115 protein-coding genes, 1 tRNA gene, 1 other RNA gene and 13 pseudogenes (2 of these 130 cut by a window edge) are annotated in these 110927 nt (G+C 61.7%); 54 read left to right on the top strand and 76 right to left on the bottom strand.

Annotation, left to right across the window (positions count from 1 at the left end; translation table 11 throughout):
- The 6 genes from ruvA to X744_RS159640 form a co-directional block, all read right to left on the bottom strand.
- Window positions 1-484, bottom strand: the 5' portion of a protein-coding gene (ruvA, locus tag X744_RS159615) for a Holliday junction branch migration protein RuvA (protein WP_023758646.1). Its footprint begins 137 nt before the window's first position; the window shows 484 of its 621 coding nt (coding positions 1-484); the start codon lies at window positions 482-484; its stop codon lies off the left edge, out of view.
- A 10-nt stretch (window positions 485-494) separates the two neighbouring features.
- Window positions 495-932 (bottom strand): type II toxin-antitoxin system VapC family toxin, encoded by a 438-nt coding sequence (locus X744_RS159620; RefSeq protein ID WP_023758645.1) that lies wholly within the window; start codon window positions 930-932, stop codon window positions 495-497.
- Window positions 910-1179, bottom strand: a complete 270-nt coding sequence (locus X744_RS159625) for an AbrB/MazE/SpoVT family DNA-binding domain-containing protein (protein WP_023758644.1) — start codon at window positions 1177-1179, stop codon at window positions 910-912. The genes X744_RS159620 and X744_RS159625 overlap by 23 nt, the downstream gene beginning before the upstream one ends.
- Window positions 1180-1223: 44 nt before the next feature.
- Entirely contained in the window at window positions 1224-1745 is a 522-nt protein-coding gene (gene ruvC / locus X744_RS159630; RefSeq protein WP_023758643.1) for a crossover junction endodeoxyribonuclease RuvC, read from the bottom strand.
- A gap of 179 nt (window positions 1746-1924) precedes the next feature.
- Window positions 1925-2458 (bottom strand): DUF1465 family protein, encoded by a 534-nt coding sequence (locus X744_RS159635; protein WP_023758642.1) that lies wholly within the window; start codon window positions 2456-2458, stop codon window positions 1925-1927.
- Between the two features lie 377 nt (window positions 2459-2835).
- The gene (locus X744_RS159640; protein ID WP_023758641.1) at window positions 2836-3216 is read right to left on the bottom strand and encodes a hypothetical protein; all 381 of its coding nucleotides are present in this window, start codon (window positions 3214-3216) and stop codon (window positions 2836-2838) included.
- Window positions 3217-3545: 329 nt separating this feature from the next.
- Between X744_RS159640 and X744_RS159645 the strand changes: the two genes are divergently transcribed.
- Window positions 3546-4097, top strand: a complete 552-nt coding sequence (locus tag X744_RS159645; protein WP_023758640.1) for a DUF2269 family protein — start codon at window positions 3546-3548, stop codon at window positions 4095-4097.
- 36 nt (window positions 4098-4133) lie between these two features.
- On the opposite strand, the gene X744_RS159650 is transcribed toward X744_RS159645, so the two are convergent.
- Together X744_RS159650 and X744_RS159655 are read right to left on the bottom strand one after the other, a co-directional pair.
- Window positions 4134-4904 carry a sulfite exporter TauE/SafE family protein gene (locus X744_RS159650; protein ID WP_023758639.1) on the bottom strand — a complete coding sequence of 257 codons (771 nt, stop codon included), beginning with the start codon at window positions 4902-4904 and terminating at the stop codon, window positions 4134-4136.
- 199 nt (window positions 4905-5103) lie between these two features.
- Window positions 5104-5583 carry an Lrp/AsnC family transcriptional regulator gene (locus tag X744_RS159655; protein ID WP_023758638.1) on the bottom strand — a complete coding sequence of 160 codons (480 nt, stop codon included), beginning with the start codon at window positions 5581-5583 and terminating at the stop codon, window positions 5104-5106.
- Window positions 5584-5715: 132 nt separating this feature from the next.
- On the opposite strand from X744_RS159655, the gene X744_RS159660 reads away from it, so the two are divergent.
- The 9 genes from X744_RS159660 to X744_RS159700 all read left to right on the top strand — a co-directional run bounded on the left by X744_RS159660 (window position 5716) and on the right by X744_RS159700 (window position 13704).
- A complete protein-coding gene (locus tag X744_RS159660; RefSeq protein WP_023758637.1) occupies window positions 5716-6633 on the top strand; it encodes a DMT family transporter in 918 nt (305 codons plus the stop codon).
- Window positions 6634-6765: 132 nt separating this feature from the next.
- The gene (locus tag X744_RS159665; protein WP_023758635.1) at window positions 6766-7413 is read left to right on the top strand and encodes a thiamine phosphate synthase; all 648 of its coding nucleotides are present in this window, start codon (window positions 6766-6768) and stop codon (window positions 7411-7413) included.
- 1 nt (window position 7414) lies between these two features.
- The gene (locus X744_RS159670; protein WP_023758634.1) at window positions 7415-8455 is read left to right on the top strand and encodes a tetratricopeptide repeat protein; all 1041 of its coding nucleotides are present in this window, start codon (window positions 7415-7417) and stop codon (window positions 8453-8455) included.
- Window positions 8456-8594: 139 nt separating this feature from the next.
- On the top strand, window positions 8595-9161 hold the full coding sequence (gene efp, locus X744_RS159675) for an elongation factor P (RefSeq protein WP_023758633.1): 567 nt from the start codon (window positions 8595-8597) through the stop codon (window positions 9159-9161).
- Between the two features lie 84 nt (window positions 9162-9245).
- A complete protein-coding gene (locus X744_RS159680; RefSeq protein WP_023758632.1) occupies window positions 9246-10046 on the top strand; it encodes an inositol monophosphatase family protein in 801 nt (266 codons plus the stop codon).
- Between the two features lie 121 nt (window positions 10047-10167).
- The gene (locus X744_RS159685; RefSeq protein ID WP_023758631.1) at window positions 10168-10854 is read left to right on the top strand and encodes a hemolysin III family protein; all 687 of its coding nucleotides are present in this window, start codon (window positions 10168-10170) and stop codon (window positions 10852-10854) included.
- Window positions 10855-10960: 106 nt separating this feature from the next.
- The gene (locus X744_RS159690; RefSeq protein WP_023758630.1) at window positions 10961-11986 is read left to right on the top strand and encodes a MotA/TolQ/ExbB proton channel family protein; all 1026 of its coding nucleotides are present in this window, start codon (window positions 10961-10963) and stop codon (window positions 11984-11986) included.
- Window position 11987: 1 nt separating this feature from the next.
- Complete coding sequence (locus X744_RS159695) at window positions 11988-13019, top strand: peptidoglycan -binding protein (protein ID WP_023758629.1); 1032 nt, start codon at window positions 11988-11990, stop codon at window positions 13017-13019.
- A 250-nt stretch (window positions 13020-13269) separates the two neighbouring features.
- Window positions 13270-13704 (top strand): hypothetical protein, encoded by a 435-nt coding sequence (locus X744_RS159700; RefSeq protein ID WP_023758628.1) that lies wholly within the window; start codon window positions 13270-13272, stop codon window positions 13702-13704.
- Between the two features lie 72 nt (window positions 13705-13776).
- Here the strand turns inward: X744_RS159700 and X744_RS159705 are convergent, their stop codons facing one another.
- Entirely contained in the window at window positions 13777-14130 is a 354-nt protein-coding gene (locus tag X744_RS159705) for a DUF1304 domain-containing protein (protein ID WP_023758627.1), read from the bottom strand.
- Between the two features lie 139 nt (window positions 14131-14269).
- On the opposite strand from X744_RS159705, the gene X744_RS159710 reads away from it, so the two are divergent.
- Window positions 14270-15757, top strand: coding sequence for a carboxypeptidase M32 (locus X744_RS159710; protein WP_023758626.1), 1488 nt, complete (start codon window positions 14270-14272; stop codon window positions 15755-15757).
- Window positions 15758-15792: 35 nt separating this feature from the next.
- Here the strand turns inward: X744_RS159710 and X744_RS159715 are convergent, their stop codons facing one another.
- Entirely contained in the window at window positions 15793-17592 is a 1800-nt protein-coding gene (locus X744_RS159715; RefSeq protein WP_023758625.1) for an ABC transporter transmembrane domain-containing protein, read from the bottom strand.
- Between the two features lie 207 nt (window positions 17593-17799).
- Here X744_RS159715 and rpmE point away from each other — a divergent pair, with 207 nt between their 5' ends.
- Window positions 17800-18021 (top strand): 50S ribosomal protein L31, encoded by a 222-nt coding sequence (rpmE, locus tag X744_RS159720; RefSeq protein WP_006327661.1) that lies wholly within the window; start codon window positions 17800-17802, stop codon window positions 18019-18021.
- Between the two features lie 83 nt (window positions 18022-18104).
- On the opposite strand, the gene X744_RS159725 is transcribed toward rpmE, so the two are convergent.
- Window positions 18105-18746, bottom strand: coding sequence for a TetR/AcrR family transcriptional regulator (locus X744_RS159725; RefSeq protein ID WP_023758624.1), 642 nt, complete (start codon window positions 18744-18746; stop codon window positions 18105-18107).
- 126 nt (window positions 18747-18872) lie between these two features.
- Here X744_RS159725 and X744_RS159730 point away from each other — a divergent pair, with 126 nt between their 5' ends.
- Window positions 18873-19352, top strand: coding sequence for an anthrone oxygenase family protein (locus tag X744_RS159730; RefSeq protein WP_023758623.1), 480 nt, complete (start codon window positions 18873-18875; stop codon window positions 19350-19352).
- Window positions 19353-19431: 79 nt separating this feature from the next.
- Window positions 19432-19581: a hypothetical protein gene (locus X744_RS1000000171860; RefSeq protein ID WP_023758622.1), complete on the top strand. Its 150-nt coding sequence runs from the start codon at window positions 19432-19434 to the stop codon at window positions 19579-19581.
- Window positions 19582-19599: 18 nt separating this feature from the next.
- On the opposite strand, the gene X744_RS159735 is transcribed toward X744_RS1000000171860, so the two are convergent.
- From X744_RS159735 to X744_RS159745, 3 genes are all read right to left on the bottom strand, one after another.
- A complete protein-coding gene (locus X744_RS159735; RefSeq protein WP_023758621.1) occupies window positions 19600-19896 on the bottom strand; it encodes a SelT/SelW/SelH family protein in 297 nt (98 codons plus the stop codon).
- The gene (locus X744_RS159740) at window positions 19893-20642 is read right to left on the bottom strand and encodes a YebC/PmpR family DNA-binding transcriptional regulator (protein ID WP_023758620.1); all 750 of its coding nucleotides are present in this window, start codon (window positions 20640-20642) and stop codon (window positions 19893-19895) included. Before X744_RS159740 ends, X744_RS159735 begins: the two co-directional genes overlap by 4 nt.
- Window positions 20643-20853: 211 nt before the next feature.
- Entirely contained in the window at window positions 20854-21177 is a 324-nt protein-coding gene (locus X744_RS159745; RefSeq protein WP_023758619.1) for a helix-turn-helix domain-containing protein, read from the bottom strand.
- Between the two features lie 52 nt (window positions 21178-21229).
- On the opposite strand from X744_RS159745, the gene X744_RS159750 reads away from it, so the two are divergent.
- Genes X744_RS159750 through X744_RS159760 form a run of 3 tightly spaced genes read left to right on the top strand, consistent with a single transcriptional unit; the run spans window position 21230 to window position 22589 of the window.
- The gene (locus X744_RS159750) at window positions 21230-21712 is read left to right on the top strand and encodes an SRPBCC domain-containing protein (RefSeq protein WP_023758618.1); all 483 of its coding nucleotides are present in this window, start codon (window positions 21230-21232) and stop codon (window positions 21710-21712) included.
- A gap of 20 nt (window positions 21713-21732) precedes the next feature.
- Entirely contained in the window at window positions 21733-22095 is a 363-nt protein-coding gene (locus X744_RS159755) for a glyoxalase/bleomycin resistance/dioxygenase family protein (RefSeq protein ID WP_023758617.1), read from the top strand.
- Between the two features lie 26 nt (window positions 22096-22121).
- On the top strand, window positions 22122-22589 hold the full coding sequence (locus X744_RS159760) for an SRPBCC family protein (RefSeq protein ID WP_023758616.1): 468 nt from the start codon (window positions 22122-22124) through the stop codon (window positions 22587-22589).
- An 83-nt stretch (window positions 22590-22672) separates the two neighbouring features.
- Here X744_RS159760 and X744_RS159765 read toward each other — a convergent pair whose 3' ends face one another.
- The 4 genes from X744_RS159765 to ssrS all read right to left on the bottom strand — a co-directional run bounded on the left by X744_RS159765 (window position 22673) and on the right by ssrS (window position 25244).
- Entirely contained in the window at window positions 22673-23440 is a 768-nt protein-coding gene (locus X744_RS159765) for a TerC family protein (RefSeq protein WP_031259977.1), read from the bottom strand.
- Between the two features lie 74 nt (window positions 23441-23514).
- Window positions 23515-24339, bottom strand: a complete 825-nt coding sequence (locus X744_RS159770) for a YmdB family metallophosphoesterase (RefSeq protein WP_023758614.1) — start codon at window positions 24337-24339, stop codon at window positions 23515-23517.
- A gap of 70 nt (window positions 24340-24409) precedes the next feature.
- Window positions 24410-24997, bottom strand: coding sequence for a 5-formyltetrahydrofolate cyclo-ligase (locus X744_RS159775; RefSeq protein ID WP_023758613.1), 588 nt, complete (start codon window positions 24995-24997; stop codon window positions 24410-24412).
- A gap of 91 nt (window positions 24998-25088) precedes the next feature.
- Window positions 25089-25244: non-coding RNA, 6S RNA (ssrS, locus tag X744_RS1000000171855), on the bottom strand.
- Window positions 25245-25406: 162 nt separating this feature from the next.
- Between ssrS and X744_RS159780 the strand changes: the two genes are divergently transcribed.
- The 6 genes from X744_RS159780 (at window position 25407) to msrB (ending at window position 29149) form a co-directional block, all read left to right on the top strand.
- Window positions 25407-26246, top strand: coding sequence for a MoxR family ATPase (locus X744_RS159780; RefSeq protein ID WP_023758612.1), 840 nt, complete (start codon window positions 25407-25409; stop codon window positions 26244-26246).
- Window positions 26247-26322: 76 nt separating this feature from the next.
- Entirely contained in the window at window positions 26323-26769 is a 447-nt protein-coding gene (locus tag X744_RS159785; protein WP_023758611.1) for a GNAT family N-acetyltransferase, read from the top strand.
- 62 nt (window positions 26770-26831) lie between these two features.
- Entirely contained in the window at window positions 26832-27026 is a 195-nt protein-coding gene (locus tag X744_RS159790; protein ID WP_023758610.1) for a type II toxin-antitoxin system HicA family toxin, read from the top strand.
- A gap of 11 nt (window positions 27027-27037) precedes the next feature.
- A complete protein-coding gene (locus tag X744_RS159795; protein ID WP_023758609.1) occupies window positions 27038-27442 on the top strand; it encodes a type II toxin-antitoxin system HicB family antitoxin in 405 nt (134 codons plus the stop codon).
- 6 nt (window positions 27443-27448) lie between these two features.
- Window positions 27449-28639, top strand: coding sequence for a VWA domain-containing protein (locus X744_RS159800; protein WP_023758608.1), 1191 nt, complete (start codon window positions 27449-27451; stop codon window positions 28637-28639).
- Between the two features lie 105 nt (window positions 28640-28744).
- The gene (msrB, locus tag X744_RS159805) at window positions 28745-29149 is read left to right on the top strand and encodes a peptide-methionine (R)-S-oxide reductase MsrB (protein ID WP_013529102.1); all 405 of its coding nucleotides are present in this window, start codon (window positions 28745-28747) and stop codon (window positions 29147-29149) included.
- A gap of 91 nt (window positions 29150-29240) precedes the next feature.
- Here msrB and X744_RS159810 read toward each other — a convergent pair whose 3' ends face one another.
- From X744_RS159810 to X744_RS159870, 13 genes are all read right to left on the bottom strand, one after another.
- Window positions 29241-29552, bottom strand: a complete 312-nt coding sequence (locus tag X744_RS159810; protein WP_031259975.1) for a hypothetical protein — start codon at window positions 29550-29552, stop codon at window positions 29241-29243.
- A gap of 7 nt (window positions 29553-29559) precedes the next feature.
- Window positions 29560-30000: a hypothetical protein gene (locus tag X744_RS159815; protein WP_023758606.1), complete on the bottom strand. Its 441-nt coding sequence runs from the start codon at window positions 29998-30000 to the stop codon at window positions 29560-29562.
- A 46-nt stretch (window positions 30001-30046) separates the two neighbouring features.
- Entirely contained in the window at window positions 30047-30307 is a 261-nt protein-coding gene (locus X744_RS159820; RefSeq protein WP_013529099.1) for a DUF2312 domain-containing protein, read from the bottom strand.
- 161 nt (window positions 30308-30468) lie between these two features.
- The gene (gene pyc, locus X744_RS159825; protein WP_023758605.1) at window positions 30469-33927 is read right to left on the bottom strand and encodes a pyruvate carboxylase; all 3459 of its coding nucleotides are present in this window, start codon (window positions 33925-33927) and stop codon (window positions 30469-30471) included.
- A 304-nt stretch (window positions 33928-34231) separates the two neighbouring features.
- A complete protein-coding gene (locus tag X744_RS159830; protein ID WP_023758604.1) occupies window positions 34232-35350 on the bottom strand; it encodes a branched-chain amino acid ABC transporter substrate-binding protein in 1119 nt (372 codons plus the stop codon).
- 137 nt (window positions 35351-35487) lie between these two features.
- Window positions 35488-35835 (bottom strand): DUF6867 family protein, encoded by a 348-nt coding sequence (locus X744_RS159835; protein ID WP_023758603.1) that lies wholly within the window; start codon window positions 35833-35835, stop codon window positions 35488-35490.
- Window positions 35836-35947: 112 nt separating this feature from the next.
- The gene (locus X744_RS159840) at window positions 35948-36676 is read right to left on the bottom strand and encodes an ABC transporter ATP-binding protein (protein ID WP_023758602.1); all 729 of its coding nucleotides are present in this window, start codon (window positions 36674-36676) and stop codon (window positions 35948-35950) included.
- On the bottom strand, window positions 36676-38226 hold the full coding sequence (locus X744_RS159845) for an ATP-binding cassette domain-containing protein (protein WP_023758601.1): 1551 nt from the start codon (window positions 38224-38226) through the stop codon (window positions 36676-36678). Before X744_RS159845 ends, X744_RS159840 begins: the two co-directional genes overlap by 1 nt.
- Entirely contained in the window at window positions 38226-39821 is a 1596-nt protein-coding gene (gene livM, locus X744_RS159850) for a high-affinity branched-chain amino acid ABC transporter permease LivM (RefSeq protein WP_023758600.1), read from the bottom strand. Before livM ends, X744_RS159845 begins: the two co-directional genes overlap by 1 nt.
- 4 nt (window positions 39822-39825) lie before the next feature.
- Complete coding sequence (locus X744_RS159855) at window positions 39826-40728, bottom strand: branched-chain amino acid ABC transporter permease (protein ID WP_023758599.1); 903 nt, start codon at window positions 40726-40728, stop codon at window positions 39826-39828.
- 334 nt (window positions 40729-41062) lie between these two features.
- Window positions 41063-42064 (bottom strand): 4-hydroxyproline epimerase, encoded by a 1002-nt coding sequence (locus tag X744_RS159860; RefSeq protein WP_023758598.1) that lies wholly within the window; start codon window positions 42062-42064, stop codon window positions 41063-41065.
- 32 nt (window positions 42065-42096) lie between these two features.
- Window positions 42097-43434, bottom strand: a complete 1338-nt coding sequence (locus X744_RS159865) for an FAD-binding oxidoreductase (protein WP_031259973.1) — start codon at window positions 43432-43434, stop codon at window positions 42097-42099.
- A gap of 56 nt (window positions 43435-43490) precedes the next feature.
- Window positions 43491-44384, bottom strand: coding sequence for a dihydrodipicolinate synthase family protein (locus X744_RS159870; protein WP_023758596.1), 894 nt, complete (start codon window positions 44382-44384; stop codon window positions 43491-43493).
- 106 nt (window positions 44385-44490) lie between these two features.
- Between X744_RS159870 and X744_RS159875 the strand changes: the two genes are divergently transcribed.
- Window positions 44491-45141 carry a GntR family transcriptional regulator gene (locus tag X744_RS159875; protein WP_031259971.1) on the top strand — a complete coding sequence of 217 codons (651 nt, stop codon included), beginning with the start codon at window positions 44491-44493 and terminating at the stop codon, window positions 45139-45141.
- 23 nt (window positions 45142-45164) lie between these two features.
- On the opposite strand, the gene X744_RS159880 is transcribed toward X744_RS159875, so the two are convergent.
- Together X744_RS159880 and X744_RS159885 are read right to left on the bottom strand one after the other, a co-directional pair.
- Window positions 45165-45470, bottom strand: a complete 306-nt coding sequence (locus X744_RS159880) for a hypothetical protein (protein ID WP_023758594.1) — start codon at window positions 45468-45470, stop codon at window positions 45165-45167.
- 244 nt (window positions 45471-45714) lie between these two features.
- Window positions 45715-47211, bottom strand: a complete 1497-nt coding sequence (locus X744_RS159885; RefSeq protein WP_023758593.1) for a CoA-acylating methylmalonate-semialdehyde dehydrogenase — start codon at window positions 47209-47211, stop codon at window positions 45715-45717.
- Between the two features lie 164 nt (window positions 47212-47375).
- Here X744_RS159885 and X744_RS159890 point away from each other — a divergent pair, with 164 nt between their 5' ends.
- Window positions 47376-48257 carry a LysR family transcriptional regulator gene (locus tag X744_RS159890; RefSeq protein ID WP_023758592.1) on the top strand — a complete coding sequence of 294 codons (882 nt, stop codon included), beginning with the start codon at window positions 47376-47378 and terminating at the stop codon, window positions 48255-48257.
- Window positions 48258-48386: 129 nt separating this feature from the next.
- On the opposite strand, the gene X744_RS159895 is transcribed toward X744_RS159890, so the two are convergent.
- From X744_RS159895 to rsfS, 8 genes are all read right to left on the bottom strand, one after another.
- The gene (locus X744_RS159895; protein ID WP_023758591.1) at window positions 48387-49643 is read right to left on the bottom strand and encodes a D-amino acid dehydrogenase; all 1257 of its coding nucleotides are present in this window, start codon (window positions 49641-49643) and stop codon (window positions 48387-48389) included.
- A gap of 89 nt (window positions 49644-49732) precedes the next feature.
- Window positions 49733-50872 carry an alanine racemase gene (gene alr / locus X744_RS159900; protein WP_023758590.1) on the bottom strand — a complete coding sequence of 380 codons (1140 nt, stop codon included), beginning with the start codon at window positions 50870-50872 and terminating at the stop codon, window positions 49733-49735.
- Window positions 50873-50897: 25 nt separating this feature from the next.
- The gene (locus tag X744_RS159905; protein WP_023758589.1) at window positions 50898-51422 is read right to left on the bottom strand and encodes an RNA pyrophosphohydrolase; all 525 of its coding nucleotides are present in this window, start codon (window positions 51420-51422) and stop codon (window positions 50898-50900) included.
- A gap of 37 nt (window positions 51423-51459) precedes the next feature.
- The gene (locus X744_RS159910) at window positions 51460-52641 is read right to left on the bottom strand and encodes a divergent polysaccharide deacetylase family protein (protein WP_023758588.1); all 1182 of its coding nucleotides are present in this window, start codon (window positions 52639-52641) and stop codon (window positions 51460-51462) included.
- 194 nt (window positions 52642-52835) lie between these two features.
- Window positions 52836-54167, bottom strand: a complete 1332-nt coding sequence (locus X744_RS159915; RefSeq protein WP_023758587.1) for a S41 family peptidase — start codon at window positions 54165-54167, stop codon at window positions 52836-52838.
- Complete coding sequence (locus X744_RS159920; RefSeq protein WP_023758586.1) at window positions 54168-55508, bottom strand: murein hydrolase activator EnvC; 1341 nt, start codon at window positions 55506-55508, stop codon at window positions 54168-54170.
- Between the two features lie 179 nt (window positions 55509-55687).
- Window positions 55688-56170 (bottom strand): 23S rRNA (pseudouridine(1915)-N(3))-methyltransferase RlmH, encoded by a 483-nt coding sequence (gene rlmH / locus X744_RS159925; protein ID WP_023758585.1) that lies wholly within the window; start codon window positions 56168-56170, stop codon window positions 55688-55690.
- 56 nt (window positions 56171-56226) lie between these two features.
- The gene (gene rsfS / locus X744_RS159930; RefSeq protein ID WP_023758584.1) at window positions 56227-56604 is read right to left on the bottom strand and encodes a ribosome silencing factor; all 378 of its coding nucleotides are present in this window, start codon (window positions 56602-56604) and stop codon (window positions 56227-56229) included.
- A gap of 241 nt (window positions 56605-56845) precedes the next feature.
- Here rsfS and X744_RS159935 point away from each other — a divergent pair, with 241 nt between their 5' ends.
- A complete protein-coding gene (locus X744_RS159935; RefSeq protein WP_023758583.1) occupies window positions 56846-57697 on the top strand; it encodes a mechanosensitive ion channel domain-containing protein in 852 nt (283 codons plus the stop codon).
- A 100-nt stretch (window positions 57698-57797) separates the two neighbouring features.
- Here X744_RS159935 and X744_RS159940 read toward each other — a convergent pair whose 3' ends face one another.
- From X744_RS159940 to X744_RS1000000175975, 5 genes and pseudogenes are all read right to left on the bottom strand, one after another.
- On the bottom strand, window positions 57798-58385 hold the full coding sequence (locus X744_RS159940) for a nicotinate-nucleotide adenylyltransferase (RefSeq protein ID WP_031259969.1): 588 nt from the start codon (window positions 58383-58385) through the stop codon (window positions 57798-57800).
- Between the two features lie 251 nt (window positions 58386-58636).
- Window positions 58637-59923 (bottom strand): glutamate-5-semialdehyde dehydrogenase, encoded by a 1287-nt coding sequence (locus X744_RS159945; RefSeq protein WP_023758581.1) that lies wholly within the window; start codon window positions 59921-59923, stop codon window positions 58637-58639.
- 2 nt (window positions 59924-59925) lie between these two features.
- Window positions 59926-61098, bottom strand: a complete 1173-nt coding sequence (gene proB, locus X744_RS159950; RefSeq protein ID WP_023758580.1) for a glutamate 5-kinase — start codon at window positions 61096-61098, stop codon at window positions 59926-59928.
- A gap of 3 nt (window positions 61099-61101) precedes the next feature.
- Window positions 61102-61962 (bottom strand): annotated as a pseudogene (gene obgE / locus X744_RS0136530) (GTPase ObgE); the annotation flags it as partial.
- The gene (locus X744_RS1000000175975) at window positions 61899-62267 is read right to left on the bottom strand and encodes a hypothetical protein (protein ID WP_031259965.1); all 369 of its coding nucleotides are present in this window, start codon (window positions 62265-62267) and stop codon (window positions 61899-61901) included. The pseudogene obgE and the gene X744_RS1000000175975, both read right to left, overlap by 64 nt.
- Window positions 62268-62401: 134 nt before the next feature.
- Between X744_RS1000000175975 and X744_RS1000000176220 the strand changes: the two are divergent.
- A pseudogene (locus tag X744_RS1000000176220) lies at window positions 62402-62740 on the top strand (EEP domain-containing protein); the annotation flags it as partial.
- A 4-nt stretch (window positions 62741-62744) separates the two neighbouring features.
- Window positions 62745-63581: an endonuclease/exonuclease/phosphatase family protein gene (locus X744_RS159955; RefSeq protein WP_023758579.1), complete on the top strand. Its 837-nt coding sequence runs from the start codon at window positions 62745-62747 to the stop codon at window positions 63579-63581.
- A 7-nt stretch (window positions 63582-63588) separates the two neighbouring features.
- On the opposite strand, the gene X744_RS159960 is transcribed toward X744_RS159955, so the two are convergent.
- From X744_RS159960 to X744_RS159975, 4 genes are all read right to left on the bottom strand, one after another.
- On the bottom strand, window positions 63589-64119 hold the full coding sequence (locus X744_RS159960) for a GNAT family protein (RefSeq protein WP_023758578.1): 531 nt from the start codon (window positions 64117-64119) through the stop codon (window positions 63589-63591).
- A gap of 21 nt (window positions 64120-64140) precedes the next feature.
- Window positions 64141-64728 carry a GNAT family protein gene (locus X744_RS159965; protein ID WP_023758577.1) on the bottom strand — a complete coding sequence of 196 codons (588 nt, stop codon included), beginning with the start codon at window positions 64726-64728 and terminating at the stop codon, window positions 64141-64143.
- Window positions 64729-64847: 119 nt separating this feature from the next.
- The gene (gene rpmA, locus X744_RS159970) at window positions 64848-65117 is read right to left on the bottom strand and encodes a 50S ribosomal protein L27 (protein ID WP_015315190.1); all 270 of its coding nucleotides are present in this window, start codon (window positions 65115-65117) and stop codon (window positions 64848-64850) included.
- Window positions 65118-65215: 98 nt separating this feature from the next.
- Window positions 65216-65899 (bottom strand): 50S ribosomal protein L21, encoded by a 684-nt coding sequence (locus tag X744_RS159975; RefSeq protein ID WP_023758576.1) that lies wholly within the window; start codon window positions 65897-65899, stop codon window positions 65216-65218.
- Window positions 65900-66299: 400 nt separating this feature from the next.
- Between X744_RS159975 and X744_RS159980 the strand changes: the two genes are divergently transcribed.
- Window positions 66300-66389: transfer RNA gene (locus X744_RS159980), tRNA-Ser, on the top strand.
- A gap of 146 nt (window positions 66390-66535) precedes the next feature.
- Here the strand turns inward: X744_RS159980 and X744_RS159985 are convergent.
- Window positions 66536-67027 carry a YgjP-like metallopeptidase domain-containing protein gene (locus X744_RS159985; RefSeq protein ID WP_023758575.1) on the bottom strand — a complete coding sequence of 164 codons (492 nt, stop codon included), beginning with the start codon at window positions 67025-67027 and terminating at the stop codon, window positions 66536-66538.
- Between X744_RS159985 and X744_RS1000000170935 the strand changes: the two genes are divergently transcribed.
- On the top strand, window positions 67007-67450 hold the full coding sequence (locus X744_RS1000000170935) for a DUF4145 domain-containing protein (RefSeq protein WP_198032209.1): 444 nt from the start codon (window positions 67007-67009) through the stop codon (window positions 67448-67450). The two genes, X744_RS159985 and X744_RS1000000170935, sit on opposite strands and share 21 nt — an antisense overlap.
- 98 nt (window positions 67451-67548) lie before the next feature.
- Here X744_RS1000000170935 and X744_RS159990 read toward each other — a convergent pair whose 3' ends face one another.
- Complete coding sequence (locus X744_RS159990) at window positions 67549-67893, bottom strand: hypothetical protein (protein ID WP_023758573.1); 345 nt, start codon at window positions 67891-67893, stop codon at window positions 67549-67551.
- A 507-nt stretch (window positions 67894-68400) separates the two neighbouring features.
- Between X744_RS159990 and X744_RS159995 the strand changes: the two genes are divergently transcribed.
- Window positions 68401-69075 (top strand): peroxiredoxin-like family protein, encoded by a 675-nt coding sequence (locus tag X744_RS159995; protein WP_023758572.1) that lies wholly within the window; start codon window positions 68401-68403, stop codon window positions 69073-69075.
- Between the two features lie 139 nt (window positions 69076-69214).
- On the opposite strand, the gene X744_RS160000 is transcribed toward X744_RS159995, so the two are convergent.
- Complete coding sequence (locus X744_RS160000; RefSeq protein WP_023758571.1) at window positions 69215-69985, bottom strand: recombinase family protein; 771 nt, start codon at window positions 69983-69985, stop codon at window positions 69215-69217.
- Window positions 69986-70011: 26 nt separating this feature from the next.
- Here X744_RS160000 and X744_RS01000000169530 point away from each other — a divergent pair.
- From X744_RS01000000169530 to X744_RS160005, 3 genes and pseudogenes are all read left to right on the top strand, one after another.
- Window positions 70012-71033: pseudogene (locus X744_RS01000000169530) on the top strand (zinc-dependent alcohol dehydrogenase family protein).
- 178 nt (window positions 71034-71211) lie between these two features.
- Complete coding sequence (locus X744_RS01000000169525; protein WP_245266533.1) at window positions 71212-71520, top strand: lipocalin-like domain-containing protein; 309 nt, start codon at window positions 71212-71214, stop codon at window positions 71518-71520.
- Between the two features lie 40 nt (window positions 71521-71560).
- Window positions 71561-72742, top strand: coding sequence for an arabinose transporter (locus X744_RS160005; protein ID WP_031259958.1), 1182 nt, complete (start codon window positions 71561-71563; stop codon window positions 72740-72742).
- Between the two features lie 92 nt (window positions 72743-72834).
- Here the strand turns inward: X744_RS160005 and X744_RS160010 are convergent, their stop codons facing one another.
- The 3 genes from X744_RS160010 to X744_RS1000000170930 all read right to left on the bottom strand — a co-directional run bounded on the left by X744_RS160010 (window position 72835) and on the right by X744_RS1000000170930 (window position 75072).
- Window positions 72835-73173, bottom strand: coding sequence for a cytochrome c (locus X744_RS160010; RefSeq protein ID WP_023758567.1), 339 nt, complete (start codon window positions 73171-73173; stop codon window positions 72835-72837).
- A gap of 179 nt (window positions 73174-73352) precedes the next feature.
- Window positions 73353-74066 (bottom strand): sulfite exporter TauE/SafE family protein, encoded by a 714-nt coding sequence (locus X744_RS160015; RefSeq protein WP_023758566.1) that lies wholly within the window; start codon window positions 74064-74066, stop codon window positions 73353-73355.
- A 169-nt stretch (window positions 74067-74235) separates the two neighbouring features.
- The gene (locus tag X744_RS1000000170930) at window positions 74236-75072 is read right to left on the bottom strand and encodes a methyltransferase domain-containing protein (protein ID WP_023758565.1); all 837 of its coding nucleotides are present in this window, start codon (window positions 75070-75072) and stop codon (window positions 74236-74238) included.
- Between the two features lie 206 nt (window positions 75073-75278).
- Here X744_RS1000000170930 and X744_RS1000000170925 point away from each other — a divergent pair, with 206 nt between their 5' ends.
- On the top strand, window positions 75279-75866 hold the full coding sequence (locus X744_RS1000000170925; protein ID WP_198032208.1) for a TetR/AcrR family transcriptional regulator: 588 nt from the start codon (window positions 75279-75281) through the stop codon (window positions 75864-75866).
- 92 nt (window positions 75867-75958) lie between these two features.
- Here the strand turns inward: X744_RS1000000170925 and X744_RS01000000169515 are convergent.
- From X744_RS01000000169515 to X744_RS160025, 3 genes and pseudogenes are all read right to left on the bottom strand, one after another.
- Window positions 75959-77178, bottom strand: a pseudogene (locus X744_RS01000000169515) (MFS transporter).
- A gap of 101 nt (window positions 77179-77279) precedes the next feature.
- On the bottom strand, window positions 77280-78695 hold the full coding sequence (gene chrA, locus X744_RS160020; RefSeq protein ID WP_023758563.1) for a chromate efflux transporter: 1416 nt from the start codon (window positions 78693-78695) through the stop codon (window positions 77280-77282).
- Window positions 78696-78710: 15 nt separating this feature from the next.
- Complete coding sequence (locus tag X744_RS160025) at window positions 78711-79688, bottom strand: chromate resistance protein ChrB domain-containing protein (RefSeq protein WP_023758562.1); 978 nt, start codon at window positions 79686-79688, stop codon at window positions 78711-78713.
- Window positions 79689-79792: 104 nt separating this feature from the next.
- Between X744_RS160025 and X744_RS1000000176215 the strand changes: the two genes are divergently transcribed.
- The 4 genes from X744_RS1000000176215 to X744_RS160045 all read left to right on the top strand — a co-directional run bounded on the left by X744_RS1000000176215 (window position 79793) and on the right by X744_RS160045 (window position 83034).
- A complete protein-coding gene (locus X744_RS1000000176215) occupies window positions 79793-80665 on the top strand; it encodes a Fe-Mn family superoxide dismutase (protein ID WP_023758561.1) in 873 nt (290 codons plus the stop codon).
- A complete protein-coding gene (locus tag X744_RS160035; RefSeq protein WP_023758560.1) occupies window positions 80662-81132 on the top strand; it encodes a chromate resistance protein ChrB domain-containing protein in 471 nt (156 codons plus the stop codon). Before X744_RS1000000176215 ends, X744_RS160035 begins: the two co-directional genes overlap by 4 nt.
- A 78-nt stretch (window positions 81133-81210) precedes the next feature.
- Window positions 81211-82059: a DUF1259 domain-containing protein gene (locus X744_RS160040; protein ID WP_245266528.1), complete on the top strand. Its 849-nt coding sequence runs from the start codon at window positions 81211-81213 to the stop codon at window positions 82057-82059.
- Between the two features lie 207 nt (window positions 82060-82266).
- Window positions 82267-83034, top strand: coding sequence for a sulfite exporter TauE/SafE family protein (locus X744_RS160045; RefSeq protein WP_023758558.1), 768 nt, complete (start codon window positions 82267-82269; stop codon window positions 83032-83034).
- Between the two features lie 43 nt (window positions 83035-83077).
- Here the strand turns inward: X744_RS160045 and X744_RS160050 are convergent, their stop codons facing one another.
- From X744_RS160050 to X744_RS1000000175970, 3 genes are all read right to left on the bottom strand, one after another.
- Window positions 83078-84415, bottom strand: coding sequence for a cation diffusion facilitator family transporter (locus tag X744_RS160050; RefSeq protein WP_023758557.1), 1338 nt, complete (start codon window positions 84413-84415; stop codon window positions 83078-83080).
- An 8-nt stretch (window positions 84416-84423) separates the two neighbouring features.
- Window positions 84424-84705 carry a metal-sensing transcriptional repressor gene (locus tag X744_RS160055; RefSeq protein WP_023758556.1) on the bottom strand — a complete coding sequence of 94 codons (282 nt, stop codon included), beginning with the start codon at window positions 84703-84705 and terminating at the stop codon, window positions 84424-84426.
- A 71-nt stretch (window positions 84706-84776) separates the two neighbouring features.
- A complete protein-coding gene (locus X744_RS1000000175970) occupies window positions 84777-84911 on the bottom strand; it encodes a hypothetical protein (RefSeq protein WP_280948946.1) in 135 nt (44 codons plus the stop codon).
- A 412-nt stretch (window positions 84912-85323) separates the two neighbouring features.
- Here X744_RS1000000175970 and X744_RS0136495 point away from each other — a divergent pair, with 412 nt between their 5' ends.
- Window positions 85324-86820, top strand: a complete 1497-nt coding sequence (locus tag X744_RS0136495) for an IS5 family transposase (RefSeq protein ID WP_023758553.1) — start codon at window positions 85324-85326, stop codon at window positions 86818-86820.
- A gap of 81 nt (window positions 86821-86901) precedes the next feature.
- Here X744_RS0136495 and X744_RS160060 read toward each other — a convergent pair whose 3' ends face one another.
- The 4 genes and pseudogenes from X744_RS160060 to X744_RS160065 form a co-directional block, all read right to left on the bottom strand.
- Window positions 86902-87180, bottom strand: a complete 279-nt coding sequence (locus X744_RS160060; RefSeq protein ID WP_023758552.1) for a hypothetical protein — start codon at window positions 87178-87180, stop codon at window positions 86902-86904.
- Window positions 87181-87406: 226 nt separating this feature from the next.
- A pseudogene (locus X744_RS1000000175030) lies at window positions 87407-88062 on the bottom strand (transposase); the annotation flags it as partial.
- Between the two features lie 16 nt (window positions 88063-88078).
- Window positions 88079-88685: pseudogene (locus X744_RS01000000169505) on the bottom strand (transposase); the annotation flags it as partial.
- A 133-nt stretch (window positions 88686-88818) separates the two neighbouring features.
- Entirely contained in the window at window positions 88819-89892 is a 1074-nt protein-coding gene (locus tag X744_RS160065; protein WP_023758547.1) for a LacI family DNA-binding transcriptional regulator, read from the bottom strand.
- A 237-nt stretch (window positions 89893-90129) separates the two neighbouring features.
- On the opposite strand from X744_RS160065, the gene X744_RS160070 reads away from it, so the two are divergent.
- From X744_RS160070 to X744_RS160075, 3 genes and pseudogenes are all read left to right on the top strand, one after another.
- A complete protein-coding gene (locus X744_RS160070) occupies window positions 90130-90972 on the top strand; it encodes an ABC transporter substrate-binding protein (protein ID WP_023758546.1) in 843 nt (280 codons plus the stop codon).
- A gap of 91 nt (window positions 90973-91063) precedes the next feature.
- Window positions 91064-92681, top strand: a pseudogene (locus tag X744_RS01000000169500) (amino acid ABC transporter permease/ATP-binding protein).
- Window positions 92682-92774: 93 nt separating this feature from the next.
- Window positions 92775-93899: an FAD-binding oxidoreductase gene (locus tag X744_RS160075; RefSeq protein WP_023758545.1), complete on the top strand. Its 1125-nt coding sequence runs from the start codon at window positions 92775-92777 to the stop codon at window positions 93897-93899.
- Between the two features lie 548 nt (window positions 93900-94447).
- Here X744_RS160075 and X744_RS160080 read toward each other — a convergent pair.
- Both X744_RS160080 and X744_RS1000000171835 read right to left on the bottom strand, forming a co-directional pair.
- Window positions 94448-95344, bottom strand: coding sequence for an alpha/beta hydrolase (locus X744_RS160080; RefSeq protein WP_031259950.1), 897 nt, complete (start codon window positions 95342-95344; stop codon window positions 94448-94450).
- 144 nt (window positions 95345-95488) lie between these two features.
- Window positions 95489-95713, bottom strand: coding sequence for a GMC family oxidoreductase (locus X744_RS1000000171835; protein ID WP_084025313.1), 225 nt, complete (start codon window positions 95711-95713; stop codon window positions 95489-95491).
- 120 nt (window positions 95714-95833) lie between these two features.
- On the opposite strand from X744_RS1000000171835, the gene X744_RS1000000173555 reads away from it, so the two are divergent.
- Complete coding sequence (locus X744_RS1000000173555) at window positions 95834-96157, top strand: hypothetical protein (RefSeq protein WP_156938511.1); 324 nt, start codon at window positions 95834-95836, stop codon at window positions 96155-96157.
- On the opposite strand, the gene X744_RS160085 is transcribed toward X744_RS1000000173555, so the two are convergent.
- Window positions 96111-96494 carry a VOC family protein gene (locus X744_RS160085; RefSeq protein ID WP_023758542.1) on the bottom strand — a complete coding sequence of 128 codons (384 nt, stop codon included), beginning with the start codon at window positions 96492-96494 and terminating at the stop codon, window positions 96111-96113. The genes X744_RS1000000173555 and X744_RS160085 overlap by 47 nt on opposite strands.
- Before the next feature lie 183 nt (window positions 96495-96677).
- On the opposite strand from X744_RS160085, the pseudogene X744_RS1000000173550 reads away from it, so the two are divergent.
- A pseudogene (locus X744_RS1000000173550) lies at window positions 96678-96856 on the top strand (nitrilotriacetate monooxygenase); the annotation flags it as partial.
- Between the two features lie 137 nt (window positions 96857-96993).
- Window positions 96994-97260: pseudogene (locus tag X744_RS01000000169490) on the top strand (ABC transporter permease); the annotation flags it as partial.
- Between the two features lie 28 nt (window positions 97261-97288).
- Here X744_RS01000000169490 and X744_RS1000000171830 read toward each other — a convergent pair.
- Window positions 97289-97489 (bottom strand): annotated as a pseudogene (locus tag X744_RS1000000171830) (alpha/beta hydrolase); the annotation flags it as partial.
- Window positions 97490-97516: 27 nt separating this feature from the next.
- Window positions 97517-97783 (bottom strand): annotated as a pseudogene (gene csgH, locus X744_RS1000000175965) (curli-like amyloid fiber formation chaperone CsgH); the annotation flags it as partial.
- A 68-nt stretch (window positions 97784-97851) separates the two neighbouring features.
- Between csgH and X744_RS1000000175020 the strand changes: the two are divergent.
- From X744_RS1000000175020 to X744_RS1000000175015, 5 genes and pseudogenes are all read left to right on the top strand, one after another.
- Window positions 97852-98066 (top strand): annotated as a pseudogene (locus X744_RS1000000175020) (tyrosine-type recombinase/integrase); the annotation flags it as partial.
- Window positions 98067-98267: 201 nt separating this feature from the next.
- Complete coding sequence (locus tag X744_RS160090; protein WP_023758537.1) at window positions 98268-99146, top strand: alpha/beta hydrolase; 879 nt, start codon at window positions 98268-98270, stop codon at window positions 99144-99146.
- 37 nt (window positions 99147-99183) lie between these two features.
- A complete protein-coding gene (locus tag X744_RS160095) occupies window positions 99184-99510 on the top strand; it encodes a hypothetical protein (RefSeq protein ID WP_023758536.1) in 327 nt (108 codons plus the stop codon).
- A 10-nt stretch (window positions 99511-99520) separates the two neighbouring features.
- Complete coding sequence (locus X744_RS1000000174415) at window positions 99521-99886, top strand: hypothetical protein (RefSeq protein ID WP_023758535.1); 366 nt, start codon at window positions 99521-99523, stop codon at window positions 99884-99886.
- Window positions 99887-99942: 56 nt separating this feature from the next.
- Window positions 99943-100149 (top strand): hypothetical protein, encoded by a 207-nt coding sequence (locus tag X744_RS1000000175015; RefSeq protein ID WP_245266526.1) that lies wholly within the window; start codon window positions 99943-99945, stop codon window positions 100147-100149.
- Here X744_RS1000000175015 and X744_RS1000000174405 read toward each other — a convergent pair.
- The 3 genes from X744_RS1000000174405 to X744_RS160105 form a co-directional block, all read right to left on the bottom strand.
- Window positions 100118-100600: an SMP-30/gluconolactonase/LRE family protein gene (locus X744_RS1000000174405; RefSeq protein WP_198032203.1), complete on the bottom strand. Its 483-nt coding sequence runs from the start codon at window positions 100598-100600 to the stop codon at window positions 100118-100120. The two genes, X744_RS1000000175015 and X744_RS1000000174405, sit on opposite strands and share 32 nt — an antisense overlap.
- Window positions 100560-100922: a hypothetical protein gene (locus X744_RS1000000174400; RefSeq protein ID WP_198032202.1), complete on the bottom strand. Its 363-nt coding sequence runs from the start codon at window positions 100920-100922 to the stop codon at window positions 100560-100562. Before X744_RS1000000174400 ends, X744_RS1000000174405 begins: the two co-directional genes overlap by 41 nt.
- Before the next feature lie 314 nt (window positions 100923-101236).
- Entirely contained in the window at window positions 101237-105700 is a 4464-nt protein-coding gene (locus tag X744_RS160105; protein WP_156938509.1) for a hypothetical protein, read from the bottom strand.
- Window positions 105701-106760: 1060 nt separating this feature from the next.
- Here X744_RS160105 and X744_RS160115 point away from each other — a divergent pair.
- The gene (locus X744_RS160115; RefSeq protein WP_156938508.1) at window positions 106761-107009 is read left to right on the top strand and encodes a hypothetical protein; all 249 of its coding nucleotides are present in this window, start codon (window positions 106761-106763) and stop codon (window positions 107007-107009) included.
- A 563-nt stretch (window positions 107010-107572) separates the two neighbouring features.
- Entirely contained in the window at window positions 107573-108031 is a 459-nt protein-coding gene (locus X744_RS160120; protein ID WP_023758530.1) for a MucR family transcriptional regulator, read from the top strand.
- A gap of 1101 nt (window positions 108032-109132) precedes the next feature.
- Here X744_RS160120 and X744_RS1000000175010 read toward each other — a convergent pair.
- Window positions 109133-109237: pseudogene (locus X744_RS1000000175010) on the bottom strand (RES domain-containing protein); the annotation flags it as partial.
- Window positions 109234-109719, bottom strand: a complete 486-nt coding sequence (locus X744_RS160125) for an antitoxin Xre/MbcA/ParS toxin-binding domain-containing protein (protein WP_023758528.1) — start codon at window positions 109717-109719, stop codon at window positions 109234-109236. The gene X744_RS160125 and the pseudogene X744_RS1000000175010, both read right to left, overlap by 4 nt.
- Before the next feature lie 387 nt (window positions 109720-110106).
- Between X744_RS160125 and X744_RS160130 the strand changes: the two genes are divergently transcribed.
- Window positions 110107-110927: the 5' portion of a gamma-glutamylcyclotransferase gene (locus X744_RS160130; RefSeq protein ID WP_245266524.1), read on the top strand. The gene runs 196 nt beyond the window's last position; only the first 821 of its 1017 coding nucleotides appear in the window; its start codon is at window positions 110107-110109; its stop codon lies off the right edge, out of view.

Below are 110927 nucleotides of genomic sequence, written 5' to 3'. Positions count from 1 at the left end.
CGTCGGCAATCGGCGCGGATGCCACGCCGTCGCCGAGCTCCTGCTTCAGGCCGATGGTCCCCGAAGCGGACCCGGCATAGGCCGGCGCCTTGTTCTTCAACTCGGTGACGATGCGCTCGGCCACCTTCTTGCCGACGCCCGGCGCGCGAGAAACCATGGCGATGTCGCGCAGCGCAATCGCATTGGCGAGATCCGCCGGCGCCAGCGTTGACAGGATAGCCAGTGCCACCTTGGCGCCGACGCCCGGTACATTGTTCATCAAGAGCCGGAACCATTCGCGCTCCAGCACCGACTGAAAGCCGTAGAGCCGCAGCATGTCCTCGCGCACATAGGTTTCGATGAACAGCACCACAGCTTCGCCGGGCGAAGGCAGCGCGGCCAGCGTGCGCGCCGAGCAATAGGCGACATAGCCGACGCCATGGATGTCGACGAGGCAATGATCCTCATCGATCTCGTCCAGCGTGCCCTTGAGCTTGCCGATCATGCCAGATCTTTCATGGAAGATAGGCCCCTCTTGGGTGCGTTTCCGGACAGATGATGTCGAGGTCGGGAAAGTACCTGCGATAACGGGCCGCGTCGCGTGTCAAAAGACGATGTCCTGCAACGGTCGCATGGGCGCCAATGAAGAAATCAGGCGAGGTTCTTTCCCGAACGCCGCTGGCCCGGCGATAGCGGGAATGCGTGACGCCTGCAAGGAAAGCCGCCTCCCAAGGCAGGAACTCGCGATCCATCTCGAGCATGTCGACTGCTTTTCGAAGTGCCGTCTCCGTCGCGATCAGCGGCGCGAGCTCGGACCAGACGATCGTGTTGACCACCAAGGCTCCGTCGCGGCGGCAGGAAGCAATCGCCCAGGCCGACCATCTTTTCAGCGGTCCGGGCGGTCCCCAGACGTCGATCAGGACATTGGTGTCAATCAACGTCGAGATCTTCACGCGGCCCCCTCAACCACTCCATATATTGATCGGTGGTCATGCCTCCCAGGTCCAACGTCCCATCCATCCGGTCAAGGACATCGCTGAACCTGCGCAACTTCTCCTCTTCGGAGATATTCTCGTTGACGGCAACCAGCCGAACGTCCCCGTCGGTGGCCACGAATTCCACCTCGGAGCCCGGGCCGATGCCCAGACGGTCCCTTATCGGCTTGGGGATCGTAACTTGCCCCTTGGTGGTCACGCGCATGGTAATACCTTTGCGGTATTACTTATCCGCACAGCGTGAACAAGTCAAGAACATAGCTGGCCGGCAAGCGCCATCCGGTACGCGATACTCTGCCGATGATGCGCATGGCAGATGGCAATGGCCAGCGCATCCGCGGCATGTTCGGTATCGAAGCTGGCTTTCGGCAACAGCACCTTCACCATCATGTGGATCTGCTTCTTGTCGCCATGACCAACGCCGATCACCGCCTTCTTGACGGCGTTGGGCGCATATTCGGCAACGACGAGCCCGGCACGCGCCGGCACCAGCATGGCGATGCCGCGCGCCTGGCCGAGCTTCAGCGTCGCCACGGCGTCCTTGTTGACGAAGGTCTGTTCGACGGCCGCCTCGTGCGGCATCGCGCGGTGCAGGATTTCGGCGAGCCCGTCATGCAATTGGCAGAGCCGCGTCGCCAGAGCCGCCTTGTCGTCGGACTTCACGGTGCCGGAAGCAATGAAGCGCAGCGAATTGCCGAGGCTTTCGACAATCCCCCAGCCGGTGCGCCGAAGCCCCGGATCGATACCGATAATGCGAATCGCTTCCCCCATGCGTCCAGTCTACCTCCGATGGACAGCGATGCCAGCGAAATGTGAACAAACCGGAAACAGAGGAGTGCCCGAGGTCTAAAGCGCGTCGCGTTTGAACGGATTCAGGCGACGCGCTTTAGGTTTTTGATGCGATGCATGTCGTTCTCCCAAAACCGGGGCCCACTTTTGGGCAACATGCATTAGCCTCTGGCGAAAGCTGTGTTGAGCAGGCTGATCTGGTCGGAAACCGGATTGGGGCGGCGAGCCGCTGGCTGCATGTCGGCCACTGCGCCGGAGCCATAGATTTCCTCGTCCATGCGGCGGACCAGTGCCTGCAGGCGCAGCGAGCGGGTGACGAGGTCGAGGAAATCCTCGGGCAGTTCGGCCCAGCCGGCGGCTTCGTCACGGGCGGAAGCGGTGTCGAGGCGCACCTTGGATTTTTCAGACGCGACCTGGTCGCGGGTCATCTCGCCGGAGTTGGCGGCGCGCTGCAAAAGCAGCCACGACGCAACCTGCATAAGCCTGGTGGTCAGCCGCATCGATTCGGCCGCGTAGAGGGTGGCCGCCAGCCTGGATAGTTTCTTCGCCTCGGCCCGGCCCTTGCCGTCGAGGTATTCGGCGGCCTGTTCGACGAGGCCCATACCTTCCTGGTAAAGCGGCTTGAAGGATTGCGAGAAAACCCGGCGTTCCGCCAGCTTGACGGTTTTCGCACTGCCCTTCGAAAGCTCGTTCATTGATACGCCCCTGCACTTGCAACCGGCTGATTCGGCTCCCTGCCGATACACCCGGAAACCCGTCTGACTGAAGCTTGAAAATGCGCTTCGTCACCGGTGAAGGCAAGCACATGTTTAACAGAAGGTTAACGTCGGTCCACTGGCCCCTGCCCCGAAAATGCGGACAAAAAAAAGAGCCGCGGATAAGGCGGCTCTCAGGAGTTTAACAGGGAGGCGTCAAACAAAGTGGCTCCAACCACTCGGTAAGAATCCAGATCACTGGATGCACATAGTAAACGCCTGTAAAGCTTAATGAAGCCTTAACGGCGCGGATGTTTTTTGACCGAACGCCGCAATCCTGTGCCGTAACAGTACAGCCTCACTGCCTCTGGTTCAGCTCAGGCCGTCTTCCAGACCGCCGGCAAAGCGATGAGGGCAAACAGCAATATGCCCGCATAGAACGCGATCGAGGAAATCCCGAGCAGCGGTTCTATCCCCGGATTGCCGGCGAGCAGGATGTAAAGGCCGATCATGAGCCCGATACCGCTGATGGCAGTCAGCCAGAAATGAACCTTGGCCAGGACCTTTTGCCCGACGGCCGGAAACAGATGGTAGAAAAAGGCGAAGACCGACGACATCAGCCATCCGGCGACCATCGTGTGGGCATGGGTTGGCATCTGGCCATGGTCTTCGCTGATCGCCATGTGGATACCGAGCGCCATGCCGCACAACGCATAGATAATGGCCAGCGTGAAGAAATTCCGTGCTACCCCTTGCATAATGTTCCCCTCGAAATGTCTTTCCCGTTTGCGGGAGTGGATTGATCGTCAAGCGACTGTTGTCGCCGCGGACTCCCGACGCTAGCGCACTATCAAGCATCGGCAATATTCCGGACGATATCGCGCCGACTCCCTCCCGACAATGCGTATATTAGCAGGAAATCAGATAGCGCGTTCACTATCTCAGCCGCTTCTTCATTGCGCTGAAACGAAGCCGGGCTTTAGGCGACATCGTTCCGAAACAGGCACCGCGCTAAACGCCCGCTCCTCTGACGGCCGGCGCAAATCACGCCGCCGCAAATCCGACCAGAACACTGAAGGAGCACATCATGGACTGGTATTCGATCGTCAAATTCCTTCACGTCATCTCGGCCGTTCTGTGGGTTGGTGGTGGCTTCGTGCTGTTCCTTCTCGGCGTGCTTGCCGAGCGGGCGGGCAACATCGAGGACAAGCTGCAGGCGATGCGCGCCAGCGGCCAACTGGGCGGCAGGTTTTTTGCGCCGATGTCGATGCTGACGCTGATCTTCGGCCTCATCATGTGCAGCTTCTGGGTCGGCTTCTCCGACCTGTGGATACTGATCGGCCTTGCCGGCTACGCCACGACCTTTTCGATCGGCATGCTCATCTTCAAGCCGACCGGCGAGCGCATCGGCGAGATGATCGCCAAGGAGGGCGTAACATCGGCTGTTCTTGCCATCGGTGACCGCATGATGCGCGCGGCACGCTTCGACTATGCGGTGATGCTGGTGATCATTGCCGACATGGTCCTCAAGCCGACTGCGCGTGACATCGGCGTCCTCGCCGGCATGGTGCTGGTCATCCTGGTTGGCGCGGCACTGGCCTTTGGCGGCAACCGTCGCCTCGTACCCAGCGCCGCCTGATCCCAGATAGAGAGGGCGGCAGCCGCCTCACCTATTTTACATCAGGCCAACAATGCCGTCCCACAGCAACTTCAGCGCCACGACCGCGACGGTTGCATAGGTGAAGGGATAGAAGATTTCGGGGCGCATCCGCCGCACCAGCCACGCCCCGGCTATGGTCGAGAGCGGCGCCAGCGGCATCAGCACCGCCGACGCCGTCAAATTGGCGGTGTCGAACTGGCCGAGCGCGAAATAGGGCACCAGCTTCAGCGCATTGGTGGCGGCAAAGAAGATCGCCGCCGTGCCCGACAGGACCTTGGGATCGAGGCGGATCGGCAAGGCATAGACCTGGAAGGGCGGGCCGCCGACATGGGCAACGAAGCTGGTGAAGCCCGCGACCGTACCCCAGGCGGCCGCAGCCACGCGGTTGGGCGCGGCCGCGTGACCGGCGCCATGGCGAAACTGCAGATAGAGCCAGCGCAGGACGAAGATTATGGCGACGGCACCGACGATCAGCCGCACTGCCCCTTCGGTGACCAATGCCGCCGTCAGCCAGCCAAGCCCTATGCCGATGACCGCTCCCGGCATCATGTCGGACAGCATCTTCCGGTCAAAGACACCCCACCATGTCCACACCGACACGATGTCCATCAGGCACAGGATTGGCAGCAGGATAGCGGCCGCCTGCACCGGGGGCATGGTCAGCGCCATCAGCGGCACGCCAACGAAACCGACGGCGCCGCCAAACCCGCCCTTGGACAGGCCGACCAGAATGACCGCCGGAATGGCAGCCGCATAGAACCACGGATCGAAAAGCAGGCCTGACATGGGAGGGAACTGGTCTGGAGGGAAAGCGTGTCGGTGCTTGAATAACCCAGAATCCGAGCTGAGCGACAGCAAATATCGGCATGGCTTGTGCACACTGCCATGGCAGGCACTGCCTATCGACTGGCCGAGACCAGCAGGAACATTGGCCGCTTGAGATCCTTCGATTCAGTCCTCTGAAAACCGGCCGTGACTAGTCCGTTCAGGATGCGTGCACGAGCTTTGCCCTGCCACGAGGCGCCGTTGCATCGAGCGGTGGAGGCCGGCGCCGGATCGGCTGCGCCTTGATGATGGCGGTGCTGGTCTCGGCCTTGTCGGCGATGCGGTCGAGAATCCCGTCGAGGTCGCCGATCGAGCGCACGAACAGCCGGGCGACGAAACAGTCATCGCCGGTCACCTTGTCGCATTCGCCGAATTCGGGGATTTCCTCGATCAGCTTCTGGACGATGTGCAGCTTGCCCGGCAGAGGCCGGATGCGCACGATCGCCTGCAACGCATAGCCAAGCGCCAGCGGATCGATCTCGACGGTGAACGCGCGGATGACACCGCGCTCCTCGAGCCGTCGAAGCCGCTCCGAAACGCTTGGCGATGACAGCCCGACCTGAGCGGCCAACTCCTTCAGCGAGGTCCGCGCATCCTTGACTAGGATTTCGAGGAGATTTCGGTCGAGATCATCAAGCATTTTACATTTCCCGCTGATTTGGAACCATGGCCTAATATAGTTAGGTCATTTATCAATATCTCCTTTCCTATCGGATAGAAAGCCGCGTCACCACATGAGATCATAACGGCTCAACTGATACGGAGGTTTGTTGTGAACGACACGGTGCGTGGCACGGTCGAAATGTCCGCCGCAATGGCGATCCTGGGAACGATCGGATGGTTCGTCGTGCTGTCCGGCCAGCCGATCATGGATGTGGTGTTCTGGCGCTGCGCGTTCGGCGCGCTGACGCTGCTCATCATCTGCGCCGGGCTGGGCTTGCTGCGCAACAGGCTGTCATTGCGTATCATCGGCATCGCCGCACTCGGCGGCGTCGCCATCGTCGTCAACTGGCTTTTGCTGTTCAGCGCTTTCTCCCGCGCGTCGATCTCGATCGCCACCGCTGTCTACAACACGCAGCCCTTCATGCTGGTCGGCTTCGGCGCGCTCTTCTTCGCCGAGCGGCTGACCCTGACCAAGCTGACCTGGCTGGCCATCGCCTTCGCCGGCATGGTGCTGATCGTGCAGGCCGCTCCTGATGCCGGACCCAGTGCCGACATGGCCGGCACGGACTATTTTACCGGCATCGTCATGGCGTTGGGAGCGGCTTTTTTCTGGGCCGTTGCCGCCATTGTCACCAAGAAGCTCAAGGGCACGCCGCCGCACTTGATCGCACTGATCCAGGTCTGCGTCGGCGTCGTTATGCTGGCTCCGTTCGCCAATTTTTCGCAGCTTCCGGCCGATGCATGGAGCTGGACCATGCTGGCGACGCTCGGCATCGTCCATACGGGCCTGATGTATATATTGATGTACGGCGCCATCCAGAAACTGCCGACGCATCTGCAGGGATCGCTATCCTTCATCTACCCGGTGGTCGCCATTCTGGTCGATGTCGTCGCCTTCGGCCATCGGCTGTATCTGAGCCAGATCGTCGGCGCCACCGCGATTCTGATCGCCGCTGCCGGCATGAATCTCGGCTGGAGGCTGTGGAAGGGCCAAACGCCCATCGCAAGTCCACACCCGGTTAAATGAAGCGGTCCGCCGGCGTCCGGCGGGCCCACATCGGTATCCCGGCTGCCCGCCTGTTCAAAGCGGGCACTTTGCTCTATGCCGCAATCCAACCATCTTCGCCCGGCATAGGCGAAACGCGGGATCCGAAGAACCATGAATGACGCAACGCCCCCCAATCGCTGTCGCATCGTGCTGATCGCGCCGCCCGGCGTGCCGGCCGCCCGTATCGCCGCGGCATTCGAAGGCGGCGACGTCGCGTCGCTGATCCTGCCCGAGAACGGCATGGACGAGGCCTCCTTCCAGGCTTTCGCCGAACAGGTCGTGCCCGCGGCGCAAGCCGCCGGTGCGGCGGTGATCATTGCCGGCGACACCCGTATAGCTGGCCGCGTCCAGGCCGACGGTATCCATGTCGAGGTCTCCAAGGCCGAACTGGCCGAGACGATCGAGCATTTCCAGGCAAAGATGATGGTCGGCACCGGCGGCGCCAAGACACGTGACGACGCGCTTGAGCTTGGCGAAACACGGCCCGATTACATCTTCTTCGGCCGCTTCGGTTACGACAACAAGCCAGAACCGCACCCGCGCAACCTGTCGCTCGGCAGATGGTGGGCGGATATGATCCAGATCCCGTGCATCGTCATGGCCGGATCCGACATTGCCTCGGTCGAAGCGGTGGGTGCCACAGGTGCCGAGTTCGTGGCGCTGTCGAGCGCCGTATTCGCGGACGGCACCGATCCCAAGACAGCCGTCGCCAGTGCCAACGCGCTGCTCGACGAAACCGCGCCGCGCTTCGAGGACTGACGTGCCCTGGGCGAGGCTCCCCCTCCAGGCTCTGCTTGCGGCGCTGATGGTTCAGGCAGCGGCCGCCGAGACCATCCTGCTGCCGCAGCCCAAACCCGATGTCGGCGCACACGCGAACAAGCCGATCGAACAGCCGCTGCCGCAGCCGGCCACCACGGCCGAACCGACGCCGCTGCCCTCCGCCGACGCTGTCAACCCCGACCGCTTCGGCGCAAAACCCGCCGATGCGGCCTATGGCGCCTTCCAGCGCGGGCTCTACAAGACGGCCTACAATCTGGCACTGGTCCGGGCGCAAAACGGCGATCCGGCGGCGCAGACCCTGGTCGCCGAGATCCTGTCGCGCGGGCTTGGTGTGCCGCTCAATTCGGCGGAGGCGGCGAAATGGTACGCGTTGGCCGCCGAGCAGGGTGTACCCGAAGCGCAGTTCCAGTACGCCCTGATGCTGCTCGACGGCCGCTACGTCAAGAAGGACGAAAAGGAGGCCTATGCGTTGATGCAGGCCGCCGCGGAAGCCGGCAACCGGCTGGCGCAGTTCAATTTCGCGCAGATGCTGGTCCAGCAGGACCCCGGCGACGCCGGCATGGCGAAGGCGGTCTCCTACTATGAGCGCGCCGCCGCTACGGGCCTTGCCGACGCGCAGTATGCGATGTCGCAGATCTACGCCAATGGCGTCGGCGGCAGGCCGCGTGACGATGTGCAGGCAAGGCGCCTGCTGGCGCAGGCGGCACAACAGAACTACGACACCGCGCAGATCGATCTCGCCGCCTGGATGATCGAAGGCCGCGGCGGTGCGCGCGACCTGAAATCCGCCTTCGGCTGGACGAAGCAGGCGGCGGAAGGCGGCAATGTCGCCGCTCAGAATCGCCTGGCCAAGCTCTATATGCAAGGCATCGGCACCGATCCGGATCTCGTCCTTGCCGGCGCCTGGTACATCGTCGCCCGCCGCGCCGGCCTCATCGATCCGCAGATGGACGATTTCCTGCAGGGGCTGAGCGACGGCGAGACCAAGCAGGCCCTGCAGAAGGCGAACCGCCTGCCGTAGCGGCCTCTCCAACCCGACCCCGACTTGGCGCTCCCTTGCCTCTTCTGGCATTTTGTGGTCTTGGGAGCCCGAAATCGCTTTCGCAGCGACCATCCCATACCACGGCCTGGCCGTTGGTAGCATCCCGGATCACCTCATTATGGCCAAGATCAATGGCAACGAAATCCGTCCCGGCTATGTCATCGAGCATGATGGCGGCCTTTGGGTGGCGGTCAGGACCAACACCGTCAAGCCCGGCAAGGGCGGCGCCTACAACCAGGTCGAACTGAAGAACCTCATCAACGGCACCAAGCTCAATGAGCGCTTCCGCTCGGCCGAGACGGTCGAGCAGATCCGGCTCGACCTGAAGGACTTTTCCTTCCTCTACGCGCAGGAAGACGCGCTGGTGTTCATGGACACCCAAAGTTACGAGCAGCTCGAACTGAACAAGGACTTCGTCGGCGATCGCGCCGCCTTCCTGCAGGACGGCATGATGGTGACGGTCCAGCTCTACGAAGAGCGGCCGATCGGCATTTCGCTGCCCGACTATGTGACGCTGACCATCACCGAGGCGGACCCGGTGGTGAAGGGTCAGACGGCGGCCTCATCCTACAAGCCCGCGATCCTGGATAACGGCATCCGCGTGCTGGTGCCGCCATTCATCGGCGCCGGCGAGCGCATCATCGTCGACACCAACGAAATCACTTACGTGCGCCGCGCCGACTGATGCATGTCGCGCAGGTGGCCCCGGTTTTGGGTCACCGACATGCATCAAGACAGTGTCTAAAGCGAAGCACCAGGAAGAACCACTATGGCACGCTCAGCCCTCCTCAACGTCATGGTCCAGGCCGCAATGAAGGCCGGCCGCTCGCTATCGCGCGACTTCGGCGAGGTGCAGAACCTGCAGGTCTCGATGAAAGGCCCCGGCGACTATGTCAGTCAGGCCGACCGTAAGGCCGAGGACATCGTCTTTGCCGAACTGTCCAAGGCAAGGCCGGGCTATGCCTTCCTGATGGAAGAGCGTGGCGCGGTCGAGGGTGACGACAGCCAGCATCGCTGGATCGTCGACCCGCTCGACGGCACCACCAATTTCCTGCACGGCATCCCGCTCTTTGCCGTTTCGATCGCGTTGGAACGCCAGGGACAGATCGTTGCCGGCGTCATCTACAATCCGGCGATGGACGAGCTCTACACCTGCGAACGCGGCGGCGGCGCTTTCATGAACGACCGCCGCTTGCGCGTCGCCGGACGCATCAAACTGGTCGACACGGTGATCGGCTGCGGCATGCCGCATCTCGGCCGTGGCCATCACGGCAATTTCCTCGTCGAGCTGCGCAATGTCATGGCCGAAGTCTCCGGCGTCCGCCGCATGGGCTCCGCCTCGCTCGACCTTGCCTATGTCGCCGCCGGCCGCATGGACGGGTTCTGGGAAACGGGCCTGTCCGCCTGGGACATCGCCGCCGGGCTGCTTTTGATCCGCGAGGCGGGCGGCTTCGTCTCCGACATGGATGGCGGCCAGGACATGCTCGACAACGGCTCGGTTGTCGCCGGCAACGAGGTCATCCAGCGAGCCCTGCTGAAGGCCGTGAAGAAGCCGCTCTCTTCTCGTTGACAGGAAAGCCGCGTTGAAGGCATGCCGTGCTGAAGCGCCGCAGTCGTAAAACCGCAAACAAGACTTGAAATACTGCCCTGCGAGCGTCCAAATTGGAGCGCTCGGCGCAGGAAACCCGGCAGTGAACGACATCGATCCCACCCCCGACATCCCATTCGTTGGACGCTGGCACTATTCGCGCGCCGAGATGATCGCTGACGGCATCGTCCACGCGGTCGGCATCGTGCTGGCGATATCGGTCGGTTCGGCATTGCTGGCGCTGTCGGCCTTTCGTGTCGGGCCGGGCGAATACATTGCCGCCGCCTTCTATGTGGTCTCGCTGCTCACCGTGCTGTCGGTGTCGATGACCTACAATCTTTGGCCAGTGTCGTCGCCGGCGAAATGGGTCTTGCGACGTTTCGATCACGCCGCGATCTATCTGCTGATCGCCGCGACCTACACGCCTTTCCTGGCCCAGCTCGAAGGCTCGCCATTGGCGAGCTGGATGATTGTCCTGGTCTGGACCGCAGCGGTGCTGGGCATTGCCATCAAGGTGTTTTTTCCCGGCCGTTTCGACCGGCTGGCCATCGGCTTCTATCTCGCCATCGGCTGGAGCGGCATCATCCTGGTCAAGCCCCTTGTCCAGACGCTGCCGACGATGTCGATCGCCCTCATCGTCGCCGGCGGCATCGTCTACTCCTGCGGCGTCGTCTTCTTTGCCTGGAAGGGGCTGCGCTTCCACAATGCGCTGTGGCATGGTTTCGTCGTCACCGGCGCCGGCCTGCATCTGGCCGCCATGGTCGACTGTCTGGTCATCAATCGGCTCTGACACAGACGTCGACGCGGCAATCTTGCCAAGCGCCATTCAATTTGGTCACAATTCCGTTTAGAGTCGCGCTTTACGTGATCGCGGCGGCATCGGAAACGGGGCACGGATGGCTTTTCTCAAATCCTTCGGCATGGGCAGGCGCTCTGATGTCCTAATCTACGACCCGCACAAACTCTCAAGCCCGCAGGTCTTTTTGCTGACCATGGTGATCTTCCTGGCCATCGTCGCCTTCATCGCCGCCATCCTGACCCGGCAGATCTCGACCGCCTTCAGCAGCAATCCCGGCCTCAACGGGCTGATCGTGGGCGTGCTGGTGGTCGGCATCCTCTTGGCCTTCGCCCAAGTCGGACGGCTGTTTCGCGAAGTTCGTTGGGTCAACTCCTTCCGAGCCGGCTCGGAGACCACCGAACCGGTGCTGCTGGCGCCGATGAAGGCGATGATCGGCCGCTCCTCGGCCACGGCTTTCTCGACCAGCTCGATGCGCACCATGCTCGACTCCATCGCCACGCGCCTCGACGAAAGCCGCGACACCTCGCGCTACCTCGTCGGCCTGCTGGTATTCCTCGGCCTGCTCGGCACCTTCTGGGGCCTGTTGAACACTATCGGCTCGATCCGCGAGACGATTGAATCGCTCGATCCGGGCACCGGTGACGCCGCGGCTGTGCTCGATTCGCTCAAGCAAGGGCTTTCCGCGCCGCTGGCCGGTATGGGCACGGCCTTCTCGTCCTCGCTCTTCGGCCTGTCCGGCTCGCTGGTGCTCGGTTTCCTCGACCTGCAGGCCGGCCGCGCCCAAACGCGCTTCTACACCGAGCTGGAAAACTGGCTGTCCTCGGTTACCGACCTGTCGTCCGACATCGTCGTCTCTGACCCGGCCAAGGCCGAATCCTCGGACGAGATCCGGGTCCTGTCGGAAAGATTGCGCAGCATGCAGGAGAATGGCGGCGGCTCCAATCCACGCGTCGCCACCGCCATGGCCAATCTCGCCGACGGCATTTCCGGCCTGGTCAAGAACATGCGCTCGGAACAGCAGATCATGCGCGACTGGGTCGAGGCCCAGTCCGACGAACAGAAGGCGATGCGCAACACGCTGGAAAAGATCGCCGATGCCCTGAAGAAGCCTGGGGTGCATTGACGTGGCACTCGCCAGGGGCCGGCGCACCGATCGCCGCATCGACTATTGGCCGGGCTTCGTCGACGCGCTGTCGACGCTGTTGCTGGCCATCATGTTCCTGCTCACCGTCTTCGTTCTGGCGCAGTTCCTGCTCGGTCGCGAAATTTCCGGCAAGGATACGGCACTCACGCGCCTCAACTCGCAAATCAACGAATTGACCCAGCTTCTGGCGTTGGAGCGCTCATCAACGCAGGACAAGGATGACTCGCTGGCCAATCTGCAGGCATCGCTGTCGGCGACCGAAGCGGAAAAGAGCCGGCTCGAACAATTGCTGGCGCAAGGCGCGGGCGCCGGTGACGCCGCCAACCAACGCGCCGCGGCACTGGGCGGCGAACTCGATAACCAGCGCCAGATCAGTCAGCAGGCGCTGAGCCAGGTCGAGATCCTCAACCAGCAGATCGCGGCCTTGCGCAAGCAGATCGGCGCGCTCGAGGATGCGCTCAACGTCTCCGAAACCCGCGACCGCGATTCCAACACCAAGATCGCCGATCTCGGCCGCCGCCTGAACGTCGCGTTGGCGCAGCGCGTGCAGGAACTGAACCGCTACCGCTCCGACTTCTTCGGCCGCTTGCGCGAAATCCTCGCCGACCGCGAGAATATCCGCATCGTCGGCGACCGCTTCGTCTTCCAGTCGGAAGTGCTGTTCCCGACCGGCTCCGAGGTGATCAACGATGCCGGCAAGGTCGAGATGAAGAAACTCGCCGACGCCATCATCGAGTTGCAGAAGGAAATCCCGCCCGAAATCAACTGGGTGCTGCGCGTCGACGGCCATACCGATAACAAGCCGCTCTCCGGCACCGGCCGCTATCGCGACAATTGGGAGTTGTCGACGGCGCGTTCGACCTCGGTGGTGAAATTTCTGATCGAGAACGGCGTGCCGGCCAACCGGCTCGTCGCCGCCGGCTTCGGTGAGTTTCAGCCGCTCGATGCCGCCGACACAGAAGAGGCGCGGAACAAGAACCGCCGTATTGAACTGAAGCTCACCGAACGTTGATCTCTCATCACGCGAGCTCACGCGAATTTGTTCGTCGGCTCAACTCTAGGGCGTGGACTGACGCCGGCAAGACCTGAAAAGATTATCTTTTTTTAATTACACATTGTCGCAGGGCGGTCCTAGCTTCCCGCCCGGGCTGAGAACCGCCGGCGATGAGTCTCCCGCATCGCGACACGACGGAACCGGACGGCCCAAAGGCCAGAAGGCAGGCGGAACAACCGCCGCCTTCCTCTACAAGAGGAGACGCGTGATGCGCTCTTTCACTCCCAGGACACCGCTTAGAACTGCAACACTCGCGGCGTTTCTCATCGCCGTTCCGCTTGCCGGCGCCTATGCCGCCGGCCATCACAAGGGTGCTCTCGACGCAACCGACCCGACCGATTTCACGGGGCCCCGGATCGACAGTGTCATCCAACAGGTCCAGGGCGTTCGCCAAGGCATAGTCGACGCCAAGCGGGCCAACAACATCACCCTGGCCGTGGCGCAGCGGCTGGAAATGCGCACCGCGCACATTACCCAGGCAGCTGAGAAAATCGCGGCGTCGGATCATGGCAGGATACCGGCCGCGCAATACCATGACCTGCTACGCCGCCTCGACAATGTCGACCAACGGCTGAGGCTCAATACCGGCAGTGGCTTCCTGATGGGCGACGGCGCCGACGGCGGCAACTACCCGAACGGCTGAAGCCGTAGCCCCTGACGGTCCAAGAGGAAGGGCCGCCCGACGCCCTCGGGACTCAATTCCGCGGGCGTCCTTTTACCAGCCCAGCCAGACCGCGATCAGGGAGGCAATCGCCGGCACGGTCTGGATGAACAGGATTTTGCGGCCGACCGTCGCCGCACCATAGAGGCCGGCAATGGCGACGCACAACAGGAAGAAAACCTTGACCTGGAAACCGGCAGCACCGAGGTAAAGCCCCCAGATGAGGCCGGCGGCGAGGAAACCGTTGTAGAGCCCCTGGTTGGCGGCGAGTACTTTCGAGGCACCGGCGAATTCGGGTGTCAAACCGAAAGCCTGGTGCCCGCGCGGCGTGTCCCAAAGCACCATCTCGAGATAGACGATGTAGGCATGGATCAAGGCCACCAGCCCAACCAGGATGTCGCCGATCATGCTGTTCCCCTCAACTGTGGCTGCAGCATTTCACGCATGACCGCATCAGCGCAAGATGCATTCCCGGCACAGTGCCTGAGGGTTGCCAAGGCTTTTGCGTTGGTGTCTTTTCGCGCCGTCCTCAATCACGGAAGCCGCCATGTCCTTTCAGAAACTCGATGATCTCGGCCATAAGCTCGAAGCGCTCGAGCATGCGCTGGCCATCCTCGGCGCCGACGAAGCCACTCACATGGCCGTCGGCGGCGGCGAGAAGCGTGCCGAGGCGATGTCGGCACTGGCCGGCATGTATCACACCAGGGCAACGGCGCCGGAGATAGCGGACTGGATCGCTGTCGCAGAAGGCGAGGCGCTTGGTGAAGAGCAACGGGCCGCCGTCGCGGAACTGCGGCGGCAGTACACCAACCTGACCTGCCTGCCGGTCGAATTCGTCGAACGCCAGACGACGGCTCGCATGCGCTGTGAGCAGCTGTGGCGCGACCTGCGCGCCAAGAACGACTGGGCGGCCTTCCAGCCGGCGCTGGAGGGCGTGGTGGCGCTGGTGCGCGAGGAGGCGGCGCTGCGTGCCGACGTGCTCGGCCTTGCCCCCTATGACGCGCTGATGGAACAGTACGATCCTGGCAACCGCACCGCCGATATCACGCCGGTGTTCACCGACCTGAAGGCTTTCCTGAAGAGGTTTGTACCGGAGGCGCTGGCGATCCAGGACGCGCGGCTGCGCAAGCGCCCGTTGAAGCCGCTTTCGGGCACCTACGCGATCGACCGGCAGCGCGAGCTTGGCCTTGCCATGATGGCGGCGGTCGGCTTCGACCTGACACACGGGTCGCTATCGGTGTCGCACCATCCTTTCTGCGGCGGCGTACCGAGCGATGTCCGCATAACCACCCGCTACAAGACCTCCGATTTCCTGTCGGCGCTGATGGGTGTGCTGCACGAAACCGGCCATGCGCTCTACGAACAGAACCTGCCGAAGACATGGTCGCACTGGCCGCTCGGCAAGGCGCGCGGCATGGCCGTGCATGAAAGCCAGAGCCTGTTCGTCGAAAAGCAGCTCGGCCGCAACCCGGCCTTCTGGCGCTGGGCGCTGCCGGTGGTCGAAAAGCATCTCGGCGAAGCCTGGTCGCTCGACGATATCCTGCCGCATGTGCATCGCGTCGAGCGCGGCCTGATCCGTGTCGATGCCGACGAGGTGACCTATCCCTTGCATGTCATCCTGCGCTACGAATTGGAACAGGAGCTCGTCTCGGGCCGACTGGAGGTGGCCGACCTGCCCGAAGCCTGGGACGCCAAGATGCGCGACTATCTCGGCCTTTCCACCATTGACAACCCCGCCGACGGGCCGATGCAGGACGTGCATTGGCCGGGTGCGGCCTTCGGCTACTTCCCCTCCTACACGCTGGGCGCGATGATGGCTGCGCAGCAATGGGCGGCGCTGACGCGGGAACATCCTTCAGCCGACGAGGATCTTGCCAAAGGCAATTTCGAGGCGATCAACGACTGGCGCCGCCAAAAAATCTGGTCGCAGGGATCACGCTGGTCGACGCCGGATCTGCTCGAGCGCGCAACCGGCGAAAAGCTCAACGCCACCTATCTCGTGAACCATCTGAAGCAGCGCTATGGAACGGCGTAGGGCGGCCGGCACTTCAGGAGTGCAGACAGCTTGAACTACTCCGCCGCCCCCTTGAAGGCGCTGGCGCCTGTTTCGAATTGCAGCTTGGCCAGCCGCGCATAGATGCCGCCCTTGGCGACCAGGCTCTGATGCGTGCCTTCCTCGACGATCGAGCCGCCATCCATGACCAGGATCCTGTCGGCCTTCAGCACCGTTGCCAGCCGGTGGGCGATGACGATCGTGGTGCGGCCCTGCATCAGGCGTTCCAGCGCGATCTGCACCAGCGTCTCACTTTCGGCATCGAGCGCGGAGGTGGCTTCGTCGAGCAGCAGGATCGGCGCGTCGCGCAGAATGGCGCGGGCGATCGCCACCCGCTGGCGCTGGCCGCCGGAAAGCGTCACGCCGCGTTCGCCGACCTGGCTGTCATAGCCTTTTTCCAGCCTGAGGATGAATTCGTCGGCGAGTGCGTCCTTCGCCGCCGTCTCGATCTCGGCCTTGCTGGCGCCCGGCCGGCCGAAGCCGATATTGTCGCTCGCGGTGGCCGCGAAGATGGTGACGTCCTGCGGCACGATGGCGATGCGCTGGCGGACCGAAACGGGATCGGCCTCACGCACGTCGACGCCATCGATCAGGATCTTGCCTGTTTCGGGATCGTAGAAGCGCAGGATCAGCGAAAACACCGTGCTCTTGCCAGCCCCTGACGGCCCAACAATCGCTACCGTTTCGCCGGGCATGACCTGAAAGCTCAAGCCGTGCACGGCGGCGCGGTCGGGCCGCGCCGGGTAGGAGAAGGAGACGTTGTCGAAGACTATCTCGCCCTTAGCGACCGCGGGCAGTGGCTTCGGATCTGCCGGAGCATGGATCGCCGGTTTCTCGGCCAGGATCTCGGTCAGCCGTTCGGCAGCACCCGCAGCTTGCGCAAGCTCGCCCCACACCTCCGACAGCGCACCCAGCGCGCCGGCGGCAAACACCGAATAGAGCAGGAACTGGCCGAGCGTGCCCGGCGATATCGAGCCTTCGAGCACGTCGCGCGAGCCGAACCACAGCACCGCCACGACGGACGAGAAGATGGTGAAAATGGCAAAGAAAGTGAGGAAGGAGCGCGCGAAGATCGAGGCGCGCGCCGCCTCGAAAGCGGCTTCCACCGCAGCCGAGAAATGGCCGGTGACCAGCTTCTCGTTGGTGAAGGCCTGCAGCGTGCGCACCGCGCCGACCTGTTCGCTGGCATAGGCTGTCGCATCGGCCAGCGTGTCCTGCGCCTGCCGTGACTTGCGCCGCACCGAGCGGCCGAAAGCGACCAGCGGCAGCACGATGACGGGAATAGCGGCAATCACCAGGCCGGACAGTTTCGGGCTGGTGATCACCATCATCCCCAGAGCACCGAGCCCAAGGATGACGTTGCGCAGCGCGACCGAGGCCGTCGCCCCGACCGCGGACTTGACCTGCGTGGTGTCGGCGGCGAGCCGCGACACGATCTCGCCCGACTGGGCGGTATCGAAAAAGGAAGGCGACAGCGTCGTCACATGAGCAAAGACATCGCGGCGGATGTCGGCGACGACGCGTTCGCCAAGCGTGATGACGAAGTAGTAGCGGCCGGCCGATGCCGCCGCCAGCAGCGCGGCCATCGCCACCAGCGCGGCGAAATATTCGGCGATGAAGATGGTGTTGGCCGACGAGAACCCATGATCGATCATGCGCCGTACCGCGAGCGGCAGCGCCAGGGTCGTTGTCGCGGCGATGACCAGCGAGATGAGGGCGCCGATGAACAGCGTGCGATAGTGCGCGATATACGGAAACAGGCGCCCGAGCGGCTTGAGCGAGCGCCGGCGCTCGTCTGCGCTGCTGATGTGCGCCATCCCAGTGTTTCCTCTAGCCGCCCTTTGAGCCATGCGCTTCAATATGCGCTTGCCGCGGCCTTGTGATTCAATTCCGGCTGATGTATAGGCTCGCCGACCGTTTTAGAAGCCGTGGCTCCTCAATAGCTGCGGCTTCGAGTTTTAAAAAGGGGCGCATCGACGCAGGCTTATGCCCGTCAGCAGCGCCGGCAAGCCAGGAACCGAACCATGAAGACCGACATTCATCCCGATTACCACACCATCAAGGTCGTCATGACCGACGGCACCGAATACATGACCCGTTCGACCTGGGGCAAGGAAGGCGATACGATGAACCTCGATATCGACCCGACCACCCACCCGGCCTGGACCGGCGGCCAGCAGACCCTGCTCGACCGCGGCGGCCGCCTGTCGAAGTTCAAGAAGCGTTTCGAAGGTTTCGGCCTCTAAGGGCGAACACCTATCGCAGATCGAAAACCCGCCCTTGTGGCGGGTTTTTTGTTGCAGCATTCATCCTGGCGCTTTTCCGCCTGCTATTCAGCCAGCAATTCCCTGAGTGCCATCCGCTTGTAGGCGGCGACCAGCCTGTCGCCCTCCTGCCGCTCGACCGAGATCGCCAGCCGCATGGCGGCTTCACCCATCTGCCAGACCAGCAACGCCGTCGTTTCCAGCGCCACCGGATCGGCCGCCGGTCGCAGTCGTTTCAGCACCGTGGTCAGAAACTCCGCATTGGCCCGGCTGTCGGCGAGCTCGAGCTGGCGCAACGCCTTGTCGGCCTGCGTGCCCGACCAGATGTCGCGCATCACCGGCTCCGCCAGGAACAGCCGGTAGTAGATATCGATGAGTTCCGAAAACGCTTGGCCCAGCCCTTCGGCGTCACTGACTCCGGCTAGTGCGGCCGAGATGCAGGCCTGGCTCTCTGCGGTATAGCGCTCGGCCAGTGCCCAGATGATCGCCCGCTTGTCCGGAAAGAACTGGTAGAGCGAGCCGATCGACACACCGGCCCTTTCCGCCACTTCACCCATGCGCATGGCGTCGCTGCCTTGCTCGGCAATCAGCGCCGAAGCGGCGGCCAGCATCCGCTCGACCCGTTCGCGGCTGCGCTGCTGGCTTGGCGCCCGGCGCGGCGAAGCGATCTGCTCCTGAGGGGAAACCGGCGAGGCCGCATCTTCCATGACTATCTCTCATACCACCAAAATCGCTTGACTCGTCAAATACGAGGGTTTATCACATTTTGCAAATGTGAGGAATACTCATATTTTAAGCAGAAGAAACCGCAACCGGCATCTGGAGCAACTGACATGATCGCGAAAGTTCTGCCCATCCTCATCTTCATCGCCGCAATCGGCTCGGGCGTCATCGGCGGCGTCTTCTTCGCCTTTTCCACCTTCGTCATGCCGGGCCTCGGCCGCATGCCGGCCGCTGGCGGCATCGCGGCGATGAATTCGATCAATGTGACCGCTGTGACGCCGCTGTTCATGACAGCGTTGTTCGGCACGGCGCTTGCGTGCCTCATTGTCGGCGCCGGCGCGGTGATGGACTGGAGCCAGTCGGGTTCGCTCTGGCTGATTGCCGGTAGCCTGGTCTATCTCATCGGCATCGTGGTGGTGACGATGGTCTTCAACGTCCCGCTGAACGATGCGCTCGCCACCGTCGATCCGGCAAGCGCCAGCGGCGCAAGTCTGTGGTCGCGATACCTCAATGAATGGGTGATGTGGAACCATGTCCGCACCGTCAGCGGCATAGCCGCGCTGGCATCCTTCTGGTTCGCCGCGCGTTGACCGCAATGGGCGGAGCCATCGATGGCCGACAGTGAGGCTCCGCGCCTGAAAAGTTCAGGACGTTTTTTGGAGACGGATCTTGAAGGATCAGTACTCAAACATGGCCTTCGGCATGGCCATCGGAGTTGGTGTCGGCTCGGCGATCGGCGCCGCTCTGGATGATCTGCCAATCGGCATCGCTATGGGCATCGCCGTAGGCGCGGCTTTCGGAGCGTTGCGACGTAAGTGACGGTGCTGCCGACGCTCTTCAGGCCTTTGTTTTTCGATCCGAATGGCCGAGATCGCGATCCGGATCGATGACGTCGCGCACAAGCTGCTTGAGTTTGGCCGCGTCTGGAAAGCCGCCATCGCGCTTGCGGTCCCAAACCAGAGTATCGTTGCAGGAAATGGTGAAGATGCCGCCGGTGCCAGGCACTAGCGTCACCTCGCCGAGATCGGTGCCGAAGGTCGACAGCAGCTCCTGCGCCATCCAGCCGGCACGCAGCAGCCACTGGCACTGCGTGCAATAGGTGATGCGGATGATGGGAAGCGCTTTTTCGCTCATGCCGCGCTGAGCTTGGCCATCGTCTCGTCATCGACCTCGAAGTTGGCGTAGACGCTTTGCACGTCATCGTCATCCTCGAGAGTGGCGACCAGCTTCATCAGCGATTGTGCCCGCTCCTCGTCGACCGGAACATTGTTTTGCGGCCGCCAGATCGGCTTCACCGATTCGGCCTCGCCGAGCGCGCCTTCCAGAGCCTTCGATACCTCGCCGAGATTTTCGAAGGCGCAATAGATCGTGTGGCCTTCCTCATCGGACTCGACATCATCGGCGCCGGCTTCGATCGCCGCATCCATGATCTTGTCGGCGCTGCCGGCCGATGCCGGATAGTAGATCTCGCCGGCGCGGTCCCACATGAACGACACCGAGCCGGTTTCACCCATCGCCCCGCCCGCCTTGGTGAAGGCGGCGCGCACGTTCGAGGCCGAACGGTTGCGGTTGTCGGTCAGGGCCTCGACGATGACGGCGACGCCACCTGGACCATAGCCCTCATAACGCACGGCTTCGTAATTCTCGGCGTCGCCCATCGAGGCCTTGTTGACGGCGCGCTGGATGTTGTCCTTCGGCATCGACACTGCCTTGGCGTTCTGGATCGCCAGGCGCAGGCGCGGGTTCATCGATGGGTCGGGCGTACCGCTCTTGGCGGCGACGGTGATTTCGCGCGCCAGCTTGGAAAACATTTTCGACCGCACCGCATCCTGGCGGCCCTTGCGGTGCATGATGTTCTTGAACTGTGAATGGCCAGCCATGGCACCCCTGTCGTGTTCTCGGCTAGAGCATCCGAAGCAGGTGATCTCACCTCGACTTGCGCAATGCTCGAATTCAAAATTTCAGAGCGTCCCAGGTGCAACTCGTGGAAGCACGGCGTTCTCTGTCGGAATGGCCGGCTTATAGATAAATCGGCTCAATTCGTCCAGCCACACGGCGCATGGGACGCACGACATGGATCGCCGCCACCGCTCACGCCTCCAGATCCGACTTCAGCCGGTCGATGATGCTGAGCGCATGGCCGGCATACTGGCTGATCCAGCGGTCATGGATCTGCTTGATCGGCAGCGCGTTGAGATGGTTCCAGCGCTCGCGTCCGTCGCGCCGCGCGACGATGAGGTCGGCCTCCTCCAGCACCTTGAGGTGTAGCATCACGGTGCAGCGATCGATATCGGGAAACGCATCGCACAGCATGCCGGTGGTCCTTGGCGCATCCTTCAGCTGATCCAGGATTTCGCGCCGGCGCGGATGCGCCAGCGCCTTGAAAACATTGTCGTCTTGCGATCGGCTTGACATGTTATATTTCTATAACATATCCTTCGGCCAATCAAGGGAAGGAGTTGTGGATATGTCACTTGGATTCAGTGTTTCAGGACGCATCGGCAGGCCGGTCGCCGACGTCTTCGACGCGGTCGTCAATCCAACGAAACTCAGCGGCTATTTCACCACGATCGGCGGTGCCAGCGCGCCGCTGGAAGCGGGTGCCAGTGTCGTCTGGTGGGGCAAGGTGCCGGTCGAGGTCGACGAGGTGGTCAAGGACAGCCGCATCGTGCTGCGCTGGGATGCCGCCGATGCCGACGGCAAGCCGGCCTACAAGACCCGCGTCGAGATGAATTTCGAACCGCTCGACGATGGCGGCACCTTCGTCACCATCGCCGAGAGCGGCTGGCGGGAAGGTGCGGTCGGCCTGAAGAAATCCTACCTCAACTGCGAGGGCTGGTCGCAGATGCTGGCCTGCATGAAGGCCTATGTCGAATACGGCATCAATTTGCGCGAGGGCTACTACCGCAGCGAGATGAAGGGCGAACCCGCCAACGAGACCAATATCTGAACATGACGACGGAGCCCGCAATGACCGCGAAGATCACCGGTGGCATCAATATCGCCATGAAGGTGCCGCCACACCAATATGAGACGACGGTCGCCTTCTACCGCGACGTCGTCGGCCTGAAGCCGTTCACCGATAAGGCGCCGGCAATCGGCTTCGAGCTCGGTCCCAACCGCTTGTGGATCGATGAAGCGCCGATGATGAGCCAAGCCGAAGTGTGGCTGGAGCTGTTTGCCGATGATTTTCCCGCCGCTGCGGATCATTTCGCCAGGGCCGGAATTGTGCGTTGCGATGCTATCGAGCCTCTGGGCGAGGGCTTCCGCGGCGGCTGGATCAGCAATCCAGCCAGCATCGTTCACATGCTGCGCGAACCAGACGCCTGGTGAGCGCCAAGCCCGGAAAGGACAATCCCATGGAAATCCGCGAGACACCGACCGCCGAAGCCGGCATGCTGATCCGGCGGCCTGTCGCCCACGTGTTCGAGGCCATCGTCGATCCGGCAATCACCACGAAATTCTGGTTCACCCACGGCAGCGGCCGTCTCGACAGCGGAAAGCAGGTTCGTTGGGAGTGGCGCATGTACGGCGTCTCGACGACAGTCGATGTCAGCGAGATCGTCGCGAACGACAAGATCGTCATGCAGTGGAGCGATCCGCCGACCACGGTGGTCTGGACCTTCACCGAAATGCCCGGCGATGCGACCTTTGTGGAGGTTCGCAATTTCGGTTTCGCCGGCAACGGCGACGAGCAGGTGAAGGAGGCCATCGGTTCAACCGGCGGCTTCACCCTCGTGCTGGCCGGCGCCAAGGCGTGGCTGGAACACGGCCTGACGCTCGACCTGATCGGCGACCGTCACCCGAAGGGTGTGCCGACGAACTGAACCGGCTCAAGATCGCCGTTTTTCCTGTTCAATCACATGGTGACGGAGCACGCGATTGATCTCGGTTTGGTATCCGCCGCCCCTCAGTGCCCGCCGCCCGCCTTCGCCTTCTTGCGCCGTCGGGCCAGCATGTTGAGCCCCTCGACGAGCGCCGAAAAGCCCATCGCCGCATAAATATAGCCCTTGGGCACATGGTAACCCATGCCGTCGGCGATCAGCGTCATGCCGATCATTAAAAGGAAGCCCAGCGCCAGCATGACGATGCTCGGGTTCCTGGCGATGAAGTCCGCCAGCGGTCCGGCCGCAAGCATCATCACGCTGACCGCGACGATCACGGCGATATACATGATGGCGATCTCGTCGGTCATGCCGACGGCGGTGATGATCGAATCGATGGAGAAGACGAGGTCGAGCAGCAGGATCTGGAAGATCGCACCGGCAAGGCTGATCTGCAGCGTCTCGCCCAGCATCGTGTCCTTGTGGTCGTCGGGATCGACCGTGTGATGGATTTCCTTGGTTGCCTTCCAGACAAGGAACAGGCCACCGGCGATAAGGATCAGGTCGCGCCAGGAAAAGCCGCGGCCGAGGGCGGTGAACACCGGCGTCGTCAACTGAACGATGATCGAAATGGTGGCCAGCAGCACTAGCCGCATGACCAGCGCCGCCGAGATGCCGAGGCGGCGTGCGCGGGCCCTTTGGGCTACCGGCAGCTTGTTGGTCAGGATCGAGATGAAGATCAGATTGTCGATGCCGAGAACGATCTCCAGCACGATCAGCGTCAGCAGCGCGACCCAGGCCGTTGGATCGGACGCGAATTGAAAATGCGGCGCCAGGAATTCGATGAGCTGCATGGAGGTCGTCCCCTCTATTAACGATCTAGAGCAGTGTCGCCGGCAGTTAGGTACTATGCGCGGCTATATCAATGTCACGACCAGAAGGACGGGGCGGTTTCCTCCAGCCGCGGGCCGCGACGAAACGGCGCGATCTTCTCCGTCAGCCCGGTGCGGTCGGAAATGTCGACCCCGACGCCGCACAATGTCGCCGGTCCGGTGGCGGCCTCGAAGCGCCCTTTCGGCACTTTCGACAGGAACCGGTTGAGCGGTTCCTCCTTGTCCATGCCGAGCGAGGAATCATAGTCGCCGCACATGCCGGCGTCGGACATGTAGCCGGTGCCGCCATTGAGGATCTGGTGGTCGCCGGTCGGCTGGTGTGTGTGGGTGCCGATGACGAGGCTGGCACGGCCATCGACGAAATGCGCGAAACACATCTTTTCCGAGGTCGCCTCGGCGTGGAAGTCGATGACCACCGCATCCGCCTGCTCGCCGAGCGGACAGGCGGCAAGCTCGCGTTCGCCGGCCTGGAACGGGTCGTCGAGCTCGGGATGCATGAACACCCGGCCCATGATGTTGGCGACCAGCACGCGCGCGCCGCTCCTGGCGATGTAGACGCCGGAGCCGCGTCCGGGCGTGCCCTTGGGAAAGTTGGAGGGGCGCAGGAAACGTTCTTCGCGCGGCGCGAAGGCCAGCGCGTCGCGCTGATCCCAGACATGGTTGCCCGTGGTGACGACATCGGCGCCGGCCGCGATCGTCTCGCGAAAGATGTCTTCGGTGATGCCGAAGCCGCCGGCGGCGTTCTCGCCGTTGACGATGACGAAATCGAGTTTGAAGTCGGAGATCAGCCCGGGCAGTTGTTCCCACACCGCGGTGCGTCCCGTTTTTCCAACCATGTCACCGAGGAAGAGAAGTCTCATATGATCCCGCACCGAAGGTCAGCGAAGCAAAAGCTGCATGACGCCAGTGAAAGATCATGCGTCCATTTATCTACAATTTTGGCACGAAGCGGCGCAACCCGCTCTCGGTGAGTATTTCCGCGATGATGACGTCATGGTCCTCATCCGGCACCTGCGCCACCTCCTGGCAATCGAAGGCGATGCCAATCAGTCGCGGCGGCTGTCCCTTGTCGATCAGCCTGGCGATGGCGCGGTCGTAATAGCCAGCGCCGTAGCCGATGCGATGGCCTCGCGCGTCGAAGGCGGCGAGCGGCACCAGCATCACCGAGGGATCGAGCACCTCAGCCTCCTCATGCGGACCGACCGTGCCGAAACCCATCTCGACCATCGGCGCGCCGCGCACCAGCTCGCGAAAGACGATGGTGGTCTTGTCGAGAATGGCCGGCAGGCAGAGCCGTGCGCCCTTCTCGCGCAACGCAAACATCAGCGGCCTGACGTCGACCTCCGAACGCATCGGCCAGAAGCCGGAAACGATCTGACCCGCTTCGATGTGGAGGTGATCGCGCGCAGTCTCAGCCATTTCCAGCGCGATCTCCACCCGCCAGAATTCATCGAGCGCGTCGCGGCGCCCAAGTGCCTCGCGGCGAAGCTGCTTTTTCAGGTCTCTAGACAATGTCATGCGCCAACGCTGGAGAAGGCCAGATTTGAATGGAGAAGAGCGGCGTTTCCACCGTATCATTCACCGAATGCGTGGAGACGCCTTGGAGAAGCGACGGTCCACACAACCGGTGGAGAGAGCGATCCCGGGAACCTACAAAGTAGGTGGGCGCCGTGTGAGAAAACCCACGGGTCTTCCCAGGGACAGCTCCCTAAGGATCGTTAAGGCCCCGGGGAAAATGTTCTCCTGCCGGGAAGCACAGACCGTCACCCGCAATATAGGCGGCTCATCGGGCAAGCGCCAGAGAGACAGCGTGGCCGGCGACTTTATTCTCTGCAAATCCGTTGCTTCTGTTCAGCGCCAAGCGCCGCCGTGCCTTGCACTGGCAAGTCCGCCTCCTTACGGTTGTCATGGCAACCAAGGAGCAAAAATGCGTTTCGAAGGCACGGCGGCCTATGTCGCCGACAAGGATCTGATGGTGGCCGTCAACGCGGCGATCGCGCTGGAGCGGCCCTTGCTGGTTAAGGGCGAGCCCGGCACCGGCAAGACGGAACTGGCGCGCCAGGTGGCGGCGGCACTCGGCCTCGATCTGATCGAATGGCACGTCAAGTCGACCACCAGGGCGCAGCAGGGCCTTTACGAGTATGATGCGGTCTCGCGCCTGCGCGACAGCCAGCTCGGCGATAGCAGGTTCAACGACATCAGGAATTACATCAAGCGCGGCAAACTTTGGGAGGCGTTCGCGGCCGGTAAAAAGGTTGTGCTTTTGATCGACGAGATCGACAAGGCCGACATCGAATTCCCCAACGATTTGCTGCAGGAACTCGATCGGATGGAGTTCTTCGTCTACGAGACCGGCGAAACTATCCGTGCCGCGGTAAGGCCGATCGTCATCATCACCTCCAACAATGAGAAGGAGCTACCGGACGCCTTCCTGCGTCGCTGCTTCTTTCACTATATCCGCTTTCCCGACGTCGACACGCTGCACAGAATTGTCGATGTCCACTATCCCGGCATCAAGCAGAACCTGGTGCGGGCGGCGCTGACCCAGTTCTACGAGATCCGCGAGGTGCCGGGGCTGAAGAAGAAGCCATCGACCTCCGAAGCGCTCGACTGGATAAGGCTGCTGGTCGCCGACGACATTGCGCCGGAAGATTTGCGCGCCGACCCGAAGAATGCCCTGCCCAAACTGCATGGCGCCCTCTTGAAGAACGAGCAGGACGTGCACCTGTTCGAGCGGCTGGCCTTCATGGCCAGAAGGCAGCAGTAGCGCTTTCCCTTCTGTGGACCGTTGCTGCCGGCCGAACTGGAAGGCAGTTTCGGCCAGAACCTTCGGAGGAAATGCAATGTCTGAGATCATCGTCCGCCCGCTCGCGCAGTCCGACCACGCCGACTGGCGGCGGCTGTGGACCGACTACCTGACCTTCTACGAGACGAAGCTTCCCGAAGAGGTCTATGCCGTCACTTGGCAACGACTGTTCACGCCGGGTGAGTTCGAACCCAAGGGTTTCGTTGCGACCCTCGACGGCAAGGTCGTCGGTCTCACCCACTATCTCTACCATCGCTCCGGCTGGTCGGAAAAAAACAATTGCTATCTGCAGGACCTGTTCGCCGACCCGGATGTGCGCGGCAAGGGCATCGGCGCAGCGCTGATCGAGGCGGTGAAACAGGAAGCTGCGAAAATCGGCGTCAAGAACGTCTACTGGATGACGCACGAGACCAACACCACCGCGCGCAAGCTCTACGACCATGTGGCACGGCGAACGGGCTTCATCGAGTATGATCTATTGTGAAGAAAGTGGGAGCTTGAAATGGCCGCCATTGCGCAATATATTGCGCATGATCTGGGTGTGTAATGCCGTTGATCGAGACCAATACGCGCAAAATTATCATCAGGCTTTTGCGCGATGGCTGGGTAAGTTTCGGCGGCGGCAAGCACGACAAATATGAGCATCCGGAACGGCCAGAGGTGATGATCATCGTGCCTAGGCATCGTGAACAATCTCCTGGTGTCGCCCGGTCGATCGCCCGGCTGGCTGCATGGATTTGAGGACAGACCGCATGACGCATTATGTTGGAATTCTCGATGGGGCAGAGGACATCTGGGGGGTGCGCGTCCCTGATCTTCCCGGCTGCCATGGCGGCGGCGCAAGCCCCGAAGAAGCCATTGCCGATGCGACTTCCGCCGTGCGCGAATGGGTCGAAGCACGTGCGACGAAACATCTGCAGTTACCGGTCTCGCGTACGGTGGCGCAATTGCTCCTGCAAGACGAACTCGATACTGCCGCCGGCGAATCCGCCGTGATGATCCCGGTGCTGATCGACTCGGGCCGGCCCGTCCGAGCCAATCTGTCGCTCGACGCCGGCCTTCTGGCGGCGATCGACGAAGAAGCAGGCCGGCGTGGCCTGACGCGTTCCGCATTCATTGCAAGCGCCGCACGAGAGAAGATCGAAGGCCACAGATAACCGACCATGTTCATCCCGTTCTTCCTCGAACTGAAGGCAGCCCGCGTTCCCGTTTCGCTGCGGGAATATCTGTCGGTGCTGGAGGGGCTGGAAGCCGGGCTGGTCGACTATGATGTCGAAGGTTTTTATTACCTCGCCCGCACCGCATTGGTGAAGGACGAGCGCCATATCGACCGCTTCGACCAGGTGTTTTCGCATGTCTTCAAGGGGATCGAAGCGCTCGGCGGACCGGATGCGGTCGATGTCGCGAACATTCCCGAGGACTGGTTGCGTCGCCTCGCCGAAAAGCACCTGACCGAGGAAGAGAAAAAGCTGGTCGAGGCGCTCGGCGGCTTCGAAAAGCTGATGGAGACGCTGAAGCAGCGGCTGGAGGAGCAGAAAGGCCGCCACCAGGGTGGCTCGAAATGGATCGGCACCGGCGGCACCTCGCCCTTCGGCGCCTATGGCTACAACCCCGAAGGCGTGCGCATCGGCCAGCATGAGAGCCGCAACCGCCGCGCGGTGAAGGTGTGGGACAAACGCGAGTTCAGGAATTTCGACGATGCCGTCGAGCTCGGCACCCGCAACATCAAGATCGCGCTGAAGCGTCTGCGCCGCTGGGTGCGCGAGGGTGCCGAGGAGGAGTTCGACCTGCCTGGAACAATCCACGCCACCGCCGAGCACGGCTATCTCGACGTGCGGACGCGGCCGGAACGCCGCAACGCCGTGAAGCTCCTGATGTTCTTCGATGTCGGCGGCTCGATGGACGATCACATCAAAAGCGTCGAGGAGCTGTTCTCGGCCGCCCGCGCCGAATTCCGCCAGCTCGAATATTTCTATTTCCACAACTGCCTCTATGAGGGCGTGTGGAGGGACAATCGCCGCAGGCATGCCGAGGTGATTCCGACCTTCGACCTCCTCCACAAATACGGGCCGGACTACAAGGTGATCGTCGTCGGCGACGCGTCGATGAGCCCCTACGAGATCGCTCATCCCGGCGGTTCGGTCGAACACTGGAATCCGGAGGCAGGCAGCGTCTGGCTCGGCCGCCTGCTGCAGCAATGGCCGAACGCGGTGTGGCTCAATCCCGAGGCCGAAAAGAACTGGGGTTACACCCATTCGATCGCGATGATCCGCGACATTTTCGGCGGCCGCATGTTTCCGTTGACACTGGCCGGGCTCGAAGGCGCGACGAAGCAGCTTTCAAGAAAGCACTGAACCTTGCGCGCCTTCTCGGAACTGGGCAGACGCGTAACAAATGCCTATCTTGGTGCGAATACGAGGCTGCAACCAATAACGAGCCGGCAAGGCTGAGGAGATCGAATGGACACCCATACCTACCCCGTAACCCGCACCGACGCTGAATGGCGCGCCCGGCTGACGCCGGAGCAATATGCCGTCATGCGCGGCCACGGCACCGAGCGGCCAGGAAGCTGCGCCTTGCTTTACGAGAAGCGCGCCGGCACCTTTTCCTGCGTCGGCTGCGATCAGCCTTTGTTTGAATCCAAACTGAAGTTCGAGAGCGGAACCGGCTGGCCGAGCTTCAACGACCCGGTACCGGGCTCGGTCGAGAACACTGTCGACCGCAGCTACGGCATGGTCCGCACCGAATGCCACTGCGCTCGCTGCGGCAGCCATCTCGGCCATGTCTTCGAGGACGGCCCGCCGCCGACCGGCCTGCGCTATTGCATCAACGGCGTGGCGCTGAAATTCGAGCCGGCGGCTTGAGCCAAACGATCGGGGGATAGATGGGAAGGGCGGCTGCGGCCGCCCTTTTTGTCTGCGATCCGTGAAATTGGCTGGTGCGGTCGATGCTCGCTCAGACCACTACCGTCAGGATCAGCCACAGTGTAGCCCCGAGCGTCATCAACGAGGCCTTGATGCCACTGGCCCTTTCCGTGGTTCGCCAGACGGCAAAGGTCAGGAAGATATTGTAGGGCACCAGCGCGAAATGCACCGCCAGGACCAGCACAAGCGGCAGCTTCAGCGCAAGCAGGATAATCGCTGCTACCGCGGACGCGACGTTGAGCGCGGTACCGACAAGGGCAAGGTCGCGCCAGAACAGCCGGTCGAGCGGCACCCGGCCTTGCCAGCGTGAGCGGAAGAAGGATCCGACGCCGTCTGGCAACACCTGATATCTACCCCTGCCCCAGGACTTCTGTGACCGCACGTTCGATACGCGAACATTCGGTCACCAGCCAGTCGGTCATCGCCGGCCAATTGTCCTCGGCATAACAGTTCACCCGCCACATCGAATTGATGCCGAGGCCTTCGCAACTCTGTTCCGGCCTGAGTTTCAGCCTGTCTTCAATCGCCGCCTGGAACGGCTTCAGTCGCGACCAGGCTTGCGTGGCGCCGAACTTCTCGTTGCGGCCGAAGAAGACGCCGACATGGTTCTGTGCCGGCGCGACATACATGGAAAGGACCAATGCGAAGTCGGGCAGCCCGCGCTGCCAGAACCACGGTCCGCGCCTCGCCATCAGGGCTTTTTCTTCCGGGTGCCGTTCGGCGAACAGCGCCCAGAAGCCGCGCTGGCGAAATTCAGAGGCGCGTCGGGCGCCGAAGTCGAATTCGCTCATGGCTCCAAAACCGTATCTCCGGCGTCGGCGCCGGGGCTGGCTGGCCCTAGACCATGCCCAGTGCGGCCTTGTACAGGTCGAGGATGGTTTCCTCCTCCTGGCGTTCGGCCTGGTCCTTCTTGCGCAGCCGGATGATCGTGCGCATCGCCTTGGTGTCGAAGCCGGTGCCTTTGGCCTCGGCAAACACTTCCTTGATGTCGTCGGAAATGGTCTTCTTCTCTTCTTCGAGCCGCTCTATGCGCTCGATGAAGGCACGCAGCTGGCCGGCGGCAACAGTCTGGCTGGTATCGGTAATATCGTCGGCCATTTTTTCTCCACATCGTTTTTCGCGCCGCGACTCGGTTGACGACGGCGGCAAATTTGAGCCGGTTCGATGCCCGACCAGCGGCGGCGGGTCAAGCCGTTATCGATGCTGCATGAAAGGCTGCCGCCAGGTGCGGACAGAATGGGCTCTACGGTCGCCTTTTCTCATCCGAAGGCGATGAGCAGATCCTTGGCATCGATCTGGTCGCCGGCCTTGACCAGCACCTCGGCGACGGTGCCGTCGCGCTCGGCATGCAGCGCCGTTTCCATCTTCATCGCCTCGATGGAAAGCAGCACATCGCCCGCCTTCACAGCCTGGCCGGCGGCAACCGAAAGCGCGGAGACGACACCCGGCATCGGCGCACCGACATGGGCCTCGTTGCCGGGCTCGGCCTTGCGGCGGGCCTTGGCGGCGGACGCGCCATGCGCCCTGTCGGGCACCTTCACACGACGCGGCTGGCCATTGAGCTCGAAGAACACGGTGACCATGCCCTTTTCGTCGACATCGCCGATGGCAAGGCAGCGCACCACCAGCGTCTTGCCCTTCTCGATATCGACGAAGATCTCGTCTTCAGATTTCATGCCGTAGAAATAGGTCGGCGTCGGCAGCACGCTGACGGGACCGTAGGTCTCCTGCGCGCCGGCGAAATCCGTAAACACCTTCGGGTACATCAGCCACGAGGCGAATTCGAACTCTGAGAGTTTGCGCTCGAGCTTCGCTTCGATCTCCTTGCGGTTGGCCTTGAGGTCCGCCGGCTTGAGCAGCGAGCCGGGCCGCACCTTGATCGGCTTGTCGCCCTTCAGCACCTTCTTCTGCAGCTTCTCAGGCCAGCCGCCGGGCGACTGGCCGAGATCGCCGCGCAGCATCGACACCACGGAGTCCGGGAAGGCGATGTCCCTGCTGGGGTTCTCGACATCGGCAACGGTCAGATCCTGGCTGACCATCATCAGCGCCATGTCGCCGACGACCTTGGACGACGGCGTCACCTTGACGATGTCGCCGAACATCAGATTGACGTCGTGATAGGTCTGCGCCACTTCGTGCCAGCGTGTCTCCAGCCCGAGCGAACGCGCCTGCTCCTTGAGATTGGTGAACTGTCCGCCCGGCATTTCGTGCAGGTAGACTTCCGAGGCCGGCCCCTTGAGGTCGCTTTCGAAGGCGGCATACTGGTTGCGCACCGCTTCCCAGTAGAACGAGATCTTCCTGATCCATTGCGGGTCGAGGCCCGGATCGCGCTCGGTGCCCTTCAGCGCCTCGACGATGGAGCCGAGACATGGCTGCGACGTGTTGCCGGAGAGCGAATCCATCGCCGCGTCGATAGCATCGACGCCGCTGTCGACGGCCGCCAGCACCGTAGCTGCCGATAGGCCTGACGTGTCGTGGGTGTGGAAATGGATCGGCAAGTCGGTCGCTTCGCGCAGCGCCTTGAACAGCACCCGTGCGGCGGATGGCTTCAGCAGTCCGGCCATGTCCTTGACGGCGATGATGTGGGCGCCGGCCGCCTGCAATTCCCCGGTCAGGCCGACATAATATTTGAGGTCGTATTTTGCCCGCGCCGGATCGAGGATGTCGCCGGTATAGCAGATCGCCGCTTCGATCAGCTTGCCCTCGGCGCCGACCGCATCCATGGCGACGCGCATGTTCTCGACCCAGTTCAGGCAGTCGAAGACGCGGAACAGGTCGATGCCGCCGGCGGCCGCCTGTTTGACGAAATGCTGCACGACATTGTCGGGATAGTTGGTGTAGCCGACGCCGTTGGCGCCGCGCAGCAGCATCTGCAGTAACAGATTGGGCGCTGCCTCGCGCACCAGCGTCAGCCGCTCCCACGGATCCTCGGTGAGGAAGCGCATGGCGACGTCGAATGTGGCGCCGCCCCAGCATTCGAGCGATAGAAGCTGCGGCAGGGCGCGCGCGTAAGTGCCGGCAATGCCGGCGATGTCATGCGTGCGCATGCGCGTCGCGAGCAGCGACTGGTGGCCGTCACGCATCGTCGTGTCGGTGACCAGCACCTCCTTCTGGTCGCGCATCCAGGCAGCGAATTTCTGCGGTCCGAGCACGTCGAGCTTCTGCTTGCTGCCATCAGGCACATTGCCGTTGAGATAGGGCACCAATGGTGCGGCCGCATCGGCCTTCGGCTGCGGCCGGCCGCGCGTCTCGGGGTGACCGTTGACCGAAACGTCGGCAAGATAGTTGAGCAGCTTGGTGGCACGGTCCTGGCGCTTGACCTGCTGGAACAGCTCCGGCGTCGTATCGATGAATTTGGTGGTGTAGGAATTGTCGGCGAAGCTCGGGTGGTTGATGATCGCTTCGAGGAAAGTCAGATTGGTGGCGACGCCGCGGATACGGAACTCACGCAGCGCCCGGTTCATGCGGGCGATGGTCTCGGCCGGCGTCGGCGCCCACGCCGTCACCTTCTCCAGCAGCGGATCATAGAAGCGGGTGATGACCGCGCCGGAATAGGCAGTGCCGCCATCGAGGCGGATGCCGAAACCTGTCGCGCCGCGATAGGCGGTGATGCGGCCATAGTCCGGGATGAAATTCTGCTCGGGATCTTCCGTAGTGATGCGGCACTGCAAGGCATGGCCGTTTAGCCTTATGTCCTTCTGCACCGGCACGCCCGATTCCGGCGTGCCGATGGCAAAGCCGTCGAGGATATGGATCTGCGCCTTGACGATGTCGATGCCGGTCACTTGTTCGGTGACGGTGTGCTCGACCTGGATGCGCGGGTTGACCTCGATGAAGTAGAACTTGCCGGTGTCGGCGTCCTGCAGGAACTCGACCGTGCCGGCGCCGATATAGCTGGTCTCGCGGGCGATCTTCAGCGCATGGTCGCAAAGCTCCTCGCGCTGCGACATTTCGAGATAGGGCGCCGGCGCCCGCTCCACGACCTTCTGGTTGCGGCGCTGGATCGAGCAGTCGCGCTCGAACAGATGCACGGCGTTGCCATGCGTGTCGCCCAGCACCTGCACCTCGACATGGCGGGCACGCTCGATCAGCTTTTCGAGATAGACCTCATCCTTGCCGAAGGCGGCTTTCGCCTCGCGCTTGCCTTCCGTGACTTCGCGGGCAAGGTCGGCTTCGGCGCGGATGGCACGCATGCCGCGGCCGCCGCCGCCCCATGATGCCTTCAGCATCACCGGATAGCCGATTTCCTTGGCAAGTTTCTTGACCGCATCCATGTCGTCCGGCAACGGATCGGTGGCGGGGATCACCGGCACGCCGACCTCGATGGCGAGATTGCGTGCCGCGACCTTGTTGCCGAGCCGGCGCATCGTGTCCGGCTTCGGCCCGATGAAAATGATTCCGGCCTGGGCACAGGCATCGGCAAATTCGGGGCTTTCCGACAACAGGCCGTAACCGGGATGAATGGCATCGGCGCCCGAAAGCCTGGCGACGCGGATCACCTCCTCGATCGACAGATAGCTTTCGATCGGTCCCATGTCCTTGGCCAGATGCGGCCCGCGTCCGACCTGGTAGCTCTCGTCGGCTTTGAAGCGATGCAGGGAGTATTTGTCCTCCTCGGCCCAGATCGCCACGGTTTTGAGACCGAGTTCGTTGGCCGCGCGAAAGACGCGAATGGCGATTTCGGACCGGTTGGCGACGAGAATCTTCGTGATGGCCAAGGACTGAGGCTCCAGCAACGGAAGGGAACAGAAATCGGCGCAATGATTAGCGTGAAAATGCTGCAGTGCAAACGAAATTGACGCGCACTTAAACCGATTGAAATGGAATCTTGCGCCAAAGGCAGGCGCATTCATTCGAACATGCAGCGAAGCGCTGGGCACCACCGGTCAAAGCGCGATCGTTTCCGGGCTAAAGGCGCGGGCTGCATTGGTCTGCCGGCCTCGATGGCGAGGCAACAGGGGAAAAAAGTAAGATGCCCGGCGCGAAGCGCCGGGCATCTGTAAAGCTTGGAGACTGACGAGCTTACATCTTCTGGATGTAGGTGTACTTGCCGTCGTCGCCCTTCTTCCATTCGTACATGACGTAGCCAGGCAGCGTCGGGTCGCCCTTGGCGTCATAGGACAGGTCGCCGAGCACGGTCTTGAACGGGCCGTTTTCATGCATCGCCTTGGCAACTGCCTGCGGGTCGTTCGACTTGGCAGCGGTCGCTGCTTCGGCGAGCGCCTGTACGGCGGCGTAGGAGTAGAGCGTGTAGGCTTCCGGCTCGAAGCCCTGCGCGCGGAACTTCTCGACGAGTTCCTTGTTGGCGGGGATCAGGCGCGGGTCCGGGCCGAACGTGTTGAGCGTGCCCGCAACCGCGTCACCTGCGATCGAAGCCAGTTCGTTCGACACGATGCCGTCGCCGGAAACCAACGTCGCCTTGAGGCCCTGGTCGGCCGCCTGGCGGATGATCAGACCGGCTTCGGTGTGCAGGCCACCCCAGTAGATGATGGTTACGCCAGCTTCCTTCATCTTGGCGATCAGTGCCGAGAAGTCCTTGTCGCCGACATTGATGCCTTCGTACATGACTTCCGTCAGGCCCTTGGCATTCATCGCCTTCTTGGTTTCGTCGGCAAGGCCCTGACCGTAGGTGGTCTTGTCGTGCACGACGGCGATCTTGGCGTCCTTGAAGTTCGCGGCGAGATAAGCGCCGGCGATGCTACCCTGCTGGTCGTCGCGTCCGCAGGTGCGGAACACGTTCCACAGGCCGCGCTCGGTGAACTTCGGGTTGGTGGCAGCCGGGGTGATCTCGACGATGCCGTTTTCCGCATAGACTTCCGATGCCGGGATCGAGACGCCCGAGTTGAAGTGCCCGACCACGAACTTGACACCGTCGCCGACGAACTTATTGGCAACCGAGATGCCCTGCTTCGGATCGGAGACGTCGTCGCCGACTTCGAGCTTGATCTGCTCGCCATTGATGCCGCCCTTGGCATTGATGTCGGCGACAGCGGCTTCCGCACCCTTCTGAAGCTGCGCGCCGAAGGCGGCGTTCGGGCCGGTGATCGGGCCGGCTACGCCGATCAGGACGTCAGCCCACGCGCTGCCGCCAAACGCGACCAGCGCGGTCAGGGCGACGGCGGACAAAAGTGACTTTTTCATTTAAACGCTCCCATTTACGGAGTGGGCGTGGATGAAGCTTTCATGCGATGCCCACCCTTATCGCAGAAAGCATAGTTTGCCGATTTTCAGGCACTTGTCACGCCGATTCAATTTCGATGCGGCGCTAATGATGAACGTCAACCTTTCGGTTTCCAGCTCAAGATTGAAGCTCTCTCGTAGAGCCAATTATATTGCGTCACCATCTGGTTGGTGCGCGTGTATTGAAAGCCGACAAAACCGAGTATCATCAGCACGATTGTATCGACGACATAGTATTGCAGCGAGAACATCGTGCCGCCGAACAGCGCGTGATGGATGAAGCGGATGCCGATGCCGAGCCCCAGCATATAGGCAAACAACTGGACGAAGCTGCGCCATGTCTGGGCACTGGCCTTGCCCGTCATCCACGCCGCCCAGCCGCCGAGCAGACAGGTGACGAAGAAGAACTGCCAGATCGAGGGTTCCTCATAGAGAATGCCCTGCATGATGAAGTCTCCTTAGCATGATCCCGAAAGGTTGCAGACTTTTCGGACAAGGATCATGCGACAAACAAACGATTTGGAGCGGAACACCGAACGCACACATTCCGCTTCAAATTCAGTGATGTCCGCCTTCGAGATAGGCGGCGCGCACTTCTGGATTGGCGAGCAGTTCCTTGCCGGTGCCGCTCATCGTCACATTCCCGTTGACCATGACATAGCCCCGCGTGGCGAGTTTCAGCGCGCCGAAGGCATTCTGCTCGACAAGGAACACGGTAAGTCCCTGGGTGCGGTTCAGTTCGCGGATCGCGTCGAAGATTTGCTTGACGATCAGCGGCGCCAGACCCAGCGACGGTTCGTCAAGCAAAAGCAGCTTCGGCCGTGCCATCAGCGCGCGTCCGATCGACAGCATCTGCTGCTCGCCGCCCGACAGCGTGCCGCCGCGCTGGGCTATGCGCTCCTTCAGCCGCGGGAACAGCTTGAACACCTTCTCGACGTCCTCGTCATAGTGTTTGAGGTTGTCGAGGCTGGCGCCCATCTGCAGGTTTTCCATCACCGTCATGCGCGGAAAGATGCGCCGGCCTTCGGGCGACTGCGCAATGCGCATGCGCGCGATCTCATGCGTCGGCATCTGGGTGATGTCGGTGCCGGCAAAGGTGATGGTGCCGCCGCGAGCCCGCGGGGCGCCAAAAATGGTCATCATCAGCGTCGACTTGCCGGCGCCGTTGGCACCGATCAGCGCAACGATCTCACCTTCCTTCACGGTGACATCGACGCCGTTAAGCGCCCGGATATTGCCATAGTAGGTCTGCACGCCCTTGATATCGAGCAGCGTTGTCCCGGCCATCACTTGCTCCCCCCGCGCTTGCCCGCCACAGGCTTGGCAGCAGTTTTTCCGGAAGCATGGCTGGTCGCCACCTTGCCCGCATCGACGCGGCGCGAGAATTCCGTGTCTTTGCCCTGGCTGAGCAGCCTGGCCTGCTTGACCCATTCCTCACGTGCGATGCGTCCGTCAAAGGCGAGATAGGCTTCAGCAGCCTCGACGTCGGCCTTTTTCCAGGCGCCGATCTGGTCGAAGTGGAATATACCGTGATCGTTGAGCTTCTTCTCGTTGACCGAACCGATGCCCTTGATACGGGTCAAATTGTCGGCCTTGCCACCGCGAGGCGCTGGCAGCCGGTTGGAGATTCCTCCTGCCGCCGCCGCAGGCGCCTTCGCGGAAGGGACCTTGGCTGCCCGCTTGGTCGGCGCAGTCGACTTCACCGCCGTTCCGGCTGCCGCCTTTGGTGCAGCTTTCGGAGCAGGCTTTGCCTTCGCCGCCGGAGCGCGAGGCGCGGCCGGCACCGCCGCCAGCGAGGCCGCCTTGTCTGCCGCGGCGAGCGATTTTGCGTCGACCTGACCGGCCTTTGACGCGCCTTTGGCCACCGTGACCCGCTCGCCTGAACTGTGGCCGACCGTGTCGGTCACCGGCCCGGCGAGATACGATGATGATGTTCCCGGGCCGTGTGCGGCATCCGGTCCGGTATCGAGCTGTTCGATGACGTCTTCGTCGCCGACTTCAGTCAGCACCGACTCGACGTCCTCGTCGTCGACGCCGAGATAGGCTGCGATGACGCGCGGGTCGGTACGCACCGACTGCGGGCTGCCGTCGGAGATCTTGCGGCCATATTCCAGAACAACGACATGGTCCGAGATCTGCATGACCACCGACATATCGTGCTCGATCAACAGGATCGAGGCGCCTGATGTGTCCTTGATGTCGATCAACAGTTCGTTGAGCGCCGCCGATTCCTTCGGATTGAGTCCGGCCGCCGGCTCGTCGAGGCACAGAAGCTCCGGCCCCGTGCACATGGCGCGCGCAATCTCGAGGCGGCGCTGCGCACCGTAGGGCAGATCGCCGGCCGGATCGTCGGCGCGATCGACAAGATCGGCCTTCTCCAGCCAATGCTTGGCCAGATCCACCGATTCGGCCGAGGCCCTGCGGTAGCCGCTGAAGCCGAACAGGCCCAGGATCGTATAGCCCGAGGCCTTCATCAGCTTGTTGTGCTGCGCGACCAGCAGGTTCTCCAGCAGCGTCATGCCCGAGAACAGGCGGATGTTCTGGAAGGTGCGCGCCACCTTGGCGCGTGCCGGGATCTCATGGTTGGGCAGGCGTTCGAGCAAATAGCTCGAGCCGTCGTTCCGGTTAAGCGTGATCATGCCTTCCGACGGCTTGTAGAAGCCGGTGATGCAGTTGAACACGGTGGTCTTGCCGGCACCGTTGGGTCCGATCAGCGCGGTGATTTCACCGCGCTTGGCGACGAAGGACAAGTCGCCGATGGCGACCAGGCCGCCGAACTTCATCGACAGATGCTCGACCTGCAGGATGGCCTCGTTCATGGACGGATTCGCGTTCATCAGCCGTGGCCCTCCTTGGTGAAGGAACCTGAAACCGACCTTCGCTCCTTGAGAAAGGCGGTCGGCTCTCGACTGCCGACGAAGCCGCGCGGTTTCCACAGCATGACGATGACCATGGCCATGCCGAACAGAAGCATGCGGTAGAGTTCGGGTGTGAAGTCCGGCCCGAATATCTGCTTGAGGAAGTCGAGTTCGCGCAGCGCCTCGGTCCCGCCGATCATCACCATCGCGGCAACCGCAATTCCGACCAGCGAGCCCATGCCGCCGAGAACGACGATCGCCAGGATGATGGCCGATTCCAGGAAGACGAAGGATTCCGGGCTGACGAAACCTTGCCGCGCGGCGAAGAAAGAGCCGGCGAAGCCGCCGAACATGGCGCCGGTGGCAAAAGCGGTCAGCTTGGTGGTGGTGGTGTTGATGCCCAGAGACCGGCAGGCGATCTCATCCTCACGCAGCGCTTCCCATGCGCGGCCGACCGGCAGGCGGCGCAGCCTGATGGTGACGAAGGCGGTGAGCAGGCACAGGCCCAGGATCAGATAATAGAGGAAAATCTTGTAGTACGCACCCGACTGGGTGATGCTCAACACTTTGGCGATGTAGTTCGAGTCCGACACGTTGAACGACATCAGTCCGAAGAAGCTGACCTTGGGAATGCCGGAAATGCCGGCCGAACCGTTGGTCACTTCGCGCCAGTTGATGAGCACCAGGCGGATGATCTCGCCGAAAGCCAGCGTCACGATAGCCAGATAGTCGCCACGCAGGCGCAGCACGGGGAAGCCGAGCAGCACGCCCCAGAGGGCGGCCATGGCGCCGGCGGCCGGCAACAGGATCCAGAACGACAGGCCGAAATGCGTGGCGAGAAGCGCATAGGAATAGGCGCCAAGTGCATAAAAGGCGACGTAGCCGAGGTCGAGTAGGCCGGCGAGGCCGACAACGATGTTCAGACCCCAAGCCAGCATCACATAGATCAGGATCTGGATGCCGAAATTATCGACCCATTTCAGCGAACCCTGCAGGCCTCCGGCAATCGACCAGGCGTTCAGCGACAGCACCGCCACCACGAGGATCGGATAGAGCACCAGCGCCGTGACGCCCAATTTGGTGAAGTTGGCATGGATGAAGGCGCGGAAGTAATAGATCACGCAAGCCAGCAGATAGATGACCGCGAGCGCGCGCAGGAATTGCAGATAGCCGGCCGGTTCTGCTCCGACCCATCCAGCGAGAGAATTGTTGAAAACGAACAGTAGCACCGCGGCGATGACGGCCGCGATAAAGGCCGGCAACTGGAAGAAGCGTGATGCAACGCTGCTCGGCAACAGGCCGGTGGCGACATCGGCGATCTTCTGGTTGGCCAGGAAGGGCTGGCCATAGGCGACATAAAGAAACCGCCCGACAGCCGTGGCGATCACCACTGCCGCAAGCAGGCCCCAGCGCGCGGTCAGGACCAGTTCATTGGAGATGTTCTGACCGGTCTTCAGCCCGATGAAAAGGACGAACAGGCCAAGCGCAATGGCGCCGGCATAGAAGGCTTCCTTGAGGGCGCGCTGGACAGGGGTGGCGACGACGTCGCGCTCCGGAGATACGGTGACGGCCATGGTCTCAGACCTTTTCGACTTCTGGCCGGCCCAGTATGCCGGAAGGAAGGAAGATCAGCACGATCGCCAGGATCGAGAACGCCGCGACGTCCTTGTAGTCGATCGAGAAATAGGCCGACCACATGCTCTCGATGAAGCCGATCATCAGCCCGCCGAGCACCGCGCCCGGCAGCGAACCGATGCCGCCCAGCACCGCTGCGGTAAAGGCTTTCACGCCGGGCGTGAAGCCGTCCGAGAAGGCGATGACACCGTAATACATCAGGAACAAGGTCCCGGCGACGGCGGCAAGCGCCGCACCCATGATGAAGGTGATCGAGATAGTGCGGTCGACATCGATGCCGAGCAGCGCCGCCATCTTGCGGTCCTGCTCGCAGGCGCGTTGCGCTCGGCCAAGCGAAGTCCTGTTGACCAGGTACCAGAACAGCACCAGCAGCAGCGCCGTGACGATGACGATGATGATCTGCTTCAGCGACACGCTGATGCCGCCGATGTTGTAGACTTGACTGACCATCGGCGGGATCGGCTTGTTGCGCGGCCCCTGCGTCACTTGGACGAAGTTCGACAGCGCGATCGACATGCCGATCGCGGTGATCAGCGGCGCCAGCCGGAACGAGCCGCGCAATGGCCGGTAGGCAACCTTCTCGATCGTCCAATTGTAGAGGCTGGTGAGCAGCATCGCCACGATCATCATGAGCAGCAGCGCCAGCACCACGGGCACCGAATAGAACAGCGCGCCTAGAGCGAGGAAGACGATCAGGGCCGTGAAGGCACCCACCATGAAAATGTCGCCATGAGCGAAGTTGATCATGCCGATGATGCCGTAGACCATCGTGTAGCCGATCGCGATCAGCCCATAGATCGATCCCAGCGTCAGCCCGTTGATAAGCTGCTGGACAAAGTACTGCATGTGTACGTGGCTCCCCTGGAATGTCGCCCATGCAGACGCATTCCTTTTCGTATTTCCCCTAGTCGTAAAGTTTCGAGCCCGGATTGCAACGTCATTTTTCAATCGTCGTGCGTGTTTTGCCGACACGCCGTCTGATTGCCCGTTTTTCCGTATCCGACCCCTGGACTATCGCGGACCCTACCATTGGCATAACGCAATGTCTTTGACGATTCGACCGCATCATGCGCCTCGTTTCGAAGAAATCGCCGTCAAAATTAGGTGATGAGAAGAATCGTTGCGTTACTGACATAGTCCGTTTTTCGTTCCGCTCCTTTCCGTAGGGTCAAGTTTCCCTTCACTTGACCACAAAACCATGCGCGAACGGATCGCGATCGTCGATGAAAATGGTGTTCAATCCGGTCATTCGCGCCCAGCCACCGATCGAGGGAACAATTGCCGGTTTGCCCGCGACGGTGACGTCCTTTTCGACCTTGCCCTTGAACAGCGAACCGATGATCGATTCATGAACGAAGCTGTCGCCGGCCTTGAGTTTGCCCTTTGCATGAAGCTGCGCCATCCGCGCCGAGGTGCCGGTGCCACAGGGTGAGCGGTCGATCGCCTTGTCGCCGTAGAACACGGCGTTGCGGGCGTCGGCCTCGGGGTTGGTCGGCGCGCCGGTCCACAGCATATGCGACAGCCGGTTGATGCCAGGGTTCTCGGGATGCACGAAGGAATATTTCTCATTGAGCCGCTGCCGCACCACCGGGCTCCAGGCGATGAAGTCGCCGGCCGAATGGTCGGCCATGTCGCGATAGTTCTTCTGCGGCTCGACGATGGCGTAGAAGTTGCCGCCATAGGCTACATCGACGGCGATTTCGCCGAGCTGCGGGCATTCGACCGTCAGCCCTTCCGCATAGAGGAAAGACGGCACATTGGTGATGCGCACCTCCTCGACATAGTCGCCGACCTGCTTGTATTCGGCGATGACCAGGCCGGCCGGCGTGTCGAGCCGAAGCACCCCCGGCGTCTTCGGCTTGATTAGCCCGTGCTCGATCGCCATCGTCACCGTGCCGATGGTGCCGTGGCCGCACATCGGCAGGCAGCCAGAGGTCTCGATGAACAGGATTGCGATGTCGCAATCCTCGCGCGTCGGCGGATAGAGGATCGAGCCGGACATCACGTCATGGCCACGCGGCTCGAACATCAGCCCGGTGCGGATCCAGTCATACTCGGCCAGAAAATGCGCTCGCCGTTCCATCATCGTCGAGCCCTGCAGCAGCGGGCCGCCACCGGCGACCAGCCTCACCGGATTGCCGCAGGTGTGGCCGTCTATGCAGAAGAAGGATTTCTTGGCCATCACGCTCCTCGAAAAATCAAAACCCACGAAAATCAAAACCGATATGGACTGAAGGGGGCCAGATCGATCGGCGGAGTCTGCCCCAGGACGAGTTCCCGGATCAACCGTCCGGTGGCTGCTGCCTGGGTCAAGCCGAGATGGCCGTGGCCGAAAGCATAAATCACCGACCGGTTTCCCGATGCATGACCGATGACGGGCACTGAATCCGGCAGCGAGGGGCGGAATCCCATCCATTCGCACCCGCCTGAGGGATCGAGCCCCGGCAGGAATTTCTGCGCCTTCTGCAGCAACGCCTTCGACCTGTTGTAGTTGGGAGGTCGCTCGATGCCGCCGAGTTCGACGGCGCCGCCGACGCGCAGCCCCGTTTCGAGCGGCGTGATGACGAAGCCATGTCCGGAGAAGATCAGCATCCGCTTCACGTCGAAGGCGCTCGTCGGCAGCGTCGTGTTGTAGCCGCGCTCGGTTTCAAGCGGAATGCGATCGCCGAGTTGCCTCGCCAGCAGATGCGACCAGGCGCCGGCGGCGATGACAAGATGCCTGGCTTGCCTGGTCGTGCCGTCGGCCAATGTCAGCGCGGCACCTTCCGGATTGGTCGCAACGCGCTCGATCCGAGCGATCTCAAAGCGGGCGCCCTTGGTTTGTGCATAGGCCCACACCGCTTTTCCGAGCAGTTTCGGGTCGGCGACCGTCTTCCATCCCGGCACGAAAGTGCCCTTGACGAAGCGCGGTGAAAGCCCCGGCTGCAAGGCGGCGAGTTCCTCGCGCCCGACATGGCTAAAGCCGATGCCGAAGCGCTCGCGCGTCGCCCAGCCGGGCAACCCGGCCTGAAACTCGGCCTCGCTTTCGTAGAGTTCGAGCGAACCGTCCTCGCGCAGCATCCCTCGCGTGCCGGAGCGATCGAGCAGGCCCATCCATTCCGCTTCGGCGAGCTTCATCATGCCCGCCTGAGCGGCAAGGCTAGCCTCGTATTTCCCCGGCGCACCGGCACGCCAGAAGCGGATCAGCCAAGGCAGAAGTTTCGGCAGATAGGCGGGCGGAATGCTGAGCGGGCCGAGCGGATCGGCCAGCCATTTCGGCAGCTGCCGCATCATGCTCTTATGCGCCAGCGGCAGTACGTCGGAGAAGGCGAAGGCAGCGGCGTTGCCTGAGCTCGTCTCCTCGCAAATGCCGGTCCGATCGAAGATCGTGACCTTGCGCCCCGCCTCGGCCAGAGCCGCGGCGGCGCAGACACCGATGATGCCGCCACCGACGATGGCGACGTCTTCCGCTTCTCCCTGTTCAAAGGGCGAAGGTGCCCGAAGGGCGGATGAGGGTAGGCGCCCCGTTTCCGGCGACTTGGAATTTCCTTGCACGTAGGTGCTGCCCTTCATCTGGCTGCCGCCATCTTTGCCCCGTGGACGGCAGGGCTGTTCGGGAGAAGAAAGCCTCAGAACTGCGGCAGTGTCGGCCGAACCGCCAATGCGTCCTTGACGATCTTCTCGACTGCCTTGCGGCGCTCGCCCGACAGCGGCTGTCGCGGCATGCGCACGCGATCATTGCTGTTGATCGCGAACACTTCGGCAAGCTTGATGTTCTGCACCAGATAGGTCGATACGTCGAGATCGAGCAGCGGCCGGAACCAGCGGTAGATGGCGAGTGCCTCTTCGCGGCGGCCCTGCTTCATCAATTGGTAGATGGCGACTGTCTCGCGGGGGAACGCGGTGACCAGTCCGGCCACCCAGCCGATGGCGCCGACCGACAACGCCTCGAAGGCCAGATTGTCGACCCCGGTAAACAGGTCGTAGCGAGTGCCCAGGCGATTGATGATCTCGGTAGAGCGGCGGATATCGTCGGAGGACTCCTTGATGGCGACGAAGCGCTTGTCCGACGCCAGCTCCTCCATTTGGTCGACAGTGACATCGACCCGATAGGCAAGCCGGTTGGAGTAGATCATGACCGGCAGGTCGCCGGCCTCGGCTACGGCACGAAGTGCGGCGACGGTCTCTTCTGCATTCGTGTGGTAGATCGGGCTCGGCACCACCATAAGCCCGTTGGCGCCTTCTTTCGCGGCACGCCTAGCTATGCTGGCGGCCTCGCGGGTTCCAGCCTCGTTGACGGTCAGCAACACCGGCTTCTTGCCCGCAACTTTCTGCGCGGTCTTCAGCACCTCGATCTTTTCGTCAGGCGACAGCATCGGTCCTTCGCCGAGCGATCCGCAGACGATGATGCCGTCGCAGCCGGCCTCCATCTGCAGGTTGAAGCAGCGCTCCATCTCGGCATGATCGAGACGATCATCCGTGGTGAATTTGGTCGTGACGGCGGGGAAAACTCCGGTCCACATGATTATGTCTCCATCTGATATATCAGCCATATATCTGTCAGGAAACCGCCTGTCAATACGGATTTCGCTATGATATATTCTAGATATATCAGGAGGCGGCCTGTCCATGGAAGCGAGCACCACAACCGAGCCGGCGGCTGCCAAGGCCTATCATACACTCGAGCATATGATCGTCACGCTCGAGCTGGCCCCCGCAAGCTTCGTCACCGAGGGCACCCTGATCGAAAGGCTCGGGCTCGGCCGCACGCCGGTGCGCGAGGCGATCCAGCGGCTGGCCTGGGAAGGATTGCTCGACGTGCGCCCGCGCGCCGGCATCGCGATCGCTCCACTACATCCCGGCGACTGGCTGCGCGTGCTCGATGCGCGCCGCGGCGTCGAGGTGGTCCTGGCCCGCTCGGCCGCCCGCTTTGTCAGCCGCGAAGCTGCCGATCTGTTTCACGAGGCAGCCCTCGCCATGCAAAAGGCAGTGATCGCGGGCAACGTGCTTGCCTTCATCCAGGCCGACAAGGCGCTCGACGATGCGCTGGCGCTGGCCGCCGATAACCCGTTCGCTGCCCGCCTGGCCGCACCCTTGCAGACCCACAGCCGCCGTTTCTGGTTCCGCTACAAGGCCGACACCGGTCTTGCTGAATCCGCTGAACATCATGTCGCACTGATCCGCTCGATCCTCGACGGTGACGAAGAGGCCGCGGCCGAGGATGCCAAACGGCTGATGGCGCTGCTGCGCGGTCATGCCGAGGCCGCGGCGACACGGTAAAACAATCGAACCGCCCGGTTGGCTTAGGTGCCCGGCAAATTGGCGGTGATCGTTGGGCTGTCCCAGCCTTCGCCTATGGACAGGATGCAGCTCTGGCCCTTTGTATCGGACGCCAGAACTGTCCAGCTGCCTTGCTCGGAAACAAAAATCTCGAGAACCACGCTAGGATTGATGAGGCCGCGTCCTGCTTCGACTTCGTGGAACTTCTCGCCGAGCGCCTTGATCAGATCAACTCGCGATGCGCATTGTCCAGCAGCACTAGCGTGCGGGGCAACGGCTGGTATCGCAAGCGACGCCAAGATCATCGTCGCCACAAGACTTCGTGTCATCTGACACCTCCTCGCGCCAGACGGGGACCCCGGCTGCCACCGGCGCTGTTGATTGGCCTGCAATCGACGCAGGAATACAAGCTAAGGCGGATGGCGCCCGCTTGGTTCCATCACATTAGCGATTTTGCGGACAAGGCCGCGGCCAGAATGCAGAAAGACCCGGCCGCCTCGGCCGGGCCTTCGATGCCGGATATGCCGCGCCCCCGCGGCTTAGGCGAGGGCGCACAAGCGGAAAATCGTCCGGCTAGTTCATGGTCGGGATGACGAATTCGGCACCATCCTTGATGCCTGACGGCCAGCGCGAGGTCACTGTCTTGGTCTTGGTGTAGAAGCGGAACGCGTCCGGCCCGTGCTGGTTGAGGTCGCCGAAGGAAGATGCCTTCCAGCCGCCGAACGTGTAGTAGGCGATCGGCACCGGGATCGGCACGTTAATGCCGACCATGCCGACCTGGACCCGCGAGGCGAAGTCGCGCGCGGCATCGCCGTCACGGGTGAAGATGGCGACGCCATTGCCCATCTCGTGGTCGTTGGCGAGCTTGATCGCGCTTTCATAGGTCGGCGCGCGCACCACCGAGAGCACCGGCCCAAAAATCTCTTCCTTGTAGATGCGCATATCGGCGGTCACGTTGTCGAACAGGCAGCCGCCCATATAGTAGCCGTCTTCATAGCCCTGCATGGAGAAGCCGCGGCCGTCGACGACCAGCTTGGCGCCTTCCTTGACGCCGGTGTCGACATAGCCCTTGACGCGTTCCAGTGCCTGCGCCGTTACCAGCGGGCCGAAATCTGCGGAAGAGTCGGTCGAAGGACCGACTTTCAGGCTCTCTACGCGCGGAACGAGCTTTTCCATCAGCCGGTTGGCGGTGTCGTTGCCGACCGGTACGGCCACCGATATCGCCATGCAGCGTTCGCCGGCCGAGCCATAGCCGGCGCCGATCAGCGCATCCACAGTCTGGTCCATGTCGGCATCAGGCATGATGATCATGTGGTTCTTGGCGCCGCCGAAGCACTGCACGCGCTTGCCCGCGGCGGTGCCGCGCGAATAGATGTAATGGGCGATCGGCGTCGAGCCAACAAAGCCGATGGCCTTGATATCGGGATCGTCGAGGATGGCGTCGACGACATCCTTGTCGCCATTGACGACGTTGAGAATGCCCGCCGGCAGGCCGGCTTCGAGGAACAGCTCGGCAATACGCATCGGCACGCCCGGGTCCCGCTCCGACGGCTTCAGGATGAAAGCGTTGCCGCAGGCGATGGCCGGCGCGATCTTCCACAACGGGATCATTGCCGGGAAGTTGAACGGCGTGATGCCGGCGACGACGCCGAGCGGCTGGCGCATCGAATAGACGTCGATGCCGGGACCGGCACCGTCAGTGAATTCGCCCTTCATCATGTGCGGCGCGCCGATGCAGACCTCGACCACTTCGAGGCCGCGTTGGATGTCGCCCTTGGCGTCGGCGATCGTCTTGCCGTGCTCGCGCGCCAGGATGTCGGCCAGTTCGTCATAGTCGCGGGCAACGAGTTCGAGGAACTTCATCAGCACGCGCACGCGGCGCTGCGGGTTGGTCGCTGCCCATTTCGGCTGTGCAGCCTTGGCATTCTCGACAGCCGCGCGCAATTCCGCCTGCGAAGCCAGTGCCACCGTGCCGCGCACGGAGCCGTCCATCGGCTGCATCACATCCTGCTTGCGGCCGCTGGTCCCGGCGATATGCTTGCCGCCGATGAAATGACCGTAGTCGATCATGATCTCTCTCCCTTTGTTTGTGATGGCCCATTGTCCGCCTTTGCAGCGGCGATGGCAACGCGAGGGAGAACGCAACCGTTGTGCGGAAAATAGATAGCGATTGACGGGCGAGCATCAATTCCCGCAAATGGCGGGATGCAATTGCTGCTGTACGGATTAAGAGATTGAACTGGGATGACGTTCGCATCTTCCTGGCCGTGGCGCGCGCCGGCCAGATCCTTGGCGCGGCCAAACGGCTGGAGCTCAACCACGCCACTGTCTCGCGCCGCATCGCTGCGCTCGAGGATGCTTTGCGGACAAAACTGTTTCGCCGCTTGACCACCGGTAGTGAGTTGACGCCGGCCGGCGAGCGCTTTCTCGACATTGCCGAGCGTATGGAGGGCGACATGATCGCCGCGCGCTCAACGGTTGCCGGCGAAGGCGACGACGTTTCCGGCACGGTGCGCATCGGCGCGCCCGACGGCTTTGGCGTTGCCTTCCTGGCCAAGTGCCTCGGCGAATTGACCGCGCTGCACCGCGAACTGACGATCCAGCTTGTGCCGGTGCCGCGTTCCTTCTCGCTGTCGCGCCGCGAAGCCGATATCGCGATCACCGTCGAGCGGCCGACCGAAGGCCGGCTGGTGGCGGGGAAGCTGGTCGACTATTCGCTCGGGCTGTTTGCCTCGCGCGATTATGTGCAAGTGCATGGTTTGCCCAAAACCGCCGCCGAACTCGGCCAACACACCCTCATCGGCTATGTGCCGGACCTCATCGTCAGCCCCTCGCTCGACTACGCGGCCGAGTTCAGCGCCGACTGGCGCACCAGCTTCGCCATTTCCTCCGCACTTGGCCAGGCCGAGGCGGTGCGGTCGGGCGCCGGCATCGGCATCCTGCACACCTTCGTCGCCCGCTCGATGCCGGAACTGGTGCCGGTCGATGCGGTGGCACCCATCCGTCGCGCCTACTGGCTGGTCTATCACGAATCGGTCAGGCCGCTGCGCCGCGTCCAGATCGTTGCCAGCTTCATCACCAAGGCAGTGGAGCGGGAGAGAAGCCTGTTCACCTGATTTCGCAAAACCGATAGAGCAAATCCGCCATCTAGGGCAGGTCGAGCATGAACGAATTCACCACACGCCCAACATTGTCTGCGAATTGCGCCCATTCGGCGAAGACTGGGTCCGGCAGTCGTTGATCTTCTATCGCAGATAACGCTCCTGCGCGAGGTCGCGGACATCGATGTCCGGCACTCGACTCGAGATGATGTCGGCCAGCACCTTGCCCGAGCCGCAGGCCATGGTCCAGCCGAGCGTGCCGTGGCCGGTGTTGAGATAGAGATTGGACAGCTCGGTGCGGCCGATCAGCGGCGGACCGTCCGGCGTCATCGGCCGCAGCCCGCACCAGAAGGTCGCGTCCCGCATCGCGCCGGCGCCCGGAAAGAGATCGCCGACCGAGTGCTCCAGAGTGCGGCGCCGCGATTCATGTAGCCTGAGGTCGAAGCCGGAAATCTCCGCCGTACCGCCAACCCTAATGCGGTTCCCGAGGCGGGTGATCGCCACCTTGTAGGTCTCGTCCATCACCGTCGACACCGGTGCCGCGGCGGCATCCTTGATCGGCACGGTGATGGAATAGCCCTTGACGGGATAGACCGGGATCGGCCGTTTCACCCGGCGCATGAACCCTGCCGAATAACTGCCCAGCGCCATCACATAGGCGTCGGCGGATTTCCAGCCCTTGCTGGTGCTGAGATTGGCGATGCGGTTTCGGCTGCGGATGACACGCCAGATCGTCACGTCGTATTCGAACTTGACTCCGCGCGCCACACAGAGTTCGGCCAGCCTATCGGTGAACATCTTGCAGTCGCCGGTCTCGTCGTGCGGCAGCCTGAGGCCGCCGACGAACTTTTCGCGGACCCCGGCCAGGCCAGGCTCGGCCGCGATGCAGCCGTCCTGGTCGAGGATCTCGTAAGGCACACCATATTTCTTCAGCACCTCGACATCGCCGCCGGTGCCGTCGAGCTGTTTTTGCGTGCGAAACAGCTGCAGCGTGCCCTGGGTCCGCTCGTCATAGGCGATGCCGGTCGCTTCGCGCAGCGCCTTCAGCGTGTCGCGGCTGTATTCGGCCAGCGGCACCATGCGCGCCTTGTTGATCGCATAGCGCTCGGCCGTGCAGTTGCGCAGCATCTTGATCAGCCATGTCCACATATGCGGATCGAAGGCTGGCCGCACCACCAGCGGGCCATGCTTCATCAGCAGCCATTTGATCGCCTTCAGCGGAACGCCGGGTCCGGCCCAGGGCGAGGCATAGCCTGGCGATATCTCGCCGGCATTTGCAAAGCTGGTTTCCAGCGCCGGGCCTTTCTGACGATCGAGAACCGTCACCTCGTGGCCGGCTTCGGCGAGATAATACGCAGTGGTTACCCCGATGACGCCACCGCCCAGCACCATGATCTTCATCGTACAACACTCCACGGCGACGCCCAAACCGGTGCCATCTTCTGTCTGCCGGATTCTCTGGCGCCCGCCAAGAGGCTACGCGCCAGGGATTAGCTATTGAGATATCGCCGATGAAAGCGAGGGCCGAGGCTGGTCAGGATTTCGTAGCCGATGGTGCCGGCATGGCCGGCAGCGTCATCGACGCTTTGCGAGGGACCGAGCAGTTCGACGAGATCACCCTCGCGTAGCCTGCCGGACGGCAGAGCGGAGATGTCGAGAATGATCGAATCCATCGACACCCGTCCGAGGAAAGGCAGGCGCACGCCCTCGAACCAGGCCGCGGACGCCGCGCGCCGGTGCCAGCCATCGGCATAGCCCAGCGAGATCGTCGCGGCGGCGAGCGGAGCCGTCGTTTGGAACATGTGGCCGTAGCCGATACCGACGCCGGCCTCCAGCAGGCGTGTCTGGACGACCTTGGCCTCCAGCCGCACCACCGGCAGCATTGGGTTCGGCCTGGCCGGTGTCGGATTGATGCCGTAGAGCGCGGCACCAGGGCGCGCGAGATCATAGTGGAAGCGTTGTCCCAGGAAGATGCCGGACGAATTGGTGAGCGAGGCCGGCGCCTTCGGCAACAGTGCGCGCAGCCGCTCGAATGCCAGCCGCTGTCGCTCATTGGCCGGCTGCTCCGGCTCGTCGGCGCAGGCCAGATGGCTCATCACGAAACGGATGTCGATGCCGTCGAAGGCATGCGGATCGGCGGCAACGTGCTCCACATCCCCGGGCGCCATGCCAAGCCGCGACATGCCGCTGTCGACCTGGATCGCGGCCGGGAGTTTTCGGCCGGCGCGGCGAGCCGCCGCACGCCAGGCCGCCAATTGCCCCACGCTGTTGACGACGGCGCTAAGCTCTGCCGCCACGGCGTCTGCCTCGGCTCCGGGCGGAATTCCGTTCAGCACGAAAATGGCAGGGCCCGGCCCAATTGAGCGGCGCAAGGCGACGCCTTCCCCCAGAAGCGCGACGAAGAAGGTGTCGCAGCCTTCGCGCAGCAGCGCCGCCGCGACCTGGCTCGCGCCTACGCCGTAGCCGTCAGCCTTGAGCACACCGGCACAGCCAACATTGCCCAATCGCGCTTTCAGCCGCCGGTAGTTTTCACGGATCGCGACGAGATCGATGGTGAGGACAGCCCCAGCCGCCGCTTCGCTTATGGCGGTGACCTCTTGGGGCAGCGACCTTTGGGGGGCGTCGTTCATGGCATTCAACCCAGCTCCCTACTCCCTACTCTTGCACCAGATGCCGGAACGCCGCCACCACGTCCTCATAGACATGGCGCTTGAACGGCACGATCAGGTCGGGCAGCTCCCGCATCGGCCGCCATGCCCATTTGTCGAATTCGGCGGTATGGCCGCCCGGTGGTGGGTTTATCTGGATCTCGCTGGTATCGCCATGGAAGCGGAAGGCGAACCATTTCTGCGTCTGCCCGCGATATCGGCCCTTGAAGGCAATGCCGACGAGATGGTTCGGCAAATCATAGTTGATCCAGTCCGGCGCCTCTGCCAGCAGCGAGACGCTGCGCATGCCGGTCTCCTCATAGAGCTCGCGCTCGGCCGCCTGCAACGGCTCCTCGCCCTTGTCGATGCCGCCTTGCGGCATCTGCCAAAGCTGCGTCGTGCCGGCAAATTCGCTGTCCGGTTCCGCAATGCGGTGCCCGACCCAGACCAGGCCTTCGGCATTGAGGACCATCAGCCCGACGCAGGGACGATACGGCAGCGTTTCGCGGTCGATTGTTTCTGTCTTTGCCATCAATCAGTCTTTCGGTCGTCGTCCACGCAGGACGTCGCTAGCCTTTTTGCGGGTCAATCGCCACCGCTGAAATCGGCACGATCTCGATGCCGCGCTTCTTGGCCTCGATGACCCAGGACGACACCGTGTCGACCGTCATGTCGAAGGCCGAGCCGATGCCAACGGCAGTGCCTTTGGCCCGCGCGGTCGCTTCGAGACTGTCCAGTTTCTTCAGGATTTCGCCGCGATCTTGCACCGCATCGATCGCCATGTCGCCGGAGACGAAGGGTACGCCGTCCTTCAACGCCAGGTCGGGTGCCAGGCTGCGCACCGACGAACCGTCATCGATATAGGCGAGGCCGCGTTTGCCGAGCTCGGCCATGAACGGCTCCATCGCCGCCGCATCGGCGGAGAAGCGCGCGCCCATGTAGTTCATGACGCCGGTGTAGTTGGTCGTCCGCGACAGCGCCCAGTGCAGGTTCTTCAAATTCTCATCCGCGCTTGCCGCCACCGTCAGCGTGTTGCGGCCGGGATTGATGTTGGGATAGTCGAACGGTTCGAGCGGCACCTGCATGACGATCTCGTGGCCGCTTTGCCGGGCCGCCTGCATCCAGCGGCCGATGCTGTTGCCTTGCGGCGCGAAGGCCAGCGTGACTTCAGCCGGCAGCTTGGCGATGGCCGCCTGGGTGCCTGTCTGCGACACCGCGAGCCCGCCGATGACGATCGCCACCCGCGCGCCGCGCCCGCCCGACCAGGGTCTCGCATAGACGTCGAACGGGCGTCGGCCATCGGTGGAGCGCACAGGCAAAGGCCCGGTTTCGCTGGCTTCGATCAGGGCCTTGTCAGGAATATGTGCGATCTTCAGGTTCTGGCCGATGGTCGACGGGTCGTGAATGACGATCGCCGCCTTGGGCGGGCCATCGCCCTCTTCCGTCTGAACATGGATGATCTGCGGCCCGCCTGTCTTTGCCGGCGTGTCCGGCTTTGGCGTCGCCACCGGGGCCAGTGCGGCCGGCACGGCAGCGGGTTCGGCCGCCTTGGCTACTTTCGGCGTCGAAGCGGCAACCTCTTGCGGCCTTCGAAACGGCTTTTCTCTGAGCGCGATCGCGCCGGACACGCCGACCACAGCCAGCATGGCCAAGGCCGCCAAGACCGTGCCGCCGCTGACCCTGCCGGCGGCGCGCGGCGACCGGGCAGCCTGTCCGAGCGGGCGTTCGATGTCCTTGCCTATGTCAGCCAAGCCTAATCCCCGGGCGCATGGCTTCGAAGACGAAACCGTTTCGAAAAGACATGCGCGAATTCATAATCCTGGCGCACCCCTGTCGCCGTGTTGGGGCTTTGCCTTGCCCCCGAATCAAACTGCCGGAACCTTTCGGTCCCGGCAGCATCGCATTGCTTCCATCGGGCAGCCAGACCTGTTGTCGGCAGCACCGCTTACTGGTTGAGAACGGCCTTCTGCGGATTGGGCGGGAAGGACGGATCGGTCTTCTGGCCGCGCAGCAGCTGCTCGGCATAGATGAGCTGCAGATCGTCCTTCGGATCCGGCGGCACATAGGCGGCCGAGCCCGAACCGGTCTTGCTCTCGTCGGCGCCCTTGATATGGCCCTTGAGGTCGGATTCGCCGCGCGTCAGGTCCCTGCCCTGCAGTTCCGGCGGCAGCGGCTGATCGACCTTGATGTCGGGCGTGATGCCCTTGCCTTGGATCGATTTGCCGGACGGCGTGTAATAGAGCGCCGTCGTCAGCCTGAGTGCGCCATTCTCGCCGAGCGGAATGATCGTCTGCACCGAACCCTTGCCGAAGGACTGCGTGCCGACCACCGTGACACGGCGCAGGTCCTGCAACGCACCAGCGACGATTTCCGACGCGCTTGCCGAACCGCCATTGACCAGAACGATCATCGGCTTGCCATTGATGTCGTCGACCTGCTTGGGCTTGGCGTCGAAGCGGGTGACGTCCTTGGGATCGCGACCGCGCGTCGAGACGATCTCGCCACGGTTGAGGAAAGCATCGGACACGCTCACCGCCTGGTCGAGCAGACCACCCGGATTGAGGCGGAGATCGAGAACGTAACCCTTGAGCTTGTTGTCCGGCACCTGCTTCTTGATCGTGTCGATAGCGTTCTCGAGGTCGTCATACGTCTTTTCGGTGAAGGAGGTGATCTTCATGTAGCCGATGTCATTTTCGACCCGGAACTTGACCGCCTTGACCTTGATGATGTCGCGCACGACCGTCAGTTCGATCGGCTTGTCGGCGCCCTGGCGCAGGATGGTGAGCTTGATCGGCGTGTTGACCAGGCCGCGCATCTTGTCGACTGCGTCGTTGAGGGTCAGACCGCGAACCTCTTCGCCGTCGATCTTGGCAATATAGTCGCCGGCCAGCACGCCTGCCTTGGCGGCCGGTGTGTCGTCGATCGGCGTGATCACCTTGACCAGATCGTTCTCCATGGTGACCTCGATGCCGAGGCCGCCGAACTCGCCCTTGGTCTGGACGCGCATATCCTGCGCCTGCTCGGCGTTCATGTAGGAGGAGTGCGGGTCAAGCGAGGCGAGCATGCCGTTAATGGCGTTCTCGACCAGCGACTTATCGTCGGGTGGCGTCACATACTGCGCCCGCACCCGCTCGAAGATATCGCCGAAGATCGCCAATTGCTTGTAGGTCTCCGACCCTGCAGCGTTCGCCGCCGAGCCGGGCGTACCGTAAACAAGGCTCATCGCGGACGCGCCCATCAGCGCACCGGCAAACAGAAGCGACAGTTTCCGCATTATTCACGTCCTTCCAGATAAACGGTCCGCCCACCAAGGGGCCGGATCGACGGGTTTTCCATCCTTGCGAAACTCAACATAGAGCTCCGGCGTGGCATTTCCATTCTTCGAAACCGAGGTGCTCGCCGCCCTGGCCTCTCCCATCGCGCCGACCGGCTCTCCTGCGAGCACTGATTGACCGGTCGCGACGCTGATTCTGCTCATCCCCGCCAAAACGACATGATAGCCGTCGCCTGCGTTAAGGATCAAGAGTTGACCATAAGAGCGAAACGGCCCCGCATAAAGCACATTTCCATCCGCCGGCGCGGTAACGATGGCTCCCGATTGTGTCGCAACCATGTCGCCAAGCATCATCGCGCCGTCACCGTCATCGGTGCCGAATCGCCTTTGGATACGGCCGGTCACCGGCAGCGCGATCTGTCCCTGCAACGCTGAAAAAGGCGCCGCGGCGGCAAGCCGGTTGCCTTCCGGCACCGGCAGCGACGCCGGTTCCGCCGGCGTTGACGTCTTGTCGGCGTCCGCCGCCTTCTGCTCGGCGGCCTTTGCCGCATCGGCAGCCTTGCGGGTCTTGTCGGCCTGCTGCGCTTCGAGCGACGCGATCAATTCCTTCAAGCTGCCGGCCTTGGCCGCCAGCGCCTCGGATCGCTGCTTTTCAGCCGCCATTTGCGTTTGCGTGTCGGCTTCGAGCTTCTGCTTGGCTTCCAGCAGCATGCCAAGTCGCTTCTTTTCCGCCACCTGGTCGCCGACCGCCGCCGTCAGCCGCGCTCGCTCCGCCTCGATCGAAGCCGTGACCTTCGTCTGCTCCTTGAGATCGGCCAACAGGCCATCGGTCTGCTGACGCAGTTCCGGCACCACGGCACCGAGCAGGATGGCGCTGCGCACCGACGACAGCGCGTCCTCCGGCTTGACCAGGATCGCCGGCGGTGGGTTCAGCCCCATGCGCTGCAGGGCGCCCAGCACTTCGGCCAGCACGTCGCGCCGGGACGCAAGCGAGACGCGGATCTTTTGCTCCTGACCCTTCAGCCCTTCCAGCCTTGCGCCGATGTCCTCTATGTCCTGGCCGAGCTTCTGCTCGGTCATCGCCGACTGGATCAGGGCTGCCGTGATCGAAGCGTGATCCTTCTTGATGGTCGCGATGTCGGCGGAGAGCTTGGCCAATCGTTCCGACGACAGCGTGATCTCCTTCGATACCCGTTCGTATTCGGCGCGGCTCTGGTCAGGATCGGGAGCCATGTCGAGCGTGTTCTCGGCCAGCCCCGCATGCAGCGACAGGACAAGCGCCGCCGCCGCGATGCCGCAGCGCGCGCGCCATGAGCCCGTTTTCGATTTCCAGCCTTCAGACATTCGGTGTCGACTCTATCTGCGGCTTCGTTAACGAACCATCAACCATGTTTGAAAGGCCCGTTTCCAAATGCATGCCGCCCAAAGTGGTCAGGTCCCGGAATGCGACATGCATAATACCAAAAGCCAGTCTTGCACCGGCATTGGGGCGGAAATCCGGGTGAGTCGCGCAATTCACCGGTTTACGAGCGATGATACGGATGTCCCGAAAGGATGGTTGCCACCCTATAAAGCTGCTCTCCCAGCATCACCCGCACCAATTGATGCGGCCAGGTCAGCAATCCGAACGACATCACCAATTCGGCCTGATCGCGCAGCGACTGGTCGTGGCCGTCGGCGCCGCCAATGGCGATGATCAGCGCCTTGCGGCCACCGTCACGCAGCAGGCCGAGGCGGCCGGCGAAATCTTCCGAGGAAAAGCTCTTGCCGCGTTCGTCGAGCAGGATCAGTGCGGTGCCGGGCTGCAACTGCGTCTGCAGCTTTTGGCCTTCCTCGCGCCGCCGCTCGTTGGCGGTCTGACCGCGACCTTCGGCGATCTCGGCAATGCCGGCGAATTCAAGTCCCACCGCCGGGCCGCTCTTGGCGAAGCGCTCGAAATAGCGGTCGGCGAGCAGCTTCTCGGGGCCGGCTTTCATCCGGCCCACGGCATGAACTGATATCTTCATCCTTGCCCCTATAAGCCGCTGATGCATGCGATGACATGCATCAAAACAAAGACGGCTTAGTGGAGGGTCTCTTCCTCGAGATCCGGCGCCTGCCACATCTTTTCAAGATTGTAGAATTCGCGGACCTCGGGGCGGAAGACATGAACGATGATGTCGCCCGAATCGATCAGGACCCAGTCGGCACCTGCCAAACCCTCGACGCGCGCCATGCCGAGCCCGGCATCCTTGAGCGCTTTGAGAAGATGATCGGCGACAGCCGAGACATGACGGTGCGATCGACCCGAAGCGACGACCATGTAGTCGCCCAGACTCGATTTTCCCTGGATGTCGATGGAGACAATGTTTTCCGCCTTGGAGTCTTCCAGACTGGCAAGGACTGTCTTGATGGCACGGGACACGGCGTCGTCTACGCTGATCCTGGCCGGCGAAGGCATGATATCGGCCTTCTTCCGCAGTGCTGTTCTCAGTGTATTTCCTTTCGCAGCAAGAACAACCAAATCACCCTTAAAAGCAGGTGACGCCACTTAGATAGGCAGAGTTCCCTTACAGTTTCAAGACGCGACCTGCCTGGCACGAACGTATTCTCGGTCCTGTGGTTCCGCCGCACGCCGGAAAAGATCGGAACCCTCGCTTCCCGCACGGGTTATCGGCTGACCGACCAACCGGATTTTCAACATGCCGATCGACCCGCAAAACACACTTGCCGCCGTCCAGGCCGGCCTCGCGCAACTGAGCACGCTGATCGTTTCATACTCATTCTCGGCCATCGGCGCCGTCATCCTTTTGGTTGTCGGCTACATCATCGCCGGGCTTGCCGAACGTTCGATCTTCGCCGGCCTCGGCCATATCCATGGCTTCGACCAAACGCTGCGGCATTTCTTCTCCAAGATCGTCCGCTATGCCATCCTGATCCTCGTCACCATCATGGTGCTTGGCCAATTCGGCGTGCAGACGGCGTCGATCATCGCCGCCATCGGCGCCATCGGCCTGGCCATCGGCCTGGCGTTGCAAGGCACGCTGCAGAACATCGCCGCCGGCATCATGCTTCTGGCGCTGCGGCCATTCCGCATCGGCGAATCCGTCGAGGTCGGTTCGATTGCCGGCACGATCGAGGAGATCGGCCTGTTCGCGACCAAGCTCAGGACCGCCGAAGGGGTCTATATCCTGGCGCCCAATTCGACGCTGTGGAATCAGCCGGTGCGCAACTTCACCCGCAATGGTGTGCGTCGCAGCGACATCACACTCTCCATCGGCTCCTGGAACGACATCGACCGCGCCCAGAAGACCTTGCTCGCCATTGCCGGCTCCGATCGGCGGGTGAAACGTGAGCCGGCGCCGATCGCTTTCGTCGCGACATTGGGCGACAGCACCGTGTCGATTGCCTTGCGCTACTGGACATCTTCGGCGGACTTCTTCGCCACCCAGACCGACCTCACCAAGCGTGCCAAGCAGCAATTCGATTCGGAAGGCATATCGATTCCGCGGCCGCCACCGGAAGCGCCGGCGCCGGAGGCCCGCCGGCAATGATCGGCTAGCCGTTGCGCCGATCCCGCACGTCATGCCTACTCAGGATTGCCCATGAAACGGGCAAAGGGAGCGATAAGAGCGACATGACAGGGTAAGCGACTCACCCCTTCGCCAGCTTGCGGATCGCGCTCGACGATAGCGACGAACGCGGGCCGTGAATGAAGGTCCAGGCCGGCGCCTTCATGCGAGCAAGCCTCGGCGCATCCCCTTCGTCGACGCGGGCGTAGTCGAAGGTCTTGGCGACGACAGACGACAGGAATGACAGCGTCGCGCCCGGGCGGTCGATGACGGCGATCGGGAAGGTCATGACGATCTCGCGCCAGCGCTGCCAGCGATGGAAATCGCGCAAACTATCCGCACCCATGATCCAGACGAAGTCGACGCCGGGATTGCGCGCCTTGACCAGCGCCAGCGCGTCGGCGGTGTAGCGCACATGATGCGCCGCCTCGAAAGCGGTGACCTTGATCTTGGGGTTCTTGGCGATCTGCTCGGACAGTTGCAGCCGTTCGCTGAGCGGCGCCAGCTCGCCTGTGCTCTTCAGCGGGTTGCCGGGCGTCACCATCCACCAGAGTTGGTCGAGCGCCAGGCGCCGGAGCGCGATTTCGGCGACCAGAGCATGGCCTGCATGCGGCGGATTGAACGAGCCGCCGAACAGGCCGACGGCCAGCCCTTTCTCGGCATGCGGCATTTTGAGATAGTGGGAGGGGATTGCGGGTGGGGAAGGAGATAGCATTGCGCTAGGCGCCCCCCTCTGTCCTGCCGGACACCTCCCCCTCGTGGGGGGAGGTTGGTAGCTTCATTGGCAGTGCGAATTCTGCATCGACGGCGACTAGCGAAGCGAGAAATGTCAGCCAATCTCCCCCCTTGAGGGGGAGATGTCCGGCAGGACAGAGGGGGGTAGACGCGCGCAACCGCCTCAAGCTCTATCGATGAAAGACGTCACGGCCTCACCTGTCCGGACCCGCGCACGCGGTATTTGAACGAAGTCAGCTGCTCGACGCCGACCGGTCCGCGCGCGTGCATCTTGCCGGTGGCGATACCGATCTCGGCGCCCATGCCGAACTCGCCGCCGTCGGCGAACTGTGTCGAGGCGTTGTGCAGCAGGATCGCCGAATCGATCTCGTTGAAGAACCGCTCTACCGCCTGCGCATCCTCGGCGACGATCGCCTCGGTGTGATGTGAGGAGAACGTCTCGATGTGTTCGACCGCACCACCGACACCGTCGACTAGCTTCACCGCGATGATGGCGTCGAGATACTCGGTCACCCAGTCGAGGTCAGTGGCAGGCTTGGCATCGGAAAATATCTTCAGCACTTCGGCATCGGCATGGATTTCGCAGCCGGCGGCGCGAAGTGCGTCGAGGATCGGTACCAGATGCGTGGAGGCAACCGCGCGGTCGATCAGCAGCGTTTCGGCGGCGCCGCAGACACCGGTGCGTCGCATCTTGGCGTTGACGGCGATCTGCACCGCCATGTCAAGCTTGGCGGAGCGGTCGATGTAGAGATGACAGATGCCTTCGAGATGGGCGAAGACCGGCACCCGGGCCTCGGTCTGCACCCGCCCAACAAGGCTTTTTCCACCGCGCGGAATGATGACGTCGAGCGTACCGTCGAGGCCTTTCAGCATCTCGCCTACGGCGGCCCGATCGGTGGTCGGCACCAGTTGGATGGCGTCTTCCGGCAAGCCGGCTTTCCTCAGCCCTTCGACCAGGCAGGCATGGATGGCGGCCGACGAATTGAGCGAATCCGAGCCGCCGCGCAGGATCACCGGATTGCCGGCCTTGAGACACAGCGCACCGGCATCCGCCGTGACGTTCGGCCGGCTCTCGTAGATGACGCCGATGACGCCGAGCGGCGTGCGCACGCGCTCGATATGCAGGCCGTTCGGCCGGTCCCATTGCGCGACCACGTCGCCGACCGGATCGCGCAGCGCAGCGATCTCCCTGATGCCTTCTGCCATGGCTAGAATGCGCGCCGGATTGAGCTTCAGCCGGTCCATGAAGGAGCCGGAAAGCCCGGATTCCCGACCATTCGAGACGTCGATGGCGTTGGCGTCGAGGATGTCCTGCTGACGAGCGACGATCGCATCGGCCATGGCGAGGAGTGCGGCGTTCTTGGCGGCGGTCGTGGCAATCGCCAGCGGTCGGGCGGCAGCGCGGGCGCGGCGGCCGATATCGGCCATCAGCGCGACGGTGTCATCCCCGGATTTTTCATGCAGCTTCAGCATGCTCATCCTCCGCTTACATCGCCACCGGCCAGCACTTGGTTACTGGCTCCTACTTGGTCGCTTGAATGGCTCACCACAAGGTCGTCTCGATGGATCATCGCGGACCGCGCCTCGTAGCCGAGCACGGTCTCGATCTCGGCCGTCTTCAGGCCTGCGATCCTTACGGCATCGCCGGCATCATAGGCAACCAGCCCGCGCGCGATCTCGCGGCCTTCGGGAGACAGGATCGCCACCGTGTCGCCGCGCGAGAAATTGCCGCTGACCAGCTTGACGCCGGCCGGCAGCAGCGACTTGCCCGACAGAAGCGCGCCAATGGCGCCGGCATCGACCGTCAGCCGGCCGGCCGGTTCGAGCTGGCCGGCGATCCAGGTCTTGTAGCCCTTGACCGGGTTGCTGCTCGGCCGGAAGAAGGTGGCGCGCTCGCCACGCTCGATCGCCATCAGCGGCGACAGCCGCGTGCCCGACGTGATGATCATTGCCGTGCCGGCGGCGGTGGCGATCTTGCCGGCATCGAGCTTCGTCCGCATGCCGCCGCGCGACAATTCGGAAGCAGCGGCACCCGCCATCGCCTCGATATCAGGCGTGATCCGGTCGACCACCGGAATGAACTTTGCATGGGGATCGCGCGCCGGAGGCGCCGTATAGAGCCCGTCAATGTCGGAAAGCAGCACCAAAAGATCGGCGCCCATCATGGTGGCGACGCGAGCCGCCAGCCGGTCATTGTCGCCGTAGCGGATTTCCGAGGTGGCCACCGTGTCGTTCTCGTTTATGACCGGCACCGCCTTCATCTTGAGCAGCGTCGAGATCGTCGCCCGCGCGTTGAGATACCGGCGGCGTTCCTCGGTGTCGCCGAGCGTCAGCAGGATCTGGCCCGATTTCAGGCTGCCCTTGCCAAGCGCATCCGACCAGGCGCCGGCCAGAGCGATCTGCCCCACCGCTGCCGCGGCCTGGCTTTCCTCGAGCTTCAGGGCACGTTTGCCGAGGCCAAGGATGGTGCGGCCAAGTGCGATGGCGCCGGAGGAAACGACGAGGATTTCTGCGCCGCCTTGGGCCAGCAAGGCAATATCGTCGGCGAGCGAGGCCAGCCAGTCGCGCTTCAGGCCCATCGTACGGTCGACGAGCAGCGCCGAGCCGATCTTGACGGTGATGCGCCGATATTTTTTCAGCGACTGCATGACCTATTTTTCCCAGCGCGTCTCGATTGGCGCGGCGATCCGCTCACGCGCCTCGGCCACCACCGACATCAGCGCCCGCAGCACCGCCTCGACCCCTTCGCCGGTAACCGCCGACAACAGCATCGGCGCGCGGCCGGCGGCGCGCTTCAGCGAGGCCAGCTTCTTCTTGCGCGCGTCGGCGTCGAGCGTGTCGACCTGGGAAAGCGCGACGATCTCGATCTTGTCTGCCAGGCCATGGCCATAGGCCTCGAGTTCGGCGCGCACGGTCTTGTAGGCCTTGCCGGGATCTTCCTCCTGGGCCGAGACCAGATGCAGCAGCACGCGCGTGCGCTCGACATGGCCGAGGAAGCGGTCGCCGATGCCGACGCCCTCATGCGCCCCTTCGATGAGGCCTGGAATGTCGGCGATGACGAACTCGCGCGCATCGATGCGGGCAACGCCAAGACCGGGATGCAGCGTCGTGAACGGATAGTCGGCGATCTTCGGCTTGGCCGCGGTGACGGCGGCGAGGAATGTCGACTTGCCGGCATTCGGCAGCCCTACCAGCCCGGCATCGGCGATCAGCTTCAGCCGCAGCCAGATGTTGAGCTCTTCGCCCGGCAGGCCGGGATTGGCGCGGCGCGGTGCCTGGTTGGTCGAGGTCTTGAAATGCTGGTTGCCGAAACCGCCATTGCCGCCCTTGGCAAGCAGAAAGCGCTGGCCGACCACGGTCAGGTCGCAGATCAGCGTCTCGTTATCTTCCTCGAACACCTGCGTTCCGGCCGGCACTTTCAGCGTGACGTCGGCACCCTTGGCGCCGGTCATGTTGCGGCCCATGCCATGGACGCCGGTCTTGGCCTTGAAATGCTGCTGGTAGCGATAGTCGNATTGTCCTCGGCAAACACCTGGGTTCCGGCCGGCACCTTGAGCGTCACATCGGCGCCCTTGGCGCCGGTCATGTTGCGGCCCATGCCATGGACGCCGGTCTTGGCCTTGAAATGCTGCTGGTAGCGATAGTCGATCAGCGTGTTCAGCCCGTCGACCGCCTCCACCCAGACATCGCCGCCACGGCCGCCGTCGCCGCCGTCCGGCCCGCCGAACTCGATGAATTTTTCGCGCCGGAACGACACCGAACCGGCGCCGCCGTCACCGGAGCGTATGTAGACTTTGGCTTGATCGAGAAATTTCATGGGATTTCGCAGTTTCTAATAGTGGCTTTGCGGCATTGCTCTAAACCTTGGGCCTTGCTCTAAACGAAGGCGCGGCGAAGGGCGAGGCCGTTTTATGACAATGGCCGGGCGGGATCGGCCGGAGAGATGTTGGAATGAAGCTTGTAACGTACAACATCCAGTACGGCATCGGTCTCGATGGACGCTACGATGTCGGGCGCATCGCCGACGCGGTGCGCGGCGCCGACGTCATCGCGCTGCAGGAGGTCACCCGCAACAATCCCCGGAACGGCAGCCGCGACATGGTGGCCGAGATCGGCGAGGCGCTGCCCGATTATTTCGCCGTCTATGGCAGCAATTTCGAGGCCAATATCGGCTCGGGCATCGAGGACGGCCGCGCCATCACCACGACCTTCCAGCTCGGCAACATGGTCTTGTCGAAAACGCCCATTCATCTGTCGCGCAACCTGTTGTTGCCGCGAAGCCGCAGCTTCGNGCATCGGTCTCGACGGGCAGTACGAACTCGGCCGCATCGCTGACGCTGTGCGCGGCGCCGATGTGATCGCTCTGCAGGAGGTGACCCGCAACAACCCCAGGAACGGCGGCCGCGACATGGTCGTCGAGATCGGCGAGGCGCTGCCCGATTACTTCGCCGTATATGGCAGTAATTTCGAGGCCAATATCGGGTCGCGCGTCGAGAACGGCCGCGCGATCACCAAGACCTTCCAACTCGGCAATATGATGCTGTCGAAGACGCCAATTCATCTGTCGCGCAACCTGCTTTTGCCGCGCAGCCGCAGCTTCGAGATGATGAACTTCCAGCGTGGGGCGCTGGAGGCGCTGATCGAGACACCGCTGGGTTTCATCCGCTTCTATTCCATTCATCTCGATCACCGCAGCCCGGTCGAACGCGCCAGGCAGATCCAGTTCCTGCGCCGGCGCCTGCTGAACTATGCACTCGAAGGCGGCGCTCTGTCCGGCGTCGCCGAGATCGGCCTGCCGGAATTGCCGCATCCCGAAGCCTTTGTCGGCATGGGCGATTTCAACATGCTGGCCGGCTCGCCCGAATATGTCGAACTCGCCGGCCGGCCGGACCACGAATTCGGCATGCCGCTGACCGCCGACTTCGCCGTCGATGCCGCCTTGCGCCTGAACGCCGGCGCCGACGATCTCGTCAGCTGGGTCGACCCCAAACAACCCACTGACCCCAACCGCCACAAGCGCATCGACTACATCTTCACCAGCGCTTCGCTCGCCAAATCCCTGAAGCGCCTGTGGGTCGACCGAAAGGCCGTCGGTTCGGACCACCTGCCGGTCTGGGTCGAACTGGGCTGACAGCCATTCATCCGGCGGCGTTTTCGCGTTCGACGATCGCCATCATGATCGTATCGCGGTATTCCCCGTCGATACAGATCGCGTCGCGCTGCACGCCCTCCCTGGCAAACCCGACCTTGTCGTAAAGAGAGATGGCGCGCGCATTGTCGGAATGCACGGAAAGCTCGACGCGGACAAAGCCGGCCTTGCGCGCCTGCGCCAAGGTCGCATTGATCAGCCGCAGTCCAAGGCCACGCCCCCGATAGGAAGGAATGATCCCCATTCCGAGGATGCCGCGATGCGCATGGATGAGCCGGTCATGGCGTGAGATGTCGCACCAGCCGACGACCTCGCCGCGGACAACGGCCACGAACCCGGGGTCGCCTCTGACGATACGGTCCATCGCGAAGCTTCGCGTTTGATCCAGCGATGGCGCCTCGAGGAAGGACAGGTACTTTCGCTCACGCGCTACGACATCGAGCGCCCGGTGAAAGCTTTCGACATCCCCAGGCGTGATCGGCGCGATCGCGGCCGTTTCAATATCGCTGCTGTCGACCATTGGCTTGACCGGCTTCATCCATCAAAAATGCACCCAGTTCCGCAGGCTGGTCCAGGTCTTCCTGTCGAGCCGGTAGCGCTCGACCGGCACCTGGCCGGCGACAATCGAGTTCAGCATGCCCTGGCCGGCATACTGGAACCCGCACTTGTGGATGACGCGGCGCGATGCCGGATTGATCACCCGCGTCGAGGCATGCAGCACCTGGATCGACGTCCTCTGGAAGGCGAGGTCGACCAGCGCATGCGCTGCTTCAGTCGCATAGCCCTTTTTCCAGTAGGGCTCGCCGATCCAGTAGCCGAGTTCCAGGCCGCGATCGGTGGTGTTGAGCCCCGCGCAACCGACGAACGTGTCGGTGCCGGCCAGCGTCAAGGCATAGGCGATGCCGGCCCGGCGCGACTTGGTCATGGCGAGGAAGGCGCGCGCCTCGGCCTCGCCATAGGGGTGCGGCATGCGGGCCAGCATTTCGGCGACATGACGGTTGTCGGCAAGCTCGACCAGCTGCGCGATATCGCCTTCGTGCGGCGCCCGCATCACCAGTCGCTCGGTGACCAGCACCGGGCAGTCTATCGCGTAACTTTCGTCTTCTGAGTCTTCCGCTTCGGCAACCATTTGAAAGTCCTCCAGGCACAAGAAAAAAGGGAGATGGAAACCCATCTCCCCTGATCCTTTTCCTGGCTTTGCCAGACACCGGTCCCGAGATGGGCGCCGGTGTTCTAGTGCGGAACCGGCTACTCCGCGGCTTTGGTAATCGGGTTGACCGATACGTAGGTTCGGCCGTTGGCTTTTTTGTTGAACGTCACGGCGCCGGTCTCGAGCGCGAAAAGCGTGTGGTCCGTCCCCATGCCGACATTGACGCCGGGATGCCACGTGGTGCCGCGTTGACGAATGATGATGTTGCCCGGGATGACGGCTTCGCCGCCGAACTTCTTCACGCCCAGACGCTTGGAATGCGAGTCGCGACCGTTGCGCGACGAGCCGCCAGCTTTCTTGTGTGCCATCTAACTAACTCCGTTGCGCCGCAAGGCGCCTAAAAGGCGTTATGAACGCGTTCGCGTTCCGTTTCAAGTCCGATCCGGCGAGCTAATCGCCAGAAAAATCACTTCGCCGCCAATTCCTTGGCCTGCTCGCGCCAGTCCTTGATCTGGTCGGCGCTGAAGGGCATGTGCTCGTCGATCTTGGCGACATCCTTGTCGGTCAGCTTGGCGAGCTGGGCGAAGGTGATGATGCCCTGCTCGGCGAGATCCTTGGCTGCGACCGGGCCGATGCCCTTGATCACGGTCAGATCGTCCGGCTCGCCCTTCGGCGCCTTGAACAGCGGTGCCGCCGCGGTCTCGGCTGCCTTTGTCTCGGCTGCCTTGGCCTTGGGCTCCTTCTTCGACGCGGCTTCCGCCTTCGCTTCCGTGGCTGCCTCTGCCTTGGCTTCCTTCTTCGGCGCCTTGACCGCTGCCGTCTTGGTCGGCTTGGCGCCACCCAGCAGGATCTCGGAGATCCGCACGGTGGTCAGAAGCTGGCGATGGCCGATCTTGCGGCGCGAATTCTGCCGGCGGCGCTTCTTGAAGGCGATGACGGTGCGGTTCTTGCCCTGCTCTACGACTTCGGCGGTAACCACCGCGCCATCGACGAACGGCGCGCCGAACGTGACATTTTCGCCCTCGCCATGCGCGAGAACATGGCCGATCTCGACCATATCGCCGACCGCGGCTTCGACTTTTTCGATCTTCAGGAGATCGTTGGCGGCAACGCGATACTGCTTGCCACCCGTTTTAATGACTGCGAACATTTTTTGCCTTTCGCTGTTCGGTCGGCCTTGATGAACCGCCTCTGGCGGTTCGGCCGTCTTTTTGTCAGTCTGCGGGTTCAAAAAACAAGCGGCGCGGAAGAACCCTCCACGCCGATTGCGCGCTGTCCCTAACCGAAGGTTGAGTGCGAGTCAAGGCAGACAGCCGCCTCGTTTGCCGAGACTGTCGTTGGCGGGCACGGACCGGCCGTGCCCGAAGGACCGCGCACGTTACCATCGCCTGCAGGCGAGGATGACGGAAATCCGTGTGGGCTCGCCCGCAAACGCCAGTGTTAATCCGCCGCTTGTCTGGCAAGCCAAATAACTCACGGATTTGGCCTTGTAACCTGCCCGTTCAGCCGTTATCTAGTGCGCCGCGCCGGCAACGGCCGACCATGACCGCGGAGAGGTGGCAGAGTGGTCGAATGCACCGCACTCGAAATGCGGCATGGGTGCAAGCCCATCGGGGGTTCGAATCCCTCCCTCTCCGCCATATAAACAAGCTAAGAATTTGGTCTTATTGAGCTTTTTGGAAGGCTCGCTCGACAGCCTGCACCTTTGGCTGCACCTTTAAACCATGGTTGGACGTCGTTTTCGATGCCAACCAACGTCAATGTACACCATCTGTTCATCTGCCGATCAGCTCCCAAGGAACTCCGCGCTCAGGCTGCCCTGATTGGCGTCCAGCCATGCCTTGGATGCCTCGAAGTCAGGCGCAATCGTTCGCAGGAAATCCCAGAACGGAGGACCGTGCGAGCGATGCCGGAGATGGGCAACTTCGTGGGCGATGACGTACTCCAGCACCTTCTTCGGAGCGAAAACGAGATGCCAGTTGATGAGGATGTTACCCTCAGCGCCGCATGATCCCCAGCCGTTTGCGAAATCGGCGACGCGGATCGAGCGAGGAGCAAGTCCGAACCTGCTGCTGTAGTCTGCGGCAATCTCCTTCACATCACGCCGAACGCGCCGTTTGAGCCACAGCTTGAGTTCGCGGGCGACGAGTTTGTCGGCGTCGCCGCCTGCCCACGGCGGAAGATCGACTAGGAAGCCGTTGCGGAAAGTCAGATCTCGTATTGGCCTGCGCCGTCGAAAAGGCCCAAACCGGAATGGTTGGGTGATTTCGGTGTGCACATTGGAAACGCAGATCAACTGGAGCAGGCTATCAGCGAAGTCTATGGGGCTCTCGACGCTGACCTTCCCATTCTAGCGGCAATCGGCATGCGTACATGCTTTGATGTGGCTGCAATCCTCCTCGGGATCGGCGGCGACCTGTCTTTCAGCAAAAAATTGGACGAGTTGGTTCAGCGCAAGAAGATCGGCGGCCTCGATAAGGACCGTTTAGCACTGTTGGTGGATGCCGGTAGCGCGTCAGTGCATCGCGGATGGAAACCAAAGCCCAAAGAACTGGAAACCTTGGCAGAAATCTTGGAACACTTTGTGTTTGAGGCGTTTGTAGCACCATCTCGCCGCAGCCGCCTTGATGCGGAAGCGAAAAAGCTCGAAGGGAACGTGCCGTCTCGGAAGGGCAAGAAAGCTGAAGGCGATCCATTGTGATCGCAGCTTCAGCACAACGTCGCTGCGAACGAGCCAAAAAGCTCCGAACTCAAAGTCCGCGCACGCCTTTCGTGGGACCATGCAGCCAGCACCCCACATCAACCGGACAGCATCGAGTGCAGGATAGCCTGAACGTGTTCTTCCAGATCGAGTTCGCCGCGAGCCTCGACGGTGAGCAGATATTTCGCCTTGGTCCGACGGTCATCTCGGCTGATCACAAGATATGAGCAGACGCCCAGGAGCGCCCCCTGCTCGATCTTATCGGCCCGCGAGCGCTGGTCCCTGCTGCTTCCCATTCGATGAACACGGTGGAAATCGGCATAGGCCGCCTGATGTGCCGCGATCAGAGCCTGTAGCTTCGGCGATGTATTTTCGCCAGCGGGGTCGACGGCAACCGCTGCGCCGGTAAGCGCGAGAAGAGTACGGCGGGTAATCGCGGGCATGGATTACGTCCTCCTCGCTACCGATCATGCTGGACCATAGCACCACCGTGGAAGGGCGCAGAGATGGGCGGATGCTGTCTGCTGACAATGGGGTCAGTGGACTGTTCGAACCCAGAAGGAGCAATCCAATGTGGGGTCCCACAACCCACCCCCACCCCCTGGCTGCCGATGAAGCCCGGGGGTTGGTCAGCCGACCCAGCGGAGATTAACTCACATCCGGTTGCAAATGAGCTATGGAGTGACGAGGACCAGCAGTTGGCTGTGGGATCGTCTGCGCGAGAAGGTCCAGCGTTCGTGGGGCGCCATCTAGTGTAAAAGCGTTGCCCTCCGTAAGAACTAGCGTCCACCCTCTCCGTGTGTGTTATAAATGGATTATCGACGCTCGACCTCGACGCCGTCCTAAGGCCGACCGCCATTTCAGCATGCCCAAGGACGTATGTGCCGCACATGGGCTCAAGCCACCCGCCCGCACATCCGTTGTGGATTGACCCGCGAGGAGGGATCAGCATGTCAGAACGTCTCAACATAGGCCCGCTGCAACCTGGCGAAACGGCGCCCAATGTCGTGCTCGACGCGATTACCCGCGAGGGCAAGATCGCCATCGACGATTTCCGAGGCGAGAAACCAGTGCTGGTTGGGCTGTATCGAGGTCTCCATTGTCCTTTTTGCAGGCGTCATATCGCCATCCTTTCGCAACTCACCCCAGCCCTCAACGAGAAGGGCATCGAAAGCCTGACAGTGGTCAACACGCCCATCGAGCGGGCGCGCCTCTATCTGCGGTACCATCCGATGCTCGGCCTGCTCGCGGCGTCCGATCCGGAGCGAACTTCACACCGCGCCTTTGGATTGCCGAATATGCAGATCACCGAAGACGAGAGCGCATGGCCGCAAAAGGTTTCGATGAGCGATGTGAAGTCGATGCGGGTCGACTTGCCGGGCGAGATGCCGGAACCGATGGACCCGTTTGCGGCGCTCGAATATCTGAACAAGAAGGACAGCTACGATATCACGGAAGCGGATCAACAGATGATGGCCACCGGCATTGGGCAGCTCGTCGGCCAGTTCCTGCTGGACCGCGATGGCGTCGTTCGCTGGACTTCCAACGAGGTACTCGATGGCGGCCTATTCGGCGCCCCGAACACTCAGGAGCTGATGTCGGCAGCGTCGCAAATCGGAAGGTAAGGCGCAGCTTCGGTAGTGGGGCTAGGCGCAGGATTACGCGAAGTTAGCGCCTGTCGCCTGATCGGGGCCCCACAATCGGCACCACTCCCGCCACCGACAAACCCCGGCGGGGGTGCTATGGTCATGCGCCACCGCACGACTACCAGCGGGAGTTGAGCGGGGTTTGCGATCCAGACGTAGTACCTCCTGCCACTTCGTCTTGCATCCCAGCAGAAGCTTGCTCTGGTAGGCTGAGCTTCTTACGAGCATCCCGATTGATGATGTCCGTCACCTGAACAGCTGTCCATGTTCCGCCGCGCGCCGAAGCGATGCCGCGCGCATTGAGTGCTGTCGCGATCTGCCGGAGCGATTTGACCCCGCTTGCTTGGATGTCGCGGATGATCGGGAGGATGTTGGCTGCAAAGGCGTCGGCTTGCGCCGTGCGGACCGTACGAGACATCGCCTGTGCTTCGGCAAGCTTCGGTCCGCCAAGTTTGACGCCGCGCGCCTTGGCTGCCGCCAGAGCTTCCCTCGTGCGCTGGCTGATCACCGCCCGTTCCTTTTGGGCGACCGCCGCGTAGATGTGCAGCATGAAGCTGTCGACACCCATGCCCAATTCGGCAACGACGAATGGCACCCGATCCGCCATTAAGCCGCTGATGAAATGGACGTCACGGCTCAACCTGTCCAACTTGGCGACGATCACCGGGCAATCATTGCGTTTGGCCGCCGCCAACGCTGCGGCAAGCTGGGGGCGCTTGGCGAGTGCATCTGCGCCCTTGCCGGTTTCGACCTCGATGAACTCGCCGACTATCTCGAAGCCTTCGGCTTCAACGAAACGGGCGATGGCCTGCCGCTGTGCCTCAAGGCCGAGACCGCTCTTGCCCTGACGGTCGGTCGAGACGCGAAGATAGGTGATTGCGGGCTTCATGGGCGACTTCCTTGTTTGTGTAAGGAATGTATACGCTCGCAACCCTTCTTTACAAACCGCGCGACATCCGCTGCGAGGAAATCGCCGATCCGAAAATCATGCGGCCGACGGACGCCATCATCAAGCTGTCGGCAAGCTGCATCTGCGGCTCGGACCTGTGGCCCTATCGCGGATTGCAGCCGGTCGACGGCCCGATGCATATGGGCCACGAATATTGTGGCATCGTCATCGAGGTCGGCGCAGAGGTGCGCACGGCCCGTCCCGGCCAGTTCGTCGTCGGCTCGTTCTGCCTCTCCGACAATACTTGCCCGCATTGCCGCTTCGGCTTCCAGTCGTCCTGTGTGCAGCGCGAGTTCATGTCGGGCGCGCAAGCGCCTTACGCCCGCGTGCCCTTGGCGGATGGCACACTGGTCGCCACCGCCGAGGTGCCGCCGGCCGAACTCATTCCTGACCTGCTGGCTGTGTCCGATGTGCTCGGCACCGGCTGGTATGCAGCCGATGCAGCCGAGGTCCGAGAAGGATCGACGGTGGTGGTGGTCGGCGACGGTGCGGTCGGCCTGATGGGCGTGCTTGCGGCCAAGGAGATGGGCGCCGAGCGCATCATCGCCATGAGCCGGCACGCCAGCCGCCAAAAGCTCGCCCGCGAATTCGGCGCCACTGATATCGTGGCCCAGCGTGGCGAGGAAGGCGTCGCCCGCATAAAGGAACTCACCAAGGGCGTTGGCGCGGACTCGGTGCTGGAATGCGTCGGCACGGCGGAATCCTTCGACCAGGCGCTGGCCTGCTCTCGCCCCGGCGGCACCATCGGCTATGTCGGCGTGCCGCACGGCGTGAGCTTCGACGGCCAAAAACTATTCTTCGGCCAGAAGCGTATGTTGGGCGGCCCGGCGCCGGTGCGCCGCTTCCTGCCCGACCTTATGGACGTGTGCTCAAGGGCGTGATCAAGCCCGGCAAGGTCTTCGACCTCAAGCTGCCGTTGGCCGAGGTCGCTGAAGGCTACCGCGCCCTGGACGAGCGGCGCGCCATCAAGGTCATGCTTTCCGTGTGAGCGAAGATTGGGCGGACGGCCTGTTCGCGCCCACAAATCAGAAAAGGAACAACGCATATGACGATGAGATTGAAGATAGCCGCCCTGGCGCTTGCGCTTTCGGTCGCCACGCCGGCTTTCTCCCAAGAGTCCCCGATCATCGGCGCATGGCGCATGAGGTCGCTCGAGGCCGGCGCCGATGGAAACCTCAAGCCCGTGCCATATTCCGGCCAGGTCATCCGAGTCCGGCACCCTCTCGGTGCAGGCCCAGAATCCCGACGCTGAGGCGCCGGACACGCCTTACACGGCGAATGGCTACGAAGCCTATTACGGGCCGGTCGCCATCAACGACCAGGACAAGACCTTCGTCATCACGATCGAGTCCTCCCTGGTCCGCAACCTTGTCGGGAAGAGCATGAAACGCAAATTCGAAGTCTCGGACAACAAACTGGTCCTCACGCCGGACAATCCGGCCGAGGGCTGGCGCGTGACCTACGAACGTTACTGATCGGAACAGCCGGCTGTCAAAGTGTTATCGGTGGCCACAAATGGCGCGGACTTCAGATCGAAATGGCGCGACAGCGGAACTGGTGCCAATCATGGCGGCTGTCTTCGCCGGCTTCCTCCTGATCGGCTTGGCGCTACCCGTCCTGCCGCTACATCTTCACCAGCAGCTCGGCTTCGGCCCCTTCGCAGTCGGGCTGGTGACGGGCAGCCAGTTCATCGCCTCGATGCTGTCGCGCATTGGAGCCGGAAATTATGCCGATGGGCGCGGCGGCAAGCGGGCCGTCATCGTCGGCCTCATTGCCGCTGCCCTGGCGGGGTTCATTTATCTCGGCTCGCTGGCATTGCTCGACCGACCGGTAGCGTCCGCATCGGCGCTCTTCGCCGGCCGGGCGGTACTAGGCGCGTCTGAGAGCTTCATCATCACCGGCGGTGTCGCCTGGGGCCTTTCCCTTGCGGGCGGACAGAACTCCGGAAAGATCATAGCCAGGGTGGGCATGGCGATGTTCGCGGCGCTCGCGCTAGGCGCGCCGATCGGATCTGCGCTTTACGCGGCGAGCGGCTTCGCCGCGATCGCACTCGCGACGGTCGGCCTGCCGCTTGCGACGCTGCTTGCCATCCTGCCTATGCGTGGCACCAGTCTCGCAGCGAGCGCCGCGCGACAGTCATGGGCGAGCGTGGCGCAAGTGGTCTGGCTTCCCGGCGTCGGAGCTGCTTTCAGCAGCCTTGGCTATGGCGCGATCCTTTCCTTTGGCGCGCTGCTCTTTGCTGAACGCGGCTGGCAGCCGGTCTGGCTTCCCTTCACCGCTTATGCCGCGTCGCTGATCGCGGCAAGGCTTTGCTTCGGCCACCTGCCTGACAAGTTGGGGGGCGCGCGCGTCGCCGTGATCTTCGTGGCGGTCGAAGCGGCTGGGCTGATGCTGATCTGGCTTGCGCCCGGGCCTTTTCTCGCCGCCATCGGAACAGGCCTGACTGGCCTTGGCTACTCGCTGGTCTATCCCGGTTTCGGTGCCGAGGCCGTAAGCCGTCTTCCGCCACGCAGCCGCGGCCTGGCCATGGGACTCTACACCGTCTTCCTCGACGTGGCGCTCGGCTTCGGCAGTCCTGCGCTCGGCTTGGTCGCCGCGTCGGCCGGGCTGCAATTCGTCTTCTTCGCCGTCGCGGCGGCGACGCTTCCGGCGTTGGGCATCGCTCTGCTGCTGGGTCGGCATAACCGTCCACTTTAGTGCCGGATATTCGGTGCTCGAGATGTTGGGCAACTACGATCGCTCCCGCTTCGCCGGCGACCTCTGCTTCCGGGCAATGGCGAGATCGACTTCTACGCAAGCCGACCGATGTGACAGGCCAGCGCCTCAAATTCCGGCCGGACTTGATCGATTTCCAATTTGGCGCCCGAAGGCGCGTGCAACGTCACGCTGGGAAATTTCGCAATCAGGGCAGGTCCAGTGCGGGCTCGGAGGGTCTCGGCTGCCTCTTTGAAAGTGGTGGCGTTATCGGCCAACTTGCCGTCGAACATCACGGTGATCGTCTTTGCCGCCGCAGCCATCTCTTTCATCGAGGCCTGGCGAGCCTCGATGAACGCATCACGGCGGGTAGCGGCGACTACCGCAGAGGCGCAGGCAAGCGACAGGATTCCTATGATGGCTGCTCGTCTCATTGTTGGCACATGGGTAGTGCGTCCCGATGTAGATTCTCGACCAGCAGACCAGGATGCATGATGAAAAGAGCGATCGTCCGGCGCGGGAGGCCTTGCATCGCAAAGGCCGCAACGATCGCTCCGGTGGCTGTTGCGTCAGCCGGCCTCTGTTGCTTTGCTTTCGAGGAATCGCTTGCGTCTCATTTCGACGAGATTTGCCAAACCGCCACGCCTGCAAGAATAAGACCAGCGACGCCTTCGATGGCCCGCGAAATGGCATCGAACAGGCGTGGCCGCCTATCGAAAAAATGCACCAGGCGCTCGCGAAACAGGATCGACAGCACCGCAACGCAAGACAACGTCAGCGCCACGCCGGCCATCATGGTGATTGCGAAAAGAATGCCGGCGACCGGAACGCCTCTGGATATCGCAAAGGTCATCGCGAAAAGCGTCAGCGGGCATGGGATCAAGCCGGCCATGACGCCGACGGCCTCGCCCTCATGCTTGTGGTGTTGGCCGTGGCTCCACGCGCGCCAGAGCATCCAAACGCCGATCAGGCCAAGCAGGCCCCGACTGACGTCTTCCAGCAGCGGGGCACGGCCAACACTGCCCAGGGCAATCGATACCAAAGGCAACGAGAGCGCAGCGATCAGAACCGCGATCGTCACATGCGTGAAGGAAAGTGTCAGCGATACCAGAAGCCCACGCCGGACACTGGCATCCGATCCGGCGAGATACGTGGCCAGGACCGCCTTGCTGTGGCCAGGCGTCAGCGCATGTGCCGCGCCGAACAGAACGCCCATCGGCAGAAAGGCCGTGAAGGCCAGCCAACCGCCGCCGACCGAAAGCAGTTTGATCTGCTCGGCCAGTGCCAGGTAGATCGTGCGTTGGAACTCGACAAGGGTTTGGAACATCAGGCTGGAACCGGCCTCATTCTCAGGTCAATTCATGGCGCATGGCGAAGATTCACTTTCGGGTTCTTGTTCCAGCTGGCATTGCAAGCAGGCCGAATTGGGACATGCGCCCTGCCTATACGTGGCTCTTTTTTCAGAACAGGTCGCCATTCAGCCAGCCTTGTCATGATCACGGCGCGGCTGGCGACGCCAAGCCTGATTGGTCCTTGTTCGTCGTCGCGCAAATGTAATTCAGGTTCTTGGTTCCGACGGCGCCGATATCGCCGACCTGGAATCCGCTCTCGGTCAACAGCGAGGCGACCGAATGCATGTCAACATGACCATGCCTGTGGAGCCTAGGCAATCCAGACTTGCGCACCGGCCTGCCGAAATCAATGAGCAACAGCCGGCCTGCTGGCTTCAGGACGCGTGCCGCCTCGCGGATGAAGGCCGATCGAACGGGCTTCGACAGGTGATGCAGCATCAGCGTGCCGACGACGATGTCGAATTGCGCGTCCTTGAAGGGAAGCTCCTGCGCCGTCCCATTGACGAAAGTGAGATCGAGACCTGAGCGCTCGGCCTTGGCGCGCGCCCTATCGATCATTTCGGCCGATGCGTCGACGCCGGTGACGCTTCCGCCCGAACCGACCAGCCGCTTCGCGGCAATGGCAAGGGTGCCCGTCCCGCAGGCGACATCGAGCACCGCTTCGCCGGGCTGGAGTTTTGCCGGGCGAAGCATGAGATCGCGAAACCGGCCCTCGCGGCCAAAGGTCAGAACGCGCGCAAGCAAGTCATAGGCTGCCGCCCGGTGCAGGACGATGCCGATGCCCCTGTCGCTCGCGCCGTGCGCACCCTTGCCGACCAGCCCCCCGTGTCGCAGGCTGCCCCACAGCGCCAATCCCGCGATCACGGCGAGGACGAGGCCGTGGAATGCCGCCGTCCAGGCACCGGCCTGAATATAGCCCATGCCCAATTTGGCGAGGACGAGGAAGCCGGCGACCAGCGACAGCTTGGCAAGCAGGGCCAACGCAATCACCCTCTTGCGCGAATGCGATCCATTACCGGCGTGATGATCAGATGAGTGCATGTCTGGCGACCTTCTGCTTCATTGCGGCATGCCCAAACCCGATTTGAGCTCCTGGACTTGGCGTATCATAATGGACACAATGTCTGGAAATGCTGTTGTCGGACACCGGACCGCCGAATGTCCGAAACCGGCCACTGCACAGGGCCATGACCATGAAAATCGAACGTGCGGGCGAGCGGAACACGATCGACCGACGCGTCGCGCGGACGCGCGGCCTGCTGCAGGACGCGCTCATCGCCCTGATCCCGGAGCAGGGATATGCCGCCGTCACCGTCGATGACATTTGCCAGCGGGCCAATGTTGGCAGGTCTACCTTCTATACCCACTATGCCGACAAGGATGCTCTGCGCAGCGCGACCATCGAGGCGCATCTGCGGTCGATAGGCCGCAGGCGCGAGGCGGCAAGTCAAGAAACAGGTAGCCGCCTATTCGAGTTCAGCCTGCCCATGTTCGAGCACGCTCATGCATTCCGACCGCTTCACCACGCATTGCTTGCAAGCAGCGGCGATACGATCCACGACGAATTGCGTGAGCGTATCCGGCGAGCCGTCCGGGAAGAACTCGTCGAGAAACGGATCGGCGATCGCGGCATGCCTGCCGAATTCGCCATTCAGTTCATCGCCGGCGCATTTCTTGCGGTCCTCGCCTGGTGGGTCGCCACCGACATGAACCTTTCACCGGCACAGGCAGACGACCTGTTCCAGAGGATGGCGGGAAAAGGCATCGGCGCCTAATCATTGGCACACTGGTCAAGCGATCGCCAGAACGTCGCACCTGCGGAATGACATAGGGCGCTCCGCTCATGGTGGTTCGGGCCGCGGGCCTGCTATGGACCTTCCCGCCGTTCCTCAGGCGGGCGAACCTTGCGGAACATCGCAAGCAGAAGCATATCGTAGACAATCTTCAAGGCGCCGGCGATCAGCAGCGGCCAACCGAAACCGGACATTGCGAGCAGCGAGCCGGCAAGCATCGGGCTGGCGGCTGCCGCGAGGCTGCGCGGGACAGCGGTGACACCCGCGGCCGCGGCCCGCTCACCAGGCGATACCACGGCCATGACGTAGGAGGTGCGGGTCGGTACATCCATCTGCGACAAAGCGCTCCTGATCAGCAGAAGTGCGATAACGGGACCGAGGCTCGACATGAAGGGGATGAGCAAAAGGCAAAGACTGGATGGCAGGTGTGTGAACACCATCGTGTTCACCAGCCCGATCCGTTTAGAGATTTGCACGGCCACCAGATACGACCCACCCGAAAGGATACCCGTCAAGAAGAAGATTGCGCCCGTCGCGGGGAGCGATAGCCCGAACCGTTGGAAAAGCCAAAGAGCCATCAACGACTGGACCACGAAACCGCCCGCAAAAGCGTCAAGGCTGAAAAGTGCAGCGAGCGTGAGGACGATGGTTCGAGATTTGCGTAGTGGTTCCGCCGGTACCGCACTCGCATCGAGCGGCTCATCCGGCAGTTTCCGATAAAGGAGCAGCGCTCCGAGTCCCAGAAAGGCATAAAGCAGGAAGGCGATCTGGAGAGCTTGCTTGATGTCCAGGCCGACAACCTGTCGGAGAATGTCGGGGGCTCCGGCCGCAAGAGCACCGACCGCCCCAACAAGTGAGCCGACAAGGCTGTAGCGTGCAAAGAGCGCGGTGCGGTCGCGGTCAGTGACACTATGGGCAGTTGCGCATGCTCCAGCGGCAGAAACACACTGACGTCGCCCGAGGATGGGTTCAACGTTCCCACGAATGCGACAAGGAGCAGTGGCCAGAAATCCTGAACCAACGCGAAGGCGCTCCCCGTGACGACCATCAGGACGGCAGCTGCGATCAGCAGGGAGCGGCGAGAGAAATGGTGTGCGACAAACCCGACGGTCAAAGTGAGCGCCGCTGAACCAGCGAGCGTCGCTGTGGCGAGAACCCCGATCTTGAAAGGGCTGAAACCAAGTGTGGCCAAATAGGCGGGAAGCAGAAGACTGACGAGTCCGTCGCCGAATGCCCTCAATCCCCTGGACGTCAACAGAAGGGCAGCTGCCGGCCTGGCACCGGCAGGCAGCAGCGAAAACCTCTGTTTGGCTAAAGGTTCGCGCGAAGCATTCGTCGGCGTCTGGGCTGCCAGGTATGCCTCCTGCCGCAAAGTGGTTGCGCCTATGGCACTGCTTAAATCGATCCCGTGGCAACGCCATAAAGCACGCCCAGGACAGAGCATGTCGCGAGCACGGGGATCATGCCGATCTTGAAACGAAACACGGCCAGCAGCGCACCGACTGTCAGCACCAGCGACGGCAGGTTGACGGAGCTGAATACCGGCACATCCACCGTCGTGCCCAGCCAGCTGACCTCACGCAGATCGCGGAACAGCACATGAAGCGCGAACCATACTGCCAGGTTCAGGATCACACCGACCACCGCCGCTGTGATGGCAGACAGCGCTGCCGACAGAGCCTTGTTGCTGCGCATCGTCTCCATGAACGGCGCGCCGAGGAATATCCACAGGAAGCACGGAACGAATGTTACCCACGTCGTCAGCAGACCGCCGAGTGTTCCGGCGACCAGCGGGCTCAGCATTCCTGGCGCCCGGTACGCGCCCATGAAACCAACGAACTGGGTGACCATGATGAGCGGACCGGGCGTGGTCTCGGCCATGCCGAGGCCGTCCAGCATTTCTCCTGGCTTGAGCCAGCCGTAGTGCTCGACGCCTTGCTGAGCGACGTAGGCGAGCACCGCATAGGCGCCGCCGAAAGTGACCATCGCCATCTTGGAGAAGAAGATCGCGATGTCGGTGAAGACATTGCCTTGCCCAAGAAACACAAGAAGTGCCAGGACCGGCACGAGCCACAGCAGCAGACACACCGTTGCGATCTTCAGCGACCAGCTGATGGATGGCCGGGTATGCGCAGGCACCCCTTCGCCAAGCGCCGTATCAGCGTCGGCAACCTGCTTGCCGCCGACCTTGCCATGTCCGTTGCCCGACTGGAATGCAGCCCACCCTGCCCGTCCCCCGACGTAACCGATCACACCCGCAGCCAGGATGACCAGCGGGAATGGCGCGTGGAAGAAGAACAGAGCGATGAAGGCCGCCGCCGCAAGCCCGATCATGGCATTGTTCTTGAGCGCCCGTCTGCCGATCCGCAACACCGCTTCGAGCACGATGGCAAGGACCGCCGCCTTCAAACCGAAGAAGAGAGCCTGAACTGCTCCGACATTGCCCAAGATTGCATAGATCCAGCTCAACGCCATGATGGCGATCGCACCAGGCAGCACGAACAGGATACCGGCGACGAGGCCGCCTCTGGTCTTGTGCATGAGCCAGCCGATGTAGATGGCAAGCTGTTGTGCCTCCGGCCCGGGCAGCAGCGTGCAGTAATTGAGCGCATGCAGGAACCTGGTCTCGCCGATCCAGCGTTTCTCCTCGACGATGATGCGGTGCATCATGGCGATCTGACCCGCCGGGCCGCCGAAGCTGAGCGCGGCCACACGCGCCCACACCCGCGTGGCCTCAGCGAACGAAATGCCATGGTCGGGCGTGTCGTCTGGTCGGTTCGGTGCTGTCACGGTGTTCTCTGCATTGGCCATGATTAGTTCCTCGGATCACCCGCGCTTCGAGCGGAAATATCGATAGAGGTTGTCGAACACCGAAGCGCCCTCGGCGATCCGTTGCTCGTCACCGGCATTCGCCATGGCGATCCCGGCGATCAGGCTGGCAATGCCGGTAGTTTCCTCGCGATTGAACTTGGCGTCCTTGAGATCAATATCGTGGACGACCTCGGCGATCGCCTGCAAAGCCGTATCCGTAATGCCGGCGCGACCCAGCAGCACCTCGAAGCTGCAGCGGTCGCCTTCATGGGTGATTTCGCCCTCGAACATGTCGAAGCGCAATTCGCCCTCCTTTGGCACGTATCCCTTACCAGCGACGAAGCGGATTGTTGCATCGGCATCGATGAAGCGACGGATCAGCCAGCTGCAGGCGATGCGGTCGACATGCACGTCCCGGCGCGTGACCCAGGTCCGGCCCTTGAGCTCACCCGGCTCGGCCGCCTTCTTCGGTTCCTTGGTCATGGTGGCATCCTCAATAAGCAGTGCCTCGAGCTCGGCGATCAGTCCCTCGACAGTGAGGCGACCGCTGGCGCCAAAGAAGTCGATTTTCACGACGTCGGCGAGCCGCTTGCGCAAACGGCCGAGTTGCGGGCGCGCTTCCGCATGTTTTTCCGATGTCGCGTCGGTCTTGATCGCTACGGCCAGATCGCGCGCTTCCTTGACGATCTCCGCATAGTCGGCGTCACGGGCTGCGTCGAAGAGCGCACGGACCTGGGTGTCGGACAAACCATCTACGAGGCGCGCCTCGCACATCATCGCCTCGCCGCCGCCAGCGACGATCTCCTTGAGGAGCCATTCGAAATCCTCCTGCATCTCGGCATTGGCCGGCAGGGCGTAAACGGTGCTTTTGACTGCGACCGCGCCGATGCCTTGCAAGCGTCGCCAGATCTTCACCCGGAAGTAGGCGGGTTTGCTTGGCAGCTGATGGATCAGGAGCAGCCAGCGCTGCTCCTGTGATTGCCCCTCACTCATAAGTGAACCGTATCACGAACAAAGCCAAATGCAACACTTGTATCATTTTTCATTCGAGCATAGCGTTCGCCCCCTCACGGCCGTGCCGCAGAGTGGGGAAACCGATGCCACACCAGATCATGCCGTTGCCGTTCAAGCCGCCTCGCCTCGTCGGCCTCTCCGAGCGGCTGTTGGCAAGTCACTACGAAAACAACTATGGCGGTGCCGTTCGTCGCCTCAACGCCATCGAACAGCAGCTCGACGGGCTCGACTGGGGCGCGGCGCCAGTTTTCGACATCAACGGTCTGAAACGCGAGGAACTGGTCGCCGCCAATTCAGCAATCCTGCACGAAATCTATTTCGACGGACTCGGTGGCACCGGCGATGCCGGAGGCGATCTCGCTGCGGCTCTGGAGCGCGACTTCGGCAGCGTGGCCTCCTGGCGCGCCAAGTTCATGGCCTGTGCGAAGGCGCAGGCAGGAGGCTCGGGATGGACCCTGCTGACCTGGTCGGAGCGGCGCGACCGACTGACGATCCAATGGGCGGCGGACCACACCAACTGTCTTGCCGGCGGCATGCCGATCCTTGCGCTCGACATGTACGAACATGCCTACCACATGGATTTCGGCAGATCGGAAGAGCACACGTCTNTTCCAGCGATTGCGCCAGAGGAACTGCGGGCGCGTCTCGATCAAGGAGAAGACCTGATCGTGCTCGACGTCTGCCTTGCCGAGGATCTGGCAAAGCGCGGCGACATGCTGCCGGGGGCCAAGCTCCGCGCGCCCGAGAAGATCGCCGATTGGGCGGATGAACTGCCGACGGACAGGCCGGTCATCGTCTATTGCGTCTACGGCTTCCAGGTCAGCATTGACGCCGTCGCCGAACTGCGTCGCCGCGGCGTCAATGCGAGTGCGCTTTCAGGCGGCATTGCCGCTTGGCATGCGATCGGCGCGCGCACTGTCCCTCTGATGGTCAACGAAGAAAGGATTGCGCCATGAAATGGGTTACTCGCGAACGTCCGGTCATCGACCGCATTGCCTGCCCCTGGCTGATTGCGCGTTTCATCGACAAGGAACCTGAGTTCCTCTTCGTGCCGCCCGATCAGGTGATCCGCGTCGCCCAGGAAACGGGCGCCACGCCTTACGACGTGCCCGGCGTCGAATTCACGCATGTCGGCGACGGCTGCAGTTTCGACACCTTCGTTTCCAAAAATGGGCTCGAGCGCAACCCGGCGATCGTAACCATTGCCGCGATCGTACGCGGCGCCGACACGGACCGGCACGATCTCACGCCACAGTCGGCAGGGTTGCTGGCGATCTCCATGGGTCTGCGGGACTTGACGCCCGACGACCACGAGGTGCTGAAGCACGGCTTCGTCATCTATGACGCGCTCTACGCGTGGGCTTCGGGCCGCAAGGCGGAAACGCATAGCTGGCCACCCGCCATCAAGCCGGCGGCCGCATGACGAATTGGGCAATGGGGGCAGATCACAAGGAGAAACCCCATGCATGCAAAACTCGTAACCGGAGCGATGCTGATTGTGATGTCGGCGCTGCTCCAGCCGGCATCGGCGGCACCCGATTGGGAAACAATCGCAAAGGCGCTTGGCAAATCCGGAACCGAGACGCCTGATGGCGTCTACAGGGTCGGGCTGCCACGAACGGACCTGAAGGTTTCGCTCGATGGCATATCCCTGAACCCCGGATTTGCGCTTGGAGGCTGGATCGCGTTCGAACCCAAGCGAGATCAGGCAATGGTGATGGGTGACATCGTTCTGACGCAGGACGAAGTGAACCCCGTCATGAAGAAGCTTGAAGAAGGTGGGATCGAGATCACTGCGGTGCACAACCACTTGCTGCGCGCGGAGCCGATGACGCTCTACGTGCACGTCCTCGGCCAGGGCGACCCGGTTACGCTCGCAACGGCGCTTCATGCCGGATTGGCGCTGAGCAAAACACCGATGGGAGGCGGCGCCCAGCCGCAAGCCGCTCCGCAGATCGAGTTCGACACGGCCAGTGTCGACCAAACCATCGGTTACAAGGGTAACGCTAACGGAGCGGTCTACCAGTTTACAATACCGCGCGCTAAGCCGGTCGAGGAAAATGGAATGGAAGTGCCGGCGGCCATGGGCTCGGCAATAGCGATTAACTTCCAATCGACAGGTGGCGGCAAGGCGGCGATCACGGGGGATTTTGTGTTGACGGCAAAGGAGGTCAATCCGGTTATCAACGTCATGCAGGACAATGGCATCGAGATCACCGCATTGCATAGCCACATGCTCGATGAGAAGCCGCGGCTCTTCTTCATGCATTTCTGGGCGAACGACGATGCACAGAAGCTGGCGAAAGGACTGCGCGCAGCCCTCGACAAAGTCGCCGTCAAGAAGAGTTAGATTGGGTGTCCGCGCGCGTCCAACGGCGGAGTTCGGCCGGCTCGGAGCGAACGGCCTTCTTCCCGCCGCCTCGGGTTCTCCGGCGCTGCGTCTCTCCGCCATCCGCATTGCGCCGGAGATCGCCTTTCCATCGCACACGAGCGGCGGGCCGGGTTGTTGTGAACCGATACGTCCGGAACGATCGAAGGCTCGCTTCGTTCTGATCGGATGGACTGGATCGGACTAAGCCTCCTGGCGTTGGCGGGGTTCCTCACCTGGACACTGAACACCCTCTCGGCCGGAGGCGGGGGTCTGTTGCTGATCCCCGCCGTGACTTTCATCACAGGCAGCGCGGCGGTTGCGCCGGTCATCACCTTGACAGAGCTCATCGGCAATCCCGTCCGCGCCCTGGCCTTTCGGCGCGACATCGATTGGAGCCTGGTCCGTTGGTACCTGCCCGGCGCCATCGCCGGTGCCGCGGCGGGCTCCTGGCTCTTCGCCAACAGTCGGGCGGAATGGCTCCAGATACTCATAGGCATCTATCTGATCAGTGCAGTCTGGGAATTTCGCGGCGGCGCGCGCGAGCGGAGCTACCGAGCCCGCCGCTGGTGGTTTCTCCCGGCCGGCCTGATCGTCGCCCTGTTGTCGGCGCTTATGGGCACTGTGGGACCCGTCCTGAATTCGCTTTATCTGAACTACGGTTCGGAGAAGGAGACGTTGGTCGCCACGAAATCCGTGAACTCGTTTGTGACCGATGTCGTGAAGATCACGGTATTCACCGGACTCGGCGCGCTCGGTGGTCAGGCGGCTATATACGGCATAGCCGCGGGTTTGGGCGCCGCGCTTGCCAATCTGCTGGCCAAGCCCTGGCTCGAACACCTGAGTGGACAACAGTTCCGCCGCCTGGTGGTCGCGCTCATGGCTGTGAGTGGAGCGCTGATGATCTGGAACCAGCACAGCATCGTTGTGCAGGCCTGGCGGGCGGCCGGGCCCTAACCCGCTCAGGTTGGAGAAGCTTCGCCCGGTTCCGCCAGTCGACCTAATGATGGTGACCTTCGGGCTCGACCATCTTGAACCGCAGCACCTGTTCGCGATCTTTCGCAATCAGCACCAGCCTTGCCCGGAATTCATGCGGCTCGGCAGGGGCGACGGTGCTCTCAAGGCGGTGATGGTTGTCGCCGACAGGTTCGAGGCGAATCGTTTCCGGCCCGCCGGACCGGTCGATGAATACCGTCGCCGTCAGATCGTCGGCATGCCGGTCGATCGTCAGCCGCATCCGCTCGCCAGCCGGTGTATCGACGATCTCTAATGTGCCAGCAGCCAGATCGCAGGCGACCTTGAAGGGCTCCGGCGCATGATGGTGAGCACCAGAGGTTTCCGCGCCAGTGACGGCCGGCGCGGCCGGGCTCAACAGGCGGACATTGGCTTCCGCCAACGCCGGCAAGTGGGCGAACAACTCCTCCTTGAGGGCTTCGGTAACACCCAGCACGTCCTTGGCCGTCGCCGCATGCGGAACGCTGATGGCGACGTCGGCATGCAGGCGATGTCCGATCCAGCGTGCCTGCACGCCTTCAACGCGCCCGATGCCCGACACGTGTTCGGCGGCATGATGGATTTCGTCGATGACGCCGGGTTCGACTCCGTCGAGCATGCGCGTCAACACGGCTTTCGACGACTGCCAGACGATGGCGAAAATCGCCACGGTGATCAGCAGCCCGATGATCGGATCGGCAAGCGGAAAGCCCAGCCAGACGCCGATAGCGCCGAGCACGACCGCCAGGCTGGTGAAGCCGTCGGTGCGGGCATGATAGCCGTCCGCGATCAGGGCTGCGCTGTTGATCTCTCGCCCGACGCGGATACGAAATACGGCGACCGCTTCATTGCCGATGAACCCTATGAGGCCGGCGATGGCGACCCATCCGAGAAATGCGATGGGCCGCGGCTTGATCAGCCTGTCGATCGCCTCGTAGCCGGCGACGATGGCGCTGAACAGGATGATGAGAACGATGACGATCCCAGCCAGATCCTCGACCCGGCCCAGTCCGTAGGTGAACGTCTTGCTCGGTTTGCGGCGGGCCAGCACGAAGGCGATCCACAGCGGAATGGCAGTAACCGCGTCGCCGACATTGTGGATCATGTCGGCCAGCAGCGCCACGCTGCCGGAGAGGAACACGACCACAAGCTGGAGCGCTGCCGTGATGGCCAGAACGACGAATGACCATTTGATCGCCCAGATGCCGTGCGTCGTCGTGGCGATCGTCGGGTCGATGACGCCATGGGTGTGGCCATGGCGACCATCACCGTGGTCATGTCCGTGGCCGCTGAAGCCCTCTGTCATAGGGCCGAAGCCGAACCAGTCCCGCACTCTACCAAGCATGACGTTACTCACAGGTACTTGGTAATATCCTTGAACTCGTCGATCGAGCGGCGCTGCTCGCGCGCCAAGGGCCCGACGACGTCTTCAAGGCAATGGTTGAGATGATCCTGGATCAGGGTCTTCTTGGCTTGCGAGATGGCCTTCTCGACAGCATGAAGCTGCTGGGCGAGGTCGAGGCAGGGCCGGCCCGCTTCGATCATGTCGATGACGCCCTTGAGATGTCCATCGGCCCTTTTCAGGCGCTTGACGATATCGGGATGGGTTTCGTGGATGTGGGATTGGCCGCTCATGCGACGGATACTATCCTCCTGGAGGGGATGTAACAAGCCTCAGAAGGCCTTGATCGCAGCCCTTTGTCTCGTCAAAATCCTTTACGGCAAAGGTTTTCAATATCAGCTTTTGCCAGTCCTTCGATGCCGAGTGCTGGAAGGATATTATTGTCTCCTTTGAGATCGCGACCATAAGCGGCCGAGAATATGTTGATTTCCAGCCTCATGAAGGATTTGCTTGGTTTCCGCTGATCTTCCCCAAGAGTTCCGTCGGCAGCAGCCCGAAAGGAACGTCCTCCAGAACATAGCGACTTTCGATAGTTGACGGGCCCAAGCCGCCGCGGCCTTGGCGATCCATCTCCTGGTTCATTTCCGAAACGTTGCCCATAGGGACGTGAAACGATATTCCTATCTTGGGAATGTAAAGCCGCATTGATATGGCCCCGGATGCGGTTTTGTCGACCGTGAACTATCCGCAAGCCGTTGATCTGGCATGTTGATTGAGGCGGATAGCGGCTTTTGGATTGCAGNGGCTTCAATGTAGTCGCGACCCGTGCGTGCCCGCCCAATCGCGCCCGCGACTACACAGAACCCTCCAGATTCACTTGGTTCGGCGGCGGCGAATCGAGGGGACGGCGAATGTCCAGGCCACGCGAGAAGCGCGAGACGGGAAAGCAGGATCTGTTCCGCTCCAGGCTCGATCAGATCATCAATATGAAGCACGAGCTGGTGCGGCTGGCGCAGGCGATCGACTGGCCGGTGCTGGAGGAGCGTTTCGGCGCCGTCTATTCGGACGGCCCCGGCATGCCGCCACTGCCGACCCGGCTGATGGCGGGGCTTGCGATCCTCAAACACACTTTCAACCTGTCGGATGAGGTGCTGTGCGAGCGCTGGACCCTACGACGGCCACACGCTGGCAAGCGTCATCCCCGACATGGAAGAGACCATCGGCAACCAGATCGGCCGCATNCCCGGCTGATGGCGGGGCTTGCGATCCTCAAACACACTTTCAACCTGTCGGATGAGGTGCTGTGCGAGCGCTGGGTGGAGAACCCCTACTTCCAGTATCTTTGCGGCGAGGAATTCTTCTGCCACGCGCTGCCGTTCGATCGCTCGTCGATGACGCGCTGGCGCAGTCGCATGGGCGAGGAGCGGATCGTGGCGCTGTTGCAGGAAAGCCTCAGCATCGCGGTCAAGACCGGGGCGATGAAGCCGTCCGACACGCGCCAGGTGATCGTCGACACAACCGTGCAGCCGAAGAACGTGATGTTCCCGACCGATGCCAAGCTCATCCACCGGGCGCGTGAACGGCTGGTGCGGCTGGCCAGGAAGACGGGGCTCAATTTGCGCCAGACCTATGTGCGGGTCGGCAAGCTGGCGCTGATCAAGCACCAGCGCTATGCCCACGCCAAGCAGTTCAAGCGGGCCAACAAGGCGCTGCGCAGGCTTAAGACCTACCTCGGCCGGACCATTCGCGACATCGGTCGCCAGGTCGCCGGCGATGCGAGGCTGGACGCGCTCTTCAAATGGCCGCTCTACCAGGCCGCCACCGTTCTCGAGCAGCGTCAGCGTCAGCGCGGCCGCAAGATCTACAGCCTGCACGCGCACGAGGTGGAATGCATCGGCAAGGGCAAGGCGCACATGCCCTACGAGTTCGGAGTGAAGGTCTCGCTCGCCACCACGCTGAAGCGCTCCAAGGGTGGCCAGTTCGCTCTGCATGCAAAAGCGCTGCCCGGCAATCCCTACGACGGCCACACGCTGGCAAGCGTCATCCCCGACATGGAAGAGACCATCGGCAACCAGATCGGCCGCATCCTCGCCGACGCCGGCTATCGCGGCCACAACGCACCCCAGAGCCACAGGTTCAGGGTCTTCACCAGCGGCCAGAAACGCCGCGTCACTCCGGCCATCAAACGCCAGATGCGGCGGCGGTCGGCGGTCGAGCCGGTGATCGGCCACATCAAGGCCGAGCACCGCATGGGCCGCAACTACCTCGCCGGCCAGCACGGCGACGCTGTCAACGCCATCCTGGCTGCCGCCGGCTACAACTTCTCCCTCCTGCTCAGGTGGCTGAAGGGTTTTTTGTCCCTCTTGATCGCTCTCTTCCAACTCCGGCCTAAGCCGGTCGCCGCTTAGGGGCCGGATTGTTCACGGTCGACGGTTTTCGTTCCGCTGTCAACTCGAAGGCGGACCCGGTGCCCGCCTTCGACGGTCGGCCTAGCTGCCCATCTTCTTCGCCATCGCGCAGAATTCTGCATGCGACTTGTTAAGCGTGGTATCGCCGCAGTCTTTCAACACCGCCTTCTGTTCATCGGGCTTCATGGCCATCCATGCGGTCTTGAAATCCTTTTCAGTCCTCAACGTTTTCATCCCGGCGTCCGTGAAGAACGGTGACATCTTTGCCGGATCGTCGAGTGCGGATGTGTTGCCAGCAGCTGCGGCGCCCGCCATCATCGCAAGCGCCATCGCGCCCATTGTGAGCATTTTCATGTTCATTGTTTCCTCCGTCGTTAGGTCATTCAGCATGACCTTTGGGGAAACGTGGATCACTGAACTCGGTTCCCAGCGCGTTCCATTAGCCCAACCCCTGCATGATGAATTTGTAGATCGTGCCTAGTTGTGTGCGTCAAGTTCTGCAGAAATGGCGTGGCGGTAGCTGTGACGTCGGCGTGTCCGCCGCGCAGCTCCCGTGTTTAGCGGAGCGGCGGACACATGACGATGCTCAGGCGGCCAATGCCCTCAGGCTCTCCTTCTTGTGCTCACGCAGATGATCCATGTTGAGATAGCGGGTCGCCTCGAGCCAGTTCTCNCCGATAGAAGCTCAGCGTCTCCTCGATGTTGTCCTCCACCCAGTTGACCAGCTTCGGATATTTGGCCTGCCATTTGGCGATCCACTGCGCCAGGTCGCGCTTGACCTCGGCAAGGTCGCGGCGGTCGTAGAACCACCTGAGCTCCATCAGGCAGTCGTCGTCGACCTTGCGCGGCACATAGTCGAGCGCGTTTCTGAGGAAGTGCACGTAGCAGCGCNCTGAGCTCCATCAGGCAGTCGTCGTCGACCTTGCGCGGCACATAGTCGAGCGCGTTTCTGAGGAAGTGCACGTAGCAGCGCTGCCAGACCGCCTCGGGCAGCACTTCGCGGATTGCCGCCCTGAGCCCCGGATGGTCGTCGGAGACGACGAACTCGACGCCGGCGAGCCCGCGATTCTTGAGCCCCGTCAGGAACTCGCGCCAGCTCGAATGGCTCTCCCGGTTGGCCAGCTCCACGCCCAGAACCTGGCGCCGGCCCTCCCAATCCACGCCGATCGCCACCAGCACCGCCTGGCTGGCGATCACGCCCGCCTCGCGAGCCCGCTCGTAGCGCGCGTCCAAAATGAGATACGGATAGCTTTCCNTCGGAGACGACGAACTCGACGCCGGCGAGCCCGCGATTCTTGAGCCCTGTCACGAACTCGCGCCAACTCGAATGGCTCTCCCGGTTGGCTAGCTCAACGCCCAGAACCTGGCGCCGGCCCTCCCAATCCACGCCGATCGCCACCAGCACTGCCTGGCTGGCGATCACGCCCGCCTCGCGAGCCCGCTCGTAGCGCGCGTCCAAAATGAGATACGGATAGCTTTCCTCGAGCCGCTGCGTGAAGAACGCCTTCAGCGCTTCATCCAGCCGCACCGTCGCCTCGCTCACCGTCGAGGCCGAGAAAACGTGGCCGCACAATTCCTCCGTCACCGCTTTCACCTTGCGGGTCGAAACGCCTTGCACGTACATCTCGACCAGCGCCGACACCAACGCCTTCTCCGAACGCTGGTAGCGCTCAAACAACTCCGTCGAGAACCGGCCAGCCCGATCCTGNCTTCTCCGAACGCTGGTAGCGCTCAAACAACTCCGTCGAGAACCGGCCCGCCCGATCCTGCGGGACCCGCAGCTCCTGAACCGCGAACCCGTCCTCATCCGAAAGCAGCAACGCTTTCAACTCGCCTCTGCTCAGTCTAACTTCTCGATTAGTCATGGCACTTCCCCTTCCACGGGAATCGGTGATTGCAACGTCACCAGCGTGCCATGGCCGCCCCCACCTCAAAGCAAGGACCGTTCTCTCTCCAAAACTTTTTGCAGAACGGATCCCGGCGATTGAGCTTGGGCGTCTACCGCCCTCTGTTCGAGGGCGGGCCTACGGATCCGCGTTCGATGATCGTGGTCGGCAAAATGAGCCTTTCGGGCGATCGTGTTTCGCCCTTCAACCGCCGGATGAGCAAATCCGCGACACTCTTGCCAAGCGCATAGACTGGCTGGTCAATGACGGTAATGGGCGGGGTTGTCACGCTCGTCCAATCCGCATTATGGAACGTGATCAGCGAAATGTCCTCGGAAACCCGCAAGCCGCGCTGGCGGATCACCCTGAAGATCTCCAGCGCTATGACGCTGTCGGAGGCAAGGATCGCCGTCGGTCGATCTGGTCCGGACAGGAGCTTGTCGGCAACCCTGCCCGCTTCGACAGGGCTTGTTGCACCAAGGCGAACATAACGTTCCGGCCGCTCAATTCCGGCGTCACGGCACACGGTGAGGAAGCCGTCGATACGCTCGCGAACCGATGAGGTATAGATTTGCGCTAGATCGCGGTATTCGTGCCCTTCGACCGCAGTCACATAAGCGATGTTGCGGTGGCCGGCATCGGCAAGAATGCGCGTCGCCCGCATGGCGCTGCCGCGATCGTCGATCGTGACGGTATCGACACCCAGATCGGGCAGTCCCCTATCAAGCAAGGCAAGCGGTCGGCCTGAACGATGGATGTCCCGCAGGTGTGAGATGTCGCGCGATTCCGATGGCGTGACGATCAGCCCGTCGACGCGCTTGCCGATCAAAATTCGCACAGCAGTCTTTTCGTCTTCGATCCTCTCGCCGGAGTTAGCCAGAATCACGTTGAATCCGGCCGCTCTTGCCGCATCGCTGATGCCGCGCACCGCCAAGCTGAAGAACGGGTTCTCGATGTCGCCGACAACCACCCCGATTATCCCGGAGCGGCCGGTCGTCATGCTGCGAGCCAACTCGTTCGGACGGTAGTCCAATATTTTGGCCGCGGCCAGGACATCCGCGCGGATCATGTCGCTGACGACGCCGTATCCGCCGAGCACGCGCGCGGCCGTCGCTTTCGACACTTTTGCCGCGCGGGCGACATCGCTGACTGTTATCGACTGGGTCTTGGGCGCGGTTTTTTTCATCGGATGAAGGACTACAAGAGTTGTTGACGGAAGGTCAATCTGGCGATAACGATTACTAAAGAGACCGGTCTCACACAATAAGAGACCGGTCTCTTACGTGAGAGAGCGAGGGTTTCGAGAATCGTGGAGACAGCCGGCCGCGCAAGCCCCGTGGCAGCGACGAACGATGTGAGGCGCGAGATTTATAGCCTCAACGCAAATGCCAAGAACAACAAACCTTCAGAGTGGAGAGAAGACATGAGCAGGATGGGAATTCTCAAGTCGTTGATGTCACCGGTCAGGACTGGCGTAATGGCTCTTATGGCCGTGTGCATCGGCGCCGGGTTGATTTCGGGAGCCGCCGCCGCGGATGACAATCCCTATGGTCTTATTGATGCGAAAGTCATCAGCGTTGGTACCATGGGCGATGCCAAACCCTACGCTTTCACCCAAGCGGATGGCACGTTCACCGGCTTCGACATCGAATTGTTCCGCAACGTCGCGAGCCGCCTTGGATTCAAGCCGGATCAGGTGATCTTCACCGGCCAGGAATTCTCGGCGCTGATGCCTTCGGTTGCGAACGAACGTTTCGATGTCGCGGTCGCGGCAATCGGTACGACGGAAGCGCGCAAGAAGACCGTCGACTTTTCCGACGGCTATCTCGCGGGCTATCTCTCGGTACTTACCGCCGACAAGGCGATAAATTCGGCGGATGGGCTCAAGGGCAAGCGCCTCGGCGTCGTGCAGGGTACACTGCAGGAGATCTATGCGGCGAAGAATTTTGTCGGAACCGATCTCGTCAAATTCCCCGACAACAACTCCGCCGTTTCCGCGCTGAACAACGGAACCGTCGACGCGCATTTCCTCGATTACGAGGCCGGCAAACAATATGGCGAGCGTTATCCGGGGCTGACGATAGCGCTCAACATTCCTTCCTTCGACGCACCCGCGGGCTTCGTGCTGCGCAAAGGCAACGACAAGTTTCGCGAGGCGTTGAACACTGCCTTGCATGCGGCGATGCAGGACGGCACCTGGAAGACGCTCTACGAGAAGTGGTTTCCCGGGTCACCTATGCCCGACCAGTATCTCCCCAAGAAGTAACCGCGCACAGCCGCCGGCTGTGACGGCCGGCGGACGCGCGCTCGCGCCTGAGTTCATGGTGACGCAAATAGTGCAATAAAAAGGGGACCGAATGGACTGGCTTGAAAACCTGCGTCGCAGTTTCCTCGACTGGCAAGCCATGGCCGACGTGCTGCCGAGCATGATCACCATCGGACTGAAGAACACCTTGATCCTCGCCGCGGCGTCCACGGTACTCGGTGTCGTTCTCGGCATGGTCCTTGCGATCATGGGCATCTCGCAATCGCGCTGGCTGCGCATTCCGGCGCGCGTCTACACCGATATCTTCCGTGGCCTTCCGGCGATCGTCACTATTCTGCTGATCGGCCAGGGCTTCGCTCGCATCGGCCGCGAAATCTTCGGGCCTTCCCCCTATCCGCTCGGCATTCTCGCCCTCAGCCTGATTGCTGGGGCCTACATGGGCGAAATCTTCCGCTCAGGCATCCAGAGCGTCGAGCGCGGGCAAATGGAAGCCTGCAGGGCGCTCAGCATGAGCTATGGGCAGGGCATGCGTCTGATCGTGATTCCGCAAGGCATTCGCCGCGTCCTGCCGGCTCTGGTCAACCAGTTCATCGGCAACGTCAAGGATTCGAGCCTTGTCTATTTCCTTGGACTACTCGCGTCGGAGCGCGAGATTTTCCGTGTCGGTCAGGACCAGGCGGTGGTCACCGGAAACCTCTCGCCATTGCTTCTGGCTGGCGTGTTCTATCTCGTCATCACCGTGCCGTTGACCCATCTCGTCAATTACATCGACAACTCGCTGCGAGTAGGCAAACAGAAGGCCGGCATCGTCACCAGCGGCCTCGCCGAGGTGAGCGAACTGGAAAGCGCAATCAGCAGTCCTCATTCGGGGACCAGCACTGAAGGCAGTTTGGCGCTTCCCCGGTTCAAGGGCGGCAGTCTCGCCATCAGCAATCTCGACATGGCCTATGGCGATCTCGATGTACTCAAGAGCGTCAGCCTGACGGTCAAACCGGGCACGGTCACATGCGTCATCGGTCCGTCAGGTTCGGGCAAGTCGACCCTGTTGCGCTGCCTCAACCGCCTGGTCGAGCCCAAGGGCGGCGACGTGCTGCTCGATGACGCCAGCATCCTGGCGATGAAGCCTGAAAAGCTGCGCCGGCGTGTCGGCATGGTGTTCCAGCAGTTCAACCTGTTCCCCGACCACACAGCCCTAGAAAACGTCATGCTGTCGCTGACCAAGGTCAAGGGCATTCCGCCGCAGGAGGCCGAGCGCATCGCCGAGGCACGCCTTGCCGATGTCGGCCTTGCCGCTNAAGGTCAAGGGCATTCCGCCGCAGGAGGCCGAGCGCATCGCCGAGGCACGCCTTGCCGATGTCGGCCTTGCCGCTCGCAAACACCATCGTCCCGGCAGCCTTTCCGGTGGCCAGCAGCAGCGTGTGGCAATCGCGCGTGCGCTTGCAATGAACCCGGAGGTTATTCTGTTCGATGAGGTGACAAGCGCTCTCGATCCCGAACTGGTGAAGGGCGTACTCAACCTGATGGCGGATCTCGGCCGGCGCGGCATGACAATGGTGGTCGTTACCCACGAAATGGGCTTTGCCCGCAAGGTCGCCGATCAGGTCGTCTTCATGGATGAAGGCCGCGTCATCGAGGCCGGCACGCCTGCTGCGATCTTCGATAATCCCAAAAGTGTGCGTCTGAAACATTTCCTTGCCGAAGTGCTTTGATCGCACCATCGCAGGCCCTGAGGCACATCGAAACCCAAAGTGCCTTCGTCGCGGCCGCCCAGTCCAAACTCCATACAGTGAAAGAAATATCTCATGGCTACATCGCATTCGGTCTCAAAGGTGGTTGTTGTCGGGGGCGGTATTTTCGGTGTCTCCTCGGCCGTTCATCTTGCAAGGCTCGGCATCGAAACCGTCCTGGTCAATGATGGACCGCTCGCCAAGGGAGCTTCCGGCCGCTCGCTCGCCTGGCTCAATTCCGCGCGCAAGCGGTCGGCTGAGTATCATCGGCTGCGCATGATTGGCATCGACCGCTACCGGACGCTGTCCGCGAGATATCCGGATGCCACCTGGCTGCGTTTTGACGGCGGCCTGACATGGGATGCGGACGACGCCTCGAACGAGATCGCCGATGTCTTGGCCCATGAGAAAGACCTCGGCTATGACGCGCGGCATCTGTCCCCAGATGCGATAGCGTCGGTCACCCCGGGCATAGATGCCAGCGCGGTCACGCCTCAGGGCGCGATCTTCAACCCAGGTGAAGGCTGGGTCGATCTGCCGTCGCTGATCGAGATATTAATTGCGGAGTTCGTGGCGCGTGGCGGCCAGCTTGTCACCGATGCCGGAAGCGCCGCGGTCACGGTCGTCAACGGCCGCGCCACTGGCGTCACCACGACAAGCGGCATCTGCTTTACCGCCGATGCGGTGCTGCTGGCCACCGGCGGTGATGTGCCGGGCATGGTTGCACAGTCCGGCCAACATATCGCCGACGGGACGCCGATTGCGCTGCTGGTCAGGACCAAGCCGATCCACTTGCCGCTTCGGGCGGTGCTCAACACGCCACGCGTCGCCATCCGACCGACGCCGGACGGAGCTTTCGTGCTCGATTCCGCCTGGTCGGAAGAAGAGGTGGTCGTCAATTCTGATGGCGCGTATGGCGTGCTGGATTCCACTGTTCAGGGGCTTCTCAACGAAGCCTCGAAGGTTCTCGCGGGCCATCCGAAACTGGATCTGGAAAGCTATGGTGTCGGCCCCAAGCCAATTCCCGCGGACGGCGAGCCGGTATTTGGCCAATTGAAGGACATCGAGGGCTACTACGTCGCCTTCAGCCACAGCGGCGCAACGCTTGGCCTGATCGCCGGCGAGCTGCTTGCCGACGAGATCGCAACCGGGAGAGAGCACTCACTCCTTGCAAACTTTCGGCCGGCTCGATTTTCTTGAAGATCTATGCAAAGTAGCCGCGGCTTCGCCGGATCGGCGATCATCCGGGTGGCGGATTTATGAATCACAACGCTCTCCCCGCATCCAATGCTTCCATCGCCAGGCGCCATTCGTTCGGCTCGACACGGATGAAAGGTAATCTCGCGTTTCGAGGAATGGCACGCCCTTGCACATGCGCGTGTTGCAGACGATGGCGCTCGGGCGCCCGCCTGCGCTGGTACGCGCGCGGTTGAACGCGCCGCGCAACGCCTCCAAGTCATTTCCGTTTACGATGCCAGGTTCGACGACTTCATCGACTGCTTCAACAAGCAGCGGCCGTACTAGGGCTCGACATTGACCGTTCTGCCGAGCACAGCATGCCGTAACCGCGCAACTACGCTCGCCTGCCTGATGATCTCGATTGTTGCTTTCACGACAAGAGTGTTACTGCGCGAGGCGTACGTCACGCGGCGTGTCGCTGTTAACTGTGCGCCTTAGGCGCTGTCGCGACCGCTTTGCGTATTGCGGACGGGATGCCGATAGACGTGGTGTTCCGACTCGAGGCGGCGCTACGGTCGCCGTTCGCCCAGAAAGGGCAGGACCTTGTTGAGAACTTTTTCAGGAATTTCCTCGGCCATGTAGTGGCCGGATGGCATCGCGGCGCCCTGAACGTTGCGAGCGAAGCCACGCCAAACGTCGAGCATGTCGAATTGCAACCATATCGGGTTTTGCGTAGCCCACAGCACTAGGAGCGGGCACTCGATGCGCTTTCCCGAATCCGCTTCGTCCTGTTGCAAGTCGATGCTAACGCCCGCCCGATAATCCTCGCACATGCCATGCATGGCGTCCTTGTGCGACAGGACGCGCAGATATTCCTGCCACGCAGGCTGTGTGATGGAGCCGGCGTCCACGAGATCCCCAATCTCATAACGAAGGAACGCTAGAGGATTGGCGGCCAGCAGGGTCTCGGGGAAGTCACTTTCCTGGATGAAGAAGAACCATTCCCAATAGCGCGAGGCGAAATTCTTGTCGGTCTGCGCGTAGAGAAACCCTGTCGGCAAGATGTCGAGCAGGCAGACCTTTTCCAGCGCTTGGGGATGATCCAGCGCCATGCGGTGCAGCACCCGCGCGCCACGGTCATGTCCGATCGCGTAGAAGCGGTCGAACCCGAAGGATTTCATGACCGCCAGCTGGTCGGATGCCATCTCGCGGAAAGCGTAATTGGCATGATCGGGCAATCCCTGGGGCTTGCTGCTGTCGCCATAACCGCGCAGATCGCTGGCCACCACAGTGTATGTCTTGGCGAGCTCTGGCGCCAGTTTGTGCCACATGACATGGGTTTGAGGGCAGCCATGGAGAAGCAGCAAGGGCGGTCCTTCACCGCCCACACGGCAATTGATGTTGATAGAGCCGACCTTGACGGTGTGAACCGAAAAATTTTTGAAAAGTGGCGGTTGGTCAGACAAGGGCTCAGTCTCTACTTTCTTGTGCCGCGGGAAGATTGTGAACCTGCGGATAGGAATTGCCGTCCAGCTGCGTATCGATGCATGTCATTCTGCGTGTCTAACGGCTGCTTTGCGCGTGGCATATTCAACTGTTGGCGTTCTTGATCAGCTCGGCGCTCGTTCGGCGATCGCTATGACGGCGGCATGCGTATTGCCTGATACGATAACGGGCATGATCGAGGCATCGACGATGCGAAGCCGATCGGCGTCGCGGACCCTCATGTCCGGACCCACCCCTGGATCTGCGGCTGGCCCCATTTTGCAGGATCCGACCAGATGATAGCTGACGCCGACCGTATCCGTTATCAAACCTCGACGTCGTGGCAGCACTCTATACTTTGGCCGGGAGAAATCTCATCGGCGCGCAGGTCACTGAATGGCGATCGGAATACGATATTGCGGACACCCCTTACAGCTTCGCGGAATGCATTATGTCCCGAGGGCCTGCAGATGATTGAAATGGAACTCTGGAAAGACGTCAATACGCGGACTTTTGGTGTGGACCGCGCCGCGGCTTTTGACGCCGATCAGTTCCAGACAGATCCCGAAACCGTGTCCCTCCTGACCTCGACCAGATCTGCTGTAGGGTTCATCGGCCAGGACGGCCACACCCAGCAAGAGACCGTCGTTCGAGGAGCCAAGTGCCTTTCCTGTAACGTGCCGTTCTCAAAAGGCAGTGGCGTCCCCACCTTCGACGACGTGGTCGCGAATGGGGCAAATCGTTTCCTTATGGAGCTTCGTAAAGCTCCAGCGGCAATCCATCTGGGTCCCTGAAAAAGGTAAACCGTTGGTCTGTATACGGATCGATCCGGATTGGCTCAACGGCAACGCCTGCGGCTTCCAGCCGCTTAATTACGGGATCAAGATTCGCCACGGCAAATGCCAGATGTCTCAGGCCTGTCGCCTCTGGATGGGACGACCGCATCGCTGGTGCGGGGAAGGAGAACAATTCCAGTTGGACCGATCCGATCCGCAGATCCGCCTTCCATGACTGCCGCTCCTCCCGATAGACTTCCCGGATCAGATCGAGGCCGAGGAGTTCGACATAGAACCGTCGCGACCGGTCGTAGTCGGTGCAGATGAGCGCGACATGGTGAATGGCGTTCAGCATGCTGCTAACTCTAGTCAAGCTGGGATTTGGGGCCAAGGTCAAATCGGGTATGTGGCAGCTTGTTGATGTCTCCGTCCGCGAAGGCTCGCCTCCTCCATACGGATTTTCATCTGCGCGCAATCGGCGACATTAAGTCGCCGCCGGACGGCAATCAAATCCGCCAATGTCGGCCGCCCTCGTCAGCCGCCAGTCTTGCTGCCGGGCGCGCTCGACGATTTTGTCGATTTGGTGATTCCGGAGCTGCAGCGCCGCGGCCTGTTCCGCACCGCTTACGAAGGGCGGACGCCGCGCGAGAACCTTGCCTCCGACGTCCCGAAAACCCGTGGACATCAGCACGCTCGACCGTGCTGGCCGCCGAATAATCCTCAGAAGCGAAGGGCAAGACGATGACTTTTGCAGAACGTCGAACAGCCGGCCGTCATCGGCATGCACAGAGACCGGACCAACATCGGTGTCGATTTGCTGCGCCTCGGCAATTTGACCGCGGGCCGCTTCCTGTCGCCATGGCGTTCTCGTCGGATTTCCGGTGCTGTGGCAGGTGGCGAGCAGCGCCGGGTCGGTGAATGCCGCTGTGCTGCCGCCCATCGGCATGATCGCTGCCGCTCTGTGGAAAGGGCTCGCTGGCGGCGCCTTGCTCGGCGACATCGCCATCATCCTGCAACGTGCCGGCATTGCCTTCGCAGCAGCCGTCGCGGTCGCCATTCCGCTCGGTCTGTTCATGGGCCAGGTGCGCGCGGTCGAGACCGCGCTCGACCCAATCCTGCAGCAATCGCCTCGCAAGAGCTTGCGCTGGTTCAGGGGCTGAGGTGCTGATCTAAAAATGAGTTCAGCTTGTCAAACGGGATGAGGTTCACACGGTCATACAGGTCGACGTGACCCGCGCCCTTGACTCAGTGTAGTTCCTTCGGCTCGGCGGCCTTGGAGAACGCCAGCTCGCTGAATTCCCGGGAATGAGCCTGGTCGCCGGCGATGAACAGCAGGGGCCGGGGCGAGACCGTGTCGAGGTCCTCCCTCTTGCTATTGACCGTCAGCTCGAGCCTGGCGTCATAGACGCCGCCCTTCGCGTCGAGCGTGACAGCGCTGAGCGTAGCTGGCTTGCCGGGCGCTGTGCTGAAGGCGCCGTCCTGCTCGATGTTGGTGTCGCCGGTGCGAGCGGCACTTTCAACATGGAAGGAATAGGTGCCCCTCACGCTTTTGTCGGCATGGGCGAGCGCCTCCAGCGAGACCATGCCGCCTTCCTGCGTAGCCGGATCTTGCAGCGCACCGGCCCGAGGGACAGCGGTGGCCATGGCCGCCAGCGCGCCGGCCGAGATTAACACGGAGGCAAGCGCCCTACCGCACGGCCGGGATGCTTCGGTGCGCAGAACTGAATGTCCATGACCTTCATTTCCATGATTTGCGCCACGAAGGGACCAGCCGCCTTTTCGAAGCTGGGTTCACATTGAACAAATAGCGCTGGTCGCGGGGCACGAGGATTGGAAGATGTTGCTGCGATGGCATCTTAAGCCGGAAATGCTTCATAACCGAGCAGCTTGGCTGATCGGCAAGGACCGCAATCTCGAACGGCTATGAACGTCACATCCGATCGATCACTACTGTACGATCACGCCGCTTCGATGGCGTCAGTCGTTGATAAGACCTGCGTTTTTGGAGGGAGCGGAAGTTCGCGGAACCACCATTTTCTCGACGTGGTCTGCAACAAGCCAAGCACCAATCTCTTTGGAACAGGACCCATCTAAGCGCATTTAGATGATTCTAACTGAGGAGATGGCTATGCAACGTGAAGCAACGCGACATCGTCACGTTAGGGTTGGCGATCGAGACCTCTTTGTCCGCGAGGCTGGCCGTGAGGATGCTCCGGCCGTGCTACTACCACACGGCTATCCGTGCTCCTCCTTCCAGTTTCGACGGCTTATGCCCGCTTTGTCCGACCGCTGGCGCACCGTCGCCTTCGATTGGCCAGGCTTTGGATACAGCGATACGCCGGAACCGGCCGGGTTCGGGTATGATTTCGATGCTTATGCCGACGTGCTCACTGACGTGACCGATGTGCTCGGACTAGAGCGCTACGCCCTCTGGCTCCATGATTATGGATCGCAGATCAGCCTTCGGCACGCCATCGCGCATCCAGACGGGATCGCGGCGCTCATTATCCAGAACGGCGACATCTACGAGGACGTGCTTGGTCCCAAATATGCGACGATCAAGGCATGGTGGGCAGACAAGACGGACGAGAACCATCGTCCGCTTGAAGAGGCGGTGAGCGAAGAAGGATTTCGCAACGAGTTCGTCGGGGAGGTTTCGGGGGAGATCGCCAGCCGCCTTCCGCCAGACCTTTGGAAGCTTCATTGGCCACTGATGGATACGCCGGTACGTCGGGCCGTGTCGGTGGGGCTCATGGAAAAGCTTGAACAAAACCTCGAATGGTTCCCGCGCTACCAATCCTATTTGCGTGAGAACCAGCCTGAGACACTGATCATCTGGGGGCCGCAGGACGGCTATATGCCGGAAGAATCGGCTCGCGCCTATTACCGTGACCTGCCGAATGCCGAACTGCATCTCCTTAGGGATGCCGGGCACTGGCTGCTGGAGACGCATTTTGACGAAGCCCTGCCCCTCGTCCGCAACTTTCTCTCGCGCATGCTGCGCTAATCTCCGGAGCGAACGACACTTCAACAAGGAGACCGTCATGGCCACGAAGCCGACCATTGCGCGTATCTGGCGCGGCCGCACTCGTCGCGACATCGCGGACATCTACGAGCTCTACATGCGGGCAGAGGGTATTCCGCCGCTTCAGAGAGTGGCGCTCGGCGTCCAGCTTCTCCGCGAGGACCGGGACGACGAGTCCTGGTTCACCACCATCTCCTATTGGCCGGACTTCGAGGCGATGTTTGCCTTCACCAAGCGCCGGCCGACCGAAGTGCATCATCTCGACCGTGATGCGGAGTTGCTGATCGAACTGCCCGAGCGCATCGAAGTCCATCGCATCTTGATCGACGACCAGAACCTGCGTTGATCGGGGCGGCATGCGCAATCTCGTGCGGTTCGGGGTCATGTCGTTGATCTGGGGCCTGACTTGGGCCGCGATCAAGTTCGGGCTCGATGCGGGCGCGCCGCCGTTCTTGTTGGCTGGATTGCGCTACCTGCTCACGGCGGCGATCCTTTTGATCGTCGTGCGGGACCTCCGGTCCGCTTTCGCGGAGGGCCGATACGGCCGCATCATCGTTTCGGCGCTTCTGAGCATCAGATTGACCAATCCCGCGTATCTAGTTGGGTGCGTCAAGTTCTCGAAAAATGGCGTGGCAGTAGCTGTGACGTCGGCGTGTCCGCCGCGCAGCGTCACAACAAGGCCGATTGCTGCCAAGTTCCTAGCGTGCGCTCCCGGTTCTTGATGAACAACGAACGAAAAGAGCATGCTTCGATGTCGGATTCGGCGCGTGGTGTATAGATGGACGTGATTCTTTCCGCCGATGAGGTTCAATCAAGCCGCCCCCTTCACCTTCATCTTGAGACCGTAAACACTTCCGGTCGCAGTGATAAAGAGCAGGTCGTTATCTTTGCCACCAAAGGTCACATTTGTCGTCGTCTCGGGCACATCGATTTGTTCGATCCTCTTTCCCATTTTATCGAATACAGCCACACCAATCTGGGGTGAGATAGACGTTGCCGTTAGAGTCAATGGTCATGCCGTCAGAACCGAGTTTGCAGAAGACGCGTTTGTTCGTGAGCCCGCCATTGGGCTGGATATCGTAGGCATAGGTCCTACTCGCGCCGTAGTCCGCCACGTAAAGCAACTTGCCGTCGGGCGTGCCAATGATGCCGTTGGGCTTCTTCAGGTCGGTCGTGACACGCGTAACGGTCTTGCGGTCGGGCGTGACGAAGTAGACGTCTTGGCCGTCCACCCGCGTGTTGCGATCGTGATATGAATCGAAATCAGGGTCGGTAAAATAGATGCCGCCGTCCGGACGAATCCACAAGTCATTCGGGCCGTTGAACACCTTGCCGTCGAAGTTCGTCACCAGCACCGTAACCTTCTTGTCGGGCGCAATGGACCATAGTTCGCCCTTATCGGGGGCGACGGCGATGAGATTGCCGACAAGTTCCATTCGCGCGTCCCGCTGGCTTGAGCCAGTCGGAGAATTTCCCGTCTGCCGCGCTCCACTTAACGATCCGATTGTTGGGGTCATCGGTGAAGAAGACGTTGCCATCAATATCCGCTGCCGGACCTTCGGTGAATCCATAACCTTCGCCCAATTTTTCCAACTTCGCACCAGGCGCGACGACGGAGGAATCCGCTGCGACGGTGGGACCTGTTGTGAGCGACAGAAGGGCGAGAAATGCGCAGGTGCAGCCGAATGCTTTCATGAGCAGGAGATTGGGCCAAAATGGGAAGTTGTCTGCGGCGTCGGCAACCAGAAATCTTGTCATTTCGGTTCCTTCCGATGAACAGCTAGGTTCCAGCTGAGCGCTCCCTCAATAGCGGGTCTCACAATGTAGCGGTCTCGCGACTGCAACCCCCGCTGTGCGCGAGCGTCTCGAATGTTCAAGTTTGTCCCACCGCGTGGTTGCGTGGTTGGACCTTCCAATCTCCTTCAGAAGCGCGCTCAATTCCGCTGGAGGCGCAAGGCAGAAGATTCGAAAAGCTTCCAAGAACCCCAGCCAAACAAAATCAATGGCATATTCGTACTTTGCGACCTCTCGGATCTTCACGAGTCCGCCGCGAAGTAGACGCCGGTTGCAAATCATACCAAATCAAAGTCGCCTGCGCTGAGACTAGCGAGGTTGACGTTGTAGAGTCTGAGGGTATCTCCCGTGAGTGTGTCGAAGACCACATCCGCATTGTGTTGCGTCGCAAAATCCAAGATCTGAGATGTGGCGAAAAGCTCATCGGGGATCCGAATTATGTCGGTTCCTGGCGTGAAGTCTGTGATCACCGCGCTTACGAAACCAGCCGAGAATACGAACGTGTCGCTACCTCCTTGGCCAGTTATGGTGTCGTTGGCGATAGCATGGAGAACGTTCGACTGATCGTTGCCGTAGAGTCCGTTATTGTCCCGGATGGCTTCGACTGAGCTCGATAAAAAAATACTGTCCCTCTGATCGGCGGAGAGTGTCAAGCCACTGGCGATGAGGGTATCGTCGCCCTCGCCGCCATAGACATGGGAGACCGTGAAGGCGTCGGTCACGGTGAAGATAGTGCCGTCGGCATTGCTGCTCTCGATCCGGGAACTGACAGTCATTCCCGACAGATCGAGCGCGGCTTCCTCCGTGGTGAGCGTACCGCCATAGATGGAGTTGATGCCCGCCAGGTTCGCCTGCTCGACCTTGAGCGTGCCGCCGATCGAATAGGCTTCGATATTGGAGATCACCGTCGAAAACGGAACCGTGAGGTCGAAGGAGCCGTTAAATACGACGGTGTCTTTTAGCGGATAGGTGGAACCACCCTGATCATTGTAGCTGCCCGTGCCACCATCGATCAGGCTGGTCGTCTGAAGCTGGGCGGCGTTGTTGAGGACAAAAATATCCTGGTTGGCATCGGCCCCGTGCAGGGCATAGGTACCATCGGCAAGATAATAGTAATTGTAGCCGCCGTCGTCATTTGAATTGAACACTCCTCCCGCATGGATTGTCGCAGTCCCGCTCGACAGATAATAGCGGTTGAAGGCGGCGTTGGCGTCGGAGATGGTGGCCTCGCCGGTCGAGAAATAATACGATGAATCGTCGGCGCCGCCATCCGCTCCATCAATGATCGCAGTGCCGCTCGACAAATGATAAAAGCCGCCATGGATGCCGTCCAGGTCGAGCGACACATTGCCCGAAGACAGATAGATCGACGTCTCGTTGCCGGAACCGCTGACACTCACCGAAATGTCCATGCCGTCGCGCAAGGTGAGCGCGGTGGGGCCGGAACCATTCACATAGGTCAGCCGCACCGCATCGACGCCCGCCAGAACCGAGGGTCCATTCAGGTCGAAGCTGCCACCCCCAAACAGCGCCAGAACATCATAACCACCCCCAAGGTCGATGCTGTCGGTGGGGTTTAGATCCGGCGCCGTAGCATTCAGTGTGCTGTTCGTCAGGTCGCTGGAATCGAAGGCCAGCGTATCGGCGCCGGCAGTCAGCTGCAGGGGCGCCACATAGGTCCCGCTTCCATCCATAATCGTCTCGACAGAACTGTTCAGAAAGATCGCCGCCCTCTGATCGGCGGAGAGTGTCAAGCCACTGGCGATGAGGGTATCGTCGCCCTCGCCGCCANCCCCAAACAGCGCCAGAACATCATAACCACCCCCAAGGTCGATGCTGTCGGTGGGGTTTAGATCCGGCGCCGCTGAAATAACCGTCGTATTGAGGATCGATGGTCCGAGATTGTCGGTTCCCTCCGTAAGGGTGGCATGGGCCTGCACGGCGGGCGCAATGTTGCCGATCTGGTTCAGCGCCGAAATCACCGCGGCATCAAGCCCACTGCCAGAATATGAATTGACGACGGCATCGATTTGGCCGGGGTCATCTGCCGCGGCGGCCAAGGCATTAGAAGCGCTGCCCTGGGCAACGAAAGCTATCGCCGTGGCGTCCGCGACCAATTGCGCTGGCGTTGATGCGGTCGCGGCGTCATCCGCCAATGTTTGATTGCTGGCAACCACGACCTCTTGGAGTGCCTGGAGGAGATCGGCATCCAGAGCACCTGATGCAGCAGCTTCAGCGATCACACCGATTGTCGATGAATTGGTCAGGTCAAGAGCTTCGCCTGCGCCAAGACCCAATATCTGGCTTGTAAGAGCCGAAAACACACTGGTTGCGGCGGCATCCTGATCTCCGCCGGCGCCGGCAATCGCAGCCGCCATCATGCTGACCGTGTTCAGGATAGAAATGCCGGCAAGGAAAGTATCGGCATCATTCTGGAAAGCCGCCGTGATGGGATCGAGTGTCAGGAGATCGATATCCGGCGCGAGGCCTAAAGCGACAAGCACCATCGCTTCGGCGCCTGCAACATCCAGGTTTGAAGCCGGATCATCGACCAGAAGTGTGACCAAAGTTGTCAGCGGGCTGACAACCGCCGATCCCGATGGTGCAGTCAGCGTTCCAATCAGGGCGTTATTCGTCGAGGTGTCTGTTCCGCCAATAACGACAAGATTTCCCGATCCTCCTTGTAGAACAAAGTGCCCGAAGTCGTCGGTGACTGCAGAATACTCACCGACGTCGAGTTGACCATTGCCGTCTGCGTCGGCAAAGACCGTGGCTCCTGATATGTAACCATCGACGGCATATCCCTCCTGAACGAGTGAGAAGACAAAATCAGTTGCGGTCGACGAGTTGCCAGCAGCATCCGTCTGTCGGACCGCAAACGCATTCGGACCAAATTGAGGTGCGAACGTGCTCTGCCAGTGGGCGCCACCATCGAGGGAGTATTCGACCGTGGCACCGATCTCAATACCCGTCACATTCAACGCGCCATTGTTCGTGATGTGATCGGTATTCGAGGCGCCTGAGTCCACGATGAGCGCCACGCCGGGAGCGGAGGGAGCCTGTGGGTCCAAAACGAAGTTGAAATCCGTCTCAGCAGAGACGTTGCCGGCCATGTCGGTCTGGCGCACCAAAACCGAGTTCGAGCCTTCAACCGCAGTAAACGACGAGCTCCAGCTGGTGCCCCCGTTGGTGGAGTATTCGACATGGGCGCCGACCTCGCTGGCAACACTCAATGTGCCGTCATTGGTGAGCAGGTCGTTGCCGGAAGAGCCGGAGTCCGTCGCCAGCGCCACATTGGGCGCCGCCGGATCGTTCGTATCGAACGTGAAGCTGAAGCTGGTACTGCTGGAGACGTTGCCGGCCACATCGGTCTGGCGCACCAAAACCGAGTTCGCGCCTTCAACCGCAGTAAACGACGAGCTCCAGATGGTGCCCCCGTTGGTAGAGTATTCTATCAGGGAACCTGTTTCGCTGCCGCCGACACTCAGTGCGCCGACTTTACTAATGCCATCATTGTTCGAGGCGCCACTGTCGGTGGCCAGCGCCACTGTTGGTGCGGAAGGCGCCACTGTATCAACGGTCAGAATCCCCGATGGATTGGACGCAGCGCCAGAGATGTTGGCGATGTTGCCCGTTGCATCTGTGATAGTTGCAGAATTGAGAATGAGCGACGTGATAGCGAGATCGGATGTATTCTGACCGGCGGTAACCGTGTATGAGAAGGTCAGTGTCGAGCTGCCCGAGCCACTCAGATAGGTTGCTGTGCCACCGCTGTTCAGGGTCAGCGTCGGTGTCCCGCCTGCAACGACAACAGGTTCCGAGAAGGTCACTGCAAGCGTCACCGTATCGCCAGCATTTAGCGATCCGCCGGGCGTGCCGTAAGCAGTCGATGACACCGTTGGGGCCGTAGCATCGGCAATTTCGGTAATAATGTCACTGGCAGTCAATGTCTCCATTGTGGATATCTTGACGACCACATCTGCAATATGGTCGCCCGTCGTATCGACGTTGACGAAGGTGCTGCCTCCAGAGACGGAGGACCAGACGCTGTAGTTGGATGCGGCCGCGCCGCTCCAAGTGAGGGTATGTCCGATTTGAGTGACTAGGCCACGCAGGTCGATTTTGTCTTGCAAGGAAGCCGTCGCCATCTCAGCCGCAGATGTGAAACCATTGATGACGTCGCCCGTTTTGCTGTTGAAAGCGCCGGCCGCCGTGGCCTGTGAATCACTTACCAAATCCAAGACATAAAGATCGCCCCCGGCACCGCCAGCCAGCTTGTCGGCGCCCGCTCCACCGACCAGAATATCGGCGCCGGCACCGCCGTTGAGGTCGTCATTCCCGGCTTCGCCAAACAGCTTGTCATTACCGTCGTTGCCACCCAACGTGTCGTTCCCGTCGCCGGCATGGATGACGTCGTTGCCAAGCCCGCCACGCAGATCGTCAGTACCGGAGCCCGTCGCGTTTGCCGTCTGTGTTCCTCCATAGAGGATGTCGTCATCGGCTCCGCCGTCAATCAGGTCATTGCCGGAACCGCCGATCAGCAGATCGTTTCCCGCCTCGCCGAATAGGCTGTCATTGCCTTTGGCGCCATCGACCTCGTCATTTCCGATCCCGGCATGAACAGTGTCCGCCCCGATGGTTGTGCCATTGGAATTCAAGAAAACCCAGCTAGCTCCATCCCAGTAATATGTTCCAAGCGGATTGATCCTCTCGCTCAGAAACGTTCCGGTAATGTTAGCCATGGCGGATCCCCTATCCTCAAGATCACTGGTGGCTAGGAGTCTGACCAGCGATTGTCACGGAGGATGAAGCGACGGACTTCCAGATGTTCTGAGCGCAGGACGACAAATGCTCGCTTCCTTGCCAAATCGAGGCAAGTGACCGCCGCAGTTTGTAATCGAGCAATTACTGGACCAAGAATGTGCCGGTGAGCAAAATACCAGCGGGTCACGCGGTTCGTTGGTCGCAGTATCCTCCCTTATTACACGGCACTAGGCTCCCGCGCTAGAACGGTGTCAAACGCCAATAGAGTTGCTAATGTACCACCTTTGCACAGCCCGCGCCGACAGTAGGCGTAAGGCGGACGTCGAAAGGCTCGTGGTGCCGATTCCAGTGTGGCCTGAAAGCGCTTTGTTTCAGGAGACCTCGCCTTCCCGGTTGCGGTTATTTCAGTTCCAGCTAATTAAATGGCGAAGAGGCTGGTGGGTCATCAACGCGACTGAGAAGTTCAAACCCGGCAGCATCGACGACTGAGTTGACGAACTCGTAGTGAAGTCGTGCATCCTCCGAAGCCGTGCCCGGAGCATCGTCGCGGCCTGCGACATGAACGGACGCGCTCCGGTCGAGGTCCGCGGGCGCTCCTCACTGACTGCTTCTTCACTCTACCCGCGCACGCCGCGGCGGCTGGCAATGCCCACCTGCTCACCGTTGACCCTGTCGCGGGTGCCCCAGATACGGCACCGAGATGTACGGCATCGTCGGCGAGCAACGCCCCGGACACAGCCACGAACAAGCCAGCCGAACCACCTTCGTCCGCGACGCCCTCCTAGACTTCGCCGCGGGCAATCACGACCGGCTTTGGAAGGCCGTGTCGCACTACACTTAAATGCAAGATTGCGCCGGCCTCTCGCGACCACTAATGCCCCACACGATCCGTCGAGGTCCAGCCTTGGGGCTTGCTGGGCCGCTTTTCTGTCTTCGCCCCCATCTCGCACCGCCTGGTCATCAGCTCCCTCAAAGGTCGGCGTCTGGCGAGGATTCTATTGGGCCGACCTAAATTCCAGATGTCCCGATGCAGGCGCCATGTCCCGTCGTCGCCCATTTACGCTCGATATGCCGAGCAAAGGCGGCGCCCTCTTAGCGGCGCTGACAAAATTCATGGACGCCGCCTTCAACAGCGGAAACGGCAAGGGCGTGGAAGAATTCTGTGAGCGCGCGATCAAAGCCGGAATGAAGAATCTCACCCGTGTCGATGGCCGTGGCGAGCCGACTGTGCGTTCGCAGATAATGCAGACGAAAGAAGCAGCACAGCAGCAAATGCAAATGACTTGATCAATCTCATCTCATCCACCCGTTTGCGTGGTCGACATCCACCGGATGACCATGGCCTCAGCCTCAGATTGTCGCCCCTGAGCTAGGTTAGCAGGATACAAAGCATGGGGATTGCAACAAGCAGGACATACAGGCGAAATGGACCGTTCAGGGTGGTTTGTGAAGCCGTGCGCTGCTCCGGAAGGTTTACTTGCTTCGTGCTAATATGCTTATAAGTTTAGAAAGCTGGAACCGGCGTCGATCGGCCGAGACCGACTGTCCATTCTCGCCGCTCGACCCGGGAAATACAATGTTAACTATCCATTTGCGCAGAAGTTGTGTTGCCGGATCATCCGGCGTCACCGCATGCGGGTGCCGAGAAGATGCTTAAGGTCTTCGCTGTGGTTCAGCATGCCCATTTTGCCTTGAGGGTTTCATTAAGCTGCATATGCCAGCTTGCATCTGGTTGGTATCAATAGGCGTTTCGCCCAGTTGTTATTTCAGCGGTTGAAGCGGGCGCACTCGGTTGCGTCATTGATCATCAACCAATAAAGAGCGGATAAATCAGACAAAAGGACCAACCGATGACCAACCAAACTGATAACAGCGCTGCCGAACTAGCTGAGTTAACCGCCGACATTGTCTCAGCATATGTCAGCAACAACCCGTTGCCGGTGACCGGCTTGCCGGATGTGATAGCATCGGTTCATGCTTCGTTGGCCGGACTTGGCACGGCGGTCGCGCCTGCCGTCGAGCCGCAAACTCCTGCGGTTAATCCAAAGAAGTCGGTGACGCCGGACTTCATTATCTGCCTCGAGGACGGCAAGAAGTTCAAATCCCTGAAACGGCACCTCAGCACGGATTTCGGCCTGACGCCTGACGCCTATCGCGCTAAATGGAACTTGCCGCACGACTATCCGATGACGGCTCCGAATTACGCAGCTCAGCGCTCGCAACTTGCGAAATCCATCGGGCTTGGCCGCAAGTCTGAACCCGCCGCACCAGCCAAGAAGGCAGCTGCGAAGCGGAAAGCCAAAGCGTAGTCCGCCGCCACCTGACGCCGTTAAGACTCAGCTATGCCTTGAGGCGCGGCGGACTTGCGCGCGTCTTGCCTCGGGCGCATTGAAAGGGCATGAGCACCGAGCACGAAAGGCGACCGAGCTGATGGCCGGCAACCCGCGACTGACCGGCGCATAAGCCAAAAATGGACATGGGATTTGCGTTCCCACGGTGTTTTGACTGGAGGTTTGTTGTCGCCGAATTCGCCTGACAGATAGGACAGGTTTCGGCCGCCGGGACTAATTGTTCATCTTGTCATTTTCCCAAGGGCGCCATCAGATTGCACAATGTCGGCGAGCCGGTTCGGAGATCGCGGCCGCCGGCTTTGCAATCTGAGCAGCCAAAGACCCGACATGATCCCAATCATAGCTCCGTGATCTTCGCCGTAGGGCAGCGGACAGCGGAAACGCACGCCGATGGGGCTTCCAGCCAGCCAGGGTCGTCAAGGTGTTGCTAATATGCAAGCAGGGACTGCAGCTCTGACTGCCTCGCGCGGAACCACTTCCAATGACTTCCCGTTAGCGTCAAAATGACATCGCCAACGACGCGAGGCGACGAAGATGGAGCTAAACACCAAAACCCTTGAGATGTGCGGTCTTCTAGCCGTTCCGTTGTCAATTCTCATCACGGTACTACTAGCGGGTGCCATTCTCAGCTGAGCCAACTGGACGGTCGACTTGGATATCAGCGGGCTAAAGTCGCTGGCGGCCTCGACGCTGGATCGTCGCTGCGATCAGCTAAACTGACGGCAAATTGCAAATAGAATGGCACCCTGAGAAATCAGTCTTTAAATTCAGCATTTTTGGGGGTGATCCGCTGGTAGAGCTGATGTCGCCGAACTACCGTTCCGGGGCGTCGTCTGGGAGAAACGCAAAGCTCACCTAAGCTGCCCACTCGCGATTATTCCAACAGTTACTCCCGTTGAGGCCAGTTTCCGAACCCATCGTATCTCATGGGGTGCATACCACCGATCGCGAGACGCGCCGCTTCACCAACTTGTCCGGCGAAAACCAGGCAAGGTCGCGCCCACCCCGATGTTATTTGCTGACCAGGGGATGCAGCCTTGTGTCGAGGGCAAAAGCTTCCTGAAACGCACCTTCGCCACTATTCCGTGTCGCGGCATAGACGGCCTGGTCGAGTCGCCACGCAATGAGTTCCGTTCCTCCGAGCGCTATCGGCAGAGCCGTCATGCATAGACGCCGTATTCAAGCCGCTCGAGATAATCTTCGACCAGTTCCACGCCGGCGGGAGTGCCCAGCAGATCGATCGGACGGCGCTGGTCGAGACCGATCGCCGGACGCTCCAACCATTGTTCGGCTTCCGCCTGCGTGCCGAGGACATCCGTCGCCTTCGCCAGGATCTCTGCGAATTTCCAAGTCCGTCCGCTCTGCTCCTGGCTAAGAGGCTTGGATGGAGCGTCTTTGCGTCGCTGCCAGGTTCGCAGGCTCATGCCAACCGCCTTTTCGAGCGATGTTTTCTTGTTGATGAAGACCAGTTGTCCGACGAGGTGGTTTAGCGCCGAGCCCGGCAGACCGAGTAGCAGCAGATCATGCGCGTCAAGGGCACTGGTCAATCGACGCGACAATATAAGAGACCCGCCGAGCAATGCCTCCACCCTTTGGAGACCACCGCCTCTCGCTTCAGTAACGACCTTATCCGCCGTAGTCGCCATATGCACCTCCTGTGTCATCTGTCGCATCAAACATGATAGTGACGTTCGAGATTTCAAGTGCGTGCGACACTCGGATTGGCCCGCCTCAATCCCCTATGAATAAATTTGGACTGGCTGGGGATGTTGCATTCACATTGCGCGTTGCAGCATTCTCAAATGCACAGGGTGATTTAGCGGCGGGCTTGATCGAACACCCCAAACAAGCTTCCGTACAATCGCCTATGCAGGCTCCGCCCCGCCACAGGACGGCGGAATTGGACCGCGGCGGACAACCACCAGGTGCTTTACGAAGATGACATAATCCGCATGCTTTCAGTCACAGTCGCGCCTGGCGAGACGGAGCCATCATCATCGCTGGCCGTCAATCTTCATCATCGATCGGCTGGCATGCGCGACCCCGATAGCGAAGGCAAGGAAATCGTCTTGCCGCTTCCCGCTACCTTCGAGATGCCGCTGATCCTGAAACTGCCGGCCCAACCGGCACATGCGGATCGCAACGTCGACACAAGCCGATTCACGGCACCCGAGTCGAGCTCAAGCAACGCTTTCCAAAATAGGCGCAACATCATCGTTGCGGGCGCCATCCACATTCGATTTCAGCACAATATCAGCACCCGTTCAGGACGCGGGGCCCTGCCGCTGCGATGCTTGCGGGACACCAACCTGAGAATGGTCATGAAAATCGCCCTTACCGAAGACCTCGTCGCTAAGATCGATCGCAAAATCGACGACGCCGGCCCGGCGCCGGGGCAGCGCAGCCTGGAGGATCACGACTACCTTGACATCCGCCGGCGGCTGCTTGCGGGCCGCCCGCGCGACGTGTGGGTGTTCGCCTATGGCTCGCTTCTGTGGAACCCCTGCTTCGACACCCTGGAGGAACGGCCGGCGACCGTCGACGGCTGGCACCGGCGGTTTTCGCTGTGGCTAACCCGCTGGCGCGGCACGCGCGAGCGGCCGGGTCTGATGCTTGCGCTCGACCGTGGTGGCAGCTGCCGCGGCGTCATCTACCGCCTAGCCGACCATGACATCGACGCGGCCATCGACCGATTGCTGCGTCGGGAGATGTCGGCAAACCCGCCGACCAACATTCCGCGATGGGTCTCGGTTCGAACCGCAGGCGGCAATTTGCGGGCCATCGCCTTCGTCGCTGATCGCAGTGGCCCCGGCTATGCGCCAGCGCTGCCCGAGCAAACCACCGTAGAGATCCT

Origin of the sequence: Mesorhizobium sp. LNHC252B00 (assembly GCF_000502955.1) — a bacterium.
GTDB lineage: Bacteria > Pseudomonadota > Alphaproteobacteria > Rhizobiales > Rhizobiaceae > Mesorhizobium.
Note: the sequence above shows the minus strand (reverse complement) of the source record. Positions and strands in the feature narration are given on the sequence as shown.

Bases quoted from the DNA above. Each gene is read 5' to 3' on its own strand.
- X744_RS159625 (WP_023758644.1), bottom strand. From the start codon at position 1,179: ATGCGCGTGACCACCAAGGGGCAAGTTACGATCCCCAAGCCGATAAGG.
- ruvC (WP_023758643.1), bottom strand. From the start codon at position 1,745: ATGGGGGAAGCGATTCGCATTATCGGTATCGATCCGGGGCTTCGGCGC.
- X744_RS159635 (WP_023758642.1), bottom strand. From the start codon at position 2,458: ATGAACGAGCTTTCGAAGGGCAGTGCGAAAACCGTCAAGCTGGCGGAA.
- X744_RS159640 (WP_023758641.1), bottom strand. From the start codon at position 3,216: ATGCAAGGGGTAGCACGGAATTTCTTCACGCTGGCCATTATCTATGCG.
- X744_RS159645 (WP_023758640.1), top strand. From the start codon at position 3,546: ATGGACTGGTATTCGATCGTCAAATTCCTTCACGTCATCTCGGCCGTT.
- X744_RS159650 (WP_023758639.1), bottom strand. From the start codon at position 4,904: ATGTCAGGCCTGCTTTTCGATCCGTGGTTCTATGCGGCTGCCATTCCG.
- X744_RS159655 (WP_023758638.1), bottom strand. From the start codon at position 5,583: ATGCTTGATGATCTCGACCGAAATCTCCTCGAAATCCTAGTCAAGGAT.
- X744_RS159665 (WP_023758635.1), top strand. From the start codon at position 6,766: ATGAATGACGCAACGCCCCCCAATCGCTGTCGCATCGTGCTGATCGCG.
- efp (WP_023758633.1), top strand. From the start codon at position 8,595: ATGGCCAAGATCAATGGCAACGAAATCCGTCCCGGCTATGTCATCGAG.
- X744_RS159680 (WP_023758632.1), top strand. From the start codon at position 9,246: ATGGCACGCTCAGCCCTCCTCAACGTCATGGTCCAGGCCGCAATGAAG.
- X744_RS159690 (WP_023758630.1), top strand. From the start codon at position 10,961: ATGGCTTTTCTCAAATCCTTCGGCATGGGCAGGCGCTCTGATGTCCTA.
- X744_RS159700 (WP_023758628.1), top strand. From the start codon at position 13,270: ATGCGCTCTTTCACTCCCAGGACACCGCTTAGAACTGCAACACTCGCG.
- X744_RS159705 (WP_023758627.1), bottom strand. From the start codon at position 14,130: ATGATCGGCGACATCCTGGTTGGGCTGGTGGCCTTGATCCATGCCTAC.
- X744_RS159710 (WP_023758626.1), top strand. From the start codon at position 14,270: ATGTCCTTTCAGAAACTCGATGATCTCGGCCATAAGCTCGAAGCGCTC.
- X744_RS159715 (WP_023758625.1), bottom strand. From the start codon at position 17,592: ATGGCGCACATCAGCAGCGCAGACGAGCGCCGGCGCTCGCTCAAGCCG.
- rpmE (WP_006327661.1), top strand. From the start codon at position 17,800: ATGAAGACCGACATTCATCCCGATTACCACACCATCAAGGTCGTCATG.
- X744_RS159725 (WP_023758624.1), bottom strand. From the start codon at position 18,746: ATGGAAGATGCGGCCTCGCCGGTTTCCCCTCAGGAGCAGATCGCTTCG.
- X744_RS159730 (WP_023758623.1), top strand. From the start codon at position 18,873: ATGATCGCGAAAGTTCTGCCCATCCTCATCTTCATCGCCGCAATCGGC.
- X744_RS159735 (WP_023758621.1), bottom strand. From the start codon at position 19,896: ATGAGCGAAAAAGCGCTTCCCATCATCCGCATCACCTATTGCACGCAG.
- X744_RS159740 (WP_023758620.1), bottom strand. From the start codon at position 20,642: ATGGCTGGCCATTCACAGTTCAAGAACATCATGCACCGCAAGGGCCGC.
- X744_RS159745 (WP_023758619.1), bottom strand. From the start codon at position 21,177: ATGTCAAGCCGATCGCAAGACGACAATGTTTTCAAGGCGCTGGCGCAT.
- X744_RS159750 (WP_023758618.1), top strand. From the start codon at position 21,230: ATGTCACTTGGATTCAGTGTTTCAGGACGCATCGGCAGGCCGGTCGCC.
- X744_RS159755 (WP_023758617.1), top strand. From the start codon at position 21,733: ATGACCGCGAAGATCACCGGTGGCATCAATATCGCCATGAAGGTGCCG.
- X744_RS159760 (WP_023758616.1), top strand. From the start codon at position 22,122: ATGGAAATCCGCGAGACACCGACCGCCGAAGCCGGCATGCTGATCCGG.
- X744_RS159765 (WP_031259977.1), bottom strand. From the start codon at position 23,440: ATGCAGCTCATCGAATTCCTGGCGCCGCATTTTCAATTCGCGTCCGAT.
- X744_RS159770 (WP_023758614.1), bottom strand. From the start codon at position 24,339: ATGAGACTTCTCTTCCTCGGTGACATGGTTGGAAAAACGGGACGCACC.
- X744_RS159775 (WP_023758613.1), bottom strand. From the start codon at position 24,997: ATGACATTGTCTAGAGACCTGAAAAAGCAGCTTCGCCGCGAGGCACTT.
- X744_RS159780 (WP_023758612.1), top strand. From the start codon at position 25,407: ATGCGTTTCGAAGGCACGGCGGCCTATGTCGCCGACAAGGATCTGATG.
- X744_RS159785 (WP_023758611.1), top strand. From the start codon at position 26,323: ATGTCTGAGATCATCGTCCGCCCGCTCGCGCAGTCCGACCACGCCGAC.
- X744_RS159790 (WP_023758610.1), top strand. From the start codon at position 26,832: ATGCCGTTGATCGAGACCAATACGCGCAAAATTATCATCAGGCTTTTG.
- X744_RS159795 (WP_023758609.1), top strand. From the start codon at position 27,038: ATGACGCATTATGTTGGAATTCTCGATGGGGCAGAGGACATCTGGGGG.
- X744_RS159800 (WP_023758608.1), top strand. From the start codon at position 27,449: ATGTTCATCCCGTTCTTCCTCGAACTGAAGGCAGCCCGCGTTCCCGTT.
- msrB (WP_013529102.1), top strand. From the start codon at position 28,745: ATGGACACCCATACCTACCCCGTAACCCGCACCGACGCTGAATGGCGC.
- X744_RS159815 (WP_023758606.1), bottom strand. From the start codon at position 30,000: ATGAGCGAATTCGACTTCGGCGCCCGACGCGCCTCTGAATTTCGCCAG.
- X744_RS159820 (WP_013529099.1), bottom strand. From the start codon at position 30,307: ATGGCCGACGATATTACCGATACCAGCCAGACTGTTGCCGCCGGCCAG.
- X744_RS159830 (WP_023758604.1), bottom strand. From the start codon at position 35,350: ATGAAAAAGTCACTTTTGTCCGCCGTCGCCCTGACCGCGCTGGTCGCG.
- X744_RS159835 (WP_023758603.1), bottom strand. From the start codon at position 35,835: ATGCAGGGCATTCTCTATGAGGAACCCTCGATCTGGCAGTTCTTCTTC.
- X744_RS159840 (WP_023758602.1), bottom strand. From the start codon at position 36,676: ATGGCCGGGACAACGCTGCTCGATATCAAGGGCGTGCAGACCTACTAT.
- X744_RS159845 (WP_023758601.1), bottom strand. From the start codon at position 38,226: ATGAACGCGAATCCGTCCATGAACGAGGCCATCCTGCAGGTCGAGCAT.
- livM (WP_023758600.1), bottom strand. From the start codon at position 39,821: ATGGCCGTCACCGTATCTCCGGAGCGCGACGTCGTCGCCACCCCTGTC.
- X744_RS159855 (WP_023758599.1), bottom strand. From the start codon at position 40,728: ATGCAGTACTTTGTCCAGCAGCTTATCAACGGGCTGACGCTGGGATCG.
- X744_RS159860 (WP_023758598.1), bottom strand. From the start codon at position 42,064: ATGGCCAAGAAATCCTTCTTCTGCATAGACGGCCACACCTGCGGCAAT.
- X744_RS159865 (WP_031259973.1), bottom strand. From the start codon at position 43,434: ATGAAGGGCAGCACCTACGTGCAAGGAAATTCCAAGTCGCCGGAAACG.
- X744_RS159870 (WP_023758596.1), bottom strand. From the start codon at position 44,384: ATGTGGACCGGAGTTTTCCCCGCCGTCACGACCAAATTCACCACGGAT.
- X744_RS159875 (WP_031259971.1), top strand. From the start codon at position 44,491: ATGGAAGCGAGCACCACAACCGAGCCGGCGGCTGCCAAGGCCTATCAT.
- X744_RS159880 (WP_023758594.1), bottom strand. From the start codon at position 45,470: ATGACACGAAGTCTTGTGGCGACGATGATCTTGGCGTCGCTTGCGATA.
- X744_RS159885 (WP_023758593.1), bottom strand. From the start codon at position 47,211: ATGATCGACTACGGTCATTTCATCGGCGGCAAGCATATCGCCGGGACC.
- X744_RS159895 (WP_023758591.1), bottom strand. From the start codon at position 49,643: ATGAAGATCATGGTGCTGGGCGGTGGCGTCATCGGGGTAACCACTGCG.
- alr (WP_023758590.1), bottom strand. From the start codon at position 50,872: ATGAACGACGCCCCCCAAAGGTCGCTGCCCCAAGAGGTCACCGCCATA.
- X744_RS159905 (WP_023758589.1), bottom strand. From the start codon at position 51,422: ATGGCAAAGACAGAAACAATCGACCGCGAAACGCTGCCGTATCGTCCC.
- X744_RS159920 (WP_023758586.1), bottom strand. From the start codon at position 55,508: ATGTCTGAAGGCTGGAAATCGAAAACGGGCTCATGGCGCGCGCGCTGC.
- rlmH (WP_023758585.1), bottom strand. From the start codon at position 56,170: ATGAAGATATCAGTTCATGCCGTGGGCCGGATGAAAGCCGGCCCCGAG.
- rsfS (WP_023758584.1), bottom strand. From the start codon at position 56,604: ATGCCTTCGCCGGCCAGGATCAGCGTAGACGACGCCGTGTCCCGTGCC.
- X744_RS159935 (WP_023758583.1), top strand. From the start codon at position 56,846: ATGCCGATCGACCCGCAAAACACACTTGCCGCCGTCCAGGCCGGCCTC.
- X744_RS159940 (WP_031259969.1), bottom strand. From the start codon at position 58,385: ATGCCGCATGCCGAGAAAGGGCTGGCCGTCGGCCTGTTCGGCGGCTCG.
- X744_RS159945 (WP_023758581.1), bottom strand. From the start codon at position 59,923: ATGCTGAAGCTGCATGAAAAATCCGGGGATGACACCGTCGCGCTGATG.
- proB (WP_023758580.1), bottom strand. From the start codon at position 61,098: ATGCAGTCGCTGAAAAAATATCGGCGCATCACCGTCAAGATCGGCTCG.
- X744_RS159960 (WP_023758578.1), bottom strand. From the start codon at position 64,119: ATGGTCGACAGCAGCGATATTGAAACGGCCGCGATCGCGCCGATCACG.
- X744_RS159965 (WP_023758577.1), bottom strand. From the start codon at position 64,728: ATGGTTGCCGAAGCGGAAGACTCAGAAGACGAAAGTTACGCGATAGAC.
- rpmA (WP_015315190.1), bottom strand. From the start codon at position 65,117: ATGGCACACAAGAAAGCTGGCGGCTCGTCGCGCAACGGTCGCGACTCG.
- X744_RS159975 (WP_023758576.1), bottom strand. From the start codon at position 65,899: ATGTTCGCAGTCATTAAAACGGGTGGCAAGCAGTATCGCGTTGCCGCC.
- X744_RS159990 (WP_023758573.1), bottom strand. From the start codon at position 67,893: ATGCCCGCGATTACCCGCCGTACTCTTCTCGCGCTTACCGGCGCAGCG.
- X744_RS159995 (WP_023758572.1), top strand. From the start codon at position 68,401: ATGTCAGAACGTCTCAACATAGGCCCGCTGCAACCTGGCGAAACGGCG.
- X744_RS160000 (WP_023758571.1), bottom strand. From the start codon at position 69,985: ATGAAGCCCGCAATCACCTATCTTCGCGTCTCGACCGACCGTCAGGGC.
- X744_RS01000000169525 (WP_245266533.1), top strand. From the start codon at position 71,212: ATGGAAACCTCAAGCCCGTGCCATATTCCGGCCAGGTCATCCGAGTCC.
- X744_RS160005 (WP_031259958.1), top strand. From the start codon at position 71,561: ATGGCGCGGACTTCAGATCGAAATGGCGCGACAGCGGAACTGGTGCCA.
- X744_RS160010 (WP_023758567.1), bottom strand. From the start codon at position 73,173: ATGAGACGAGCAGCCATCATAGGAATCCTGTCGCTTGCCTGCGCCTCT.
- X744_RS160015 (WP_023758566.1), bottom strand. From the start codon at position 74,066: ATGTTCCAAACCCTTGTCGAGTTCCAACGCACGATCTACCTGGCACTG.
- X744_RS1000000170925 (WP_198032208.1), top strand. From the start codon at position 75,279: ATGACCATGAAAATCGAACGTGCGGGCGAGCGGAACACGATCGACCGA.
- chrA (WP_023758563.1), bottom strand. From the start codon at position 78,695: ATGGCCAATGCAGAGAACACCGTGACAGCACCGAACCGACCAGACGAC.
- X744_RS160025 (WP_023758562.1), bottom strand. From the start codon at position 79,688: ATGAGTGAGGGGCAATCACAGGAGCAGCGCTGGCTGCTCCTGATCCAT.
- X744_RS160035 (WP_023758560.1), top strand. From the start codon at position 80,662: ATGAAATGGGTTACTCGCGAACGTCCGGTCATCGACCGCATTGCCTGC.
- X744_RS160040 (WP_245266528.1), top strand. From the start codon at position 81,211: ATGTCGGCGCTGCTCCAGCCGGCATCGGCGGCACCCGATTGGGAAACA.
- X744_RS160045 (WP_023758558.1), top strand. From the start codon at position 82,267: ATGGACTGGATCGGACTAAGCCTCCTGGCGTTGGCGGGGTTCCTCACC.
- X744_RS160050 (WP_023758557.1), bottom strand. From the start codon at position 84,415: ATGCTTGGTAGAGTGCGGGACTGGTTCGGCTTCGGCCCTATGACAGAG.
- X744_RS160055 (WP_023758556.1), bottom strand. From the start codon at position 84,705: ATGAGCGGCCAATCCCACATCCACGAAACCCATCCCGATATCGTCAAG.
- X744_RS1000000175970 (WP_280948946.1), bottom strand. From the start codon at position 84,911: ATGAGGCTGGAAATCAACATATTCTCGGCCGCTTATGGTCGCGATCTC.
- X744_RS160060 (WP_023758552.1), bottom strand. From the start codon at position 87,180: ATGAACATGAAAATGCTCACAATGGGCGCGATGGCGCTTGCGATGATG.
- X744_RS160065 (WP_023758547.1), bottom strand. From the start codon at position 89,892: ATGAAAAAAACCGCGCCCAAGACCCAGTCGATAACAGTCAGCGATGTC.
- X744_RS160070 (WP_023758546.1), top strand. From the start codon at position 90,130: ATGAGCAGGATGGGAATTCTCAAGTCGTTGATGTCACCGGTCAGGACT.
- X744_RS160075 (WP_023758545.1), top strand. From the start codon at position 92,775: ATGGCTACATCGCATTCGGTCTCAAAGGTGGTTGTTGTCGGGGGCGGT.
- X744_RS1000000173555 (WP_156938511.1), top strand. From the start codon at position 95,834: ATGATTGAAATGGAACTCTGGAAAGACGTCAATACGCGGACTTTTGGT.
- X744_RS160085 (WP_023758542.1), bottom strand. From the start codon at position 96,494: ATGCTGAACGCCATTCACCATGTCGCGCTCATCTGCACCGACTACGAC.
- X744_RS160090 (WP_023758537.1), top strand. From the start codon at position 98,268: ATGCAACGTGAAGCAACGCGACATCGTCACGTTAGGGTTGGCGATCGA.
- X744_RS160095 (WP_023758536.1), top strand. From the start codon at position 99,184: ATGGCCACGAAGCCGACCATTGCGCGTATCTGGCGCGGCCGCACTCGT.
- X744_RS1000000174415 (WP_023758535.1), top strand. From the start codon at position 99,521: ATGCGCAATCTCGTGCGGTTCGGGGTCATGTCGTTGATCTGGGGCCTG.
- X744_RS1000000175015 (WP_245266526.1), top strand. From the start codon at position 99,943: ATGGACGTGATTCTTTCCGCCGATGAGGTTCAATCAAGCCGCCCCCTT.
- X744_RS1000000174405 (WP_198032203.1), bottom strand. From the start codon at position 100,600: ATGGAACTTGTCGGCAATCTCATCGCCGTCGCCCCCGATAAGGGCGAA.
- X744_RS1000000174400 (WP_198032202.1), bottom strand. From the start codon at position 100,922: ATGACAAGATTTCTGGTTGCCGACGCCGCAGACAACTTCCCATTTTGG.
- X744_RS160115 (WP_156938508.1), top strand. From the start codon at position 106,761: ATGTCCCGTCGTCGCCCATTTACGCTCGATATGCCGAGCAAAGGCGGC.
- X744_RS160120 (WP_023758530.1), top strand. From the start codon at position 107,573: ATGACCAACCAAACTGATAACAGCGCTGCCGAACTAGCTGAGTTAACC.
- X744_RS160125 (WP_023758528.1), bottom strand. From the start codon at position 109,719: ATGGCGACTACGGCGGATAAGGTCGTTACTGAAGCGAGAGGCGGTGGT.